Annotated in this window: 102 protein-coding genes, 6 tRNA genes and 2 pseudogenes (1 of these 110 running past the window's edge); 62 read left to right on the top strand and 48 right to left on the bottom strand. The window is 68.8% G+C overall.

Translation table 11 applies throughout. The annotated features are described in order from the left end of the window. Positions 1-743 carry the 3' portion of a tRNA (N6-isopentenyl adenosine(37)-C2)-methylthiotransferase MiaB gene (gene miaB / locus PSS76_RS21660; RefSeq protein ID WP_337456613.1) on the top strand. Its footprint begins 775 nt before the window's first position, so 743 of the gene's 1,518 nt are visible here — the last part of the coding sequence; its start codon lies beyond the left edge, outside the window; the stop codon is at positions 741-743. Next, positions 740-1,342, top strand: coding sequence for an Rv2732c family membrane protein (locus PSS76_RS21655; RefSeq protein WP_005513706.1), 603 nt, complete (start codon positions 740-742; stop codon positions 1,340-1,342). Before miaB ends, PSS76_RS21655 begins: the two co-directional genes overlap by 4 nt. A 73-nt stretch (positions 1,343-1,415) precedes the next feature. Here the strand turns inward: PSS76_RS21655 and PSS76_RS21650 are convergent, their stop codons facing one another. Then, positions 1,416-2,774, bottom strand: a complete 1,359-nt coding sequence (locus PSS76_RS21650) for a DUF349 domain-containing protein (RefSeq protein ID WP_084867094.1) — start codon at positions 2,772-2,774, stop codon at positions 1,416-1,418. A 165-nt stretch (positions 2,775-2,939) separates the two neighbouring features. Between PSS76_RS21650 and PSS76_RS21645 the strand changes: the two genes are divergently transcribed. The 8 genes from PSS76_RS21645 to PSS76_RS21610 all read left to right on the top strand — a co-directional run bounded on the left by PSS76_RS21645 (position 2,940) and on the right by PSS76_RS21610 (position 12,761). Continuing rightward, positions 2,940-3,680: a class III extradiol ring-cleavage dioxygenase family protein gene (locus PSS76_RS21645; protein WP_084956641.1), complete on the top strand. Its 741-nt coding sequence runs from the start codon at positions 2,940-2,942 to the stop codon at positions 3,678-3,680. After that, positions 3,668-4,603, top strand: coding sequence for a tRNA (adenosine(37)-N6)-dimethylallyltransferase MiaA (gene miaA, locus PSS76_RS21640; RefSeq protein WP_337456612.1), 936 nt, complete (start codon positions 3,668-3,670; stop codon positions 4,601-4,603). Before PSS76_RS21645 ends, miaA begins: the two co-directional genes overlap by 13 nt. Positions 4,604-4,624: 21 nt before the next feature. Next, on the top strand, positions 4,625-5,494 hold the full coding sequence (gene dapF / locus PSS76_RS21635) for a diaminopimelate epimerase (protein WP_081122037.1): 870 nt from the start codon (positions 4,625-4,627) through the stop codon (positions 5,492-5,494). Positions 5,495-5,574: 80 nt separating this feature from the next. Then, positions 5,575-7,053, top strand: a complete 1,479-nt coding sequence (hflX, locus tag PSS76_RS21630) for a GTPase HflX (protein WP_005513698.1) — start codon at positions 5,575-5,577, stop codon at positions 7,051-7,053. 58 nt (positions 7,054-7,111) lie between these two features. Beyond that, the gene (locus PSS76_RS21625; protein ID WP_005513697.1) at positions 7,112-8,185 is read left to right on the top strand and encodes a hypothetical protein; all 1,074 of its coding nucleotides are present in this window, start codon (positions 7,112-7,114) and stop codon (positions 8,183-8,185) included. 358 nt (positions 8,186-8,543) lie between these two features. Beyond that, positions 8,544-9,983: a hypothetical protein gene (locus PSS76_RS21620; RefSeq protein ID WP_337456611.1), complete on the top strand. Its 1,440-nt coding sequence runs from the start codon at positions 8,544-8,546 to the stop codon at positions 9,981-9,983. A 211-nt stretch (positions 9,984-10,194) separates the two neighbouring features. Then, on the top strand, positions 10,195-11,451 hold the full coding sequence (locus PSS76_RS21615) for a uracil-xanthine permease family protein (protein WP_005513693.1): 1,257 nt from the start codon (positions 10,195-10,197) through the stop codon (positions 11,449-11,451). 164 nt (positions 11,452-11,615) lie between these two features. After that, on the top strand, positions 11,616-12,761 hold the full coding sequence (locus PSS76_RS21610) for an acyl-CoA dehydrogenase family protein (RefSeq protein WP_005513691.1): 1,146 nt from the start codon (positions 11,616-11,618) through the stop codon (positions 12,759-12,761). 63 nt (positions 12,762-12,824) lie between these two features. On the opposite strand, the gene lexA is transcribed toward PSS76_RS21610, so the two are convergent. Next, complete coding sequence (gene lexA, locus PSS76_RS21605) at positions 12,825-13,553, bottom strand: transcriptional repressor LexA (protein ID WP_337456610.1); 729 nt, start codon at positions 13,551-13,553, stop codon at positions 12,825-12,827. A 258-nt stretch (positions 13,554-13,811) separates the two neighbouring features. Between lexA and PSS76_RS21600 the strand changes: the two genes are divergently transcribed. Beyond that, positions 13,812-14,396, top strand: coding sequence for a LysM peptidoglycan-binding domain-containing protein (locus PSS76_RS21600; RefSeq protein ID WP_013415793.1), 585 nt, complete (start codon positions 13,812-13,814; stop codon positions 14,394-14,396). A 241-nt stretch (positions 14,397-14,637) separates the two neighbouring features. Next, complete coding sequence (nrdR, locus tag PSS76_RS21595; RefSeq protein WP_013415794.1) at positions 14,638-15,126, top strand: transcriptional regulator NrdR; 489 nt, start codon at positions 14,638-14,640, stop codon at positions 15,124-15,126. A gap of 41 nt (positions 15,127-15,167) precedes the next feature. On the opposite strand, the gene hrpA is transcribed toward nrdR, so the two are convergent. Beyond that, a complete protein-coding gene (hrpA, locus tag PSS76_RS21590; protein WP_337456609.1) occupies positions 15,168-19,109 on the bottom strand; it encodes an ATP-dependent RNA helicase HrpA in 3,942 nt (1,313 codons plus the stop codon). Between the two features lie 177 nt (positions 19,110-19,286). Between hrpA and PSS76_RS21585 the strand changes: the two genes are divergently transcribed. Continuing rightward, positions 19,287-20,480 (top strand): aminotransferase family protein, encoded by a 1,194-nt coding sequence (locus PSS76_RS21585; RefSeq protein WP_049799613.1) that lies wholly within the window; start codon positions 19,287-19,289, stop codon positions 20,478-20,480. A 16-nt stretch (positions 20,481-20,496) separates the two neighbouring features. Here the strand turns inward: PSS76_RS21585 and PSS76_RS21580 are convergent, their stop codons facing one another. Beyond that, complete coding sequence (locus tag PSS76_RS21580; protein ID WP_081206497.1) at positions 20,497-21,495, bottom strand: LacI family DNA-binding transcriptional regulator; 999 nt, start codon at positions 21,493-21,495, stop codon at positions 20,497-20,499. Between the two features lie 184 nt (positions 21,496-21,679). Here PSS76_RS21580 and PSS76_RS21575 point away from each other — a divergent pair, with 184 nt between their 5' ends. The 4 genes and pseudogenes from PSS76_RS21575 to PSS76_RS23930 all read left to right on the top strand — a co-directional run bounded on the left by PSS76_RS21575 (position 21,680) and on the right by PSS76_RS23930 (position 26,135). After that, the gene (locus PSS76_RS21575; protein WP_238781914.1) at positions 21,680-22,654 is read left to right on the top strand and encodes a ribokinase; all 975 of its coding nucleotides are present in this window, start codon (positions 21,680-21,682) and stop codon (positions 22,652-22,654) included. Further along, positions 22,651-24,144: a sugar ABC transporter ATP-binding protein gene (locus tag PSS76_RS21570; protein ID WP_013415798.1), complete on the top strand. Its 1,494-nt coding sequence runs from the start codon at positions 22,651-22,653 to the stop codon at positions 24,142-24,144. Before PSS76_RS21575 ends, PSS76_RS21570 begins: the two co-directional genes overlap by 4 nt. Next, positions 24,141-25,160, top strand: a pseudogene (locus PSS76_RS23935) (ABC transporter permease); the annotation flags it as partial. The gene PSS76_RS21570 and the pseudogene PSS76_RS23935, both read left to right, overlap by 4 nt. Positions 25,161-25,205: 45 nt before the next feature. Continuing rightward, complete coding sequence (locus tag PSS76_RS23930) at positions 25,206-26,135, top strand: substrate-binding domain-containing protein (RefSeq protein WP_372478543.1); 930 nt, start codon at positions 25,206-25,208, stop codon at positions 26,133-26,135. A gap of 3 nt (positions 26,136-26,138) precedes the next feature. On the opposite strand, the gene PSS76_RS21560 is transcribed toward PSS76_RS23930, so the two are convergent. Next, positions 26,139-26,390 (bottom strand): hypothetical protein, encoded by a 252-nt coding sequence (locus tag PSS76_RS21560; protein WP_041674166.1) that lies wholly within the window; start codon positions 26,388-26,390, stop codon positions 26,139-26,141. 17 nt (positions 26,391-26,407) lie between these two features. On the opposite strand from PSS76_RS21560, the gene PSS76_RS21555 reads away from it, so the two are divergent. The 4 genes from PSS76_RS21555 to PSS76_RS21540 all read left to right on the top strand — a co-directional run bounded on the left by PSS76_RS21555 (position 26,408) and on the right by PSS76_RS21540 (position 29,499). After that, positions 26,408-27,112, top strand: coding sequence for a hypothetical protein (locus tag PSS76_RS21555; RefSeq protein ID WP_013415800.1), 705 nt, complete (start codon positions 26,408-26,410; stop codon positions 27,110-27,112). 346 nt (positions 27,113-27,458) lie between these two features. Continuing rightward, positions 27,459-28,046 carry a transglycosylase family protein gene (locus tag PSS76_RS21550; protein WP_005513675.1) on the top strand — a complete coding sequence of 196 codons (588 nt, stop codon included), beginning with the start codon at positions 27,459-27,461 and terminating at the stop codon, positions 28,044-28,046. Positions 28,047-28,194: 148 nt separating this feature from the next. Beyond that, positions 28,195-28,497 carry a hypothetical protein gene (locus PSS76_RS21545; RefSeq protein WP_005513673.1) on the top strand — a complete coding sequence of 101 codons (303 nt, stop codon included), beginning with the start codon at positions 28,195-28,197 and terminating at the stop codon, positions 28,495-28,497. Between the two features lie 72 nt (positions 28,498-28,569). Then, complete coding sequence (locus tag PSS76_RS21540; protein ID WP_005513671.1) at positions 28,570-29,499, top strand: hydrogen peroxide-inducible genes activator; 930 nt, start codon at positions 28,570-28,572, stop codon at positions 29,497-29,499. Positions 29,500-29,514: 15 nt separating this feature from the next. On the opposite strand, the gene PSS76_RS21535 is transcribed toward PSS76_RS21540, so the two are convergent. After that, entirely contained in the window at positions 29,515-30,285 is a 771-nt protein-coding gene (locus PSS76_RS21535; RefSeq protein ID WP_013415801.1) for a LysR substrate-binding domain-containing protein, read from the bottom strand. Between the two features lie 73 nt (positions 30,286-30,358). Here PSS76_RS21535 and PSS76_RS21530 point away from each other — a divergent pair, with 73 nt between their 5' ends. Then, a complete protein-coding gene (locus tag PSS76_RS21530) occupies positions 30,359-30,790 on the top strand; it encodes a DUF5997 family protein (protein WP_005513668.1) in 432 nt (143 codons plus the stop codon). A 39-nt stretch (positions 30,791-30,829) separates the two neighbouring features. Here PSS76_RS21530 and PSS76_RS21525 read toward each other — a convergent pair whose 3' ends face one another. The 5 genes from PSS76_RS21525 to PSS76_RS21505 all read right to left on the bottom strand — a co-directional run bounded on the left by PSS76_RS21525 (position 30,830) and on the right by PSS76_RS21505 (position 36,705). Next, complete coding sequence (locus PSS76_RS21525) at positions 30,830-31,129, bottom strand: DUF1540 domain-containing protein (protein ID WP_005513666.1); 300 nt, start codon at positions 31,127-31,129, stop codon at positions 30,830-30,832. 87 nt (positions 31,130-31,216) lie between these two features. Then, complete coding sequence (locus tag PSS76_RS21520) at positions 31,217-31,867, bottom strand: ABC-2 transporter permease (protein WP_205316854.1); 651 nt, start codon at positions 31,865-31,867, stop codon at positions 31,217-31,219. A 72-nt stretch (positions 31,868-31,939) separates the two neighbouring features. Beyond that, the gene (locus PSS76_RS21515) at positions 31,940-34,459 is read right to left on the bottom strand and encodes a DEAD/DEAH box helicase (protein WP_013415804.1); all 2,520 of its coding nucleotides are present in this window, start codon (positions 34,457-34,459) and stop codon (positions 31,940-31,942) included. A gap of 73 nt (positions 34,460-34,532) precedes the next feature. Beyond that, entirely contained in the window at positions 34,533-35,570 is a 1,038-nt protein-coding gene (locus tag PSS76_RS21510) for an alpha/beta fold hydrolase (RefSeq protein ID WP_005513661.1), read from the bottom strand. Positions 35,571-35,751: 181 nt separating this feature from the next. Continuing rightward, complete coding sequence (locus tag PSS76_RS21505) at positions 35,752-36,705, bottom strand: proteasome assembly chaperone family protein (protein ID WP_005513659.1); 954 nt, start codon at positions 36,703-36,705, stop codon at positions 35,752-35,754. Positions 36,706-36,917: 212 nt separating this feature from the next. Between PSS76_RS21505 and PSS76_RS21500 the strand changes: the two genes are divergently transcribed. Together PSS76_RS21500 and PSS76_RS21495 are read left to right on the top strand one after the other, a co-directional pair. Then, a complete protein-coding gene (locus PSS76_RS21500; protein WP_081185324.1) occupies positions 36,918-37,613 on the top strand; it encodes a DUF5642 family protein in 696 nt (231 codons plus the stop codon). A 151-nt stretch (positions 37,614-37,764) separates the two neighbouring features. Next, positions 37,765-38,877: a DUF4192 domain-containing protein gene (locus PSS76_RS21495; RefSeq protein ID WP_064059780.1), complete on the top strand. Its 1,113-nt coding sequence runs from the start codon at positions 37,765-37,767 to the stop codon at positions 38,875-38,877. Here PSS76_RS21495 and galE read toward each other — a convergent pair. Together galE and PSS76_RS21485 are read right to left on the bottom strand one after the other, a co-directional pair. Next, the gene (gene galE, locus PSS76_RS21490) at positions 38,874-39,869 is read right to left on the bottom strand and encodes a UDP-glucose 4-epimerase GalE (protein ID WP_064059781.1); all 996 of its coding nucleotides are present in this window, start codon (positions 39,867-39,869) and stop codon (positions 38,874-38,876) included. The genes PSS76_RS21495 and galE overlap by 4 nt on opposite strands. Positions 39,870-39,914: 45 nt before the next feature. Then, positions 39,915-40,601 (bottom strand): iron-dependent transcriptional repressor DtxR, encoded by a 687-nt coding sequence (locus PSS76_RS21485; RefSeq protein WP_005513651.1) that lies wholly within the window; start codon positions 40,599-40,601, stop codon positions 39,915-39,917. A 176-nt stretch (positions 40,602-40,777) separates the two neighbouring features. On the opposite strand from PSS76_RS21485, the gene PSS76_RS21480 reads away from it, so the two are divergent. Both PSS76_RS21480 and PSS76_RS21475 read left to right on the top strand, forming a co-directional pair. Further along, positions 40,778-42,052, top strand: a complete 1,275-nt coding sequence (locus PSS76_RS21480) for an acetoin utilization protein AcuC (protein WP_037084333.1) — start codon at positions 40,778-40,780, stop codon at positions 42,050-42,052. Then, positions 42,045-44,741, top strand: coding sequence for a bifunctional acetate--CoA ligase family protein/GNAT family N-acetyltransferase (locus PSS76_RS21475; RefSeq protein ID WP_205316855.1), 2,697 nt, complete (start codon positions 42,045-42,047; stop codon positions 44,739-44,741). The genes PSS76_RS21480 and PSS76_RS21475 overlap by 8 nt, the downstream gene beginning before the upstream one ends. 99 nt (positions 44,742-44,840) lie before the next feature. On the opposite strand, the gene PSS76_RS21470 is transcribed toward PSS76_RS21475, so the two are convergent. From PSS76_RS21470 to PSS76_RS21460, 3 genes are all read right to left on the bottom strand, one after another. Further along, the gene (locus PSS76_RS21470) at positions 44,841-45,809 is read right to left on the bottom strand and encodes a sigma-70 family RNA polymerase sigma factor (RefSeq protein ID WP_005513647.1); all 969 of its coding nucleotides are present in this window, start codon (positions 45,807-45,809) and stop codon (positions 44,841-44,843) included. A 151-nt stretch (positions 45,810-45,960) separates the two neighbouring features. Further along, positions 45,961-47,439: a DUF7782 domain-containing protein gene (locus PSS76_RS21465; RefSeq protein ID WP_205316856.1), complete on the bottom strand. Its 1,479-nt coding sequence runs from the start codon at positions 47,437-47,439 to the stop codon at positions 45,961-45,963. A 47-nt stretch (positions 47,440-47,486) separates the two neighbouring features. Continuing rightward, positions 47,487-47,843, bottom strand: a complete 357-nt coding sequence (locus tag PSS76_RS21460; RefSeq protein ID WP_005513642.1) for a DUF3099 domain-containing protein — start codon at positions 47,841-47,843, stop codon at positions 47,487-47,489. A 59-nt stretch (positions 47,844-47,902) separates the two neighbouring features. Between PSS76_RS21460 and PSS76_RS21455 the strand changes: the two genes are divergently transcribed. Then, positions 47,903-48,139, top strand: a complete 237-nt coding sequence (locus PSS76_RS21455) for a DUF3039 domain-containing protein (protein WP_005513641.1) — start codon at positions 47,903-47,905, stop codon at positions 48,137-48,139. On the opposite strand, the gene PSS76_RS21450 is transcribed toward PSS76_RS21455, so the two are convergent. Further along, entirely contained in the window at positions 48,112-49,221 is a 1,110-nt protein-coding gene (locus PSS76_RS21450) for a YihY/virulence factor BrkB family protein (RefSeq protein ID WP_005513639.1), read from the bottom strand. The genes PSS76_RS21455 and PSS76_RS21450 overlap by 28 nt on opposite strands. A gap of 262 nt (positions 49,222-49,483) precedes the next feature. Here PSS76_RS21450 and PSS76_RS21445 point away from each other — a divergent pair, with 262 nt between their 5' ends. Next, the gene (locus PSS76_RS21445; protein ID WP_005513637.1) at positions 49,484-51,220 is read left to right on the top strand and encodes a DEAD/DEAH box helicase; all 1,737 of its coding nucleotides are present in this window, start codon (positions 49,484-49,486) and stop codon (positions 51,218-51,220) included. Positions 51,221-51,308: 88 nt separating this feature from the next. On the opposite strand, the gene PSS76_RS21440 is transcribed toward PSS76_RS21445, so the two are convergent. Further along, on the bottom strand, positions 51,309-51,512 hold the full coding sequence (locus PSS76_RS21440) for a DUF7455 domain-containing protein (protein ID WP_005513636.1): 204 nt from the start codon (positions 51,510-51,512) through the stop codon (positions 51,309-51,311). Positions 51,513-51,758: 246 nt separating this feature from the next. Between PSS76_RS21440 and PSS76_RS21435 the strand changes: the two genes are divergently transcribed. The 3 genes from PSS76_RS21435 to PSS76_RS21425 all read left to right on the top strand — a co-directional run bounded on the left by PSS76_RS21435 (position 51,759) and on the right by PSS76_RS21425 (position 53,903). Further along, positions 51,759-52,127: a DUF952 domain-containing protein gene (locus tag PSS76_RS21435; protein WP_005513634.1), complete on the top strand. Its 369-nt coding sequence runs from the start codon at positions 51,759-51,761 to the stop codon at positions 52,125-52,127. Positions 52,128-52,193: 66 nt separating this feature from the next. Beyond that, on the top strand, positions 52,194-52,676 hold the full coding sequence (locus PSS76_RS21430; RefSeq protein WP_005513633.1) for a cation:proton antiporter regulatory subunit: 483 nt from the start codon (positions 52,194-52,196) through the stop codon (positions 52,674-52,676). A gap of 21 nt (positions 52,677-52,697) precedes the next feature. Further along, a complete protein-coding gene (locus tag PSS76_RS21425; protein WP_005513632.1) occupies positions 52,698-53,903 on the top strand; it encodes a cation:proton antiporter in 1,206 nt (401 codons plus the stop codon). A 15-nt stretch (positions 53,904-53,918) separates the two neighbouring features. On the opposite strand, the gene PSS76_RS21420 is transcribed toward PSS76_RS21425, so the two are convergent. Both PSS76_RS21420 and ppgK read right to left on the bottom strand, forming a co-directional pair. Next, on the bottom strand, positions 53,919-55,298 hold the full coding sequence (locus tag PSS76_RS21420; RefSeq protein ID WP_005513631.1) for an RNA polymerase sigma factor: 1,380 nt from the start codon (positions 55,296-55,298) through the stop codon (positions 53,919-53,921). Between the two features lie 123 nt (positions 55,299-55,421). Further along, on the bottom strand, positions 55,422-56,198 hold the full coding sequence (gene ppgK / locus PSS76_RS21415; protein ID WP_172504522.1) for a polyphosphate--glucose phosphotransferase: 777 nt from the start codon (positions 56,196-56,198) through the stop codon (positions 55,422-55,424). 144 nt (positions 56,199-56,342) lie between these two features. Here ppgK and PSS76_RS21410 point away from each other — a divergent pair, with 144 nt between their 5' ends. Beyond that, a complete protein-coding gene (locus tag PSS76_RS21410; protein ID WP_005513627.1) occupies positions 56,343-57,266 on the top strand; it encodes an inositol monophosphatase family protein in 924 nt (307 codons plus the stop codon). A 9-nt stretch (positions 57,267-57,275) separates the two neighbouring features. Here the strand turns inward: PSS76_RS21410 and cei are convergent, their stop codons facing one another. Beyond that, positions 57,276-57,956 (bottom strand): envelope integrity protein Cei, encoded by a 681-nt coding sequence (cei, locus tag PSS76_RS21405; RefSeq protein ID WP_022595560.1) that lies wholly within the window; start codon positions 57,954-57,956, stop codon positions 57,276-57,278. 481 nt (positions 57,957-58,437) lie between these two features. Here cei and PSS76_RS21400 point away from each other — a divergent pair, with 481 nt between their 5' ends. Then, on the top strand, positions 58,438-58,740 hold the full coding sequence (locus PSS76_RS21400; RefSeq protein ID WP_005513624.1) for a DUF4193 domain-containing protein: 303 nt from the start codon (positions 58,438-58,440) through the stop codon (positions 58,738-58,740). A 35-nt stretch (positions 58,741-58,775) separates the two neighbouring features. Here the strand turns inward: PSS76_RS21400 and PSS76_RS21395 are convergent, their stop codons facing one another. After that, complete coding sequence (locus PSS76_RS21395) at positions 58,776-59,285, bottom strand: DUF3093 domain-containing protein (protein WP_013415815.1); 510 nt, start codon at positions 59,283-59,285, stop codon at positions 58,776-58,778. A gap of 18 nt (positions 59,286-59,303) precedes the next feature. Between PSS76_RS21395 and dut the strand changes: the two genes are divergently transcribed. Beyond that, positions 59,304-59,846: a dUTP diphosphatase gene (gene dut, locus PSS76_RS21390; protein ID WP_005513618.1), complete on the top strand. Its 543-nt coding sequence runs from the start codon at positions 59,304-59,306 to the stop codon at positions 59,844-59,846. A 2-nt stretch (positions 59,847-59,848) separates the two neighbouring features. Further along, positions 59,849-60,664: a DUF3710 domain-containing protein gene (locus tag PSS76_RS21385; protein WP_005513617.1), complete on the top strand. Its 816-nt coding sequence runs from the start codon at positions 59,849-59,851 to the stop codon at positions 60,662-60,664. Between the two features lie 7 nt (positions 60,665-60,671). On the opposite strand, the gene PSS76_RS21380 is transcribed toward PSS76_RS21385, so the two are convergent. Next, positions 60,672-61,394 carry an alpha/beta fold hydrolase gene (locus PSS76_RS21380; protein WP_064059784.1) on the bottom strand — a complete coding sequence of 241 codons (723 nt, stop codon included), beginning with the start codon at positions 61,392-61,394 and terminating at the stop codon, positions 60,672-60,674. A gap of 201 nt (positions 61,395-61,595) precedes the next feature. Here PSS76_RS21380 and PSS76_RS21375 point away from each other — a divergent pair, with 201 nt between their 5' ends. Next, complete coding sequence (locus PSS76_RS21375; protein ID WP_013415819.1) at positions 61,596-61,973, top strand: OB-fold nucleic acid binding domain-containing protein; 378 nt, start codon at positions 61,596-61,598, stop codon at positions 61,971-61,973. A gap of 72 nt (positions 61,974-62,045) precedes the next feature. Then, positions 62,046-62,753 carry a DUF3159 domain-containing protein gene (locus PSS76_RS21370; RefSeq protein WP_175272127.1) on the top strand — a complete coding sequence of 236 codons (708 nt, stop codon included), beginning with the start codon at positions 62,046-62,048 and terminating at the stop codon, positions 62,751-62,753. Here the strand turns inward: PSS76_RS21370 and PSS76_RS21365 are convergent. Further along, entirely contained in the window at positions 62,730-63,386 is a 657-nt protein-coding gene (locus tag PSS76_RS21365; protein ID WP_022595570.1) for a potassium channel family protein, read from the bottom strand. The two genes, PSS76_RS21370 and PSS76_RS21365, sit on opposite strands and share 24 nt — an antisense overlap. A 46-nt stretch (positions 63,387-63,432) precedes the next feature. Continuing rightward, entirely contained in the window at positions 63,433-64,098 is a 666-nt protein-coding gene (locus tag PSS76_RS21360; RefSeq protein WP_013415821.1) for a potassium channel family protein, read from the bottom strand. A 212-nt stretch (positions 64,099-64,310) separates the two neighbouring features. On the opposite strand from PSS76_RS21360, the gene PSS76_RS21355 reads away from it, so the two are divergent. The 4 genes from PSS76_RS21355 to PSS76_RS21340 all read left to right on the top strand — a co-directional run bounded on the left by PSS76_RS21355 (position 64,311) and on the right by PSS76_RS21340 (position 69,820). Beyond that, positions 64,311-66,305 carry an APC family permease gene (locus tag PSS76_RS21355; RefSeq protein ID WP_013415822.1) on the top strand — a complete coding sequence of 665 codons (1,995 nt, stop codon included), beginning with the start codon at positions 64,311-64,313 and terminating at the stop codon, positions 66,303-66,305. A 13-nt stretch (positions 66,306-66,318) separates the two neighbouring features. After that, positions 66,319-67,584, top strand: coding sequence for a class I SAM-dependent RNA methyltransferase (locus tag PSS76_RS21350; RefSeq protein WP_041674168.1), 1,266 nt, complete (start codon positions 66,319-66,321; stop codon positions 67,582-67,584). Positions 67,585-67,742: 158 nt separating this feature from the next. After that, positions 67,743-68,225 carry a MarR family winged helix-turn-helix transcriptional regulator gene (locus PSS76_RS21345; RefSeq protein WP_013415824.1) on the top strand — a complete coding sequence of 161 codons (483 nt, stop codon included), beginning with the start codon at positions 67,743-67,745 and terminating at the stop codon, positions 68,223-68,225. Beyond that, positions 68,222-69,820 (top strand): MDR family MFS transporter, encoded by a 1,599-nt coding sequence (locus tag PSS76_RS21340; protein WP_443147381.1) that lies wholly within the window; start codon positions 68,222-68,224, stop codon positions 69,818-69,820. The genes PSS76_RS21345 and PSS76_RS21340 overlap by 4 nt, the downstream gene beginning before the upstream one ends. 103 nt (positions 69,821-69,923) lie before the next feature. On the opposite strand, the gene PSS76_RS21335 is transcribed toward PSS76_RS21340, so the two are convergent. The 3 genes from PSS76_RS21335 to glsA all read right to left on the bottom strand — a co-directional run bounded on the left by PSS76_RS21335 (position 69,924) and on the right by glsA (position 73,732). Then, positions 69,924-70,754, bottom strand: coding sequence for an ABC transporter permease (locus tag PSS76_RS21335; RefSeq protein WP_005513604.1), 831 nt, complete (start codon positions 70,752-70,754; stop codon positions 69,924-69,926). Then, positions 70,751-71,740, bottom strand: a complete 990-nt coding sequence (locus PSS76_RS21330; protein WP_084923980.1) for an ATP-binding cassette domain-containing protein — start codon at positions 71,738-71,740, stop codon at positions 70,751-70,753. Before PSS76_RS21330 ends, PSS76_RS21335 begins: the two co-directional genes overlap by 4 nt. A 168-nt stretch (positions 71,741-71,908) precedes the next feature. Further along, the gene (gene glsA, locus PSS76_RS21325) at positions 71,909-73,732 is read right to left on the bottom strand and encodes a glutaminase A (protein WP_022595576.1); all 1,824 of its coding nucleotides are present in this window, start codon (positions 73,730-73,732) and stop codon (positions 71,909-71,911) included. A 166-nt stretch (positions 73,733-73,898) separates the two neighbouring features. Here glsA and dxs point away from each other — a divergent pair, with 166 nt between their 5' ends. Next, a complete protein-coding gene (gene dxs, locus PSS76_RS21320; RefSeq protein WP_013415828.1) occupies positions 73,899-75,842 on the top strand; it encodes a 1-deoxy-D-xylulose-5-phosphate synthase in 1,944 nt (647 codons plus the stop codon). Positions 75,843-75,848: 6 nt separating this feature from the next. Here the strand turns inward: dxs and PSS76_RS21315 are convergent, their stop codons facing one another. Beyond that, complete coding sequence (locus PSS76_RS21315) at positions 75,849-77,444, bottom strand: oleate hydratase (protein WP_242421215.1); 1,596 nt, start codon at positions 77,442-77,444, stop codon at positions 75,849-75,851. 174 nt (positions 77,445-77,618) lie between these two features. Here PSS76_RS21315 and PSS76_RS21310 point away from each other — a divergent pair, with 174 nt between their 5' ends. Next, a complete protein-coding gene (locus PSS76_RS21310) occupies positions 77,619-78,485 on the top strand; it encodes a pentapeptide repeat-containing protein (protein WP_064059787.1) in 867 nt (288 codons plus the stop codon). Between the two features lie 2 nt (positions 78,486-78,487). On the opposite strand, the gene PSS76_RS21305 is transcribed toward PSS76_RS21310, so the two are convergent. The 5 genes from PSS76_RS21305 to PSS76_RS21285 all read right to left on the bottom strand — a co-directional run bounded on the left by PSS76_RS21305 (position 78,488) and on the right by PSS76_RS21285 (position 85,832). Then, positions 78,488-79,924, bottom strand: coding sequence for a sugar porter family MFS transporter (locus PSS76_RS21305; RefSeq protein ID WP_005513591.1), 1,437 nt, complete (start codon positions 79,922-79,924; stop codon positions 78,488-78,490). A gap of 94 nt (positions 79,925-80,018) precedes the next feature. After that, complete coding sequence (locus PSS76_RS21300) at positions 80,019-81,035, bottom strand: iron-siderophore ABC transporter substrate-binding protein (RefSeq protein WP_337456608.1); 1,017 nt, start codon at positions 81,033-81,035, stop codon at positions 80,019-80,021. 101 nt (positions 81,036-81,136) lie between these two features. Then, a complete protein-coding gene (locus PSS76_RS21295) occupies positions 81,137-83,242 on the bottom strand; it encodes a 3-hydroxyacyl-CoA dehydrogenase NAD-binding domain-containing protein (protein WP_064059789.1) in 2,106 nt (701 codons plus the stop codon). Further along, positions 83,243-84,469 carry a thiolase family protein gene (locus PSS76_RS21290; RefSeq protein ID WP_005513587.1) on the bottom strand — a complete coding sequence of 409 codons (1,227 nt, stop codon included), beginning with the start codon at positions 84,467-84,469 and terminating at the stop codon, positions 83,243-83,245. It abuts the gene before it with no gap. Positions 84,470-84,590: 121 nt separating this feature from the next. Next, entirely contained in the window at positions 84,591-85,832 is a 1,242-nt protein-coding gene (locus tag PSS76_RS21285) for an HRDC domain-containing protein (protein WP_022595585.1), read from the bottom strand. Positions 85,833-86,063: 231 nt separating this feature from the next. Between PSS76_RS21285 and PSS76_RS21280 the strand changes: the two genes are divergently transcribed. Then, on the top strand, positions 86,064-86,915 hold the full coding sequence (locus tag PSS76_RS21280) for an alpha/beta fold hydrolase (RefSeq protein WP_041674169.1): 852 nt from the start codon (positions 86,064-86,066) through the stop codon (positions 86,913-86,915). On the opposite strand, the gene PSS76_RS21275 is transcribed toward PSS76_RS21280, so the two are convergent. Beyond that, the gene (locus PSS76_RS21275; protein WP_037084328.1) at positions 86,860-88,287 is read right to left on the bottom strand and encodes a WS/DGAT/MGAT family O-acyltransferase; all 1,428 of its coding nucleotides are present in this window, start codon (positions 88,285-88,287) and stop codon (positions 86,860-86,862) included. The genes PSS76_RS21280 and PSS76_RS21275 overlap by 56 nt on opposite strands. Before the next feature lie 70 nt (positions 88,288-88,357). Here PSS76_RS21275 and PSS76_RS21270 point away from each other — a divergent pair, with 70 nt between their 5' ends. Next, positions 88,358-89,617, top strand: coding sequence for an alpha/beta hydrolase (locus PSS76_RS21270; protein ID WP_337456607.1), 1,260 nt, complete (start codon positions 88,358-88,360; stop codon positions 89,615-89,617). Here PSS76_RS21270 and PSS76_RS21265 read toward each other — a convergent pair. Continuing rightward, a complete protein-coding gene (locus PSS76_RS21265) occupies positions 89,614-90,213 on the bottom strand; it encodes a DUF3000 domain-containing protein (protein WP_005513582.1) in 600 nt (199 codons plus the stop codon). The two genes, PSS76_RS21270 and PSS76_RS21265, sit on opposite strands and share 4 nt — an antisense overlap. A 118-nt stretch (positions 90,214-90,331) precedes the next feature. On the opposite strand from PSS76_RS21265, the gene hemE reads away from it, so the two are divergent. The 6 genes from hemE to PSS76_RS21235 all read left to right on the top strand — a co-directional run bounded on the left by hemE (position 90,332) and on the right by PSS76_RS21235 (position 97,271). Further along, complete coding sequence (gene hemE / locus PSS76_RS21260) at positions 90,332-91,399, top strand: uroporphyrinogen decarboxylase (RefSeq protein ID WP_013415835.1); 1,068 nt, start codon at positions 90,332-90,334, stop codon at positions 91,397-91,399. Next, positions 91,396-92,760, top strand: a complete 1,365-nt coding sequence (locus PSS76_RS21255) for a protoporphyrinogen oxidase (protein WP_013415836.1) — start codon at positions 91,396-91,398, stop codon at positions 92,758-92,760. Before hemE ends, PSS76_RS21255 begins: the two co-directional genes overlap by 4 nt. 4 nt (positions 92,761-92,764) lie before the next feature. Then, positions 92,765-93,460: a hydrogen peroxide-dependent heme synthase gene (gene hemQ / locus PSS76_RS21250; RefSeq protein WP_005513577.1), complete on the top strand. Its 696-nt coding sequence runs from the start codon at positions 92,765-92,767 to the stop codon at positions 93,458-93,460. Positions 93,461-93,612: 152 nt separating this feature from the next. Further along, on the top strand, positions 93,613-95,883 hold the full coding sequence (locus PSS76_RS21245) for a molybdopterin guanine dinucleotide-containing S/N-oxide reductase (RefSeq protein ID WP_041674170.1): 2,271 nt from the start codon (positions 93,613-93,615) through the stop codon (positions 95,881-95,883). 36 nt (positions 95,884-95,919) lie between these two features. Then, positions 95,920-96,270 (top strand): GntR family transcriptional regulator, encoded by a 351-nt coding sequence (locus PSS76_RS21240; protein WP_013415838.1) that lies wholly within the window; start codon positions 95,920-95,922, stop codon positions 96,268-96,270. After that, on the top strand, positions 96,267-97,271 hold the full coding sequence (locus PSS76_RS21235) for a DUF1648 domain-containing protein (RefSeq protein WP_013415839.1): 1,005 nt from the start codon (positions 96,267-96,269) through the stop codon (positions 97,269-97,271). The genes PSS76_RS21240 and PSS76_RS21235 overlap by 4 nt, the downstream gene beginning before the upstream one ends. A 69-nt stretch (positions 97,272-97,340) precedes the next feature. On the opposite strand, the gene msrB is transcribed toward PSS76_RS21235, so the two are convergent. From msrB to PSS76_RS21215, 4 genes are read right to left on the bottom strand one after another with little or no spacing between them, the layout of a single operon-like run. Then, a complete protein-coding gene (gene msrB / locus PSS76_RS21230; protein ID WP_013415840.1) occupies positions 97,341-97,781 on the bottom strand; it encodes a peptide-methionine (R)-S-oxide reductase MsrB in 441 nt (146 codons plus the stop codon). Between the two features lie 31 nt (positions 97,782-97,812). Next, positions 97,813-99,066 (bottom strand): glycosyltransferase family 87 protein, encoded by a 1,254-nt coding sequence (locus tag PSS76_RS21225; RefSeq protein ID WP_005513564.1) that lies wholly within the window; start codon positions 99,064-99,066, stop codon positions 97,813-97,815. 52 nt (positions 99,067-99,118) lie between these two features. Then, positions 99,119-100,660 carry an alpha/beta hydrolase gene (locus PSS76_RS21220; protein WP_337456606.1) on the bottom strand — a complete coding sequence of 514 codons (1,542 nt, stop codon included), beginning with the start codon at positions 100,658-100,660 and terminating at the stop codon, positions 99,119-99,121. Positions 100,661-100,689: 29 nt separating this feature from the next. Then, positions 100,690-101,478, bottom strand: coding sequence for a pyrimidine reductase family protein (locus tag PSS76_RS21215; protein ID WP_064076429.1), 789 nt, complete (start codon positions 101,476-101,478; stop codon positions 100,690-100,692). Between the two features lie 22 nt (positions 101,479-101,500). Between PSS76_RS21215 and zapE the strand changes: the two genes are divergently transcribed. Further along, complete coding sequence (zapE, locus tag PSS76_RS21210) at positions 101,501-102,514, top strand: cell division protein ZapE (protein WP_013415843.1); 1,014 nt, start codon at positions 101,501-101,503, stop codon at positions 102,512-102,514. A gap of 28 nt (positions 102,515-102,542) precedes the next feature. On the opposite strand, the gene PSS76_RS21205 is transcribed toward zapE, so the two are convergent. Together PSS76_RS21205 and PSS76_RS21200 are read right to left on the bottom strand one after the other, a co-directional pair. After that, on the bottom strand, positions 102,543-103,073 hold the full coding sequence (locus tag PSS76_RS21205) for a GNAT family N-acetyltransferase (protein ID WP_013415844.1): 531 nt from the start codon (positions 103,071-103,073) through the stop codon (positions 102,543-102,545). A 63-nt stretch (positions 103,074-103,136) separates the two neighbouring features. Continuing rightward, a complete protein-coding gene (locus PSS76_RS21200; protein ID WP_044990903.1) occupies positions 103,137-104,339 on the bottom strand; it encodes an MFS transporter in 1,203 nt (400 codons plus the stop codon). A 58-nt stretch (positions 104,340-104,397) separates the two neighbouring features. Between PSS76_RS21200 and PSS76_RS21195 the strand changes: the two genes are divergently transcribed. After that, positions 104,398-105,783, top strand: a complete 1,386-nt coding sequence (locus PSS76_RS21195; RefSeq protein WP_041674670.1) for a GH1 family beta-glucosidase — start codon at positions 104,398-104,400, stop codon at positions 105,781-105,783. A gap of 190 nt (positions 105,784-105,973) precedes the next feature. On the opposite strand, the gene PSS76_RS21190 is transcribed toward PSS76_RS21195, so the two are convergent. From PSS76_RS21190 to PSS76_RS21170, 5 genes are all read right to left on the bottom strand, one after another. After that, positions 105,974-106,048 (bottom strand) — tRNA-Val (locus tag PSS76_RS21190). A 58-nt stretch (positions 106,049-106,106) separates the two neighbouring features. Beyond that, a tRNA-Gly gene (locus tag PSS76_RS21185) sits at positions 106,107-106,182 on the bottom strand. Between the two features lie 45 nt (positions 106,183-106,227). Further along, positions 106,228-106,302: transfer RNA gene (locus PSS76_RS21180), tRNA-Val, on the bottom strand. 1 nt (position 106,303) lies between these two features. Then, positions 106,304-106,374 (bottom strand) — tRNA-Cys (locus tag PSS76_RS21175). Positions 106,375-106,399: 25 nt separating this feature from the next. Next, a tRNA-Gly gene (locus tag PSS76_RS21170) sits at positions 106,400-106,472 on the bottom strand. 476 nt (positions 106,473-106,948) lie between these two features. On the opposite strand from PSS76_RS21170, the gene PSS76_RS21165 reads away from it, so the two are divergent. After that, positions 106,949-107,020 (top strand) — tRNA-Val (locus tag PSS76_RS21165). 87 nt (positions 107,021-107,107) lie between these two features. On the opposite strand, the gene PSS76_RS21160 is transcribed toward PSS76_RS21165, so the two are convergent. Further along, positions 107,108-107,836: an SIMPL domain-containing protein gene (locus tag PSS76_RS21160; RefSeq protein WP_337456605.1), complete on the bottom strand. Its 729-nt coding sequence runs from the start codon at positions 107,834-107,836 to the stop codon at positions 107,108-107,110. 133 nt (positions 107,837-107,969) lie between these two features. On the opposite strand from PSS76_RS21160, the gene PSS76_RS21155 reads away from it, so the two are divergent. The 8 genes and pseudogenes from PSS76_RS21155 to PSS76_RS21120 form a co-directional block, all read left to right on the top strand. Then, positions 107,970-108,458: a TIGR02611 family protein gene (locus PSS76_RS21155; RefSeq protein ID WP_044990905.1), complete on the top strand. Its 489-nt coding sequence runs from the start codon at positions 107,970-107,972 to the stop codon at positions 108,456-108,458. A 110-nt stretch (positions 108,459-108,568) separates the two neighbouring features. Further along, on the top strand, positions 108,569-110,620 hold the full coding sequence (gene thrS, locus PSS76_RS21150; RefSeq protein ID WP_022595607.1) for a threonine--tRNA ligase: 2,052 nt from the start codon (positions 108,569-108,571) through the stop codon (positions 110,618-110,620). Then, positions 110,617-111,177, top strand: coding sequence for an ATP adenylyltransferase (locus PSS76_RS21145; protein WP_005513553.1), 561 nt, complete (start codon positions 110,617-110,619; stop codon positions 111,175-111,177). The genes thrS and PSS76_RS21145 overlap by 4 nt, the downstream gene beginning before the upstream one ends. A gap of 94 nt (positions 111,178-111,271) precedes the next feature. After that, positions 111,272-111,958: a phosphatidylinositol phosphate synthase gene (pgsA, locus tag PSS76_RS21140; RefSeq protein ID WP_022595610.1), complete on the top strand. Its 687-nt coding sequence runs from the start codon at positions 111,272-111,274 to the stop codon at positions 111,956-111,958. After that, positions 111,955-112,860, top strand: coding sequence for a phosphatidylinositol mannoside acyltransferase (locus tag PSS76_RS21135; RefSeq protein ID WP_005513551.1), 906 nt, complete (start codon positions 111,955-111,957; stop codon positions 112,858-112,860). Before pgsA ends, PSS76_RS21135 begins: the two co-directional genes overlap by 4 nt. Next, positions 112,857-113,984, top strand: a complete 1,128-nt coding sequence (locus PSS76_RS21130) for a glycosyltransferase family 4 protein (protein ID WP_005513550.1) — start codon at positions 112,857-112,859, stop codon at positions 113,982-113,984. Before PSS76_RS21135 ends, PSS76_RS21130 begins: the two co-directional genes overlap by 4 nt. Further along, positions 113,981-114,997, top strand: a complete 1,017-nt coding sequence (locus PSS76_RS21125) for an NUDIX hydrolase (RefSeq protein WP_044990907.1) — start codon at positions 113,981-113,983, stop codon at positions 114,995-114,997. The genes PSS76_RS21130 and PSS76_RS21125 overlap by 4 nt, the downstream gene beginning before the upstream one ends. 190 nt (positions 114,998-115,187) lie before the next feature. After that, positions 115,188-115,343, top strand: a pseudogene (locus tag PSS76_RS21120) (pyridoxal 5'-phosphate synthase lyase subunit PdxS); the annotation flags it as partial.

Genomic DNA, 115,343 nt, shown 5'->3' with positions numbered 1-115,343 from the left:
TCGAGGCGATGGCGACGACGCCGAACGTGTGCCCGCAGCTGCACATGCCGCTGCAGTCCGGCTCGGACCGCGTCCTCAAGGCGATGCGCCGCTCGTACCGCAGCGCCAAGTTCCTCGGGATCATCGAGAAGGTGCGCGCCGCGATGCCGCACGCAGCCATCACGACCGACATCATCGTGGGCTTCCCGGGAGAGACCGAGGAAGACTTCCAGGCCACCCTCGACGTCGTCCGGCAGGCGCGCTTCACCAGCGCGTTCACGTTCCAGTACTCCAAGCGTCCGGGAACGCCCGCCGCGGAGATGGACGGTCATCTCCCGAAAGCCGTTGTGCAGGAGCGCTACGACCGCCTCATCGCGCTGCAGGAGGAGATCACGCTCGAGGAGAACCGCAAGCTCGTCGGCACCGAGGTCGAGCTGTTGGTGACCGCGGGCGACGGCCGCAAGAACGCCGAGACCGCGCGCATGAGCGGCCGGGCGCGGGACGGCCGGCTGGTCCACTTCAAGCCCGAGGGCAACCTCGACGGCGACCTGCGCCCCGGCGACGTCATCACCGTCGTCGTCACGTCGGCGGCCCCGCACCACCTCGTCGCCGACGACACCGTCCTCACGCACCGCCGCACCCGCGCCGGTGATTCGTTCGAACGTGGAGTCACCCCGAAGACTCCACCGATCGGCGTCGGGCTGGGACTGCCCCAGGTGGGTGTCCCCGCGCCGCTGCCAGCACAGATGGGATGCAACGCATGAGTGCCAGCGGCGACGCGGCCGACCACGAGAACCGCCCCGGCGGGCACACCCCCGACCCCATCGAGGAGTACCAGAAGGACTTCGAGGCGGCCGAGAAGAAGATCGCCGGCGAGATCGATCCCGGCATGCGCGCCGTGGTCGTCGCGGTGTGCGTCCTCGTCCTGCTGCTGTCGTTCACCCTGCCGCACACCGGCTCGGCGAACGGCTGGGACGTGCTGATCTACGCCCAGCCCGCCGTCGACGAGCACGTCAAGTTGCCGTCCCGGATCTTCGTGTGGCTCGCGCTGGTGTTCGGCGGCGTGTTCTCGATCCTCGCGCTCGTCACGCGGCGCTGGGTGCTTGCGTGGGTCGCGCTCGCCGGCACCGCGGTCTCCACGGTGTTCGGCATGCTGGCGATCTGGTCGCGGCAGACGCTCCCGGTCGCGGACGCGTCCGGCGCGGGCCCTGGCATCGGCCTGATCCTGGGCTGGATCACGGTCATCGTGCTCACGTTCCACTGGTTGAAGGTGGTGTGGACCCGCACGGCCATGCAGCTCGCGGCGGAGGAGGCGCGCCGCAACGCCGCCGACCCGGATTCGCACAACGACTGGACCGTCTGAGAGGACGATCCGCCTGGACGACGAATGAGGGGTGCGACGCCGACCGGCGTCACACCCCTCATTCGTTCGTCACTCAGCGCTCGTTGACCGCGCCCTCGGCCGCCTCGGCCCACTCACGCCACTGCTGGGCCTGAGCGAGCGCCTTCTCGGCGTCCTTGGTCTTGCCGGCGGCCGTGGCCTTCGCGGCCTGCTCCTCGAACTGCGTGACACGCTCGCGGAACTGGGCGGCACGCGCCAGCGCCTCGGGATCGGTACGACGCCACTCGGAGTCGGCGGCCTCGCGGACACGCTTCTCGATCGCGCGGAGCTTGCCCTCGAGGTCGTGCATGCGCTCGCGGGGGACCTTGCCGATCGCGTCCCACTTCTCCTGGAGGTCGCGCAGGGCGGCGCGAGCCGCATCGATGTCCTTGTCGGGGTCGATGTTCCCGGCACTCGCGAGCAGTTCCTCCTTGGCCACCGCGTTCTGGGCGAACTCGGCGTCGCGCTCGGACGCGGCCGCGTTGCGGGCGGCGAAGAAGACGTCCTGCGCCTCCTTGAACCGGCGCCACAGGGCGTCGTCGGCGTCCCGGGGCGCACGCCCGGCCGCCTTCCACTCGGCGAGCAGGTCACGGAACGCGCCTGCGGTCGGACCCCAGTCGGTGGAGCCCGACAGTGCCTCGGCCTGCGCGACGAGTTCTTCCTTGCGGGTCTTCGCGGTGGCGCGCTCCCGATCGAGTTCGGCGAAGTGGGTGCCACGACGACGGTTGAACGCCTCCCTGGCCTTCGAGAACCGCTTCCACAGCGCGTCGTCGGTCTTCCGGTCGAGTCCGCGCAGCGTCTTCCACTCGTCGAGGATCTCGCGCAGACGGTCGCCGGCGGCCTTCCACTGTGTCGATTCGTTCCCGAGCTGCTCGGCCTCGGCGGCGAGCGCTTCCTTGCGGGCCGTCTGCTCCTGACGGGATTGGTCCTTCTCCTGCTTCGCCTGTGTCGCGGCCTGCTCGGAGCCTGCGACGATCGCCGCCAGTCGCGCGCTGAGCGCGTCGATGTCGCCGATGACGGCCGCGGTCGGCAGGGTCTCGGCGAGTGCCTCGGCGGCCGACCTGGTCTTCTTGGGGTCGCCCGCGCCGGACGCGAGACGAGCCTCGAGCAGGGCCACCTCGGTCGCGAGATCGTCGTAGCGGCGGCCGAAGTGGGCGAGGCCTTCGGCGGCGTCGCCCGCCTGCCAGGAGCCGATCTGTCGTTCCCCGTCAGCGGTCTTCACCCAGGCGGTACCGTCGTCGTCGACGCGGCCGAACAGGCTCGGATTGCTGGGGGCGGCGGTGTGAGGGGCATGCGCCGAGGCAGGACCGGACTTGGGGGCGCCGGCGGTCTTGGCGGCACCGGGCTTGGCAGCGCCCGGCTTCGGGGAGCCCGGCTTGGGGGTACCCGGCTTGGGTGCGTTGCTGTCGGTCATAGCTCCTCGTCTCTGCCGCGCGTCACGGCTGCCTCATCACACTGTCGCCTCTCACCGCACCCTCTCGGGTCGGGGCCGGTGGGAGCGTGCAGCGACTGTCCACGACTATTGAAACAGGTATGACCCTCCGAGGGCGTCACCTCGGGTCGACTACCGTGGCGCAGTGTGTTGACAGCCGCAGCCTTCGTGCCCTCGCCGCCACTGCTGGTTCCCCAATTGGCCGGTGCCGCAGCGTCGGAAACCGACCGGTTGCGCCGAGCGGCGCTGGACGTGGCGGGCCGGCTGGCCGACTCGTGCGTCGAGTGGACGGCGATCGGTGTCGCCGAGGTCGGGCGCGGGCCCGCGGACGTGGCCCCCGAATCGTGCGGCACGTTCCGGGGTTTCGGAGTCGACCTCCCGGTGTCGCTGTCCGACGCCCCGCCCACGGCACCCGACCCCGATATGCCGCTCGCGGCCCTGGTCGCCGGTTGGCTGCGGGGGCGCGCGGCGCCGTCGGTCCGGGTGCGGGTGCGGACGCTGGCGGCCGACACTCCGGCCGCCGAGTGCACGCGGCTCGGAGCTCGACTGCGGGCCGAGTTCGACGAGTCGACCACCGCACAAGGTCTGCTCGTGATCGCCGACGGTGCGAACACGTTGACGGACAAGGCCCCGGGCGCGTTCGACGAACGATCAGCAGACGTCGAGGCTGCGCTCGACCGCGCCCTGGCCGCCGGTGACCCGGCCGCGCTCGCCGCGCTGGACCCGGAGTTGTGCGCAGCGGTAGGGCTCGCCGGACGTGCTGCCTGGCAGGTACTTTCGGGCGTGTTCGGCGACGTGACCGGAACCGGTCAGCCGCGGAAGGCCGAATCGTCGTACAGCGGTGCGCCGTACGGTGTCGGCTACCACGTCGGAATGTGGCTGCCGTGAGTTCTCCCCGGGCACCCGGACCGACACCGATCGCCGTCGTCGGCCCCACCGCCACCGGCAAATCCGATCTCGGCCTCGACCTCGCGGAGCGACTCGGCGGCGAGATCGTCAACATCGATGCGATGCAGCTGTACCGCGGCATGGACGTCGGCACCGCGAAGCTGACGGTGGCCGAGCGTCGCGGCATACCGCACCATCAGTTGGACGTCCTGGACGTCATCGAGACCGCCACCGTCGCGCGATACCAGGAATCCGCGGTGCGCGACGTCGAGGACATCCGGGCCCGCGGCGCGGTGCCCGTCATCGTCGGCGGATCGATGATGTACGTGCAGTCGCTGCTCGACGAATGGGCTTTCCCCGCGACGGACCCGCAGATTCGTGCGCACTGGGAGTCGGTTCTCGCCGAGGGCGGGGCTGCCGCGGTGCGTGCCGAGCTCGAACGGGTCGATCCGGAAGCAGCGGCCTCCATCCTGCCGACCGACGGTCGGCGCATGGTGCGCGCACTCGAGGTCGTCGAGCTCACCGGCAAGCCGTTCGCGGCGTCGGCTCCCAAGATCGGTGAACCACGTTGGGGCACGATGATCTTCGGTGTCGACCGCGACACCGAGGCACTCGACGCACGGATCCGGCTGCGTACCGAGCAGATGTTCGACCGGGGTCTCGTCGACGAGGTCGAGCGCCTCGTCGGGGTGGGCCTGCGGGAGGGGGTGACGGCGCAGCGCGCGATCGGCTACGCGCAGGTGCTCGCGATGTTCGACGGGGAGTACGACCGCGCAGAGGCGTTGGAGCGCACCTTCATCGGCACTCGCCGCTACGTGCGCCGGCAACGGTCCTGGTTCCGCCGCGATCCCCGGGTGCGTTGGGTGGACGGTGCCGATCCGGCTCTGCTGGAGGGTGTGCTGCGCGCGATCGGCGAGCACTGACGTCCCGCTAGAGTTGACGGCATGGAATTCAGCAAGGGCCACGGTACCGAGAACGACTTCGTGATCCTCCCGGATCCGGATGCCGATCTCGCGCTGCCGGCGCACCGCGTCGCCGCGTTGTGCGACCGCCGTCGAGGACTGGGAGCGGACGGCCTCCTGCGCGTCGCGCGGGCCGGTGCGCTTGCCGCGGTCGGTGTGCTGCCCGAGCTGCCCGAGGGCGTCGGCGCCGACGACTGGTTCATGGACTACCGCAACGGCGACGGTTCGATCGCCGAGATGTGCGGCAACGGTGTACGGGTGTTCGCGCACTACCTGCGCGCGACGGGGCTGGAGCTGCGCGACGAGTTCGTGGTGGGTAGCCGGGCCGGCGCCCGTCCGGTACATGTGCACTCCGCAGATCACGTCCACGGCGACGTCACCGTCGACATGGGCCGGGTGCGCGAGCTCGGAACCTCCACCGCGACGGTCGGCGGACGTGTTCTCGAAGGCATTGGCATCGACGTCGGCAACCCGCATCTCGCCTGCGTCGATCCCGACCTGACCCCGGCGTCGCTCGCGTCGCTCGACCTCACGGCCGCGCCCGGATTCGACCCCGGGTTCTTCCCCGAGGGCGTCAATATCGAGATCCTGACCGCGCTCGTCGACGGGGCCGTGCAGATGCGCGTCCACGAGCGTGGTGTGGGGGAGACCCGGTCCTGCGGCACCGGCACGGTCGCGGCCGCGGTGGCCGCGCTGCGCGCCCACGGTGACGCCGACGGCAAGGTCGAGGTGCGGGTTCCCGGTGGTCGCGTCGAGGTTTCGGTCGACGGTGGCCGCGCCGCACTGCGCGGTCCGTCGATGCTGGTCGCCGCCGGTCGGATCGACGACCGCTGGTGGACCGAGCTGGGATGATCGGCGTCGGGCCCGGGGCGCCGGGGCCGGACCGAAATCGGCGTGCACCGCACTCGCGCTTCGTGGGACCATGAAGGTGTATGACGAAAACACATCGCACCCACTCCCAGTCGGCGGACGACACCGCCGAGCACACGGCCTCCGACGAGGCTGACTACTTCGACGACCACTCGGCGCCGTCCGTCGGCGAGATGCAGCTCGACGAGCGCAGCGCCCTGCGGCGTGTGCAGGGTCTGTCCACCGAGCTCACCGACGTCACCGAGGTCGAGTACCGGCAGCTGCGTCTCGAACGTGTGGTGCTGGTCGGCGTCTGGACGTCCGGCACCGCCGCTCAGGCCGACGCCAGCATGGCCGAGCTCGCGGCGCTCGCCGAGACCGCCGGCTCCGAGGTGCTCGAGGGTCTGGTCCAGCGGCGCGACAAGCCCGACGCCGCCACCTACATCGGTTCCGGCAAGGCCGACGAGTTGCGGCAGGTGGTTCTCGCGACCGGTGCCGACACCGTGATCTGCGACGGCGAGCTCACGCCTGCCCAGCTCACCGCGCTGGAGAAGGTCGTCAAGGTCAAGGTGATCGACCGGACGGCGCTGATCCTCGACATCTTCGCCCAGCACGCGACGTCCCGCGAGGGCAAGGCACAGGTCGCGCTGGCGCAGATGGAGTACATGCTGCCGCGGCTGCGCGGCTGGGGCGAGTCGATGTCCCGGCAGGCCGGTGGCCGTGCCGGCAGTAACGGCGGCGTCGGCCTGCGCGGTCCCGGCGAGACGAAGATCGAGACCGACCGCCGGCGCATCCGCGAGCGGATGGCGAAGTTGCGGCGCGAGATCAAGGGTATGAAGGCGGCGCGCGACACCAAGCGCAGCCATCGCCTGCGCAGCGAGATCCCGTCCGTCGCGATCGTCGGATACACCAACGCCGGCAAGTCGAGCCTGCTCAACGCCCTCACCGGGTCGGGTGTGCTGGTCCAGAACGCGCTGTTCGCGACCTTGGATCCGACGACCCGGCAGGCGTCGTTCGAGGACGGCCGTGAGTACGTCCTCACCGACACCGTCGGTTTCGTGCGCCACCTGCCCACCCAGCTGGTCGAGGCGTTCCGGTCGACGCTCGAGGAGGTCACCGACGCCGACCTGTTGTTGCACGTCGTGGACGGGTCCGACCCGCTGCCGACGGACCAGATCAAGGCCGTTCGCGAGGTCGTCACCGAGGTGATCCGCGAGAACGATACGACCGCTCCGCCCGAGTTGATCGTGGTAAACAAGATCGACGCCGCGGACCCGGTGGTACTGACCCAGCTGCGCGGGCTCCTGCCCGGCGCGGTGTTCGTGTCCGCCCGAACCGGGGAGGGCATCGATGAGCTCCGTACGCGACTGGGCGAGATCGTTCGACGACCGGAAGTCGAGGTCGACGTGCTCGTGCCCTACTCGCGAGGCGACCTCGTCGCACGCATCCACTCCGACGGCCAGATCCTCGACACCACCCACGAGGAGGACGGCACCCGCATGCGAGTGCGGGTTCCCGAATCGCTCGCCTCGGCACTGGACGAGTTCGCGGGGCGCGGCTAGACGACGCGTCGCTACCCGGCTCGCGCTGGCCGGTGCCGCGGCCGCTCTTGTTCCCTCGTTGTCGCTCGCCGGTCCGGCGGCGGCGCAGAGCAGCGGTTCCGGCGTGCTGTTGCCGAACGCCCGGTTCGAGCCGGTCTGCACCCCGACCGATCCGGCCCTCGCCGAGCTGTCCGGGCTGGCGGTGCTGGACGGGAAGACATACGGCATCGGCGACAGCGGCACCGACGACGCCGTCGTCGTGCTCGACGGGAACTGTGCGGTGACCGGCACTGTGCCCGTTCCGGTCGACCCGTACGACATCGAGGACATGGGGGTCGGCCCAGACGGCCGGTTGTGGCTCGCCGACACCGGCGACAACCTGCGCGCCCGGTCGACGGTGGCGCTGATCGCCCTGGATCCGGCGTCGGGGGACGGGCAGTTGCACCGGCTCACGTATCCCGACGGCCCCCACGACGCGGAGGCGCTGTTGATGCAGCGGGATGGCGTGCCGCTGATCGTCACGAAGGAAGTCCTCGTCGCCAACGGTGTGTACCGACCGGCCGGCGGAGTGTCGGTCGACGGCCTCGCCTCGCCCGGGCCGACCGCGCTCGAGCGGGTCGGTGAGCTGCGAATCGGACCGACGACGACACCGGGTGGTCCCGTGCCCGTCGGCGGATCGACGTTGGTGACAGGCGGCGCCGTCAGCGCCGACGGCACCGTTGCCGCGCTGCGCACGTACACAGACGTCTACCTGTTCTCGGCCCCGGACGGCGACCTCGCGCGGGCACTGACCACGACCACCCCGGTGCGGGTGGCGTTGCCGAATCAGCCGCAGGGCGAGGCCATTGCGTTCACTCCGGGCGGTGACCTGCTTGCCGGATCGGAATCCGCCGGCGGTCCGCTGCCCCCGCTGCAGGTTCTGCCCGGCGCGGTCGACCTGACCCGCAACGAATCGTGGTCCGGCGGTTCGGTATCGCTCTCGGCGTCGACAGGGGAACCGGCTGCGTCCGACACGACGGAGGCGTCCGACAGCGCCGGCCCGGACGACGGAGCCGCGCAGTGGTCCACGCCCGTCCTTCTCGGTGGTGCACTCGTGGCCGGGCTCGCGACGTTCGGCCTCGTGTGGCGACGCTCGCGTCCCCGCCGGCACTGATCCTTCACGTCGGCACTGACCTCCCCGCGGCGAACGCGTCGGATCGGAGGAGACACCTTCTGCGAATGACGCGACTCGCGCCCACGTAAACCGGTCAATCGGTTGATTTCGGACGGTTGTCCGCTAGCGTCCCGCCTGCCGGATTTCAATGGGCGACAGGAAAAATGAACAGGGAGGCACAGTGCGACGGCTCTGGGCAGCGGTCTTCACGGCAGTTCTTTCTCTATCGGCATTCGCCACGACGGCGGGCGCAGCACCGCCCGCGAGCGTTCTCGGGTCGAGCAGCTCCCTCGGCTCCTCACTGGGGTCGTCCGAGTCCAGCGAATCGTACGAGCCGGTCGATCCCACCGCGGGCACTTTGATCGCGACCAGCGGATTCGACGTCAAGCGCGACGGGTTCTCGTTCGCGAACTGGGGGAGCGCCGACGCGACTCATCGGCGGGGCCTGACGCCCTCGATGATGCAGACGCTCTACGGCGACCGTATCTGCGCGCGAATCGTCGACGACGGTTGCGTTCTGACAGCGACCGGCCAGGCACTCCAGGCGGATATGAACGAGAATGCGGGCGGCGGGCACTGTTTCGGCTTCGCCGCGCTGGCGGGCCTGTTCGCAACCGGGCAACTCGACAAGGCGGACTACCTGCCCGCCGGCCTGAGTGTCTACGAGGCGCCGCCGTCAGATCTGCTCGACGGGTTGATCACTCGGTACGCGAGCACCCAGTACTCTCCGCCCACCAACAGTGCCCGGGCAGCCTTCCCGGTCGCCGGGATCGTCGAGGAACTCGAGGCGGCCTGGGACCGCGGTGAGAACTACCTGCTCGCAATCTTCCAGGAGGGTGTCGGTGGTCACGCGGTAACGCCGATCGCGGTGCGTGACCTCGGTGACGGCAGGATCGGGATCGTCGTGTACGACAACAACTTCCCCGGCGTCGAGAACATGATCGTGGCGAACCCGGGCGCCGACACCTGGTACTACACGACAGCGTTGGTCCCGGCGGAGAGCAAATACCGGTTCATCGGGTCTCCGGACAATCCGATGAACCTCTTCCAGCTTCCGCAGACACCCGCGGTCCACGAATGCCTGATCTGCAAGGACGAGGGTGACGATTCGGTGCTCGTCGTGGTGAAGGACAATGCGAAGAATCGTGACGGCACGATCATCGACTGGGACTTCGACATCACTGCGCCCGGCGGGGGTGAAATCGAGGGACTCGAGCAGGTCGAGATCTTCGACAACCGGAACACGAACACATTCCGGGTTCCGGCCGGCGTCGCGTTCGAGATGACGTTGGACGGTGTCCCTGCAGGCCCGGCGGCGGACGTCGACGTCTCCCTCTACGGTGACGGCTGGATCAACGAGATCGACGACATCGAACTCTCGCCCGGAGCGCGGACCTCGGTGAAGGTCGATCAGGACCAGCGCAAGTTCGACTTGAGCAGTAACTCCGTCCTCGCGCCGACGCTGAGACTGGCCAGCGAGCAGGCGAACTGGTCGGTGGCGGCGGTGGGGACCGGCCTGCGTGTGCTGCCGGGAAGCACCCTGTCGGTGGCTCGCGAGACCGACGGCGACTACGTGTACGCCCTCCGTGGAGTAGGGCTCCCGGGATCTCTGAAGCTCGATGTCCGGCACCGGGACGGCGTTCGGGATCGGGACGTGACCACCGGCGGTCCGGTGAGCATTCCGGTCGATTCGTCCGCCTCGGTGGCCGCACACGTGTGGAACGGTGAAACTCCGCTCACCGTGCGGGTCGAGGGGAACGGGGTCGATCGCACGTACCCGATGGTCCCGGCGAGCTGACCGAGCTGTAGGGGCGAACGCGGCCGCCCACCGTCCGGCGGGTGGGCGGCCCCGACCGGCACCGGACCGCGCACTCGGTACGGATGTGATTCGAGCGGGCAAGGGCGGTGCGGTGGTGTATCGCCGCAGGCGGTGGCCCTAGTATTGGCCAACTGTGACGAGTACAGAGGACCGCGCGGGAAGCGCGGCCGAACGGGAAGCCGGCACCGGGATGTTCGGATGGGCGCTGCACGGCGACGGCCGGCGGATCAGCGACGGAGCGGTCGTGGCGCCGCACGAGCGGCTGTCGTGGCCGCGCACGATCGGCATCGGCATGCAGCACGTGATCGCGATGTTCGGTGCAACGCTGCTCGTGCCGACGATCACGGGCTTCCCGGTGACGACGACGCTGCTGTTCTCCGGCATCGGCACCGCACTGTTCCTGCTCATCACCCGCGGCAGGATCCCGAGCTACCTCGGGTCGTCGTTCGCCTTCATCGCTCCGCTCACCGCGGCCGCCGGTGACGGCCCCGCCGCCCAGCTCGGTGGCGTCGTCGCCGCGGGCGTCGTGCTGATGCTCGTCGGTCTCGCGGTCAAGGTGATCGGCGCTCGGGTCATCGACGCCGTCATGCCGCCCGTCGTCACCGGCGCGGTGGTGGCGTTGATCGGGCTCAATCTCGCGCCCACCGCCGCCGGATCGTTCCAGGCGCAGCCGCTGATCGCAGCGGTGACGCTTCTCGGCATCCTCCTCGCCACCGTGATCGGCCCCGGCATCATCGGGCGTCTCGGCATCCTCATCGGTGTCGTCGTCGGTTGGGTCTTCGCCGCGATCACGGGCGGACTCGCCGACGAGCGGGTCGACGCGTTGCGCGAGGCCGCCTGGTTCGGTGTGCCCCACCTGCGTGGTCCGTCTTTCGACCTGTCCGTGATCCTGCTCGCGCTGCCGGTCGTGATCGTCCTGATCGCCGAGAACGTCGGCCACGTCAAGGCGGTGTCCGCGATGACCGGCAAGTCGCTCGACGACCTCGCCGGCAACGCGCTGTTCGCCGATGGTCTCGCCACCACCCTCGCCGGTGCCGGCGGCGGGTCCGGGACCACGACCTACGCCGAGAACATCGGCGTGATGGCGGCGACCCGCGTCTATTCGACCGCGGCGTACTGGGTGGCTGCCGTCACCGCCGTCGTCCTCTCGTTCTCGCCGAAGTTCGGTGCGCTGGTGTTCACGGTTCCGGACGGCGTCATCGGCGGTGCGACGATGGTGCTGTACGGCCTGATCGGGGTGCTCGGCGTCCGTATCTGGATGGACGCCAAGGTCGACTTCACCGATCCGGTCAACCTCACCGTGGTGGCCACGGCGCTGGTCGCCGGCATCGGTAACCTCACGCTGTCGATCGGATCGGTCGAACTCGGGGGCATCGCGTGGGGATCGGTCGGCATTCTCGTCGCCTACCCGGTGATGCGCCGATTGAACGCGCTCCGGCGCGCCTAGTCCGCCCACCTCGACGAGCACGATTCGTGACCCGAACCACACGGTCACGAATCGTGCTCGTCTCGGTCATGGATCGCCACTGAGACTCGCTTTACGGTCATGTCGAGGAAGCACGTCCGCCGCTGCGTGCCCGCACGCCGGCGAAGTCGACACGAGGAGACGCAGTGGAACGCACCCTGTTCGAACCCGAGCACGAACTCTTCCGGGAGTCCTACCGCAAATTCCTCGACCAGCACGTCGCACCTTTCCACGATCAGTGGGAGGAACAGAACATCGTCGACCGGTCGGTGTGGGTCGAGGCGGGTAAGCAAGGGTTCCTCGGCATGGCTGTGCCCGAGGAGTACGGCGGTGGCGGGGTCGAAGACTTCCGGTACAACGCGGTCATCACCGAGGAGACCACCCGCGGCGGCTACAGCGGTGTCGGCTTCATGCTGCACAACGACGTCGTCGCCCCGTATCTGATCAAGCTGGCGAACGAGGAGCAGAAGCAGCGCTGGCTGCCCGGCTTCTGTTCGGGTGAGTTGATCACCGCGATCGCGATGACCGAACCGGGCACCGGCAGCGACCTGCAGAACATCAAGACCCGCGCCGTCAAGGACGGGGACCACTGGATCCTCAACGGCGCCAAGACGTTCATCACCAACGGGATCAACGCGGACCTGGTGATCGTCGTCGCGTGCACCGACCCCGACAAGGGGGCCCAGGGCTTCTCGCTGCTCGTCGTCGAACGCGGGATGGAGGGCTTCGAGCGGGGCCGCAACCTGGACAAGATCGGCCTCAAGGCGCAGGACACGGCGGAACTGAGCTTCACCGACGTCCGGGTCCCGGCCGAGAACCTCCTCGGCGAGGAGGGAATGGGGTTCATCTACCTGATGCAGAACCTGCCGCAGGAACGCCTGTCGATCGCCGTCGTCGCCGCCGCCGCGATGGAGTCCTGCCTCGACATGACCATCCAGTACTGCCGCGACCGCAAGGCGTTCGGCAAGTCGATCGGCAGCTTCCAGAACACCCGCTTCGTTCTCGCCGAGTTGGCCACCGAGACCACCGCGGTGCGGGTTCTCGTCGACAAGTTCATCGAGCAGCTCAACGCCGGCAAGCTGTCGGTGCAGGAGGCGGCGATGGCCAAGTGGTGGACGACGGAGGCCCAGGTCAAGCTCATCGACCGGTGCCTGCAACTGCACGGAGGCTACGGCTACATGCGGGAGTACCCGATCGCCAAGGCGTACATGGACTCGCGGGTCCAGACGATCTACGGCGGAACCACCGAGATCATGAAGGAGATCATCGGGCGCGGCCTGAACCTGGGCTGACCCGACCGATCGGAGAAGGGAGAGGGGACCGCGACGCGGTCCCCTCTCCCTTCTCTCGTGTCGTCAGAGCTTGCGCATCACGGTGACAACCTTGCCGAGGATGGCGGCGTCGTTACCGGGGATGGGCTCGAACAGGGGGTTGTGGGGCATCAGCCACACGTCCTTGCCCGTCCGCTTGAACGTCTTTACCGTCGCCTCGCCGTCGATCATCGCCGCGACGATGTCGCCGTTCTCGGCGACGTTCTGCTGCCGGACCACCACCCAGTCGCCGTCGCAGATCGCGGCGTCGATCATCGACTCGCCGACCACCTTGAGCAGAAAGAGCGAGCCCTGGCCGACCAGTTCGCGAGGTAGCGGGAAGACATCCTCTACTGCTTCCTCCGCCAGGATCGGGCCGCCGGCCGCGATTCGGCCCAGGACGGGCACGAACGTGGGGGCGGGGCGGTCGCCGGATCCGTCGCGCTCGGTGACGGCATCCTCGATGCCATCCAGGCCGCGAACGTCGACGGCGCGGGGCCGGTTCGCGTCGCGCCGCAGGAAGCCCTTCCGCTCGAGCGTTCGCAACTGGTGCGCGACGGACGACGTGGACGTCAGGCCCACCGCGTCCCCGATCTCACGGATGCTCGGGGGGTAACCGCGCTCCGCCACCGACGCCCGGATCACCTCGAGGACCTTCCGTTGGCGCGGTGTGAGCTGGGAGGCATCGAGCGTGGCCGTCGCCTCGTCGGCCGCAGGGTTCCCGGAGGACGGGCTCCCGGAACGGCTCGAGGTGCTCGTGCTGTCGTCCTTCATCGTGGGTGCGCCTCCTCCTTCGCGGATACGTCGCATGCGTATCGGTTGGTGTGTCGAATCTATCCCGATCGGTCGGCTACTTCAAACATCTGTTCGAGCCGTGTCGGCGATTCTGGTGACTTTGTCGGACCCGCGTGGTAGAAATCGAATATCTGTTCTATCGAACGCATGATCGAACAGGGTGAAGGGTGGGCGGTTCGCGTGGTCTCCGACAGCACGGCGAGCTGCAACGATTCGACGATTCGCAGGAGGGTTCGGATGGGTACGGCACTTTCGCAGCAGCGGACGACACGAGCGTTCGGGGAGGTGACCAGGGGGCGTGCCGTGTACGTGCGGGCCGACGCATCGGGAATCGAGATCGAGCGGCGTCCGGCAGCGTCGGGCGTCCGGTCGGTCGATACATTCGTGTCGACGGGGTCGCGCGGACAGCAGCGGCAGCGCAACACCACACGCCCGGCGGCGGGTGCGGTGCATTACGGCTCGGCGCCTCGGCACGGAAACGCCGGCACGCAGGTGTCCCGGGCGGCCGGCCCGTCCCACGGCCGCAAGCGCGCGACGTCGGGACTGTCCGCCGTCGTCGCGACCTTCGTCATCACCGCCGGCGTGGTCGCCGGCCTCGATGCGATCGCCAACCTGAGGATGGCTCAGACGGATTCGGTCCCGACCTCGACGGATTCGGTGCAGGTTCGTCGCGGGGAGTCCCTCGGTGACGTCGCGGCGCGGGTGGCGCCCGAGGCGCCCGTCGCCCAGGTGGTCGACCGGATCGTCGAGTTGAATGCAATGTCGGGCGCCGAAGTTCGTCCGGGGCAGATCCTGATCAGCCCCGTCTCGCACGGGGGCTGACGCGGTGAGGCCGCACAAGGCATGTGTGGGCACCACGCACCCTTCGGGTTTGCGGCCGGCGGGTGCGGTTACCCGTGAGTCGGTGCCCGGACCGGTCGGGCGGGTATCCTCGGATCCTGTCAGTCCCACCACCTCGCGTGGTCGCGTCGATATCGCGTCTCCCTTGCACGGACCGGTTCTGCTGGTCCCCGCGGCGATCGAGGAGCAATCCAGCGGCCACGATGGCCACGAAGGATTCACCATGCACTGCCCGTTCTGCCGGCATCCCGATTCACGCGTGGTCGATTCCCGTGAGGCAGACGAGGGGGCGGCGATCCGCCGGCGGCGATCCTGCCCGGAGTGCGGACGCCGTTTCAGCACGGTCGAGACCGCAGTGCTCTCGGTGGTCAAGCGGAGCGGCGTCACCGAACCTTTCAGCCGGGAGAAGGTAGTGCAGGGCGTGCGACGCGCGTGCCAGGGTCGCCAGGTCGACAACGATGCGCTGTATCTGCTGGCGCAACAGGTCGAAGACGCGGTTCGGGCCGCCGGATCGCCCGAGATTCCCAGCCACGAGGTCGGATTGGCCATTCTCGGGCCGCTTCGCGATCTGGACGAGGTCGCCTACCTCCGTTTCGCGTCGGTGTACAGGTCCTTCAGTTCGGCCGAGGATTTCGAACGCGAGATCAAGGACCTGCGTGCGCATCGCGACGATCGCGGCAGCGACCTGGCCGAGTCCGACGCCGCCGAGTAGGCAAGGCGAAACGAGCAAGGCGCACCCGGGCCGGGCACCGATCAGCGCCGGATGGCGTCGATCGATTTGAGGACCCGCTTCTCGGAGACCGGTATCGCAGTGCCCAAGGACTGGGCGAACAGGCTCACGCGCAGTTCCTCGATCTTCCAGAGGATCTCGTTGACGTCGTCGTCGCCGCGGCGTTCCTCGGGCAACGCCGACAGCATCCGGTCGTACGCCGCATAGACGCGGTCGAGCGCGTCCATCCCGACGCGGTCCCGCTGGGCGCTGCCCGGCAGGGACTCGAGGCGCAACGACGCTGCCGCGAGGTACCGCGGCAGCTCGCGCAGTCGCTTGGACCCCAACTCCGTGACGAACCCGGGGAACAGCAGCGATTCCCGTTGCTCGCGTACGTCGTCGGCCGCCTCCCCGGAACTGCGATCGAGGATCGTCGACAGTCGATGAGCCTCGGTGAGCGACGGGAGGAGCATTCGAAGTAGCCGCGCGACCCGGGTGGCCAACTGGGCGCGCACCTTGCCGCTGAGTTCCTCGAATGCGGCGGGGTCCTGAACAGGTCCGCCGTTCTCGGCGATCAGCTCGTCGACCGCGCAGGCGCGGCAGTCCTCGAGCAGTGCGTCGAAGCTGCCGTCCGGGTTCTGCCCGAGGGCGAGTCGGTCGATGTTGCTCATGCCACCCGTCACCGACTTGGCCTGCGTCGGAATCGCCTTCAGCAGCAACTCTCGGGTACCGGCCTGCATCGCCGCGCGCTGCGCGCTCGGCGTTGTGAGGACCCGTACCGCGACCCCGGATTCCTCGGCCACCAGCGCCGGATATCCGGTGACCTTCTGGCCACCGATCTCGCGGGTCACCGACGAGGGCAGGGTGCCCAGCGTCTGCGCCGTCCACACCAGCGCGGGCTTGCGTTCCGTCGTCGCGGTCGCCTTCGACACCTCCACCTCGACTCGGGGTGCCAGCGCGCGGCGCAGCGCGGTCAGGCTCTTGTCCCGCCCGAGGACCTTGCCCTCGTCGTCGACTGCCGCAAACGTCATCCGCAGATGCGGCGGCAGCGAAGCGACGTCGAAGTCGGTGGGTTCGATCCGGCAGTTCCCCAGGCGGGAGAGTTCCCGCGCCAGGGCGTGCACGAGGGACTCCGAGCGGGGCTTCACCGCGGCGAGTGCGGCCGCAGCGAAGTCCGGCGCCGGAACCACCTGTCGGCGAAGCTGTTTGGGCAGTGTCTTGATCAGCGCGGTGACGAGTTCGGTGCGCATACCCGGCACGAGCCAGTCGAAGCCCACCGGCCGCAAACCCGCGAGCAGGGCGACCGGAATCCGCGCCGTCACGCCGTCGTCGTCCTTGCCGGGCTCGAACTGGTAGGTCAGCGGGAACTGGATGTCGCCCTGACGCCAGGCGTCCGGGTAGTCACCGTCGAGGACTGCGGCGGATTCGGCGTTGACGACCGTGGACGTGGTGAAGTTGAGCAGATTCGGGTTCTCGCGGCGGGCCTTCTTCCACCACGTGTCGAAGTGCCTGGCGGACACGGCCTCCGCGCCGACCCGCTCGTCGTAGAACTCGAACAGCGTCTCGTCGTCGACGAGGATGTCACGGCGTCGGGCACGGTGTTCGAGCTCCTCGACGTCGTCGAGCAGCGCCCGGTTGGCGTGGAAGAACTTGTGCTGCGTCTGCCACTCGCCCTGCACCAGCGCGTGGCGGATGAACAGCTCGCGCGACACCTCAGGATCGATCGAGCTGTACGTGACCGGGCGCTCGGTGACGAGGGGGACGCCGTAGAGGGTGACCCGCTCGTAGGCCATCGCGCAGGCGCGTTTGGTGGACCAGTGCGGCTCCGAGTAGGTGCGCTTGACCAGGTGGGGGGCCAGCTTCTCCGCCCATTCGGGCTCGATCCGGGCGGCCATCCTGGCCCACAATCGTGACGTCTCGACGAGTTCGGCGGCCATCACCCAGCGTGGCGGCTTCTTGAACAGGCCAGATCCGGGGAAGATCGCGAACCGGCTGCCACGGGCGCCGAGGAAGTCACGCTTGTCGCCCTCACGCAGACCGATGTGCGAGAGCAGTCCCGCCAGCAGCGACTGGTGGATCGACGTCTCCGACGCCTGCGAGGAGCCGGAACCGGATGTCTCCCAGCCGAGGCCGCGGGCGATCTGACGGAGCTGGCCGTGCAGGTCCTGCCATTCGCGGATACGCAACCAGTGCAGGAACTCGTTGCGACACATCTTGCGGAACTGGCCCCCGCTCAGCTCCTTCCGCTGCTCGCGCAGGTACTCCCACAGCTTCAGGTAGGCCAGGAAGTCGGAGTTCTCCACGTTGAAGCGCGCATGCTTCTCGTCGGCGGCCTGCTGGAACTCGGCGGGGCGTTCCCGGACGTCCTGGATCGACAGTGCCGAGACGATGACCAGCATCTCGTGCAGGCACCCGTTGCGGTGCGCCTCGACGAGCATCCGGGCCATCCGCGGATCGACCGGGAGCTGGGCGAGTTCGCGGCCGGTGGCGGTGAGCTGCGGGCCGGCCGGGACCGGGCCGTCACCCTTCGCGGGCTGCTTGCCGGCCGCGATCGCACCCAGTTCCTCGAGCAGTGCGATGCCGTCGCGGATCGCGCGCGGGTCGGGCTTCTCCACGAACGGGAACGCCTCGATGTCGCCGAGCCCGAGCGCGGTCATCTGCAGCACGACGGACGCGAGGTTGGTGCGCAGGATCTCCGGTTCGGTGAACTGGGGACGTGCCTCGAAGTCGTCCTCCGAGTACAACCGGATGCAAATGCCGTCCGCGACGCGGCCGCAGCGGCCGGCGCGCTGGCGGGCCGACGCCTGCGAGATCGGTTCGATGGGCAGGCGCTGCACCTTGGTCCGCACCGAGTAGCGCGAGATTCGCGCGGTGCCCGGGTCGACGACGTATCGGATGCCGGGCACGGTCAGCGACGTCTCGGCGACGTTGGTGGACAGCACCACCCGTCGCCCGCTGTGCGGGGTGAACACCTTGTGCTGTTCGGCCGCGGACAGCCGCGCGTACAGCGGCACGATCTCGGTGCCCCGCAGCTTGCGGTCGCGCAACGCGTCGGCGGTGTCGCGGATCTCGCGCTCACCGGAGAGGAACACGAGGATGTCGCCGTCGCCCTCGGCCGACAGTTCCTGGACCGCTTCGCACACGGCGTCGACGGGATCGCGGTCGAAGGTCTGCTCGCCCACCTCGACGGTGAGCGGCCGATAGCGCATCTCCACCGGGAACGTCCGGCCCGACACCTCCACGATGGGTGCGGGCACACCGTCGACCGCGAAGTGTTCGGCGAATCGCTCGGGATCGATCGTCGCCGACGTGATGACGACCTTCAGGTCCGGGCGGCGGGGGAGGAGTTGCTTGAGGTAGCCGAGGATGAAATCGATGTTGAGGCTGCGCTCGTGCGCCTCGTCGATGATGAGCGTGTCGTAACGGCGGAGCATTCGGTCGCGCTGGATCTCGGCGAGCAGGATGCCGTCGGTCATCAGTTTGACCAGGGTGGAATCGGAGACCTGGTCGGTGAACCGGACGGTGTAGCCGACAGTGTCGCCCAGGTCACGGCCCACCTCCTCGGCGATCCGCTCGGCGACCGTGCGGGCCGCGAGTCGGCGTGGCTGGGTGTGCCCGATCATGCCCCGGATTCCGCGGCCGAGTTCGAGGCAGATCTTCGGGATCTGCGTGGTCTTGCCGGAGCCTGTCTCGCCGGCGACGATCACCACCTGGTGCGACGCGATGGCGGCGGCGATGTCGTCCCGGCGTTGGGTGACGGGCAGCGCCTCGGGATAGGTGATCGCCGGGACCTGGGCGCGTCGGCCCGCGATGCGCGTCTCGGCCGCGGTGATCTCCTCGTTCAGGGCGGCGAGGGCGGACGGGGACTTGGCGCGATCGAGGCGTCGGCGCAGCCGGTGCTCGTCGCGCAGCGTGAGCGCACCGAGACGCTTCTTCGCCTCACGGCGATCGGTCTGGATCTCGGCTGCAGAAGGTGATGTCGACATGCTCCGCACAGCCTATCGAAAGCGCGCAACGGTAATTCTCGCTGCAACCGGCCCGCCGTCGCGGCGACCGGGCGGTCCGGGCGGGAACCGTGGCATAGTCGCTGAGGAGCTGGGAAGTACGTCTCGGATGAGTGGAGCACTGTGGTGAGTGGAGCGCTGTGGCACGGGTTCGCCGACATGGGGGCGGTACAGCGCGACGGCGCTTTCGTCGTCTCCCGGGGTGAGGGCGCCTACATCTGGGACGATGCGGGTACCCGCTATCTCGACGCCACCGCAGGACTGTGGTTCACCAACGTCGGGCACGGCCGCACCGAGATCGCCGACGCCGTCGCCGCTCAGCTGTCGAAGGTGGCGCACTTCTCGAACTTCGGTGACTTCACCTCCGACACCACCGTCGCCCTCGCCGAGCGGCTCGGTGCGATCGCACCGGTGCCCGGATCGAAGGTGTTCTTCACGTCGGGTGGCTCGGACTCCGTCGACTCGGCCGCCAAGCTCGCCCGGCGGTACTGGAACGAGATGGGCCGTCCCGGGAAGAAGCTGATCGTCGGACGGCAGAAGGCCTACCACGGCATGCACGTGGCGGGAACTGCCCTCGCCGGAATCCCGGTCAATCGGGAGGGCTACGGCGAACTGATGCCCGACGCCCGGACCGTCGGCTGGGACGACGCGAAGAGCCTGCTCGAACTCATCGAGCGGGAGGGCGCGGACGCGATCGCGGCCTTCTTCTGCGAGCCGATCATCGGCGCCGGAGGCATCTACCCGCCGCCCGAGGGGTATCTCACCGAGGTCCGCGACATCTGCCGTGAGCACGACATCCTGTTCGTCGTCGACGAGGTCGTCACCGGCTTCGGGCGCATCGGCGGATCGTGGTTCGCGTCCACCCGGTTCGGTCTCGAACCGGACATGATCACCACCGCGAAGGGACTGACCTCCGGGTACGTCCCGATGGGTGCGGTGTTCGTCGCGCCGGCGGTGGCCGAACCCTTCTTCGGCGGTGGCGTGTGGTGGCGGCACGGTTACACGTACGGCGGCCACGCCGGCGCCGCCGCGGCCGCCATGGCGAACCTCGACATCGTCGAGCGGGAGAATCTGCTGGCGGAGTCGAAGCGGCTCGAGTCCTCGCTGCACGAGCATCTCGCGCCACTCGCCGAGCACCCCCGGGTCGCGGAGGTACGCAGCGGGCTCGGGGCCGTCGCGGCGGTCCAGTTGGTCGATCCCGCAGAGGCGGTGCCGTTCGTGAAAACCCTCCGCGCGCACGGAGTCTCGGGCCGCGCGGCCGGTCAGGGCGCGATGCAGTTCTCGCCGTCGTTCGTCATGACCGACGAGCAGGTGGCCGAAATGGCTGCCGGCGTGCGCGCCGCCCTCGGCTGATCGAGGCCGGTCGAGGTCACGGCAGCGTCGAACCTCGGGCGACGAGCGTGGGGGTGATCGCGATGCGCTGTGGCGGCGGGTCGTCCGAGCGGGCGGCCGCGGCGTCGAGCAGTCTCACGGCCTGCGCGGCGATCTCGTCCTGCGGCTGGCGCACCGTGGTGAGCGACGGCCGCGACAGCGCCGCATACGGAGTGTCGTCGAAGCCGGTGACCTGGATGTCGTCGGGGACGGTGAGCCCGGCCGCGGCCAGTCCGTCGAGCACGCCGAGCGCGATCATGTCGTTCCCGCAGATCACGGCGTCGGGTCGGGGGCCGCGTGTGACGATGAGGCGGGCCGCCTCGCGTCCCCAGTCGGTGCTGAAGTCGCCGAGCAGGACGTCGGGATCGGTGAACCCGCGTCGGGAGATCGCCTGCCGGTAGCCGTCGAGTCGTTCCTGTGCGGACGAGTCGACGGGTTCGGCGCCCACGAACACCGGACGCGAGGCGCCGCGGTCGAGGACGTGGTCGACTGCCAGCCGGAGACCGAACTCGTTGTCGACCGTGACCGAGCTGCCGGCGTGGTCGTCGACCCGGAGGTCGACCTGCACGGTCGGTACCCGGGCCGCGGCGTCCGCGGTGGCGGTCCGGCTGGCCGCGCGGTCGCAGGGTACGAGGATCAGGGAGTCGACCCGGCGGTCGAGCAGTGCCTGGATCTGGCGGCGCTCGGTCTGCGGTTCGTAGCGGGAGTTGGCGAGCAGGAGGCTGCGGTCGTCGTCGCGAAGTTGGCGTTCGACCGCCTCGACGAGCGTCGCGAAGTACGGGTTGCCGATGCTGGGTACCACCATGCCGACCGTGTAGGTGGTACGTCCGCGTAGCGCCGCTGCCAGGATGTTGGGCTGGTAGTCGAGCGCGGCTGCGGCGGCCAGTACGCGTTCGCGGTTCTCGGGGCGGACGCCGCGCTCGCTCGACAGCGCGCGTGAGGCCGTCGCGACCGACACTCCGGCTCGCGCGGCGACATCGCGAATAGTGGCACGCATGGAACCCCTCGGGATCGTGGAAACGTCACGGTAAACGATTACCGGATGTGGCGGCAATCCAGACCGCAACGTACGCATCGAGCGTCTTGACGCAATGCGCATCACTCCGTCATCGTGGGAGCCGTCACGGAAAACGATTTCAGTTCGTGATGCAGTAGCTCTATCCGACCGAGAGGCCGTCCCGATGTCCCAGACGCGACCGTCACAGCGCCCGCACGTGTCCGACCGTGCGTCACCGTCGGTGTCGCCGGAAGTCGTCGTCGTGGGGTCCGTCAACGTCGACACCGTCATCCGGGTCCCGCGGTTGCCTGCGCCCGGTGAAACGGTGTTGGGGATCGGCGCCGCCGAGCACGTCGGCGGGAAGGGTTCGAATCAGGCGGTGGCCGCCGCGCGCCTCGGTCGACGCGTGGGGCTCGTGGGCGCGGTCGGCGACGACGCCGACGGGCGCGCGGTGCGAGAAGCGTTGGGGGCCGAGGGCATCGACCTGGTGGGGCTCGGCGAACGATCGGGTGCCCGGACCGGCGCCGCCGTCGTCCAGGTGGACGACTCCGGCGAGAACTGCATCACGGTGCTCGCCGGCGCCAACGGTGATCTCGACGCCGCCGCGGTGCGGACGGCCGCCGACGACCTGCGGCGGGCGCTGGTGACCGTGGTCCAACTCGAGATCCCCGACGCCGCCGTCGCGGAAGCGATCGCGCTCGCGGGTGGCACCGTCGTCCTCAACCCGTCGCCCGCGCGACCGGTCGCAGCCGACGTGCTCGGCCGTGTCGACGTCCTCATCGTCAACCGCTCGGAACTGGCGTTGCTCGCGGGGGAGACCGAACCGGCGACGTCGGTGCAGGCCGCGCGGATGGCGGGCCGGCTCTCCGGACCAGCGGCCGTCGTGGTCACCCTCGGCTCCGACGGCGCGGTGCTGGTGCGGGGCGGCGTGGTCACCGAGGTACCGGCGGTTCCCGTCGAGCGGGTCGTCGATCCGACCGGGGCCGGTGACACGTTCACCGGTGCTCTCGCGGATGCGCTGGTGCGCGGCGAGGCGCTCGACGACGCTGTGCGCTGGGCGGTGGAGGCCGCCGCGATCGCCGTCACGGCGGCGGGGGCGCAGTCGGCGATGCCCACCCGCGAACAGGTTCTCGCGGCGCGAGCGGGGAGCCGGTCGTGAGCGGCGCGCGGCCGGGACGGCTGGAACTGGACGGTGTCTCCAAGCTGTACCCCGGTGTGCGAGCTCTCGATTCGGTGGACTTCGATGTGCGCGGCGGTGAGGTGCACGTCCTGCTCGGCGAGAACGGCGCCGGCAAGTCCACGCTGATCAAGATGATGGCCGGCGTGCATCAGCCCGACACCGGCGAGATCCGGGTGGACGGCGCCGCCGTGCGGTTGCGCGGGCCCGGCGACGCGGAGGCGCTGGGCATCTCGACGATCCATCAGGAGATGGCACTCGTGCCGCATCTGACGGTGGCCGAGAACATCTTCCTCGGCCGGCCTCCCCGCCGATTCGGCCTGGTCGACACCCGCGCGATGCGTCGCCAGGCTCGGGAATTGCTCGATCGCACCGGACTCGATCTGGACGTGGACGCCACTGTCGGCGACCTCGGTGTGGCCCGACGTCAGATGGTCGAGATCGCGAAGGCCCTCAGCATCGACACCCGCTTCCTGATCATGGACGAGCCCACCGCGGTGCTGAGCCGAGGCGAGGTCACCGCGCTGTTCGACATCGTGCGCAGCCTCACCGACCGCGGCGTCGGCGTGGTGTTCATCTCGCACCTGCTCGGCGAGGTCGCCGAGATCGGGGACCGCGTCTCGGTGCTGCGCGACGGCGCGAAGGTGGGGGAGGTCCCCGCCGACACGGATGTCGACGAACTGGTGCGGCTCATGGTCGGCCGCTCGATCGAGCAGCAGTATCCGCCGCGCCGCAACGAGATCGGCGACGTCGTGCTCGAGGTGCGCGGTCTCGGCCGGGACGGGGAATTCGACGGCGTCGACCTCACCGTGCGCGCCGGAGAGGTCGTCGGCATCGGCGGCCTGGTCGGCGCCGGCCGCACCGAGGTGGTGCGGGCGATCTTCGGTGCCGACCGGTACGACCGCGGCGAGGTGCTCGTCGACGGCCGGCCGGTGCGCCGCGGCGACGTCGTCGCCGCGCACGAGGCCGGTCTCGCGCTGGTGCCGGAGGACCGTGCGGGCCAGGGACTGGTACTCGGCGCGTCGGTGGAGGAGAACCTCGGACTCGCCACGCTCGGCGACCGAACCCGGCTCGGACTGGTCGACCTTAACGATCAGGCGGCGAAGGCGCGGACCGCCGTGCAGCGGATGGGGATCCGCGTGTACGGACCCGAACAGCCGGCAGTGACCCTGTCCGGCGGCAACCAGCAGAAGATCGTCATCGGCAAGTGGCTGATGGCCAAGCCGCGTGTACTGATCCTCGACGAACCCACCCGCGGCATCGATGTCGGTGCCCGCGCGGAGATCTACGAACTGATCGCCGAACTGACCGCCGACGGAACCGCCGTGGTGGTCGTGTCGAGCGATCTACCCGAACTGCTCGGGCTCAGCGACCGTGTGCTCGTGATGGCGGACGGCCGAGTCCGCGGCGAGCTGGACGGTACCCAGGCAACCCAGGAGAGCGTCATGGCTCTCGCGGTCACGGAAGGATGAGGGCGGTGCCCGAGAACAACACCGATCCCGCACGCGCGGGAACGTCGGCGGCGGGCGAGCCGCCCCCATCCTCCCGGGGAGCGCTGTGGCGGTGGGTGACGTCAGTGCGCGGCACGGGTGGCCCGCTCGCGGCCCTCGTCGCCCTGGTGGTGCTGCTGGCGCTGCTGTCGGGGGACTTCCTCACCACGAACAACCTCCTCAATGTCGGCGTGCAGGCGTCGGTGACGGCGGTGCTCGCCTTCGGTATGACGTTCGTGATCGTCAGCGGTGGCATCGACCTGTCGGTGGGTTCGATCGCGGGGCTGTCGGGCATCGTCACCGGCTGGACCGCGACGACCGCAGGCGTGCCCATGTGGCTGGCGGTGCTCGCCGGTATGGCCTCGGGCGTCCTGGCCGGGGTGGTGTCGGGCATCCTCATCACGGCCGGGCGGATGCCCCCCTTCATCGCGACACTCGCGATGCTGTCCGTCGCGCGTGGTCTCGCGCTGGTGATCGCCGACGGCCGTCCCATCCCCGTGGACGGCTGGCTGGCCACCCTCGGTAGCGGTGAGTTGTTCGGCTTCCTGCCCTATCCCGTGCTGGTGCTGATCGCCGCGGCGATCGCCACCGGCCTGATCCTGCGCCGCACCTACGCAGGTCGCGCGATGTATGCGATCGGCGGCAACGCCGAGGCCGCGCGCTTGTCCGGGATCCGGGTGAACCGGCAACAGGTGCTGGTCTACGCGCTGTCGGGGCTGTTCGCGGCGGTCGCCGGCATTCTGCTCGCGGCCCGGCTGGCGTCGGCGCAACCCGAGGCGGGCACCGGTTACGAACTCGACGCGATCGCGGCCGTGGTGATCGGCGGCGCGAGCCTGTCGGGTGGCGTCGGCACCGCTGTCGGCACCCTGATCGGCGCGTTGATCCTGGCGATCCTGCGCAACGGACTCAACCTGCTCGACGTCTCCGCATTCTGGCAGCAGGTCGTGATCGGTGCCGTCATCGCCGCGGCGGTCCTGTTCGACACGCTGCGACGGCGCCGCCGCACCGGCGGCAAGGGCGGCGGACCGCTGAAGAGTCCGGCGGTGCGCAAGGCCGGTGCCGCGGTGCTGGTGCTCGTCGTGATCGCGGCGGGGTGGGCGATCGTCGACCGCCAGCGCAGTGGCGGCGCGTCCGGCACCCGGATCGCGCTGTCGTTGTCGACGCTGAACAACCCGTTCTTCGTCGACGTCCGCGAGGGTGCGCAGGAGGAGGCGGACCGACTCGGCGTGAAACTGACCGTCACCGACGCCGGTTCCGATCCGTCCCGGCAGGCCAACGACATCCAGAACGCGATCGCCCGCGGTGTCGATGCGATCGTCGTGAATCCCGTCGACTCCGATGCCGTCGTGCCGTCCGTCCAGGCCGCCAATGCGGCCGGCATCCCAGTGATTGCGCTCGATCGCGCGCCGAGCGGTGGCCTCGTCGTCACGACAGTGGCCTCCGACAACGTCGAGGGTGGACGACTGGCCGCCAGGCAGTTGGCCGAGTTGGTCGGCACCGGCCCCGTCGCGGTGCTCGAGGGCAAGCCGGGCACGTCCGCGGCGCGCGACCGGCAGACCGGATTCGACGAGGAGATCGCGCGGCATCCGGGCATCACGGTGGTCGCGTCGCAGCCCGCCGACTTCGACCGCACCAAGGCGCTCGACGTGATGTCGAACGTGCTGCAGTCGAACCCGGACATCCGCGGGGTGTTCGCCGCCAACGACGAGATGGCGCTCGGCGCGGTCAAGGCGCTCGGCCCCCGCGCCGGCGGTCAGATCAAGATCGTCGGTTTCGACGGCACGCCGGACGGATTGGCCGCAGTCGAGGCGGGCACCGTGAACGCCGATGTGGCCCAGCAGCCGACGGTGCTCGGCGTCGATGCCATACGACTGTCCGTCGAGGCGACAGGCGACTCGGTGGTCGCGGACACGAGTGAGACCGGCGCGGTGCACAGCGTGCCGGTGCGGGTGGTCACAGCCACCGACAACTGACGATCAGCGCCGCTTCGACAGGCGCGAGAGACGTTGCCGGACAGTGGGTCTGACGGGAGTCAGATCCACCGTCCGGCGACTGTCCGTGTCTGCGGCAGCGCGGGCGAACCGCGTGTGCAGCCGGTCTCGCACCTCGTCGGGGGTGTAGGCGCGGCGCTGTCGTTCGGCGCGCATCGCGAGCGCTCCCGTCGCGGCGACACCCACCGCGCCCGCCAGCCCGAGTGTCTTCCACAGATGCCTGCCGTCGATGCGCATCGCTCTAGGCTAGGCGGATGATTCGGCAGACGCACTCATCGGAGATCACCCTCGACGAGGCGGTCGAGGTCACTCGCACGGGAGACATCTGGATCTTCCGGGGGCAGTCCGGTGCCGACCGGGCGATCCAGACACTCACCAACAGTCCTGTCAATCATGTCGGCATGTCCGTCGTGCTCGACGATCTGCCGCCCCTCATGTGGCACGCCGAACTGGGGCGGTCCCTGCCGGACATGTGGACCGGCAAGTTCCAGCGCGGCGTCCAGCTGCACGATCTGCGTGCGGCGGTGCAGGTGTGGGGCGCGCGCTACGGCCAGCGCGGATGGCTGCGCCAGCTGGCGAAGCCGGTGACCGGTGAGCAGGAGGACGCGTTGCTGCGCACCATCGCGCGCCTCGACGGCACTCCGTTCCCGTCCTCCGTGCGTCTCGCGTCGCGCTGGTTCGGTGGCCGGATGCCGTCCCTGCGGCGACGGGCGAGCAGCCCGCACAGCGCGGGCCTCGAGAGCGCCTACTGCGCCGAGGTGGTCGCGTCGACGTACGCGGCAATGGGCTTGCTGACCGAGGACCGGCGCACCAACTGGTACGACCCCGGGCGGTTCTGGAGTGGCGACCGGCTGCCGCTGGCTCCGGGCGTCGAGTTGGGTGCGGAGATCGCGGTTCGGCTCGATGCGGAGGATCTCGCCGCAGGGCAGGGGGCGCGTTCGGGCGCCGTTGACCAGTGACCTGGATCTCCTGATCCGCGTGGCGATCATCACATAACGACTGGATTACGACCGGTCTGTCGACTTGCCGACACGCCGAACGCAACTGCGGGAACGGGCCGTGTAGGGGCCTGTTTTCGGACGCGCGTACCGGAATTGTGGGCCGTGACCTTTCCGTGACGGTGGCCTACGGTCGTTATCGGTTCGAGACCAACGGACCACGCCGGATCGCCGCTGCACGAACCTGTCCCCGCGATCCGGACACCCGATTCTTCGAGGGGGCAGCGGTGAAATGGACACGAGTCCGCCCGACAACGTCGGTGCGCGAACGCCGTCTCGCCGGCAGGAGCGGAGAGGATCTACCCGAATGACCAGCTTCACCATCAAGCGCGCCATGGGCGCAGTCGTTGCCACCGGCGCTGTCGTCGCGATCCCGTTGGCGCTCGGAACCGGCACCGCGTCTGCGGCGGGCAGCCATGACTGGTCCGGCGTCGCCGAGTGTGAGTCGTCCGGCAACTGGTCGGCCAACACCGGCAACGGCTACTACGGCGGCCTGCAGTTCTCGCAGAGCACCTGGGAGGCCTACGGCGGCACCGGCAGCGCCAGCAACGCGAGCCAGGCCGAGCAGATCCGCGTCGCCGAGAACGTCCTCGACGGCCAGGGTGTCGGGGCGTGGCCGGTGTGTGGCCAGTACCTCACGGGCGGCAGCACCGCGACCGGCTCGGTCGAGTCGATCGCACAGGAGGCTCCGGCCCAGGTGACCGCGCCGGCTCCCGTCCAGCAGCAGGTCGCCGAGTGGGCCCAGACGGTTCCCGCCGGTGTCGGCAACTACGTCGTCCAGCTGGGCGACACGCTGTCCCAGATCGCGCAGAACCACGGCGTCTCGCTCGCGAACCTCGTCGCGCAGGTCCAGAACCCGGACCTCATCTTCCCCGGACAGACCCTGTCCATCTGATCGGCCCCCGCGCCGCACGAACTCACAGCCCCGCCGGTGTCCCCCTCCCGGCGGGGCTGTGTCGCATCCGAAGCCGCGACGCCGTAACGATCGGTCGGTCCTCGGCGACGGTAGGGGCACCGATGCTGTCAACCGCCAAGGAGTTCTCGTGACGCGATCTCTTCGTACTGTTCGACGCACGGCCGCGGTGCTGGGCGTGGTGGCGGCACCGCTGGCCTTCGCCGCCTCGTTCGGGGTCGCGTCCGCAGAGGCGACGCCGTGGCGGATCGGACCCCTGTATCGCGCAGAGACGTCCGGCGAGAGCGCCGAGTACGTGTGCAACAAGGCGCTCGCGATGGAGAAGTCCTCGCGGGCGGTCGTCCTCGAACCCTGCACCTACGATGCCGCTCAGGACGTCTGGTACCGAGTGGTCTTCGCTCCCGGCGCCCTCGGCTTCGGGAGCAGCAGCTGATCCGCCGCCCGGCGTCTCGGCAGGGGTGCGTCTCGAGAGGGTAAGGCGATAGGTCCTACTACACTGATAGGCATGGCTGATGGGACCTATCAACCGACACTGTCACAGCTGCGTGCCTTCGTCGCGGTGGCCGAGTATCGCCACTTCGGTACCGCCGCCGCGCGGTTGAGCGTGAGTCAGCCGACGCTGTCCCAGTCGCTGGCCTCGCTCGAGAACGGTCTGGGCGTGCAGTTGATCGAACGGAGCACCCGGCGGGTCCTGGTCACCTCGGCCGGTGAGCAGTTGCTGGCGCAGGCAAAGCTGATCCTCGATGCCGCGGACGGGTTCGTCGCGGCGGCCGCCGGTGTGGGCGACAGTCTCGTCGGGCCGTTGCGTATCGGTCTGATCCCGACCGTCGCGCCGTATGTGCTCCCGGCGCTGCTGCCCGCGGTCCGCCGCGAGATGCCGGCCCTCGTGCCCCAGGTCGTGGAGGACCAGACCGCAAGGCTGCTCGAATCCCTGCGTGCCGGCGCCATCGATGTCGCCGTCCTCGCCCTGCCATCGGAGGCGCCCGGGCTGATCGAGATTCCGCTCTACCGCGAGGACTTCGTGGTCGTCCTTCCACGGGATCACGTCTTCGCGGGCCGCGACGACCTGCCTCTTCAGGTATTGGACGAATTGCCGCTCCTGCTGCTGGACGAGGGCCACTGCCTGCGCGACCAGACGTTGGATCTGTGCCGTTCGGTCGACGCCCACCCCCTGTCCGGGGACACCCGCGCTACCTCGCTGGCAACCGTCGTGCAGTGCGTCGCTGGGGGATTGGGCGTGACCCTCGTCCCGGACTCCGCGGTGCCGGTCGAGACGCGCCGCGGCGATCTGGGCACCGCGCGCTTCGCCGCACCCGCGCCGGGGCGGACGGTGGGACTCGTGTTCCGGGCCTCGAGCGGTCGAGCCGAGGGTTACCGGCAACTGGCGGGGCTGTTGCGGGCCGCGGCGCCGGCCGGCGTCACCGTGGCCGCCTGAGACGGCCGAGGCGTTTCAGCGCCGCTTGCGTCCGCCGGGCTTGGCCTTGCTGCCGGGCTTGCCGCGACGCGAGTCCTGGGCGCGCGCCTTGCCCGACGTGGCCGGCTGTTGCTTCGCTGTGCGCGGTTGAGCCGATCGCGGCGCCTTGGACTTGGTCTTCGGAGTCTCGTGCGGATTGCGTCCACGCGAGCTGTTGGCCGTGCGTCCGCGCACGATGCCGATGAACTCCTCGACCAAGTCGGTCGTGCGATCCTCCACCCACGACAACGCGACCTGCGAGGCGGGACCGTGCGCGATCGGGCGGTAGGTCAGATCCTTGCGATGGTGTAGTCGGGCGAGCGACATCGGCACCGTCACGACGCCGACGCCGGCGGCGACCAGTTCGATCGCGTCACCCGTGGTGGCGGGGCGATCCTGTGCCGGGTTTCCCGGCAGCGCGTCCCACGTCAACGGGGTGTCGAGGGGATCGAGCACGAGTTCCTCGGCGAGGTCGGTGAGGTCGACCTCCTCCGCGGCCGTGAACACGTGGTCCTTGGGGACCACCACGACCGGCACCTCTTCGTAGAGGGCGATGACGCTCAGCCCGTCCCGGTCGATCGGTAGTCGTAGCAGGGCCGCGTCGGCGCGATCCTCGCGCAGGGCTGCCGTGGCGTCGGCAGCATCGACCGCCACCAGTTCGAGCGGGGTATCGGTCACGCGTTCTCCCCAGATCCGAACCCATTTCGCGGGGACGACACCGGGGACGTACGCGAGCCGGAACGGTCGGGATGCAGTCGCCTCGGTCACCGGGCAAGGCTACCCGGCCGATCTCGGGAGCCACCCGTGCAGCCGCGTCATGCGTGGTCGATACCCTTGACACATGACGTCGCAGAAGACCCCCCAGACGATGAAGCCCGCGACCGCGGCGAAGAAGCTGGGTGTGTACCTCCAGGCCACCCCCGCAGAGTTCCAGGACGGTGTGGTGACCCGCGACGAACTCAACGCGTGGCAGGCCGACGCGCCGGAGTGGCTCGTGACCCTGCGCAAGGAGGGTCCCCACCCCAAGGATGTCGTCGCCGCCAAGCTGGGTGTCTCCATCGCCGGGCTCGCTCGCGGCGGTGTCGACGAAGCGCTCACCACCGCACAGATCGAAGCGCTGCTCGCCGAACAGCCCGACTGGCTCGTCGCCGAGCGCGCCAATCTGGTGGCAGTCCGCAAGGAGGAGAAGCGCATTCGCGAGCAGCAGGCCGCCAAGCGTGAACAGTCCAACCGTCGTCCGCGTAACGCCGGGCCGTTCAAGCCGTCCGAGTGACGAGGTGGCCCGGCCGGTCGACGCTGCGCTCCGGCCGGGTCAGCGCGGACTGTAGGTGAGGCACCGCGCGGCGTGGTCGCCGGAGCCGCCGCCCACCCGGATCTCGCTGGCGGCGCACTCGAGGTCGCGGTTGTGCTTGCAGTCGGCGCGTTGGCACGCCCCGACCATGCTCGTCACGGTGTCCAATCCACCCTTGGTGGACAGCGGAATGAAGGTCTCGCAGTCGGCGCTGCCGTTGCTGCCCGCGACGTTGATCGCGAAGGCGTGGCAGCCGTCGTGGTTGTAGGAGCAGTCGGTCACCGAACAGTCGGTGACGTGGGGCATCTCCATTGTGGTCATGTGGCCCTCCGGACATCTCGACGGTTGTCCTCGTGCCACCTCACGGTAGCCGCGCCATGACGGCCTGACCAGCAAGGATGGGCTGCCCTAAGCGGTCTGGTGGCGCTCGGGCGCCCGCTGCCACTGCGCGCGCAGCGAACGCTCGCGGCCGAGGAACCGCAGCTGCGCCACCACGCCCGCGACGGCGAGCAGGAGGTAGAAGGCGTACCACCACCAGTCGTCGTCGATGGTGCGGGTGATCGATGCATGACCGAAGTCGGTGGCGTCGAGCACGCCGGTGAGAAGCATCGCTCCTCCGACGATCGCGACGGCGCCACCGAGTGCGCTGACGATCACCAGCAGCATCGCCGGCAGATCCACCGCCAGGGCGAGTACCGCCAGAGCGATGCCGATCAGGACGCCGACGAGCACGATCACCCAGTTCCACGTCACTCCCAGCGCCACCGTCGCGCCCGCGCCGAGTGCGAATCCGGCCGACGCCATCGCGAGGACCACGGCCACCGCATAGTAGAGGTACGCGAGAACCGCGAACAGGATCGCGACCAGGACGCCGACGACCCACCCCAGCGCGGTCGACAGGTAGCTGTCACCACCGATCGCGGCCACCAGAGCCGCACCGAGACCGAAGCCGGCGAAGGCGCCCCAGAACGCGATGACGATGCGCATCGCGGGAAGCCCGCGGAAGCAGAAGACGGCTCCGGCCAATACTGCGAGGATGCCCAGCACGACGTCGGTCATGCCGTGACCGTAGCCCGACGCGGTCCGTTTTCGTCGAAGCCGGCGGGCAACACGCGGGGGCGCGGGGGCGAATCAGCCCTCGGACACCTCGAATTCGTCGAAGACGACCTCGCCGGCCGCGTCGGACTCCGCCAGGTTGACCTCTCCGAGTAGCGCCCACCCGTGGTCGCCGTTCGGGTCCTCGAGGACCTGTCGGACCCGCCACAGCGTCGGCTCGACGGTGACCTGGAACAGCAGCGGGCCGCGCGCGGACGGGCCGGTCCCGATCTCGTCGTACTCGTCGAAGTACAACTCGAGCAGGTCTGCCCAGTCGTCGGCGTCGAGGCCGTCACCGAGTGCGGCGAGCTCGTCCCAGCGCTGCCGGGACGCCAACTCGACACGGCGGAACATCGCGTTGCGCACCATCACCTTGAACGCACGGGCGTTCGCCGTGATCGGCCGCGGGATGTCTGCGCCGAACGCCACCTGTTGATCGTCGGACTCGGCGCCGGGGTTGGTGAGCTGTTCCCACTCGTCGAGCAGACTCGAATCGACCTGGCGGATGAGCTCACCGAGCCACTCGGTGAGATCCTCGAGCTCCTCGGTTCGGGCCTCCGCCGGAACCGTCTGCCGCAGAGCCCGATACGCGTCGGCGAGGTAACGCAGCACGAGGCCTTCGGAACGTGCGAGGCCGTAGTGGCTGACGAGTTCGGCGAACGTCATCGACCGCTCGACCATGTCGCGAACCACGGACTTGGGGGAGAGGGCGAACTCGTTCATCCACGGATGCCCGGCGCGGTAGGTTTCGAACGCCGGGAAGAGGATGTCGGCCAACGGCTTCGGCCACGTGATCTCCTCGAGGAGTTCCATCCGCTCCTCGTACTCGATACCGTCCGCCTTCATCTCGGCCACAGCCTCGCCGCGCGCCGCATGCTGCTGCGCCATGAGGATCTGTCGAGGGTCGTCGAGGGTGGACTCGATCACCGACACGACGTCGAGTGCGTAGCCGGGCGATTCGGGATCGAGCAGCTCGAGCGAGGCGAGTGCGAACGGCGACAGCGGCTGGTTGAGCGCGAAGTCGCGCTGCAGGTCCACCGTCAGCCGGGCCATGCGCCCGCACTCGTCCGGCTCGTCGAGCTGCTGCACGATTCCCGCCTGCAGCAGGCCGCGGTACAGGCGGATCGCCTTGAGAATGTGCCTGCGCTGCGCGGGCCGCGGCTCGTGGTTGTCCTCGAGCAGGTGACGCATCGCCTGGAAGCAGTTGCCCGGGCGGGCGATCACGTTGAGCAGCATCGAATTGCTCACCGAGAACCTGGAGACCAGCGGCTCGGGGGAGGCTGCGACCAGCTTGTCGAACGTGCCCTCACCCCACGAGACGAAACCCTCGGGCGCCTTCTTGCGCTGGACCTTCCGGCGCTTCTTCGGATCGTCGCCCGCCTTGGCGAGCGCCCGCACGTTCTCGATCTCGTGCTCGGGCGCCTGCACGACGACAGTGCCCATCGTGTCGTAGCCGGCCCGTCCCGCGCGTCCGGCGATCTGGTGGAACTCGCGAGCCCGCAGCTGGCGGGTGCGGGTGCCGTCGAACTTCGTCAGGCCCGTCAGCAGGACTGTACGGATCGGGACGTTGATGCCGACGCCGAGTGTGTCGGTGCCGCAGATGACCTTGAGCAGGCCGTCCTGTGCGAGGCGTTCGATGAGCCGGCGGTACTTGGGCAGCATGCCGGCGTGATGGACCCCGATACCGTGACGGACCAAGCGCGACAGTGTCTTTCCGAAGCCCGTGGTGAACCGGAAGGCGCCGATGGCCTCGGCGATCGCGTCCTTTTCGGCGCGGCTGCACAGATTGACGCTGGTCAGCGCCTGCGCGCGTTCGAGTGCCGCGGCCTGGGTGAAGTGCACGACGTACACCGGGGCCTGGTGGGTGGTGACGAGTTCCTCGATCTCCTCGCCGATCGGGGTCTGCGAGTACGAGAAGTGCAGCGGCACCGGACGTTCGGAGCCGGACACCTCGGTCGTCGGACGTCCGGTCCGGCGGGTGAGGTCCTCCCGCAGGTGCGTGACGTCGCCGAGCGTCGCCGACATCAGCAGGAACTGGGCCTGCGGCAACTCGATCAGCGGCACCTGCCAGGCCCAGCCCCGGTCCGGCTCGGAATAGAAGTGGAACTCGTCCATCACGACCTGGCCGATGTCGGAGCCGGCACCCTCGCGCAACGCGAGATTCGCGACGATCTCGGCGGTGGCGCAGATGATCGGCGCCGACGAGTTCACCGACGCGTCACCGGTCATCATCCCGACCTTGTCGGCACCGAACACCTCGCACAACGCGAAGAACTTCTCGCTCACCAGCGCCTTGATGGGTGCGGTGTAGAACGTGCGACGACCTTCGGCGAGCGCGAAGAAGTGGGCGCCGAGCGCCACCATGGACTTGCCCGAGCCCGTCGGCGTCGCCAGGATCACGTTCGCCCCGGAGACCAGCTCCATGAGCGCCTCCTCCTGCGCCGGGTACAGCTGCAGGCCACGATCGTTCGTCCACGAGGTGAACGCGTCGAACAGGGCGTCGGGATCGACGTCGGAAGGATCGACGGTGGCGGGAAGCAGATCGGTTAGCAGCACCGTTACAGGCTAGAGCCTCGTAGGGACACCCGGGCGAGGCGGGCAATCCGGGCCCGCGGGCGGCGTGCGGCGATCAGGTGGCGCTGCGCTCGTCGGACCCCATCGCGTCGAGCACTGCCATCCGCGTCTCGGGGGCGCCGGTGATCGTGGACTCGCCCACTCCGTTCGTCAGCAGAGCGCGCCACCGGTCCTCGTCGAACTCGAGCGCCGACGTCGATTCCAGGAAGCCCTCGAGGACGTCGAGGAAGCGAATCGGGTCGTCCCGGAACGGGAAGTGACCGGAATCCTCGAACACGTCCAGCCGCGAACCCGGCATCGCGGAATGCGCGAGACGCGCGTGACTGACCGGTATGACCGAGTCCCGCGCACCCCAGATGAGCTGGACGGGCAGGTTCTCCGTCAGATAACAGCGGTCGAGCATCGTGACGACCTGTCCCCGCCAGTCGACGACCGATCGCAGTGTCCGCAGGTAGGCCTCGTAGGCCGTCGGGTCCGGGAGCGCGCTCAGCACCCGGACCAGGTCCGGCGTGTCGTGCAGCATCGTGCCCGGGCGGAGCGGCGAGCCGTGGATGCGGGAGACCACGTCGCCGACAGCGCGGACCGCCGTCATCGCGCCCGGTAGTCGGATCAGCTTCAGTGCCTCGTTCACCACGGGCATCGTGATGAGCCGGAGCAGCGGATGGACGTCCTTGGTCACACCGCCCGCCGATACCAGCACCAAACGGTCGACCATGTGCGGGAACTGGTATGCGAACTGCATCGCGACGCCGCCGCCGAGCGAATGGCCGACGACCGTCACCTTGTCGACGTCCAGCACCGAGAGCAGATCCCGCATACCGTTCGCGTAGGCCGCGACCGAATAGTCCGCGCGCGGCTTGTCCGAGCGCCCGTGTCCGAGCAGGTCCGGGGCGATGACCGTGTACTTCTCGGCCAGGTGCGGAATGATCTCGCTCCACGTCGACGAGTTGTCGCCGATCCCGTGGATCAGGAGCAGCGCGGGACCCTCACCGGCGATGCGGAAAGCGCGCCGGTAGCCGTGGATGGTCCGGAAGACCATCCGGGGCTCGGTGTCCGGCACCGGGCGGAGCATCCGCGTTCGAGAGTCGCTCATATCGCCTCCTGAAGCCCCCACCCGACAGGCGGGCGACGCTCAGATAATCGATCGTCCGAGTATACCCGTGCACCGAGAGCGTAGGTGGCGCAGTTGTCACAAGTGTGACTTCGGATAACGTAAAGGTTTCGTTATCGACGATACCTGGACGAACGACCGAACGGCTCGGCAACGAGGTTCCTCAGCGGTCCTCGTCGGTGTCCCGGTCGCCCTCCCCGTCCATCCGGGCCTGCTCCGCCAGGAACCGCTCGAACTCGGCGCCCAGTTCGTCTCCGCTCGGCAGATCCTCGTCGCCGGCCAGCAGCGTCGACTGCTGCTCCTGCGCCGCGACGTAGGAGTCGTACTGGTTCTCGAGCGCCTTCACCACCGACTGCACCTCTTCGTTCGAGGTGATGTGCTCGTCGATCTGCTCGCGCACCCGCGCGGCGGCCTCACCGAGGGCGACCAGGGGCAGCTCCAGGTCGGCGATCTCCATGACGTTCTCGAGCAGCGTCTCGGCGGCGGCCGGGTACTCCGTCTGCGCGAGGTAGTGCGGCACGTGTACCGAGAAGCCCACCGATTCGTGTCCGTGCTGGCTCATACGGAGCTCGAGGAGGGACGACGCACTGCCCGGCACCTGGAGTTCGCCGGACCAGCGGTGGTGGTCCTCGATCAATTCCTTGTTCGTCGAGTGCGCCGTCACGCTCAGCGGCCGCGTGTGGGGGATGGCCATCGGAATCGCGTTGATGCCGACGGTCCGGCGGACGCCCAACTGTTCCGCGAGCAGCCGGACCGCGGTGGTGAACCGCTCCCACCGCAGGTCGGGTTCCATGCCCGCGAGGAGCAGGAAGGGGGTGCCGGCGGTGTCGCGCAGTGCATACAGGTTCAGTTGCGGAGCGTCGAAGTCCGAGAAATGGTCGGCCTTGAACGTCATGGTGGGGCGTCGCGACCGGTAGTCGATCAGCTCGTCCACCGCGAACGAGGCGACCAGTTCGGTCTCGAGGCTCTCGCGCAGGTGCTTGGTGGCCAGCTTCACCGCGTGTCCGGCGTCGGAGAAGCCCTCGAGGCCGTGGATCAGCACAGGCCCCTGGCCGTCGGCCGAGGACAGATGCGGTGCCGGGAATTCCAGCTCGTACATCTTCGACTGCTCGTCCATGACGGCTCCTTTTCCTTCGAACGTCTTCTTCCAGTGTCCCTCACGGGGTCCCGTCGTCCGAAACGGGAGCCGGAGAGGCGCGTGGCCGGGGTCGGTACCCCGCCGTCAGAGGACCAACACCGCAGGCTGTCGAATCATTCCGTCCGGTCCTGCCGTGTGACAGGGTGTGGCGGACGGGCAGAACGCGAGCGGATCGTGCAGGAGGACGCCACATGACGGAGCGCAGGCACTGCGCACTCGTTTCGGCCGCGCTCGCGTCGGCCGCCGTGGTGCTCGTCGCGGGTTGCGGGTCGGTGGTGTCCGGCACCGCGAGGCCTGCCGAGAAAGGGGTGGCATCGCGGCCGCTCGGAGAGTTGCTGCTCGAGCCGGCGGCGTTCCCGCCCGCGTACCCCGCCGTCGTTCTTCCCACACAGGCCGTTTCGCAGGCGGCGCCCGACCTCACCGGGATCGCGCCCGGCGCCAGGGTCGACCCGCCCGGGTGCAAACCGCCGCAGCAGGACTACACCGCGAACGGAACCGCGATCGCGGTCGGTACGGATTCGGTGAGCCGCTCCACCGTCACGATCGAACTGGTCCGGGTGTCGACTCCGCTTTCGGAACTCGAAGCGCAACTCGTCCAATGTCCCGATGTCACCGCCACGGCGAACGGCGTCGACGTGCAGGTGCGTACCGCGATCACCCGTCCACCCCGGATCGAGGTGGACCACACGCTCGCACTGCACCGGACGGTCGAATCCGGAGGGCCCGGTGGGGCGGTGACGCAGTCGATGCTCACCTTGATGGCTCAGATCGACGACGTGCGGATCCAGGCCACCTTCATGTCGTTCGACACGGCGCCGGACGGGAGCGACGCCGACGTCCTGGACGAACTCTTCACCGCCGCCGTGCAGAAGGTCCGAGCCGGGTGAGCTCGCGGCCTTAACACCCCGGCCCGACAGACAGGACGCGTCCGGCTGCCGTAACCGAGGGTTGTGCACAGCCGTCGACCTCATCCACAGGGCAGGGATCGTCCCAGTTCGCCGAGATCACGTCGTCGGGGACACCCAGCATCGTCGTGGCATGACGACATCGACCTCGGCACACGGCTCACCCTGTCCACGCGATCCGCGTACGTCCCACGCCGTGCGCATCTCCGAGCCCGGCGACCTCGTGAGCGCGGTTCCCGCCCTGCTCGGCTTCCACCCGCACCGTTCGCTCGTCGCGATCTGTCTGACCGGTACCTCGGTCGGCGCCGTGATGCGGCACGATCTGCGGCCGCGCGAGCCCGCGCTGATGCGCACGGTCCTCGGACAGTTCACCGCGGTGGCCGTCCGGGAAGGTGCGGACCGCATCCTGGTCGTCATGGTCGACGACCGATTGCCGGACCGGCCCGAATCGTGCGATCTCGCGCCGTACGGGCAGATCGTGGATGCGTTCGACGAGCTGCTCGGCGAGCAGGGAATCTCGATCGCCGCGACGCATCTCGTCGGCCGGATCGAGGCGGGCGCCCCGTGGACGAACCTAACCGGCAGCGTGCGGGGAGCACTCCCGGACCCGACGGCGTCGAGGGTCGCCGTGGCGCAGGTCCTCGGCGGCCGCGCAATTCGAGCCTCCCGGGACGAACTCGAGGCGGTTCTGATCCCCGACTCGCTCGGCGAGCAGCAGGATGTCGCCGACCACATCGACGCTGCGCGTGAGCGGATCACGCGAGGCGACGGGATGGCGCGGAGCGCTACCGATCCGGTCAGCTTCGACCGGCGTTGCGTCGAACTGGTGCTCGCCAGGATCGCGCAGACCGCCTCGGGCGACGAGCTGACACCCGAGGAATGCGCGGAACTGGCTCTCGTGCTGGAGAATTCGCGGGCCCGTGATGCGTTGCTCGCGCTGTCCGCCGGCAGCGACGCAGATGCCGCCGAGCAGCTGTGGATCGTCCTGGCTCGCGCACTGCCCGAGCCGGAACGGGCCGAACCGCTCGCGCTCCTCGGATTCAGCGCGTACCTGCGGGGTGACGGACCGATGGCAGGGGTGGCCCTGTCTGCGGCACTCGCGGCCGACCCCTGCCACCGTCTGGCCAATCTTCTCGACGATGCTCTGCAGCGCGGAGTGCGCCCCTGCGTCCTGCGCGAGCTCGCCGACGTCGGGCGCGGCATCGCGGCGGAACTCGGCGTGCGTCTGCCCCCGCCGGCGGACTAGCGACGGGCGGCGTGCGACCGATCACCCAAGGCCTGGAGGTACGTCCAGGCGTCGGAGACGATCTCGTCGAGGTCGGTGTGTGCCGGGCGCCAACCGAGTTCGTCCACGGCACGGTCGCTCGACGCGATCAGCACGGCAGGGTCACCCGCGCGCCGGGGGGCGTCCTCGGCGGCGATGGGCAGGCCGGTCACCCGCGCGCAGGCCGAAATGACTTCGCGGACAGTGAATCCGGCGCCGCTACCGAGGTTGTAGATGCGGTGGTGTCCGGGGACCGACGACTCGAGGGCCAGCAGGTGGGCGTCGGCCAGGTCGAGGACGTGGATGTAGTCGCGCACCGCGGTGCCGTCCTTGGTGGGCCAGTCGGTGCCGAAGACGGAGATCTTCTCGCGTTGACCCAACGCGACCTGGAGCACGAGGGGAATGAGATGTGTTTCCACGACTCGGTTCTCACCCGCGCCCTTGTAGGCTCCGGCGACGTTGAAGTAGCGCAGGCTGGTGGCGGCGAGCGAGTGCGCGTTCGCGTACGACGTGATCGCGTGGTCGATCGCGAGCTTCGTGGCGCCGTACGGGTTGGTGGGACGGGTCGGTGCGTCCTCGGTGATGGGTGTGCGTTCCGGCTCGCCGTAGGTGGCCGCGGTGGACGAGAACACCAGGCGGGGTGTGCCCGACAGCCGCATGGCCTCGAGCAGCGCGAGCGTCGTCACGACGTTGCCCTGCCAGTACTGCTCCGGACGCTCGACGGACTCGCCGACCAGCGACTGTGCGGCGAAATGCAACACACCGTCGAAACGGGGTGTGCTGTTGCCGGATCCGAGCACGGATCCGGCAACAGCGGCGATGTCACCCTCGATGAACTCGGCACCTGCCGGCACGGCGTCGGCGTTTCCGGTCGAGAGGTCGTCGACGACGACCACCTCGTGGCCACGCTCGAGCAGCACGGTGGTGCACACGCTGCCGACGTATCCTGCGCCGCCGGTAACCAGAAGTCTCACAGTTCATCTCCTCGCGTGCCGCGACCGCACACGCGAAGCGAGGTGTCAGACCTGCTTCACCTGGACGGCGTGGGCCATTTCCTCGGGAAGGTCGAATTCGTCGTGACCGGACGCGGTGATCGTCACCGAGCCGGGTCGGGTCTCGACTGTAACCCTTGCATCGGGGACCACGCCCGCTTCGCGGAGCTGACCGATCAGTTCGGGATCGGACTGCACGTGCTCGGCGAGGCGCCGCACCACCACGGCAGTCGGCTTGCCCGGCGGCACGTCCGTGAGCCGGATGAGCGTCTCCGCATTGCCCACCGGACGGTCGAGTCCCAGATCCGCCAGACCCGGGATCGGGTTGCCGTACGGCGAGGTCGTCGGGTTCTTCAGTACCTCGACGAGGCGCCGTTCGACGTCCTCGCTCATCACGTGCTCCCAGCGGCATGCCTCGGCATGCACCTGATCCCATTCGAGGCCGATGATGTCGACGAGCAGACGCTCGGCGAGGCGATGCTTGCGCATCACCGCGACCGCAAGGTTGCGGCCCTTCTCGGTGAGCTCGAGATGACGGTCACCCGCCACCTGGAGCAGTCCGTCGCGCTCCATGCGAGCAACCGTCTGGCTCACGGTCGGACCGCTCTGCTCGAGTCGTTCGGCGATCCGCGCGCGGAGCGGGACGACGCCCTCTTCTTCCAAGTCGTAGATCGTCCGGAGATACATCTCCGTGGTGTCGACCAGATCCTTCACTCTCACACCCCTTCGTCTGGCGTGATTCTACCGGGCATTCCGGTTTGTCGGTCCCGCTCGGGCGTCGACGTGAAACGCGTCGCTCGGGCGCCGCCCGGAGTGGGCCGCCGACCCGTGCGCCCGACACGGTTCGTGGCGCCTCGCGCGGGCGCCGTCGCGCCAAGTAGCTTGGGTGAATGGCCGTGTCGTCAGGTCCCGGGAGGGGCACAGCAACCACCGGATCGGATCGCGTCGTGGTCTGGAGTCCGGACTATCTCAGCTACCGCTGGAGTCCGCAGCATCCGATGAACCCCACCCGGCTCGATCTGACGATGGCGCTCGCCGACGGACTGGGTTTGATCGACGCGGCGGAGGTGGTCCGCCCCGACGCCGCCTCCGACGCCGATCTGCTCCGCATCCACACCCCCGCCTACATCGACGCGGTCAAACTCGCCGGCGACGGCCCCGACACGGCGCTGCCCCCGGAGTTGGAGACGCGGCACGGACTCGGTACCGACGACAACCCGATCTTCCCGCGCATGCACGAGGCCAGCGCCGTCCTCGCCGGTGGTTCGCTCGCCGCCGCCAAGGAGATCGCGTCCGGCCGCGCCCGCCGCGCGGTGAGCATCGGCGGCGGAATGCACCACGCGATGGCGGACTGGGCATCCGGGTTCTGTGTGTACAACGATGCCGCGATCGCCATTTCCTGGTTGCTGGACAACGGCTTCGACCGGATCGCCTACGTCGACATCGACGCCCACCACGGAGACGGCGTCCAGCACGCGTTTCTCGGCGACCCGCGTGTGATGACGATCTCCATCCACCAGCACCCCGCGACGTTGTGGCCCAACACCGGTTGGTCGAGCGAGGTGGGGTCGGGCGCCGCCGAAGGCACCGCGATCAACCTCCCGGTCCTGCCCGGCACCAGTGATGCGCTGTGGCTGAGAGGGTTCCACGCGGTCGTGCCGGCCGCGATCGCCGGGTTCCGGCCGCAGATCGTCATCAGCCAGTGCGGTGCCGACAATCATCGCGAGGACCCGCTGGCCGATCTCGCACTGACCGTCGACGGTCAGCGGGCCGCGTATCTCGCGATGCGCGAGCTCGCCGATCGGTACGCCGAGGGCCGTTGGCTCGCTGTCGGTGGAGGCGGATACGGCCTGGTCCGGGTCGTACCGAGATCGTGGACCCATCTGATCGCGACCGCACTCGACCGTGAGATCGACCCCGCCACGGCGATTCCCGACGGCTGGCGGGAGAAGGCGCATGCCGTCGCGCCGAGCGTCGACCTGCCGACGACGATGGGGGAGGGCGGCGACACGAAGTATCTGCCGTGGGACGGACCGGGAGGAACTCCCGAGACGGGAGTGGCTTCGATGGACCGCGCCCTCACCCGCATCGACGCGGCGATCATCGCGACTCGTCGCGCCACGTTCCCACTGCTCGGCCTCGATCCGGAGGATCCCCGTGACTGACGGCACCGCCAAAGACGGCAAGACGGTCGATCTCGAACGCGCGCGGAACTTTCCGCGACACTGGCTCGCCGACGTACTCGCGTCGGACGGGGGTGTCGTCCATCTGCGGCCGATCGTTCCCGAGGACGCCGACAAACTCGTCGAGTTCCACGGCAAGCTGTCCGAACGCACCCGCTACCTGCGGTACTTCGGCCCGTACCCCACCATGTCCAACCGGGACGTCGTCAACTTCACGACGGTCGATCACCGCAACCGCGTCGCCTTCGTGGCGATCCTCGGCGACGAGATCATCGCGGTGGGCCGGTACGAACGTCTGCTCGACGTCGGTGACGGACGCTCGGCGGAGGTCGCCTTCGTCGTGGCCGACGCGCATCAGGGTCGCGGTCTCGGACCGATCCTGCTCGAGCACCTCGCGGGCGCGGCCGCCGAGAATGGTCTGAACATGTTCGTCGCCGAGGTCCTCGCCGAGAACCGCAACATGGTCTCGGTGTTCCGGGAAGCCGGATACCAGGTCAGCCGCAGTTTCGACGGCGGTGTGCTGCGCCTCGAATTCGCGATCGACCCGACCGAGGCGCTGCTGTCGGTGCGGAACTCGCGCGAACGCGCCGCCGAGGCCCGCAGTGTCCGCAACGTGCTCAGCCCGCGATCGGTGGCCGTGATCGGTGCCTCCACGGACAGCTCCAAGGTCGGCAACGCCGTTCTGGCGAACCTGTTGCAGGGCAACTTCTCCGGGCCCGTGTACCCGGTCAACGCCGAGCACCGATCGGTGCGCGGGGTGCGTGCCTACCCGACGGTGCGCGACATCCCCGACGACGTCGACCTGGCCGTCGTGGCCGTCCCGGCCGAGTCGATCGACGCGGTGCTCGACGACTGCCTGGCCAAGGGGGTCAAGGCGCTCGTGGTCGTGTCGGCGGGGTTCGGTGAGACCGGCCCGGACGGGCGTGACTCCGAGCGGCGCCTCGTGCACGCGGCTCGCGCGCACGGCATGCGCCTTATCGGCCCGAACGCGCTCGGCGTCGCGAACAACGACGTGGCGGTGTCGCTGAACGCGACGCTCGCGCCGGTGCTGCCCAAGCCGGGGCGGGTCGGCTTCTTCTGCCAGTCCGGCGCCCTCGGCATCGCGATCCTCGACCAGGCCGCGAAGCGGCACCTGGGCCTGTCGACGTTCGTGTCGGCCGGTAACCGTGCGGACGTCTCCGGCAACGACCTGCTGCAGTACTGGGACACCGACCCGGACACCGAGGTGGTGCTGCTGTACCTGGAGAGCTTCGGCAATCCCCGGAAGTTCTCCCGGATCGCTCGCCGGGTCGCCCGAAACAAGCCGATCGTGGCGGTCAAGAGTGGCCGCCACGCGGTGCCCCCCGCGCTCGCGGCGACGGGGGTCGAGATGGACGACTCGATCGTGCGGTCGCTGTTCGAGCAGGCCGGCGTCGTGCAGGTCGGCTCGATCTCGCAGCTCTTCGACTGCGCACTGCTGTTCGGTTATCAGCCGCTACCGGCGGGGCCGCGAGTGGCGGTGGTCGGCAACTCGACCGCGCTCGGCGTGCTGGCCGTCGACGCGGCGCGGCGCGAGGGCCTGCAGGTGGGGGAGCCCGTCGATCTCGGTGCGCAGGCCACACCCGAGGTGTTCGCCGACGCGGTTTCCACCGCCCTCGCGTCGTTCGACGTCGACGCCGTCATCGCGGTCTTCGCGCCGCCCGTCGCGGTCGCCGTCGAACCGTACGCGCAGGCGTTGCGGGAGGCCGTCGTCGACACCGACAAGCCGATCCTCACCACGTTCCTCGCCGCCGAGGGCATCCCGGACGTCCTCGCTGTGCGCGGGCCCGACGGTTTCCCGACGCGGGGGTCGGTCCCGTCGTTCCCCGGCCCCGAGCGGGCGGCGCTGGCCCTGGCGCGATCGTGGCGCTACGCGGCGTGGCGGGGCCGGCCGGTATCGAAGGTGGTCCGTCCCAACGGCATCGACTCCGATCGGGCGCGCACTCTCGTCGAGAGCTGGCTGGGGGAGTCGAACGGCCGCTGGCTGTCGGACTTCGAGGCCGCGCAGTTGCTCGAGTGCTACGGCGTCCCCGTGGTGGAGTTCCGGGCCGCCACCACCGAGGACGAAGCTGTCGCCGCGGCCGACGAACTGGGATACCCGGTCGCGGTCAAGGCGACCGGCGAACTGTGGCGACACCGCCCGGACCTCGGTGGCGTGCGGTTGGATCTGGTGGGCCCGGACTCGGTGCGGCTCGCGTACCGGGATCTCGCGGCCGCGTCGGGCGAGCCGCTGCTGCACGTGCAGAAGATGGCCACCAAGGGCATCGGCTGCGTTGTCGGGGTACAGGACGACCCCTCGTTCGGCTCGCTGATCTCGTTCGGTCTGGCCGGCGTGATCTCCGATCTGCTGGGCGACCGGGCGTACCGGGTGCTGCCGCTGACCGAGGACGAGGCCACCGAGTTGATCGACGCGCCCAAGGCCGCGCCGCTGCTCTCCGGCTACCGCAGCGCAGCGCCGGTGAACAAGAAGGCGCTCGTCGACCTGGTCCAGCGGGTGTCGGCCCTGGCCGACGACCTGCCCGAGGTGCGGTCGCTCGCGTGCGAGCCGGTGCTCGCGTCCGCCGAGGGCGCGCAGGTCACCGACGCCCGGGTGCGGATCGGGCCGGAGCTGAGCATGGCCGATCTCGGTCCGCGCCGGCTGCGGGAGTGGTGACCGACCGCCGCGAACCTCCGTGAACGAGAAACCCGGCCGACCTTCCGGACCCGAGGGGGAGGGTACGGAAGATCGGCCGGGAAGCCGGTCGAGAAGGGGTCAGCTCGCGTAGGCGCGCAGACGATCGGCGCGCTCACCCTGACGGAGCTTGCCCATCACCTCACGCTCGATCTGCCGCACGCGTTCGCGGGACAGACCGAACAGCTTGCCGATCTGGTCGAGGGTGCGCGGCTGGCCGTCGTCGAGGCCGTAGCGCAGGCGGATCACCTGCTGCTCCCGCTCGTCGAGGGTGGCCAGGACGCTACGGACGTCGCTGTGCAGCAGCCCGGCGATGACCGCGTTCTCCGCGGACGTGGCCTCGGAGTCCTCGATGAAGTCGCCCAGCGGCGCTTCCTCGTCGTTGCCGACGGGCATGTCCAGGCTCACCGGGTCGCGGCTGTGGTCGAGCAGGTCCGCGATCTTGTGCTCGGGGATGCCCGACTCCTGCGACAGTTCCTCGTCGGTGGCCTCGCGCCCGAGCTGCTGGTGCAGCTCACGCTTGATCCGGGCCAGCTTGTTGACCTGCTCGACGAGGTGGACGGGCAGTCGGATCGTTCGGCTCTGATCGGCCATGCCGCGCGTGATCGCCTGACGGATCCACCACGTGGCGTACGTGGAGAACTTGAAGCCCTTCGCGTAGTCGAACTTCTCCATCGCGCGGATCAGGCCGAGATTGCCCTCCTGGATGAGGTCCAGGAGCGGCATGCCGCGTCCGGTGTAGCGCTTCGCCAGCGACACCACGAGGCGCAGATTGGCCTCCAGGAGGTGGCGGCGTGCTGCCTCGCCGTCCCGGACGATGGTCGCGAGATCGCGCTTCTTGGCCGCGGTGAGCCGCTTCTTGGTCGCGAGCACGTGCGCGGCGTACAACCCCGCCTCGATGCGCCGCGCCAGATCGACCTCGTCAGCGGCCGTCAGCAGGGCTGTACGGCCGATCCCGTTCAGATAGACGCGAACGAGATCTGCGGCCGGGCTCTGGCCGTCCAGATCGGAGTCGATGGTGCGGGGTCGAGTGGTGCCGGGGCTTGTCATGACCTGCCTCCTCGTCGGGGTGTCTCATATCCCTCAACGCTTCGACGGTCCGGGAAAGTTCCCGAGACGATTCGTCGTCGCCGCCCCTGACCTGCGGGTATCGCCGAGGTCCCCTGAGAAGTTCCTGAGAAGGTACGTGCCCGGGAACGCGTCAGGCGGGTTCGATCAACCCGTGACGCACCAGCGAGTGCACCAGCGGTATCGCGGTGGCGGCCAGCGACTCCTCGTCCTCGTCGTGCGCGAAGGCGAGTAGCGTGACGAGTTCTTCCAACACCAACCCGTCACCGCGCATTCCCGCGAGCAGCGCGGCCGCCAGATCGTCCACCTCGTGCTGCCACTGCGGGCCGGTGCCGCGGTGCACCCGCGCGACCACCTGCTTCCAGCCGTCGTCGCCGGGAAGGAAGACCCGTTCGAGGGCAGTGTCGGGGCGCACCGTGAAACGCGACGCGAGTACGTCGTGCTCGCGCAGCCATGCCAGCCGGTCGAAGTAGGCGAGTGCCTCGTCGCCGAGCGGATCGCTGAAACCGTGCCGCAGGTCCTCGCACAGGATGTCCGACGGCGCATCCGTCCGCCGGAGGTAGACGAACCCGAATCCGACCCCCTCGACATCGGCTTCGGCGAGATGATCGAGCCACGCCTCGGCGCGGGCCTGCACCGCCGGATCTCGCAGATCGCCGCCGCCGTCGCGCAGCCACGTCCCGACGTAGAGAGCGGGATCGGCGACGTCACGCTGGACGATCCACGCGTCGACGCCGTGAGCGGGCAGCCACGACGCCACCCGGTGGCGCCAGTCCTCGCCGTCGACGTGCAGCCACGACGCGAGCATCGCGGCCGTCCCGCCCGGTGCGAGATGGTCCGCGGCTTCGGAGATCATCAGTTCGCTCGCGCCGTCGAGGTCCAGACCCGAGTCGCGGTAGCTGTTGACCACCCGGGCCTCGCTGACCACGAACGGCGGGTTCGCGACGATCTGATCGAAGGTGCGGCCCGCGACCGGCTCGAACCACGAACCCTCGAGGATCTCGAAGTCGAGTCCGTTCAGTGCCGCGGTGGCCGCGGTCAGGTCGGTCGCCCGCGGGTTGACGTCGGTTGCCGTCACCGTGCCCGCATAGTCCGCCGCGCGCAGCGCCTGGATGCCGCATCCGGTGCCGACGTCGAGCACGGTGCCGACCGGACGGGTGGGGGTGCCCTGCAACAAGGACAGGGACGCGTGACCCACACCGATCACGTGGTCGTCGGCGGTGGGGCGAGTCCGCATCGAGCCGTCGAGGTCGGACAGCACCCACCGGTTGCCGGTGCCCAGATCCAGCGGGCGCAGATCCAGTTCGGCCCGCACGGTGTCGCCGTCACGCGACAGCAGGCCGGCGGCGACGGCGTCGTCGATGTCGAGAGGACTCAGCGCGGACGCGACGTCGGCGACGTCGCAGTCGTCACCGAGCAGGAACAGTCGAACGAGAAGACCGAGATCGCCGCCGACCGCGGACGCGCGGCGGACCGGTACCGGCTCGTGCCGGTCCAGGGCGGCGTGGGCCTGCGGGCCCAGGAGGTCGAGAATCGAGTCGGTGTCGAACTTGCAGCGCGTGAGCGCCTCGCGAAGGGGGCCGCACACGGACAGCAGGAGATCACGGGTCACGCGAGCATTGTTGCAGCAGGCCGGTCACGACCGGTCGGCCGCGCGAGTCAACCCTCGATGGTGCGGTCGTTCCGCGACTCGATCGCGCGGGACGAGTTGCGGTTGTCGTACCGGCTGGGTTCGTCCTTCGAGCGCGGTGGCCGGTCGTTCGCGATGAGGACCGCGATCCACGGCAGCGGAATCGACAGCGCGATGATGCCGACCGAGATCCAGGCGTTGCCGAACGCACCGTACGCGAGCGCCGCGAGAATGAGCGCGGGAATCCGGAACGACATGATCGTCAGGTACTTCTTCACGCGCGCTCGGTGTTGATCCTCGATGGACTGCTGCGCCTCGGTGATCAGTGCCGGGTGGCGGGGTGTGCCGCTCTCGGCGGAGTCGCCGAACCCCGATGTTCTCGCCATGGTTCCACTGTTCCACTCTCGGGCGGCAATTGCACATGCGCTTGCGGCATTATTGAGGGGTGAGCACTTTGACGAAGGAACGTCCCGACACCACCACTGACGAGACGACGGACGACGACACTCCCAAGTTCTTCCACTACGTGAAGAAGAACAAGATCGCCGAGAGCGCGGTCATGGGAACGCATGTCGTCGCGCTGTGTGGCGAGGTCTTTCCGGTGACCAAGTCCGCCAAGCCCGGGTCGCCGGTGTGCCCCGAGTGCAAGAAGATCTACGACGGGTTGCGCAAGGGCGACTGATCCGTCGGCTCCTCGGTGGATGCGTCGACCTCGGGCGTGTCCACCGATTCGGTGTCCTCGGACTGTGAGCGATCAGACGTGAAGCGGATCGGTCCGGTCGTGATTCGCCTCGTGATCGCGGTCACCGGTCCGGCTTCGTCCGACGCATCGATCGCAGCCTGCGCGGCGATCCAGTCGCGGACCTGCTCCATGCGGGTCGCCCGGGCGGGCCAGAACTCCTGGATGGTGGCATTGAACTCGGCGCCGAGCACCACCGCGAATCCCAGGAAGAACGTGAAGAGCAGGAACGCGATGGGCGTGGCGAGCGCGCCGTAGGTGTAGCCGGTGCCGGCTATCGCGCTCAGATACCAGCGCAGAATCGTGCTGGCCGCCATGAAGAACACTCCCGCGAGCAGTGCCCCGCCCAGCAGTCGGTGCCACGGCAGCGACTTCGGCAGCGCAACCTTGTACAGCGTCGTCAGGCCGATGATCAGCAGCAGGCCCACCGCGGGGTAGTAGAACGCATCCACCATCTCCGTCCCGACCGTGTGCCACGATTCCGGCAGCACGCGGCCGATAATCGTCGGGCCCAGCGCGACCAGCGGCAACGTGAAGACCGCGAGGATGAGGAACCCGACGTAGAGCAGCAGCGCGAACACGCGCTGCCACACCGGGTGCCGGGCGTCCTGCTGGCCGTGGGCCTCGACGATCGAATCGACGAACGTCGATATCGCCGACGATCCCGCCCACAGCGACAGCAGAAAGCCCACCGAGATGATCTCCGGCCGCCCGCGCCCGAGGACGTCGCCGACGGTCGGCTGGATGATCTGGTCGACGACGTTCTCGCTGAACACGGTGTGGCTGAACGTGATGATCTTCGACTGGATGATCTCGACGGTGTTGGGGCCGAACCAGCCGCCGACGTAGCCGAGGCTGCCGAGCAGGCCCAGCAGTAGCGGGGGCAGCGAGAGCGTCTGCCAGAACGCGGCCGTGGCGGACTTGCCGAAGATCGAGTCGTCCCAGGCCTTGCTCGCGGTCCGGCCCACGACCTGAGCGCACCGCTTGAACGGTCGGTGCTTCTTCGCTGCCGGAGTCTCGCCCATGATGCTTCCAGGATTCCTGACGACGCGCCGAGATGCTCGGTGGGGTGCGGCCGTGTCGGCACGATTCCGTCAGCGGGTGCTCACCTGCCGCTTCGGTCGGCGCCCCGAGCTGATGCTGAAACGGTCGGTGTCGGGCGCTAGGCTCCTCGGGGGTCGTTGCCGGAGATCGGGGCTCCGAGACCGTGCCGTGGCAGCAGCCGTGACCCCTGTCGGCGAAGCGAGGAGTGGGAACAACTGTGCGAAGACTGTGGCGAGGTGCGATGTGAGCGCTGAACCCGGAACCGTCGAAACTGCACCTGCTCCCACCGGCTCCCTGCGAGCATGGCAGCGGCGCGCCCTCACCAAGTACCTGGCGACCAAGCCGCGGGACTTTCTCGCGGTCGCCACGCCGGGAGCCGGTAAGACCACGTTCGCACTGCGGGTGGCGGCCGAGCTGTTGCGAGATCGGACCGTGGACCAGATCACGGTCGTCGCGCCCACCGAGCACCTCAAGCACCAGTGGGCCGAGTCGGCCGCGCGAAACGGCATCGCGCTCGACTCCAACTTCTCCAACTCGACCGGACAGACGTCGGCGGACTACCACGGTGTCGTGGTCACGTACGCGCAGGTCGCCTCCCACCCGTTCAAGCATCATGCCCGCACGGCGGCGCGACGCACGTTGGTGATCCTCGACGAGATCCACCACGGCGGCGACGCGAAGAGCTGGGGCGACGCGATCCGCGAGGCGTACGGCGACGCGACCCGCCGCCTCGCGCTCACAGGAACCCCGTTCCGCAGCGACGACAGTCCCATCCCGTTCGTCACCTACGAACCGGACAACGAGGGTCACCAGCGCTCGAAGGCCGACCACACGTACGGCTACTCCGACGCGCTCGCCGACGGCGTCGTCCGCCCGGTCGTCTTTCTCGCCTACTCGGGTGAGGCGCGCTGGCGCAACAGCGCCGGCGAGGAGTTCGCCGCCCGCCTCGGCGAGCCGCTGAACGCCGAGCAGACGGCCCGTGCCTGGCGGACGGCCCTGGATCCGGCCGGCGACTGGATTCCGTCGGTGCTGGCGGCCGCGAACACGCGGCTCGGCCAGCTTCGTGCAGGCGGCATGCCCGACGCCGGCGGTCTGGTCATCGCGACCGACCAGACCGTGGCCCGCGCCTACGCGAAACAGCTCGAGGCCATCACCGGGGAAGCGCCCGCGCTGATCCTGTCCGACGATCCCACCGCCTCCAAGCGGATCGCGGAGTTCTCCAAGAGCACGCAGCCGTGGATGGTGGCGGTGCGCATGGTGTCCGAGGGTGTCGACGTGCCGCGCCTCGCCGTCGGCGTCTACGCCACGAGTGCCTCGACGCCGCTGTTCTTCGCACAGGCCATCGGGCGGTTCGTGCGATCGCGCGTGAAGGGGGAGACGGCGAGCGTGTTCCTGCCGTCGGTTCCCGTCCTACTCGATCTCGCGAGCCAGCTCGAGGCGCAGCGTGACCACATCCTCGGCAAGCCGCACCGCGAGAAGGACGGCCTCGACGACGAGCTGATCGCGGATGCGAACAAGCAGAAGGACGAGCCCGGCGAGGAGGAGAAGGCGTTCACCTCGCTCGGTGCGGACGCCGAACTCGACCAGGTGATCTACGACGGCTCTTCGTTCGGAACCGCCACGTTCTCCGGGTCCGACGAGGAAGCCGACTATCTCGGACTGCCCGGACTGCTGGACGCCGAACAGATGCGCGCACTGCTGCGGCAGCGGCAGCAGAGCCAGATCGACAAGCCCGCGGCCGCCGCGGAAGCGCCGGTACCTCCACCGGTTCCGCAGGTCGCGGAGCGGGTGGCTTCGGCGGGCCAGCTGGCGAATCTGCGGCGCGAACTCAACTCGCTGGTGGCCATGCACCATCACCGGACGGGGAAGCCGCACGGCATCATCCACGGCGAACTCCGCCGCGCCTGCGGTGGTCCGCCGACCGCGATCGCGACGGTGGAACAACTCACCGACCGGATCGCGACGCTGCGGCAGTGGTGAACCCGCAAACGCCGAAGCGGGCGGCCACCTGGGTGGCCGCCCGCTTCGGGAACGGGGACGGACGGGGGTCCGCCCGGAGGCTGACGCGTCAGATCGTCGTCGCGGAGGATTCCGAGTCGCTCACGATGGTGGCGTTCATCTCGCGAAGACGATCGGCATGCTCGTTGGCGTGATGCTGGCAGAAGAGGAGTTCTCCTCCGCTCGCGAGCACGGCGCGCACGCGGGCTCCGGCGCTGCACCGGTCGCACCGGTCGGCAGCGGTCAACGGGGGGCTGGTCAGTGTTCCGGGCATGACTCCTCCGAACTGGCTGCGGGCTCGCACCCACCGCCTGGGGTCTTCCGCCGCGTCGGGGGTGACGCGGTAGGTCCACTCTGTCAGACGTTCGACTTGATCGGGTTGTTCCCGATTCGCGCTCGGTGTGTCGTCCCTAACAGCACCCGCTCTGAACTCGCACGATGCGATCGGCGAGGATGAGGGTGTTCGCTGACAGCTGACTTTTGTCGCTGTCGTCCGGGCGTCGGCCGAAAGGAACCGTACATGTCCCGCGCAGGATCCGCCTCCGATGCCGTGCTCGTCCACCTGTGTTCACGAACCGAATGGGACGAGATGCGGAGGACCGGTCACCGCCGCCCGCCCGGTTTCGACGTCGACGGCTTCGTGCACCTCTCGACACCCGCGCAGGTCCATCTGCCCGCGAATCGCCTGTTCGCGGGCAGGACCGATCTCGTGCTGCTGTATCTGGATCCCGCCCGTCTCGGCGCCGAGACGCGGTGGGAGCCGGGCGTGCCGTCGGACCCGGCGTCGATGCGCTTCCCGCATCTGTACGGCCCGCTGCCGGCCGAGTCCGTGCTCGAGGTCACCGACTACCGGCCCGGCGCCGACGGACTGTTTCCACCCGTCGGCTGACCGGACCCCGAGACGCGCCGAGAGGGGCCGCGGGCCGCAGTCGGTGAAGAGCGCTACCGTTTATCCATGAACGTCGAAGTGACGCCGCTGCCCGGTATCGGGGTCCGCAAGGACTTCGCGCTGGCCACCGGGCGGCGCATCGGGGTGGTCACCCACCGTGACGGCCGCACCGATCTGATCGTCTCCAAGCTCGACGACCCGGACGCCTGCATGGCCTCGATTCCGCTCGACTCGGACGAGGCGTCGGTCCTGGCGAATCTGCTGGGCGCACCGCAACTGGTCGCGCAGCTTCGCGAGGAACACCGCGACCTGCCGGGCATCAGCACCCGGCAGCTACCGATCGGCGAGAACTCGCCGTGGGACGGCCGCACCCTCGGCGAAACCGCGATGCGGACCCGCACCGGGGTCTCCGTCGTCGCGGTGATGCGGGCCGGACAGGTGGCGCCGTCACCGAATCCCGACTTCACCTTCACCGAGGGTGACCTCCTGGTCGCGGTAGGTACCCAGGAGGGTCTCGATCACGCCGCCAAGATTCTCGCGCACGGCTGATCCCGGCACGATCGACGCGCGATGACCGGCACTGCACTGGCACTCGTCGAACTCGGCGCTGTCTTCTTCGCCCTCGGGGTGCTCGGCCGACTGGCCGGACGCATCGGCATGTCGCCGATCCCGCTGTACCTGATCGGCGGATTGTGCTTCGGCGAGGGCGGATTCATCCAGCTCGGCGACATCGGCGAATTCAGCCATCTCGCCAGCGAGATCGGCGTCGTGCTGCTGCTGTTGCTGCTGGGTCTCGAATACACCGCCTCCGAACTCGTGACCGGGCTCAGGCGGTCGTGGTTCGCCGGGGTCGTCGATCTCGTGCTGAACGCGGCGCCGGGCGCGCTGCTGGCACTGCTGCTCGGGTGGGGTCCGGTCGGGGCGCTGACCCTCGGCGGCGTCACCTACATCTCGTCGTCGGGCATCGTTGCGAAGGTGCTCGGCGACCTCGGCCGGCTCGGTAACCGCGAAACCCCGGTGGTCCTGTCGATCCTGGTGTTCGAGGACCTCGCAATGGCGGTGTATCTGCCGATTCTCACCGCGGTCCTCGCGGGTGTGAGCTTCCTGGGCGGGCTCCAGGCGGTCGCGATCTCGTTCGCCGTCATCACCGTCGTGCTCGTCGTCGCGCTGCGGTACGGCAGTGTCGTCTCCGCGATCGTGGACAGCACTGACCGCGAAGTGTTCCTGCTCAAGCTGCTCGGCGCGGCACTGCTCGTCGCAGGCTTCGCGTCGTCACTGCAGGTGTCGGCGGCGGTCGGCGCGTTCCTGCTCGGCATCGCGATCTCCGGCTCCACCGCGCGGAACGCAACGCGTCTTCTCGAGCCTCTTCGGGACCTGTTCGCGGCGATGTTCTTCGTGGTCTTCGGTCTCAACACCGATCCGACGACCATCCCACCGGTGCTGCTGCCCGCGATCGGCCTGGCGGTCGTCACCACTGCCACCAAGGTGCTCACCGGATGGTGGGCCGCGGGACGTCAAGGTATCGGCGTCATGGGTCGGGCACGCGCCGGTGCGGCCCTGATCGCGCGCGGCGAGTTCTCGATCGTCATCGCCGGCTTGGCGGTCTCCGCGGGCGCGGTGGAGGGTGAACTCGCCGCGCTCGCGACCGCCTACGTGTTGCTCATGGCTGTTCTGGGGCCGGTCGGGGCCCGCGTCGCCGAGCCGATCGTCCGGCTGTTCCAGCCTCCCCGACCAAAAGAGGAAGGGGCCCCGAAGGACCCCTTCCTCACCAGCTGACGTGCTGTCCGGCCTCTAGTCGAGGTAGTCGCGCAGCACCTGCGACCGCGACGGGTGGCGCAGCTTGGACATGGTCTTCGACTCGATCTGGCGGATCCGCTCGCGGGTGACGCCGTAGACCTGACCGATTTCGTCTAAAGTCCGCGGCTGGCCGTCGGTGAGGCCGAAGCGCAGGCGCACCACACCGGCCTCGCGCTCGGACAGGGTCTCGAGCACCGACTGCAACTGATCCTGCAGCAACGTGAAGCTCACCGCGTCGACGGCGACGACGGCCTCGGAGTCCTCGATGAAGTCGCCGAGCTGGCTGTCGCCCTCGTCGCCGATGGTCTGATCCAGCGAGATGGGTTCACGCGCGTACTGCTGGATCTCCAGCACCTTCTCCGGCGTGATGTCCATTTCCTTCGCGAGCTCCTCGGGGGTGGGCTCGCGGCCCAGATCCTGGAGCAGCTCACGCTGGATGCGGCCGAGCTTGTTGATGACCTCGACCATGTGCACGGGGATACGGATCGTGCGGGCTTGGTCGGCCATCGCGCGGGTGATGGCCTGACGGATCCACCACGTGGCGTACGTCGAGAACTTGTAGCCCTTCGTGTAGTCGAACTTCTCGACCGCACGGATCAGACCGAGGTTTCCCTCCTGGATGAGGTCCAGGAAGGCCATGCCGCGGCCGGTGTAGCGCTTGGCCAGCGACACGACCAGTCGAAGGTTCGCCTCGAGCAGATGGTTCTTGGCGCGGTTGCCGTCGCGCGTGATCCAGTTCAGGTTGCGGCGATCGGTGGGGGAGGGCTTCTCGCCCTTCTCCGCCATCTCGTTCATCTTGTGCGTCGCGAACAGGCCGGCCTCGATGCGCTTGGCGAGTTCGACCTCCTCCTCGGCATTGAGCAGGGCCACCTTGCCGATCTGCTTGAGGTACGCACGCACCGAGTCGGCGGATGCGGTCAGCTCGGCGTCCTTGCGGGCCTGGCGGAGAGCCTCGGACTCCTCTTCGTCCCAGACGAAGTCGCCGGACGCCTTGTCCTTCTCGGACGGCTCCTCGGTCTCCTCGTCCTCTTCGACGACGACGTCCTCGACCTCTTCCTCGACGAGGTCGCCGGCAGCGACATCGAGGTCGGCAATGTCGATGTCATCGTCCTCGACGATGTCGTCGCCGCCCTTGGCCGCCTTGGAGGTGGCCTTCTTGGTGGTCTTCTTGGCCGCGGTCTTCTTGGCGGCGGCCTTCTTCGCAGGAGCCTTCTTGGCGGCGGCCTTCTTGGCGGGCGCCTTCTTGGCGGCGGCCTTCTTCGCAGGAGCCTTCTTGGCGGCGGGCGCGCTACCGGTAGTGGCCTCGGCAGTGGAAGCAGTGGTCGCTGATTCGGGGGTGGAATCTGCGGTCTGACGCGTATCGGTGGCTGCCACGTACGCCCTTTCGTGACGGTGTCGTGCGGCGTCACGCCAGAGTGGAATTCCGGCGGAGAGGTCTGTCGGGTTTCGCCGACTCACAGTCGGCCGCCATCCATTGTAACGACAGCTGGGAAATTGTTACGGAGCGATGCCGGTTTCCACTGCGTCGGGCAGGTCGTCAGAGGAGGCCAGCGCCGCTCCGACGATGCCCGCGGTGTTCAGCAGAGCTGCGGGAACGATCGGCGTACGGTTCTCCAGGCGCGGAATCCACTTCTCGTGCTTGCGGCTGATACCGCCGCCGGCGATGAACAGGTCCGGCCACAGCAGGTCCTCGTAGCGCTGCAGGACACGGGTCACCTCGGCGGCCCACTCCTTGTACGAGAGCCCCTTCTCGTCCTTGACCGACGACGCGGCCCGATGTTCGGCCTCCTTGCCGTCGACCTCCATGTGGCCGAGTTCGGTGTTGGGCAGGAGGACGCCGTGATGCAGGATCGCCGACCCGATTCCCGTGCCGAACGTCAGCAGCACGACGACGCCGTCGACGTCCTTGCCGGCGCCGAACCGGTCCTCGGCGATGCCGGCGGCGTCGGCATCGTTCAGGACGGTGACGGGTCGGCCGCCGAGGGCATCCGACAGCACGGCGCGTGCGTCGGTCCCGATCCAGGACGGGTCGATGTTCGCGGCAGTGCGGGCGACGCCGGCCGTGACGACGCTCGGCAGGGTGACGCCGACCGGCCCGTTCCAGCCGGCGCGGGCAACGATCTCGGCCACGGTTGCCGCGACCGCGGCCGGGGTCGCCGGTCGGGGCGTCTCGATCTTGATGCGCTCCTCGACCAGTCGACCGGTGGCGAGGTCGACCAGCGCCCCCTTGATGCCGCTGCCGCCGACGTCCACGCCGAATCCGCGTGCGCCCACCACCGTCTCCCTTCGCTCGAGACCTCGTCTGCCGAGATGGCCGTCTGCGTCGAAACAGTAGTTGGTTCCGAAGCATTCGGCCGCGTGATGGCAGGTCCGCGATACCGGTGGTGGGGCGGCTCGTGGATGTGGTGCGATACACACATGCACCGCGTGAACAGCTCGCCCGTCGACCGGACCGATTCGAATTCCGCCTCCGTCACCCCCGCAGACCTGCTGCGGGTCGCCGTCGCCGTCGCCGAGACCGCTGCCGAACACGTGCGGGTGCGCCGTCCGGAGGTGTTCGGCGTGATGGGCGCGCGCGTGCACGGAGACGACGGACAGTCGGTGCGGGCGAAGAGCACACCGACCGATCCCGTCACCGTCGTCGACACCGAGGCCGAGCAGTTGATCCGGGGCCTTCTCGCCGAACTGCGCCCGCAGGACGCGGTGCTCGGCGAGGAAGGCGGCGGGGCCCGAGACGTCCCCGAGGGGGTGCGGTGGGTGGTCGATCCGATCGACGGGACGGTCAACTTCCTCTACGGAATCCCCGCGTACTCGGTTTCCGTCGCCGCCCAGATCGACGGTGTATCCGTCGCAGGGGCGGTCGTGGATGTCGCTGCGCGTGTGACGTACTCGGCCGCGAAGGGGGAGGGCGCCCGGTTCGTCGACTCGGGTGCTCCCGACGCGGTCGTCGAGGGAACGCTGTCGTGCAACCCGATCACCGACGCCTCCTCGGCGCTTCTGGCGACCGGATTCGGCTACGGCGTCGAACGTCGCCGCGCTCAGGGGAAGCTGATCGCGGCCCTGCTCCCGCATGTGCGCGACATCCGCCGCGTGGGTTCCGCCGCACTGGATCTGTGCATGGTCGCCTCCGGGCGGGTCGACGCGCACTTCGAGCACGGGCTCAATCCGTGGGACTGGGCGGCCGGTGCCCTCATCGCGAGCGAGGCCGGCGCCCGCGTCCACCTGCCCGGTCCCGACGTCGGCGGCGCATCCGGCGAAGTCGTGCTCGCGATGGCGCCGGGCATCGCCGACGAGCTCGAGGCCGTCATGCGGTCGGTGGGGGCGTACGCGCCGATACCGTGATCGCGAAGGTCAGCAGCGCGCCGTGCGGGCCGCGTCGAGGAGCGCGCTGTCGAGCGGCGCCGGCTCGGCCCCGGCAACCGGATCCTTGAGCGACTTGAGGACCTCGTCGGCGTCGGCGCTGGGGGCGATGTCCTTCGAGTAGGTGCCCAGTGCCAGATCGACGGTCTCGTCGGTGCGGCCGTCCTGGATCAGTTCGGCGCACGGCGCGACGAGCCACAGTGCACTGGCGGCGGCCAAGCCCTGCTCGCCGAAGCGGATCTGGCCGTAGCACTGCAGTGTCTGATCCACGTACACCGGATCGTTGCCGGCCTGCACGTCGGGGGCGCTGGCGAATCCGTACTCGCCCAGCTGCGCTGCCACGTGTGCGGCCTGCCCGCGCTCGCCGCTCGCGTTGAACACGCGCACCTGCGTCGACGACAGTGCCGCGGGGGCCACGTCGAGCAGGGTGCTGCGTCCCACCTTCTCGCCGAGCGGGACGGGCGTGGGAGCGTCCGGCGATTTCGGCTTCACCGGCGGGTTGCAGTCGACGGTGGTCGCGTACACCTCGGGTTCGGTGAGGATGCGAGCCCACACCGTGATGCCGAGGAGCGCCAGAACCGACAGCAGAGCGACAGCGGGTAGCAGGCGACGCCGGGGGAACCGCCGACCCTGATCGTCGGTCGAGCTGCCTTCGGTGATCAGGGAAACCACGGTGTCTGTCGACCTCTCCGTAGATGAACGCGGATTCGATGGCCCGCGGGGAATCGGTGTGGTTCCGGCCACGATCCGCCGACTGCGACCGAACTCCTGATCACTGTAGATCCACGCCCCGCCGCCGTCGCGCACATGCCGCGTCCAGGAATGTCTCGGCTCGAACTGGTGTTGGTGACGATTGACGGACAGTTTTCGACAGTGTCCGGTTCGGTTGCCACTTTTCGCGGTGCGTCGGCTATTGTCTGGCGGCCCCAGTCGTGAGAACACACGATTTCGAAAGGGTCCGTAGGAAGGCGGAAGTGAGGCGCAGGTCATGTTTTCCGAAAGGTGTTTCGGGCACTTCCGGAAGTCCTGAGGCGTTGTTCCAGCCGCAGGAATGTATCTGCCTGATCTTCGGTTTTCCAAGGATCGTCACACCTGTCGAGGAGTGACGGCCCGGGCACCGGGGATGTACGCACGAGGACGAGGGGAAGAGGAAATGGCAACCGACTACGACGCACCGAGGCGCTCGGAGACCGACGAGGTCTCCGAGGACTCGCTCGAAGAACTGAAGGCACGACGAAACGAGGCGCAGTCTGCGGTCGTCGATGTGGACGAGTCCGACACCGCGGAGTCGTTCGAACTCCCGGGTGCAGATCTGTCCGGCGAAGAGCTGTCGGTGCGGGTGGTACCCAAGCAGGCCGACGAATTCACCTGCGCGAGCTGCTTCCTGGTACATCACCGCAGCCGGCTCGCGAGTGAAGAGAACGGCGTCATGATCTGCATGGACTGCGCGGCCTGACGCCGGTCCCTCCGGTCACGCACGAGGAAGCGAGGCTACGCCTTGGGCGCAGTCCCGCGGCCGATGGCGGCCAGCAGTTCGGCTGGCCGCCTCGTGCTGACGAGCCAGTAAGGGGTCGGATCCTCCGGATCGTCGAGGACGATCAGAGCGGTCTGCTTGACCCACGACCGATTGGTCACGAATGCCGCCGGATCGAGCTGACGGCCCAGCGCGGCGCTCTTCGCCGACGGCGGAATGGTCGCGGTCCGGGAAATCACCGACAGCGGCAGATGTGCGCGACCGACCCGGAGCTCGGCGTCCGGCCCGTCGAACACCTCGATTCGTAGGCGTGAGACCCAGAGCAGCGCCCACACCGGGAACGGGAACAGAAGCACGTAGGGCAGCCAGGCCCGTACACCGGGAGACCCCATGTGGATCTCGGCGGCCAGGAGTCCTGCGATGAACAATCCGGCAGGCCACCACCACAACGGCACCCACAGACGTTCCGAGTAGATCGGTGTGCGGGTGTCGGGCGTGGTAGCTGCGGGCTGAGACGATTCGGGCACGCCTTCAGAGTAGTCTCGGTGCACGTGAGCGATCTTCCTGCCGTCGCGTTGAAGCGACTCGACCCCGGTATCCCGCTTCCCCGGCGGGCCCACGAAGGTGACGCCGGCGTCGACCTCTGTACTACGACCGACGTCACGATCGAACCGGGCCGCCGAGTCCTGGTCGGAACCGGCATCGCGGTCGCGCTCCCGATCGGTACGGTCGGTCTGATCCATCCTCGGTCGGGCCTGGCAGCCAAGACCGGTCTGTCCGTGGTCAACACCCCCGGCACGATCGACGCCGGCTACCGAGGTGAGATCAAGGTCTGCCTGATCAACCACGACCTCGAGACGCCCGTCGAACTGCGTCGCGGCGACCGCATCGCGCAGCTCGTGGTGCAGAAGGTCGAGCTCGTCGACTTCGTGGAGGTCGATACGCTCGACGAAACGGTCCGGGGGACAGGCGGCTACGGATCGAGCGGCGGACATGCGATCCTCGACGCGCACAATGCCGATCGAGCTGTCGACGGTACGGAAGGCCGCCCGCACGAGTTGACGCGGCAGCCGAGGGAAGGGGCCTGATCATGTTCGGACGTCGCAAGAAGAAGGAAGCCGAGCACGCGGACACCGCGCCGGTCGAGGCCACCCCGGTCGATCAGGACATGGAGGACGCCGCGGAGTCCGAACTCGATGCTCCGGTCGGTGCGCTCGACGGCGGTCCGTACGACGTGAGCGAGCTCGGCGAGGGCGAGGAGCCGGCCGCGACGCGCCTGGATCTCGGGTCCGTGTTCCTGCCCATGCCCGAGGGGGCTCAGCTGCAGGTCGAGATGTCCCCGGAGGGCGCTCCGCAGAACGTCCACCTCGTGACCCAGTACGGCCGCATCACGGTGTCCGCCTATGCGGCGCCGAAGTCGCCCGGCCAGTGGCGCGAGGTCGCATCGGAGTTGGCGGAGTCGCTGCGTGCGGACAACGCCGACGTCAGCATCGAATCCGGTCCGTGGGGCCGCGAGGTGGCAGCCGCGACCCCCAACGCAGATCTGCGCTTCATCGGTGTCGACGGACCGCGCTGGATGGTTCGCTGCGTGGTGGCGGGGCCGTCCGGGGCCGTCGTGAGCGACGGTCCGCTCGTCGCGACCGCTCGGGCCGTTCTGTTGAACACGGTGATCGCGCGCGGAAACGATCCGCACCCGGTGCGCACGCCGCTGCCCATCGTGCTGCCTCAGGTACTCGTGGAGCAGTTGCAGGCGGCCCACGCCCAGCAGCTCGCCGCTCAGCAGCAGGCCGCGCAGGAGCAGGCCCAGGCGACTGCGGGGCAGTCGCAGCAGCCGCCGTCCGGGAACGGATCCGAACCGCCGCGCCGCGGTGAGTCCGGTTCCGCGATGCAGCAGCTCGGTCTCTGACGGTCGCCTAGACCGGATCTGCCATCGGGATCCGGCGATCCAACGCGGCCAGACACGCCCGTCCCAGCACACTCGGATCATCGCCGACCGCTTGGAGTTGTACTTCGACGAGGTCGGCTGCCGGCAGTGCCGAGACCCACTGCTGCGCCACCGCGAGGGGGTGCACGGCGTCGTCGACAGCGGCCGCGATGCCGACGGGCACGCGCAGCCGCGCGAGATCCGCGACGTCGAGCGCGTGGTAGGACGCCGCCTCCTCCAGCGCGGACGGCAGGTCGGGCCACTGGGATCGCCAGGAGCGGCTCAGTTCGTCCGCCAGCCACGACGGGCTCGACGCGGTCATCTCGGCGGTGACGGCGTCGAGTCCGTCGGCGCGCAGCCGGGACGCTGTGAAAACGGCACTCGCTGCCGCGGGAGTGCCCACGGGCGATCCCGTCCAGGCCGGCAGTGCCGCGAGCACGGCGCGAACCCGGTCGGGATTGTCGGCCGCCCATTCGAGTGCGACGGCCGCGCCGATCGACACGCCCGCGACAGCGATCGTCCCGTGCTCCTCGGCCGCGCGGTCCATGGCGTCGCGGTAGCTGCCCACCACCCGCCGCGGGTCCGGGTCCACCGCGATCGTCGCGACGCCTACCTGGGACAACGCCGCCCGGAAGGCGCGATCGACGAAGGTCGCGTCGGAGCCCGTTCCGGGGAGTGCGACGGCCACCGGGGGCCACGGCTGCAGCTGCATGGTTCGATCTTGCACTGTCCGTTTCACAGGGGATCAGGACGGCTGTGGTTGTCAGGTCACTTTAGGGTTACAGTGACCCTCATGGACCCCGCTCGGGTCCCTCACGGGACTCGGGCAGGATTCGTGCAAGACAAGCGTTATACCCAGATACAACCCTTCGTGCGACGTTCGATACGTCGCCATTTGCTCCAGGAGCGCGCTATGGCACCCGCCGCGGCAGGCTACTTTCGCAGGCTGACTCGCCGACTCACCGAGGATCTCGAGCAGCTCGATGCCGAGGAGATGGTCGAGACCGCCCAGGCATCCGGCGCTACCCGCGCTTGCGACTGCACCAGGGGCGAAGAGGTCACCATGTTCGGCCGGCTCCGCAGTGTGGAGGCGTGTCCCAAGTCGGCCAATGCGAGTGTCCGGGCCGAGTTCTTCGACGGCACCGATCCGGTCACCCTGGTGTGGATCGGACGCCGCCGCATCCCCGGCATCGAACCGGGCAAGACTCTGATGGTTCGCGGCCGGGTGGGTGACCGCGACGGTCAGAAGGTGATCTTCAACCCGTACTACGAGCTCCGTGGCGACTCCTGACCGACGTCCCTCTCCGGGCCCCGTTCTCCGTGCCGACGGCGGCTCGCCGACCGAATGTGGCACTCTCGTCGCGTGACCGAAACGAAGCAGCAGACGATCCTCGAGCAGCTCGGTGGACTCAGCGGGCTGATCTACTCGTCGTTGCCCATCGTCGTCTTCGTGCCGGCGAACAGTCTGTGGGGCCTGGCGCCGGCGGTCTGGACCGCGCTCGGTGTCGCCGCCGCGATCCTCGTGTGGCGCCTGGTCAAGCGGGGTCCGATCCAACCGGCAATCTCCGGCTTCCTCGGGGTCGGTGTCTGCGCCTTCATCGCCTACCGAACCGGGGATGCCAAGGGCTACTTCCTCTTCGGTATCTACACGAGCCTGCTGTACGCGGCTGTGTTCCTGGTCTCGATCCTGGTGCGCTGGCCGCTCGTGGGTGTCGCATGGGGCTATCTGAACGGTCACCGGAACATCTGGAAGTCCCACAAGGGGGCGGTACGTGCCTACGACGTCGCGACGGCGGCGTGGGCGCTGGTGTTCGGGGCACGCTACCTGGTCCAGTCCGAGTTGTACGACGCGGATCAGACGGGCTGGCTCGCAGCCGCGCGCATCGGCATGGGATGGCCGCTCACCGGACTCGTACTCCTCGTGACGATCTGGGCGGTGCGCCGGGCGGACCGGCTGGTCGAGCCGGCGCCTGAGCAGCCGGACGCGGCCGCCGAACCGGAGGACGGGAAGCCCGCCTCGGCAGGTGAAGCGGGTCCGTCCTCGGGCTCAGATGTCGATCGCGGCGCGTAGCTCGTCCTCGACCTCCACCGCGGCGACGAACAGCAGCTCGTCGCCGCCCTCCACCGGATCGTCCGGCTGCGGGACGATGACCCGGCCGCCGCGCAGAATCGTCACCAGCGCCGCATCGCGCGGGAGCTTGATCTTGCGCACCGGCTTGCCGGCAAGCGGCGTGTCGTCGGGCAGTGTGATCTCGACGAGGTTGGCCTGTCCCTGACGGAACGTCATCAGGCGCACCAGGTCGCCCACCGTCACGGCTTCCTCGACCAGCGAGGCGAGCATGCGCGGCGTCGACACCGCCACGTCCACGCCCCAGGACTCGTCGAACAGCCACTCGTTGCGCGGATCGTTGACGCGGGCGACCACGCGGGGCGCCCCGAACTCCGTCTTCGCGAGCAGACTCACCACGATGTTGGCCTTGTCGTCGCCGGTCGCAGCGATGACGACGTCGTACGTCTCGAGTCGCGCGGCCTCGAGGAGGCTGAGCTCACACGCGTCCGCGTGCACCCACTCGGCTTCCGGGATCACGTCGGGTTCGACGTGCTCGAGCTTGCGTTCGAGCAGCATCACGTGGTGCTTGCTGCGGACGAGTTCACGGGCTATGGAGCGGCCGACAGCGCCGGCCCCTGCGATGGCGACTCTCATCAGGGACATCCAATCGGGTCGAACGGCAAGGGGGTCATGTCCGGGCTCACTCGTCCGACGGGGGCGGGTTGCCGGCCAGCGCGACCGCTTCCGCGACGGTCCCGGACACGGCGGCCACGTACACCTGGTCCTGGGCCTGGATGACGGTCTTGCGGTCCGGAAGGATCCCCGACCCGAATCGGATGATGAACGACACACGCGAACTCGTCGCCGTCTCGAGGTCGGTGATGCTGCGGCCCACCCAGTCCTCGTGCAGCGGCAGTTCGGTGACCACGACCGTGCCCGACGGATCGCGCCACTTCGAGATCTGGTCGTCCTGGGCGAGGGCGAGCATGAAGCGATCGGTGGTCCAGGGGACGGTCGCGATGGTCGGGATGCCGAGACGCTCGTAGACCGCGGCGCGTTTGGCGTCGTAGATGCGTGCGACGACCCGTTCGACACCGAACGTCTCGCGTGCGACGCGCGCGGAGATGATGTTCGAGTTGTCGCCGGAGGAGACCGCGGCGAACGCCTCGGCGCGTTCGATCCCGGCGCGAATCAGCACGTCGCGGTCGAATCCCATGCCGACGACCGTGTGACCCGAGAAGTCGGGCCCGAGGCGGAGGAAGGCGCTCTCGTCGCGGTCGATGACCGCCACTTCGTGGCCGATCCGGCTCAGTGCTGTAGCGAGGGACGAGCCGACTCGGCCACACCCCATGACGACTACGTACACCCGTCCACTCCGTTCATCTCACGTCAGACCCGACGGGTTGCCGCCGGCGTCGAATCGAACCGTACAGCGCGCCTGGGGAAGAGCAAGTATTCGCGGTCGTGCGGGGCGGGAGGGCGAGTGTCACAGCAGTTCGGGCGCAGAGTAATGTCGATGAAACGCCCAGAGCGCCGCCCCCGTGTCACGGAACTGTTCGGACGGCTTACGCTTTGGCGGTGTCGAAGGTTTCCACAGCCGCAAAACGGCTGATCCTGGGGCGGCCGTTCCGAAGCGACAAGCTTGGGCACACGCTACTGCCCAAGCGCATCGCGCTACCGGTTTTCGCCTCGGATGCAATGTCTTCGGTCGCGTACGCGCCCGAGGAGATCTTCCTGGTCCTCTCCGTCGCGGGCATCTCCGCGTACGCCTACACTCCTTGGATCGGTCTGGCCGTCGCAGTGGTGATGGCAGTCGTGGTGGCCAGCTATCGGCAGAACGTGCACGCCTACCCGTCGGGTGGTGGCGACTACGAGGTCGCGACGACCAACCTGGGACCCAATGCGGGCTTGACGGTCGGCAGTGCGCTCATGGTCGACTACGTGCTCACGGTCGCCGTGTCGATCTCGTCCGCAGCGTCGAACATCGGTTCGGCGGTACCGTTCGTCGCGCAGCACAAGGTTCTGTTCGCGATCGCGGCGATCGCGTTGCTGACCGCCGTGAACCTGCGCGGAATCCGCGAGTCGGGTTCCGCCTTCGCGCTTCCCACCTACGCCTTCATCGTCGGCATGCTGATCATGCTCGGATGGGGTTTCGCGCGGATCTACCTCTTCGGCGACGACGTCCACGCCGAGTCGTCGGCCTTCGATCTGCAGGCCGAGGATTCCCATCTGTACGGCATCGCCTTCGCCTTCCTCATCGCACGTGCCTTCTCGTCCGGTTGCGCCGCTCTGACGGGCGTCGAGGCGATCAGCAACGGCGTGCCGGCGTTCCAGAAGCCCAAGTCGCGCAACGCCGCCACCACGCTGCTCCTGCTCGGCACGTTCGCGATCGTGCTGCTGATGGGCATCATCATGCTGGCCCAGAAGATCGGCATCGTCTACGCGCACGATCCGGACACCCAGCTCGTCGGGGCACCGGAGGGCTATCACCAGAAGACGCTGATCGCGCAGCTGGCCGAGGCGGTGTTCTCCGGGTTCCCGGTCGGCTTCTACTTCATGGCGATCGTCACGGCCCTGATCCTCGTTCTCGCGGCCAACACCGCCTTCAACGGCTTTCCCGTGCTCGGGTCGGTGCTGGCGCAGGACCGCTACCTGCCGCGCCAGCTGCACACCCGTGGCGATCGACTCGCATTCAGCAACGGCATCCTGTTCCTCTCGGGCGCGGCCATCGCCTTCGTCGTGGTGTTCGGCGCCGAGGTGACCAAGCTCATCCAGCTCTACATCGTCGGCGTGTTCGTCTCGTTCGTGCTCAGCCAGACCGGCATGATCCGGCACTGGACCCGGCACCTGCGGGCCGAGACGGATCCGACGCAGCGTCGGCGCATGCAGCGTTCGCGGGTGATCAACTCGATCGGCCTCGCGATGACGGGCGCCGTGCTGATCATCGTGCTGCTGACGAAGTTCGCCGCCGGCGCCTGGATCGCCATCGTCGCCATGATCCTGATCTTCATCGTGATGAAGTCGATCCGGCGGCACTACGACAGCGTCGCCGCGGAACTCGAGGAACAGGAGTGGGACGGCGTCCTGCCGAGCCGCACCCATTCGATCGTCCTGGTGTCGAAGATGCACATGCCGACGATGCGGGCCCTCGCGTACGCGCGGGCCACTCGGCCCGACACCATCGAGGCGGTCACGGTCAACGTCGACGAGCCCGACACTCGCGCACTGGTGCGAGAGTGGGAGAAGAGCGACATCACGGTGCCGCTCAAGGTGATCGAGTCGCCGTACCGCGAGATCACCAAGCCGGTGCTCGACTATGTGCGCCGGGTCCGCAGGGACTCGCCACGCGACGTCGTGACCGTGTTCATCCCCGAGTACGTCGTCGGCCACTGGTGGGAACAGATCCTGCACAACCAGAGCGCGCTGCGTCTGAAGAGCCGACTGCTGTTCCAGCCGGGCGTGATGGTCACCAGCGTGCCCTGGCAGCTGAGCTCGTCGGAGAAGGTCAAGCGCGAACGGGTGGACAATGCTCCCGGCGCAATTCGGCGTGGATTCGAGACGGAAGACAAGTGATTGGCGGTTCGTGGTGAGTGAGGACTGGACGGGACGTCGACTCGAGGTCGAGTTGGGCAATCCCGGCCACGGCGGGTTCTGTGTCGCCCGGCACGAGGGTCGCGTGCTCTTCGTCAGGCACGGCCTGCCCGGCGAAAAGGTGGTTGCACTGGTGACGGAGGATCGCGGTGGTTCGTTCTGCCGCGCCGACGCCGTCGAGATCCTCGCACCGTCCCCGGACCGGATCGAATCGCTGTGCCCCATCGCGGGACCGGGCGGTGCCGGGTGCTGCGACTACTCGCACGCCACGCTCGACGCGGGCCGGTCGATGAAGGCGTTCGTCGTCGCCGAGCAGCTGCGCCGGATCGCGGGCGTCGAGCAGGACGTCGCCGTCGAGCCGCTTCCCGGAACCGGCAACGGAACCGGTTGGCGGTCTCGTGTGCGGCTCGCGGTCGACGCGTCGGGGCGTCCCGGCTTCCATCGCTACCGCAGCCTCGAGATCGAGACGTTCCTGGCGTGCCCGCAGATCGACCTGTCCGCGTACGCGGGGCTCTCCGAGCGGTCGTGGCAGCCCGGCGGCGAGGTTCAGGTGGTGCTCGATGCGGACGGCGACCGGCACGTGGTGGAGATCGCTCCGGCCAAGGTGTCGCGCACGGGTCGACGCAGTCCGGGACGACGCGGTGCGACGGCGCGACGAGCGGCGTCGTCGGGTACCCGGGCCGAGCGGGTCGTCATCGGCTCCGGCCGACCCGTCGAGCGGGTCGGCGGCCGGGAGTGGCACCTCGCGGCCACCGGCTTCTGGCAGGCACACCGCGGTGCGGCCGAGACGTATGCAGAGGTCGTGGGGGAGTGGACGCAGCCCTCCGCGGGTGACAACGTGTGGGATCTCTACGGCGGCGTGGGAGTGTTTGCGGCCACCCTCGCCGACCAGGTCGGGGTGACCGGACGTGTCGATTCGGTGGAGTTCTCGAAGCAGGCCGTGGCCGACGGCGGCGAGGCGTTGGCCGACCTTCCGCAGGTCCGTCTGCATGCGGCGCGCGTCGAGCGGGCCCTGCACGATCTGCCCACCCCCGACGTCGTGGTGCTCGACCCGCCGCGGACCGGTGCCGGCCGCGAGGTGGTCGACACGATCGTCGCGGCGGCCCCGCAGCGGATCGTGCACATCGGGTGCGATCCGGCGTCGTTCGCGAGGGACGTCTCCCTCTTCCGCGCGGGCGGTTACCGGCTCGAACAGGTTCGCGCTTTCGATGCTTTCCCCCTCACCCATCACGTCGAGAGCCTCGCGCTACTCACTCGATGACGTGGCGCCGGACACGGACCGGACGCCCGGTTTTCATAAAAGCACTGGTAGGTGCCCTGAAATGCGGTATGTCGCATTTGGGAAGTAATTGCTTGAGGCACGCAACTATGCATATAGTTGCGCTCTGCAAGTAATTATGAGGGATGCGGGGTGCACGGATGGCGGTGCAGGCGGACACAGCGCAGGCCTTGGTCGATGCGATCTTCCTGTTCGGTCGTTCGCTGAAGAACGCGATCGCCGGTACAGCGGACGATCCGATCGCCCCGGCACTGGTCGCCGTGCTCGTCGCGCTGTCGGCCCGGGGACCATGCCGACAGAACGAACTGGCGTCGATTCTGTGTCTGAGCCAGTCGGGGCTCAGCCGGCAGATGACCGAACTGGTCGACGCCGGCCTGGTCGAGCGTCACCCGGACCCGGACGACAGGCGGGCTTTCCGTGTCCAGGTCTCCGAAAAGGGCGACGAGGTGTTGCAGACCACCAAGGAACGCAGGTCCGCGCGATTGCGTGCCCTGCTCGGTGAGTGGAGCCAGGAGGAGGCGACGGCGGCGTTGACCGCTGTCGAACGACTCACCGACTCGCTGACCACGCGTCCCGACCCCTCGCCTCTAGTAGCCGATCAATGTGGGAGAGCACTTCGATGACGACACCAGTGGGGGAGAGCCGGGCAGGTACCGGTGAAGAGGCGATGACCCATCGCCAGATTCTCGAGGTCCTGGCAGGCCTCATCGCAGCGCTGTTCACGGCACTGCTCAGTTCGACCATCGTCTCGACGGCGTTGCCGACGATCATCGGTGACCTGAAGGGCAACCAGACCCAGTACGCGTGGGTCATCACCACCGCGCTGCTGGCCAACGCGGCGTCGACCCCGATCTGGGGCAAGCTCGCCGACCTGTTCAACAAGAAGATCCTGGTCCAGACCTCGATCGTGATCTTCGTGATCGGTTCGGTCATCGCCGGCTTCGCGCACAACGTGCCGGTGCTGCTGGCGGCGCGCGTCGTGCAGGGCATCGGCATGGGCGGTCTGACCGCGTTGGTCGTCGCGATCATCGGCAGCATCATTCCGCCCCGCGACCGCGGTCGCTACTCGGGCTACATGGGTGCCGCAATGGCGGTCTCGATGTCCGGTGGCCCGATCCTCGGCGGCGTGATCGTCGACAGCCCGCTCGGCTGGCGCTGGTGCTTCTTCGTCTGTGTGCCGATCGCGGTCGTCGCGCTGTTCCTGCTCCAGCGCACACTGCACATCGCGACCGAACGCAAGGACGACGTCTCCATCGACTGGCTGGGCGCGACGCTCCTCACCGCCGGCGTCAGCATCCTGCTCATCTGGGTGTCGTTCGCGGGTAAGGCGGACTACTACGCGTGGATCTCGAAGGAGTCGGCGATCTACGTCGGCGTCGGCGTGCTGCTGCTGATCGCGACGGTGATCGTGGAATCGAAGGTCAAGTCGCCGATCATTCCGCTTGCCATCATCACCGAGAAGACCACCGGTCTGGCGATCATCGCGTCCATCGCGGTCGGTGTCGGGATGTTCGGTGCCACGACGTTCCTCGGCCAGTACTTCCAGACTGCGCGCGGGCACTCCCCGACGATCGCGGGTGTGCTGACCATCCCGATGGTGATGGGCATGCTGATCTCGTCGGTGGTCTCCGGCCAGCTGATCACCCGATTCGGCAAGTGGAAGCCCTTCATCGTGGGCGGCGCGGTGCTGTTGGTGATCGGTTTCGGACTGCTCGGCACGATCGACCACGAGACCAGCCTGTGGCTGATCGGCGTGTACATCGCGATCGTCGGTATCGGCGTCGGCAGCCTGATGCAGAACCTGGTGCTCGCCGTCCAGAACACCGTGAGTGTGCAGAACATCGGCTCCGCCAGCAGTTCGGTGGCGTTCTTCCGGACCTTCGGCGGTGCGATCGGTGTGTCGGTTCTCGGTTCGGTGCTCGCCACCCGCGTGACGACCCTGTCGGCCGACGGGTTCGCGAAGCTCGGTATCGACACGCACTCTCCGGGTAGCGGCGGCAATCTGGACCTGAACGCGCTGCCGGGCCCGGTCGCGGACATCATCCGCGGCGCCTACGGTGACGCCACCGGACTGCTGTTCCTGATCGCGGCGGCGGTCGCCCTGATCACGCTCGTGTGCGTGATCTTCATCCCGAACACCCCGCTGCGCCGGACCATCGACATCCAGAAGCCTGCCGATGCGGACGAGGCCGCGGAGACCGCGGACATCCGGGCCTGACGCACACTCCCAGGCGGTCGAGAACAACCGAGAACAACGAAAGAGAACGGCCCGCAACCGATACCGGTTGCGGGCCGCTCTCTTTCGTGGGTCGAATCCCGGTCTACGTCTTGCGGTTGTACAGGCGCATCGTCAGCGGTCCGAAGATGACGATGAACCCGGCGCACCAGATCAGCACGCCCGACATCTGGCCGAACTCGAACGAGCCTTCGCACAGCGCGCGAAGAGTCGTGACGAGGTGACTGATCGGGTTGACCTCGACGAACGCCTGCAGCCAGCCGGGCATCGTCGACGGGTCGACGAAGATGTTGCTGGCGAACGTGAGCGGGAACAGGATGAACATCGACACGCCCATGACGGCCTGTTCGGTGCGCAGCAGCATCGCGAACATCGTCCACACCCACGACAGGCTGAACGAGAACAGCAGCAACAGCAGGACCGACAGCACCACTCCGACGACGCCGCCGGCCGGCCGGAACCCGAGGATCAGGCCCAGGATCAGCACGATCACGGACGCGATCGTGTAGCGGACGATGTCGCCGAACAGGGCGCCCACCAGCGGTGACGGCCGCCAGATCGGCAGGGAGCGGAAGCGGTCGAAGACGCCCTTCTCGATGTCCTTGTTGAGCGTGAGACCGGTGTACATCGTGATCATGACGACGGTCTGCACGAGGATGCCCGGAATGAGGAACTGGACGTAGGCCCCGGTCGAACCGGCGAGCGCACCGCCGAACAGGAACGTGAACATCAGCGTGAACATGATCGGGAACATGGTCACGTCGAACAGCTGTTCCGGCACGTGCTTGATCTTGAGCAGGGCGCGCCACCCGAACGACATCGACGTCGACAGCGCGTTCGGCCGTGCCGGGCGCGGGCCGGGCATCTGCAGGACGTTGCCGACCGCCTGCGCAGAGGTGGTGATGGTGTCGGTCATGACGCGGTCCCCTCGAGGGTGTCGGAGTCTGTGGTGGTCTCGGCGCCGTGCCCGGTCAGGGCGAGGAACACCTCGTCGAGGCTGGGCTGGCCGAGCGCGAACGTCGTGACGGCGAGATTCTCGTCGTCGAGTGCGGCGAGAGCGCGAGCCACCCGCTGCGGGTCGTCGATGCGTGCCGTCAGCGCGGCGGGATCGGATTCGAGGTTGACGGGCACGCCGAGCGTGCGTTCGAGTGTCACGGCGGCGTCGGCCCGCCGGGAAGGCTCGGCGACGCGGACGTGCAGGGCTCCGGAGCCCACCGAGGCCTTGAGCTGGCCGGTGGTGCCCTCGGCGATGACCTTGCCGTGGTCGATCACGGCGATCCGGTCGGCCAGCTGGTCCGCCTCGTCCAGGTACTGGGTGGTGAGCAGTACGGTGGTGCCTCCCGCCACCAGGGCGCGGACGATCTCCCACACCTGGTTGCGGCTGCGTGGATCGAGGCCGGTCGTCGGTTCGTCGAGGAAGATCAGTTCGGGGGTCACGATGATGCTGGCAGCGATGTCGATGCGCCTGCGCATGCCACCCGAATAGGTCTTGACCTGACGGCCGCCGGCCTCCTGGAGTCCGAATGCGTCGAGGAGCTGGTCGCAGCGGGAGCGGGCCGCGGCCCGCGAGTACCCGTACAGCCGGCCCAGCAGTATGAGATTCTCGGTGCCGGTCAGATCCTCGTCGAGCGACGCGAACTGCCCCGTCAGGGACACCTTGGCGCGCACCGTCTCGGCCTCTTTCGCGACGTCGTGGCCCAGCACCCGGGCCGAGCCGCCGTCGATCGGCAGCAACGTCGCGAGCATGCGGATCGTCGTCGTCTTCCCGGCGCCGTTCGGACCCAGCACCCCGTACACACCGCCCGTGGGGACAGCGAGGTCGACGCCGTCGACGGCGGTGTTGGAGCCGAAACGTTTGATCAATCCAGTGGTCTCGATGGCCAGTGCGGTGCCGGATCTCATGTGGTCCCCATGGTCTCGTGTGAGCGATGTCGCAACTCGGTCGTCGTCCAGCCTGTCGGATACCGGGTGCCCGCGCAATCGAATTCCGTGGTCTCGCGAGACCGGACGGCCGCGCACGGGCTGCGGTGCCCGGCGCGAATCGGACCAGTCGGTGCGTTCGGTGCGGCGTCAGCTCCGTCCGTGGTGTTCGAACGTTCGCAGCAGCACTTCCAGCTGTCCGTACGCCATGGCGGCAAGGCGCTCGAGAAGGGCCGCCTTGATCTCGGGTGCGCTGCCGGTGAGCCGCGCGAACCCGTCCGGAGGCAGGACGGCGAGGGTGAGCGGGGTGTCGGCGCGGACGTCGTTGAGATAGGTGGAACCGAGCAGCGTCGGCATCTCTCCGAACGACATTCCGGCGGACAGCGTGGTGATCGGGTGGATCACGCCGTCCTCGGTCGTCACGGTGGTACTGGCCCGCCCGGACAGGATGAGATGGATGCCCGACGCCGGCTGGCCGCGCCGCGCGACGACCTCGCCGCGTGCGCTGGTCCGCAGTTCCAGTTCGTCGACGAAGCGCTCGAACTGGGCGTCGGTCAGGTCGGCCAGGAGGGGGTGGGCCTCGAGCTCGATCGACTCCGGTTGCCTGCCGACGCCGCAATGCCGGTCCAACAGGACTTCCTCGCACCAACGGGTCGCCGAGTCGAGATCTGCGAACACCCGCCCGCGTGGATCGTCGGGGGTCAGGCTCGACGTGGCGTGGCCGAACAGGCCGTCGGGGTCGACGAGGGCCGTGCGGCAATCGCCGGTGGCGAGGTCGGCGCGCAGGGCCTCGATCATCCGGCGGGCGACGCCGCTGACGTCGTCGACCCGGCGCACATCGACCACGACCACCTCGAGGTCCGCCCGTTCGGCCTCGATCTCCCGGACGGCGGTCTCGGCGCCGGCGAACAGCAGGTCGCCGTGCAACTCGTAGATCCGCCCGCGATCGCCGAAGGCCTCCAGCGACTGCTGCTCGGCCTCGGTGCGCCGCGTGCGCGAGGGCGCCTGGGAGACGCTGTACCGCGCCCTGATCGACGACCGGGCCGCGCGGGTGACGTGCAGGAAGTGCAGTTCGAGGTCGGCGGACAGTGCGCGGCAGGCCTGTACGCCCCGCACGCTGTTGCCGTGCCGGTCCAGCCGGGGCGAGTAGACCGCGATCCCCAGTTGGCCGGGCAGCACGGCCAGGACACCGCCCCCGACGCCGCTCTTGGCGGGCATGCCGACCTCCGTCACCCACTCGCCGGCGGCGTCGTACATCCCGCACGTCGTCATGACGCTCAGCACCCGCTCGACCAGCGCGGGGTTGAGCACCCGGTCCCGGGTGAGGGGGTTGACGCCGTTGTTCGCGAGCGTCGCCGCCATCAGTGCCAGATCTCGGCACGTGACCTCGATCGAGCACTGCCGGAAGTACACGTCGACGGCGTCGTCGGGGTCGTCGGTGATGACGCCGAACGACCGAAGCATGTATCCGATCGCCCGGTTGCGGTGCCCGGTGCGGGCCTCGGAGTCGTAGACGGCCTCGTCGAGGGTCAGCGGACGTCCCGCGCAGCGCGAGTACAGCGTGCGGATCCTCTCGAACCGTTCCGCCGGATTCGCGCCCGCGATGAGCGAGGCCGCGGTGATCGCACCGGCGTTGATCATGGGATTGCGCGGACGCTCGGTGTCCGGATCCAGGCTGATCTCGTTGAACGGTTCCCCGGAAGGCTCGACGTCGATCTTCTCGGCGACGGCGTCCACGCCGCGGTCGGCGAGCGCGAGCGCGTACGTGAAGGGTTTCGAGATGGACTGGATGGTGAACGGCACCGACGTGTCGCCGACCTGGTAGACGTGCCCGTCGGCGGTGGCCACGGCGATTCCGAGTCCGTCGGGCGCCACGGCCGCCAGTTCCGGGATGTAGTCGGCGACCTCGCCGCCCCGGTCGGTGCACACGACGTCGTACACGCGGGTGATGAACTCGTCGACCACGTTGCCCATGGAGCAACAGTAGGATGAGCGCACAGTCTTGGTTGTGTCATCCGGCACGGGTCGGCCGCGGCGGTGTCGTGGGAATCGATGCCGGACGTCGTCGTCTCCGGTGGCTCCGTAGACTTGGCGGGCTGTCGCGTGGCAGCCCGTGAACCAGCTGGAGGGAGCGATCTCGTTGGGTGTCCTTGCCCGCATCCAGACGCCTGACGACCTGCGTCGGCTCGACTCGGAGGAGCTCCGTGAGCTCGCCTCGGAGATCCGCGAGTTCCTGGTCCAGAAGGTTTCCGCGACAGGCGGCCATCTCGGCCCCAACCTCGGGGTCGTCGAACTGACGCTCGCGCTGCACCGGGTGTTCGAGTCCCCCTCCGACCCGATCATCTTCGACACCGGCCACCAGGCCTACGTCCACAAGATCCTCACCGGTCGTAAGGACGAGTTCGACTCGCTGCGCAAGCAGGGCGGTCTCTCCGGCTATCCGTCGCGGGCCGAGAGCGAACACGACTGGGTCGAGTCGTCGCACGCGTCGGCGGCGCTGTCCTACGCGGACGGGCTGGCGAAGGCGTTCGAGCTCTCGGCGCAGCGCGACCGGCACGTCGTGGCCGTGGTCGGCGACGGCGCCCTGACCGGCGGTATGTGTTGGGAGGCGCTCAACAACATCGCTGCCGGCAAGGACCGTTCGGTCGTGATCGTCGTCAACGACAACGGCCGCTCGTACGCGCCGACGATCGGTGGTCTCGCCGACCATCTCGCGTCGTTGCGCCTGCAGCCCGGCTACGAGCGGATGCTCGACAACGGCCGCCGGATGGTCAAGAAGATGCCGTGGGTCGGTCGCGCCGCCTACCAGTTGCTGCACGGGATGAAGGCGGGCCTCAAGGACGCCGTCAGCCCGCAGGTGATGTTCACCGATCTCGGGATCAAGTACCTCGGCCCGGTCGACGGGCACGACGAGGCCGCGATGGAGTCGGCGCTGCGCCGCGCGAAGGCGTTCGGTGGACCGGTCATCGTCCACGCGGTCACCCGGAAGGGCATGGGGTACGCGCCCGCCGAGAACCATCTCGCCGACCAGATGCACGCCACCGGCGTCATCGACCCTCTCACCGGCCGCGCTCGGGGCACCTCCGCACCCGACTGGACGTCGGTCTTCTCGTCGGAACTGATCGCGCAGGCGGAGCAACGGGACGACATCGTCGCGATCACCGCGGCGATGCCCGGGCCGACGGGGCTGGCGGGGTTCGGGGAGCGTTTCCCGGAGCGGATGTTCGACGTCGGGATCGCCGAGCAGCACGCGGTCACGTCGGCCGCCGGTCTCGCTCTCGGTGGCATGCATCCCGTCGTCGCGATCTACTCGACGTTTCTCAACCGCGCCTTCGACCAGCTGCTCATGGACGTCGCGCTGCTGAAGCAGCCCGTGACGATCGTCCTCGACCGGTCCGGGGTGACCGGCGCCGACGGTGCCAGCCACAACGGCATGTGGGATCTGTCGCTGCTCGGGATCGTGCCGGGCATCCGGGTGGCGGCCCCGCGTGATGCGGCGACGCTGCGCGAGGAGCTGGACGAGGCGCTGGCCGTGAACGACGGGCCCACCGTCATCCGGTTCCCGAAGGGCGCCGTCGGCGAGGATGTCCCGGCGATCCGTCGGCTGGACGGCGTCGTGGACGTACTGCAGATGCCGGAAGGCGAGCGCGGCGACGTGCTCCTCGTCGCGGTCGGCTCGTTCGCCGGTGTCGCGATCGAGGCGGCCGAACGGCTCGCGCAGCACGGCATCACCGCAGCGGTGATCGATCCGCGCTGGGTGCTGCCGGTGCCCGAGTCCTTGATCAAGCTCGCCGAGAACTTCCGGATGGTCGTGACCATCGAGGACAGCGGTCTGCACGGCGGTATCGGGTCCACGGTGTCGGCGGCGCTCCGCGCCGCCGGGGTCGACGTGCCGTGCCGCGATCTCGGCGTGCCGCAGCAGTTCCTCGACCATGCGTCGCGCGACCAGATCCATCGCGAGCTCGGCCTCACCGCGCAGGACGTCACTCGTCAGGTCACCGGGTGGGTGGTCGGGCTGGACCGGCTACGCACCGGTGGCGGGCTCGACGAGGACGCCGACAAGTCGAACCCGGCCATCGGCTGACGGGACCTACCGGAACGCCGCCTCGAGTGCCCTGACCCCGACCTTGGGGTCGAGCAGGCCGTGGTAGACGGGCGGGATGGGCTTGTCGACAGCGAACAGCGTGTAGACCGCGTGCATCGCGCCGTGCACCGAGTACTCGACGGTGAACACGACGTCCTCGGGTAGGGAGGTGAACTGCCCGAGGAACGCGAAGTTCTGCGCGCCGGCGGGAATCACCTCGGGGCGGTCCTCCGGGACTCGGCGGCTGAAAAGCGCTGAGGCGTACGGCATCATGACGGTCGTGACGTCGGTGGTGGCGAGCACCTCGTCGAGGATGTCCTCGAAGCCGTACTGGTGGATCAGTTCGGTGAGGATCTCCCGCCCGGTGGCCTGCGACATCTTCTTCCTGACGTAGTCGCCCTCGTTGTCGATGTCGAACCCGTACCCCCACAGCGTGTACACGCCCTCGGGTTGCTGCGGAAAGTGCGGCTGGTAGGCGACCACCGTCGACAGGTGCCAGCCGGACTCGAACCACGTGGTCAGGGCGCCGGTTCCGGGTTCGTTGCCGGTGTACTCGGTGATGCGGCGGAGCAGCTTGTCGCCGCGCATCGTGAGGGTGAACGACTCCCACTTGTTCTCGTCGATGTTGCCGTAGAAGGTGTTGGGCCGGCCGAAGTCCGAGGCCTTCTTCGCGATCTCTTCCCACAGCGACCAGCTGCGGTCGACGCGGTCGCGGATCAGCGCGGGCACGTCGTCGTTGCCGCCGTAGGTGGTGTCGGCCGTGATCGATCCGAGTGTGGCGAACATGTAGTCGTTCTCGCCCAGTTCGATCGTCGACCGACCGTTCGCATCCTCGATGTGCAGCCGGATCGCGCGCCGCGGCTGTCCGTCCGCTGCGAAGTCGATGTCGACGACGCGGGTCGCGAATCGGACGTCGACCTCGCGGGACCACATCCACCGCTGCAGCGGAACGACCATCGAGTCGTACTGGTTGTAGACGGTGCGCCGAACCCCGGACAGGGTGTGGATGCGGGGGAACTCCTGGACGAAGCGCAGGAAGTAGCGTCGCAGCTCGGCGGCGGAGTGCCACTTCTGGAAGGCGAACGTGGTCCGCCACATCTGCCAGAAGTTGGTGGTGAAGAAGTGGTCACCGAACATATCGTCGATACGGCGGGCGCCGAGGGCGCGTTCGGGCAGGCCCAGCAGCCGCATCATCTCGAGTCGATCCCTGTTGTCGAGACCGAGTTGCGACGCGTCGACGATGTTGTGACGCGAATCGATCAGGCGCGCTTTGTCGTCCGTCCTGACCTTCTCGTTGAAGTCGCGGATTTCCTGCCGGACGCTGATGTCGGGATTCTCGAGTGAGGGGATCGACTCGAACAGATTCCATGTGCATCGGTACGCCTCCTCCTCGAGCATGCGTCCCCCGCGCGTGACCCACCCGTCGGTGACCGCGGGGGAACGGGCGCCGTCGAGCGAGCCGCCCTCGATGTCGAGTTGCTCGAGGATGTGCACGTTCTCGCCGGGCACGCCGGCGTCCCGGATGGCGAAGACTGCCGCTGCCATGCCGGCGATGCCACCGCCGACGATCCAGATGTGGGCCTGTTTCGGGTCGATGCTCATCGGGTTCCTCCCGCCGCGGCACGTCCGGTGGCACGGGCCCCGACGGCGCCGGGTGCCGCTCGGTGCAACGTCGCGGGGAGCCACGACCAGTGTCGGCCGGACCGTTCGCGCCCGTCAACCGGCGGCCGACGACGGAGGGGTCGAGTGACGCTGTCCGGCAAATGATTTGCACGCATGGTTCGGTTCGTGCGGAAATGGTGGTTCCCGATCCGTCAGGAGGTCTCGGTGCCGGAGCCGATCGCGTCGCCCGAGTTGGTCTCGGACTGTTCGAGCTGTTTCGGGCTGTGCTGTGTCGCGTTGCCTTTCGCGGCGTCGAGCGACTTCGCCGTGGACAAGGCCGGGGGAGTGCCGTGCCGCAACCTGCTGGACGACTTCCGCTGCGGTATCCACTCACAGTTGCGGGACAGAGGATTCGCCGGGTGCACCGTGTACGACTGCTTCGGTGCCGGCCAGCAGGTGTCACAGGTGACGTTCGGAGGCGTCGATTGGCGCGACTCGTCCGGCGTCGCGCGTGAGATGTTCGACGTGTTCCCGGTGATGCGCCAGCTGCACGAGCTCCTCTGGTACCTGGAGGAGTCGCTGCGACTGCGCGTTGCCGACCGGCTGCGTCCCGAGCTGACGGCTCTGCGAGACGAGACGCTGCGCCTGACCGAGCGACCGGCCGCCGAGCTGGTGGGCCTCGACGTCGGCGCTCGGCGCGACGCGGTCAACGTCGTGCTGCTGCAGGTGAGTGAACTCGTTCGCAACCAGGCCCCGGGCCGGGGTCTGACCCGTCGCGGCGCCGATCTGATGGGGGCGAAGCTGGCGGGCCAGGATCTGCGGGGCGCCAACCTGCGTGGTGCCTGGCTGATCGGCGCGAACCTGCGCGGGGCGGACCTGCGGTGGGCTGATCTGATCGGCGCGGATCTGCGCGGTGCGGACCTGCGTGGAGCGAATCTGTCGAGTGCACTGTTCCTCAGCCGGTTCCAGATCAATGCGGCTCGCGGCGATGCCCGCACGATGCTCCCCGATGCGCTGCCCCGGCCGTCGCACTGGGCGTAGCGTCAGCCGGCCTGCTCGAGGGTGCGCCCGCGGGTCTCGGTGACGAACCTGCTCACCACGAAGATCGAGACCACTGCCATCACGGCGTAGCCCCCGTACGTGAGCGAGAGGTTCCAGTCGGCGAGCGACGGGAAGGTCGCGGACACCAGGAAGTTGGCGACCCAGTTGGAAGCGGTGGCGATGCCCACCGCGGCGGCGCGAATGCGGTTGGGGAACAGTTCGCTGATGAGTACCCAGACGACCGGCCCCCAGGACAGCGCGAAGAAGAAGACGAAGGCATTGGCGGCGACCAGCGCGACCGTGCCGGACGCCCCCTCGAGGGTGGCGACGGACTCGCCGATCTCGTTGGTCGTCACTGTTGCCGAATGGAAACACACTGCGGCGGTGCCGAGGGATACGGCCATGCCCACGGAGCCGATCAACAGCAGGGGCTTGCGTCCTATGCGGTCGATCACGGCGATCGCGACGAACGTGCCCACGATGTTGACGAGCGCGCTCACGACGCTGATCAGCAACGAGCGGTCCTCGCCGAAGCCCACTGCCTGCCAGAGGGTGCTCGAGTAGTAGAAGATCACGTTGATGCCGACGAACTGCTGAAGGGCCGCGAGCGCGATTCCGACCCAGACGAGCGCGGACACGCCGGTCGACTTGGCGAACAGGGCGCGCACGCCGACGCGCGCCCGCTCGGCACCGAGTGAGGTGCGGATCTCCTCGATGCGACTGCGGACGGCATCGTCGTCGCCGCCCTCGAGCTCTCCGATGATCTTGCGGGCGGCGTTCTCGCGACCGCAGCGCACCAGGTGCCGCGGTGACTCCGGGATCGTGAACGTCATGACGAGATAGAGCAGGGCGGGTACGGATTCGACGGCGAGCATCCACTGCCACGCCTCGACACCGAACAGTTCGCCGCGACCACCGCCGGCGGCGTCGGAGATCGCGTAGTTCACGAGTTGCGAGACCGCGATCCCGAGGACGATGGCGAGTTGGTACATCGAACCGAGCCGGCCCCGGATCGCCGCCGGCGCGATCTCCGCGATGTAGGCGGGGGCGATCACCGAAGCGAAACCGACCGCGATCCCGCCAAGGATCCGCCAGAGCGTCAGGTCCACGATCCCGAACGGGAAGGCCGAGCCGAGGGCGCCGACGACGAACAGCACGGCCGCGATCTGCATGACCCGGATGCGGCCGAGTCGGTCCGCGATGCTCCCGGCCACCCAGGCGCCCAGCGCCGCGCCGAGTAGCGTCAGCGACACCGACAGCCCGGTCGCGCCGGCCCCGATGTCGTAGCGGTCGCGGATCGCGTTGACGGCCCCGTTGATGACGGCGGTGTCGTAACCGAACAGGAAGCCGCCGAGGGCGGCCGCGGCCGAGAACAGAACGGCCAGCCCGACGGCCGCGTGAGCGGCCGGGGGCTGGCCGGTGGTGTCGAGGTTCGACATGGCTCGCCTCCCGCCGAAGGAATCGTTCAGACGGGACGCTACGCCGAATTCGCTTGTCGCGGGGATCAACCGGACCGGGCGCTACGGCAGGTCGTCAGCCGACCTTCTCGGCGGCCTCGGACAGCTGCGGGGTGATCTTGTCGATGACCCACGGCGTCGCCAGGACGCCGGTGCGGCTCAGGCCGGCCACGACCTGGGTGTCGGACAGCGGCACGGCGCTGCCCCGCTGGACGGCACCGAGCGTGTTGTAGCCGGGGTTCTTCGCGGCCTCGGCCTGATCCGGGACGAAGGCGATCACGACGTCGGCGTCGACCTCGTTGATGCGCTCGGCGGAGATGCTGGCGAAGAAGCTGTCGGGGTCGCTCTCGGCGGCGATCTTCTCCACGCCGGGCGAGTTCACGAAACCGAGTTCGGTGAGGACCTGTACGCGCGGGTCGGTGGGCTTGTAGACGTTGACCTGACCGTTGGTGGTGTCGAGGTTGATCACCGAGAGGGTCTTGCCGGCGAACTCGGGATGCGCGGCGGCGGTGTCGGCGAGCATCTTGTCCATGCCGTCGATCAGCGCCGTGGCCTCGTCGGACTTGCCCATCGCCTGACCGACGATGGTGGTCTGGTCCTGCCATGTCGTCTGCCACGCCTTGCCGGGGTACCCGACGGTGGGCGCGAGCGCGGACAGTTGGCCGTAGGTGGCCTGGTCGAAGCCCTCGTAGGGCGCGAGGATCGCATCCGGTGCGAGCGTGGCGATCGCTTCGATCGGCGTCGACGTGGCGGTGTCGAGGAGGGTGGTCCTGCTCGCGTCGAACTTGTCGGACAGCCACGGCATGACGCCGTTCGCGTCGGCGCCGTAGGAGTTCTTCGGCATGCCGGCGGGGGTGCCGCCGAGGGCGTACACGATGTCCTCGGCGTTCCAGCCGAGGGTGACGATCCGCTCGGGCGCGGCGTCGATGGTGGTGGAGCCGAACGTGTTCGCGATCGTGACGGGGAAGGCCCCGCCGGACTCCGTGCCGGCGGCGGTCGTGTCGTCGCCGGACGAGCAGCCGGCGACGAGTGTCGCTGCGCCGAGCGCGGCGATGGTGGCGGCGATCCGACGCCGCTTCGTGAACGCGAACACCTGGAGACTCCTTCGTTGGGGTGAAGGGGAGCCTAACCTACTGCCGGACACACGCGAAGGGCGCGCCCCGTATCGGGACGCGCCCTCCGCGCGTGGGTCGATCAGACGCTCGCGACGCCCTTGGCCAGGAACGTCTTGCCGTTCACGGCCTCCGACGTGCCGGTTCGGTCCAGGTACGGCGTGATGCCGCCGTTCCAGAAGCCGAACCCGCCACCGAGGATCAGGCACAGATCGATGTCCTCGGGGGCGGCGACGACGCCTTCCTCGAGCATGATCCGGATCTCCTCGGCGAACGCGCGCCGGGTGCGCTCGAGAACCTCCTCGGACGTCGACGGCTTGTCGCCCTGCTGCCACAGCGCGGCGACCTCCGGGTCGACGACCTGGCCCTTGTCGGTCCAGGTCCACACGCCGGGCTTGCGCGCCTCGACGATCGCCTCGAGTCCGGGCGACGGCTTGAACCGCTCCGGGTAGGCGGCGTTGAGGGTCTCGCCGGTGTGCAGCGCGATGGCCGGCCCGACCAGCGCGAGCAGCGTGAACGGCGTCATGGGCATGCCGAGTTCGGCGATCGCGTTGTCGGCGACATCGAACGGGGTGCCCTCGTCGACGGCGTTCATGACCTCACCGAGCGCCCGGATGAGCAGTCGGTTGAAAACGAAGCCGGGCAGATCGGCCGAGCCCACGGCCGACTTCTTCAGCGCCTTCGCGGTAGCGAACGCCGTTGCCAGAGTGGCGTCGTCGGTCTTCTCGCCCTTGATGACCTCGAGCAGCGGAAGCACAGCGACCGGGTTGAAGAAGTGGAAGCCCACGACCCGTTCGGGGTGCTTCAGGTCCGCGGCCATCTCGGTGATCGAGAGCGACGAGGTGTTGGTCGCCAGCACGGTCTCGGGGGAGATGTGCTCCTCGAGCTCGGCGAAGACCTTCTTCTTGACGTCCATGTTCTCGAAGACGGCCTCGATGACGAAGTCGGTGTTCGCGAACGCGGCCTTGTCCAGCGAACCCGTCACGAGCGCCTTGAGGCGGTTGGCGCCGTCCGGCGACAGACGGCCCTTGGCGAGCAGTTTGTCGATCTCGCCGTGGACGTAGCCGACACCCTTGTCGATGCGCTCCTGATCGATGTCGGTGAGGATCACCGGCACCTTGAGCTGCTTGACGAACAGCATCGCCAGCTGGCTTGCCATCAGGCCGGCTCCGACGATGCCGACACCGGAGATCTTGCGCGCCAACGACTTGTCGGGGGCCCCGGCCGGGCGCTTCGCGCGGCGGTTCACCAGATCGAAGGCGTACAGGCCGGCGCGCAGTTCGTCGGTCATGAGCAGGTCGGCGAGCGCGTCGTCCTCCGCTGCGAACCCGGCGTCGAGCGACTTCGGGTCGGAGAGGTCGGTGGTGCGGGCCAGCTCGAGCAGCTCGACGGTGCGAACCGCGCCCGGCGCGTTGTTCTTGGTCTTGCCTTCGACGATCGCCTTGGCCCGAGCGATGGCCTCGTCCCAGCCTGCGCCGCGGTCGATCTCCGGCCGGGCCGGGGTGACGTCGCCCGCGATCACCTTCGCCGCCCACGCGAGGGACTGCTCGATGAAGTCGGCGGAGCCGAGCACGACGTCGGCGATGCCGAGTTCGAGCGCCTTCTTCGAGTTGATCACCTTGCCGTTGTTGAGCGGGTTCTCGATCGCGATGGTGACGGCGTTCGACGGCCCGATCAGGTTGGGCAGCAACTGGGTTCCGCCCCAGCCGGGAACCAGACCCAGCATGGCCTCGGGCAGGCCGAGTGCGCCGACGTTGTCGGCGTAGGTGCGGTAGTGGCAGTGCAGTCCGACCTCGAGGCCGCCGCCGAGCGCGACCCCGTTGACGAACGCGAACGTCGGCACGTCGGACTCGCGCAGGCGACGGAACACCTTGTGGCCCAAGCGGCCGAGCTCGAGGCCCTGCTCGCGGGAGCTGATGGACGGTACGCCCTTGAGGTCGGCGCCGGCCGCGAAGATGAACGGCTTGCCGGTGACGGCGATCGCGGCGGGCTTCGCCTCGAACGCCTCGTCCAGCGCCTTGTCGAACGAGAGCAGGCCGCGGGGGCCGAACGAGTTGGGCTTGGTGTGGTCGAAGCCGTTGTCGAGGGTGATCAGCGCGACCGGGCCGTCGATGCCCGGGACCGTGATCAGCTTCGTGTACGCCTCGGTCACGACCTCGTCGGCGAAAGCGTTTGCGATGTCGGTCATTTACTTGGCTCCGGCTTCGTAGGCTGCGTAGTCCTTGTGATTGGGGTTCTCCCAGATGACGGTGCCGCCCATGCCGAGCCCGATGCACATGGTCGTCAGGCCGTAGCGGACACCCGGGTTCTGCGCGAACTGCCGCGACAGCTGCGTCATCAGGCGCACACCGGACGATGCGAGCGGGTGGCCGCACGCGATGGCGCCGCCCCACTGGTTGACGCGCGGGTCGTCGTCGGCGATACCGAAGTGCTCGAGGAACGCGAGCACCTGGACGGCGAACGCCTCGTTGATCTCGAAGAGGCCGATGTCCTCGATCTTCAGGCCGGTCCGGGCCAACAGCTTCTCCGTGGCCGGGACGGGGCCGATGCCCATGACGGCCGGGTCGACGCCCTGGAACGCGAAGCCCACCATGCGCATCCCGATCGGCAGGCCCATCTCGGTGGCGGTGTCCTCGCCGGCGAGGATTGCGGCGGTGGCGCCGTCGTTGAGCCCCGCTGCGTTACCGGCGGTGATCCGTCCGGCGGGGCGGAACGGGGTCTTGAGCCTCGCGAGATCCTCGAGCGTGGTGCCCGGGCGCGGGGGCTCGTCCTCGGTGGCCAGGCCCCAGCCCGATGCCGAGCGGGTCGCGACGGGTACCAGCGTGTCGGCGATGTACCCGGCCTTCTTGGCGGCCTCGTACTTGTTCTGCGACGCGACGGCGTAGGCGTCGGTGCGCTCCTTGGTGATCGACGGGAACCGGTCGTGCAGGTTCTCGGCGGTGTTGCCCATGACCAGCGCGCTCGGGTCGACCAGGCGGTCGGCGAGGAAACGCGGGTTCGGGTCTGCGCCCTCGCCCATCGGGTGGCGGCCCATGTGCTCGACGCCGCCGGCGATGACGACGTCGTACTGGCCGAAGCCGATACCCGACGCGGTGGTGGTGACGGCGGTCATCGCGCCGGCACACATGCGATCGATCGCGAAGCCGGGAACCGTCTCGGGCAGGCCCGCGAGGATCGCGGACGTGCGCCCGATGGTCAGGCCCTGGTCGCCGGTCTGCGTGGTCGCGGCGATGGCGACCTCGTCGACCCGAGCGGGGTCGAGCTGAGGGTTGCGGCGCAGCAGTTCGCGGATGGCCTTGACGACCAGGTCGTCGGCGCGGGTCTCGGCGTAGATGCCCTTCGGTCCGGCCTTGCCGAACGGCGTGCGGATGCCGTCGACGAAGACGACGTTTCTGGAGTTGGCGGAAACAACCACGCTGGATTCCTCCTGGCGGGAACGATGCGGTCACGGCGGGTGCAATGACCCGACACGCACCACTGTAGCGCTAATTACCCGCCAGTAACATACGGGGCGGTGGGCGGCCCGTATGTGCTGGTCAGGCCTGTGCGCGGAGGGCCTCGACCAGGATCGGCACCATCAGATCGCGCTGCCACGGGCGGGCGCCGCCCGCCGCGAGCGCGGCGTCGACGGCGGCCGCGGCTTCGGCGTCCGGCGTCGTGGGGGTGGCCGGCGGCTCCCAGCAGACCCGGCGAACGAGGTCCGGGCTCAGCAGGTTCTCGACGGGTACCCCAACGCGTTCGCTCAGTTCGGCGATCCCGGTCTTCGCCGTGGCCAGTCGCGCCGCGGCGTCGGGATCGCGCTTGGCCCAGCGACTCGGTGGCGGCGGTCCGGTGAACGGCTGGTTGACCGGGGGCAGTTCGTTCTGGGGCAGGGCGCGAGCACGCTCGAGCGCGCCCAGCCAGATGCGTGACGACCTGCGCTGGCGGGGCCCGCCGAACACCGGCAAGGCCCGCAGTGTGTCGATGCTCTTGGGGTCGGCGCTCGCGGCGGTGACGATTGCCGAGTCCGGCAGGATGCGGCTGGGGGAGATGTCGCGTTTGCGCGCGATCTCGTCGCGGGTGGTCCACAGTTCCCGGACCGCGGCGAGCTGGCGCGGGCTCTTGAGGCTGTGGATCTGTGACGTCCGGCGCCAGCGGTCCGGCTTGGGTTGAGGCGGTCCGGCCAGCCGGACATGCTCGAATTCCTGTGCGGCCCATTCAGTCTTGCCCTGTGCGGCGAGTTCCGTCGCCATCGCCTCCCGCAGTTCCAGGAGTACCTCGACGTCGAGGGCCGCGTAATTGAGCCACGCATCGGGCAGTGGGCGGGTCGACCAGTCGGCGGCGCCGTGGCCCTTGCGAAGTTCGAGGCCCAGGGTGCGTTCGACGATCGCGGCCAGTCCGACGCGCTCGAAACCGGCCAGGCGTCCGGCCAGTTCGGTGTCGAACAGGGCGGCCGGTTCGAGGCCGAGTTCGGCCAGGCACGGCAGGTCCTGGTCGGCGGAGTGCAGAACCCATTCGAGGCCGTTGATCGCGTCGCGCAGCGGTTCGAGGTCCTCCGCGGTCGGAATCGGGTCGAGCAGGAACGATCCGGCCCCCGCCCGCCGCAGCTGCACGAGGTAGGCGCGCGACGAGTAACGGAAGCCGGAGGCGCGCTCGGCGTCGACGGCCAGCGGGCCCGTGCCGGCCGCGAGACGTTCGGCCGCGTCGCGGACCCCGGCAGCGGTCTCGATCACCGGTGGCACACCGTCGGCCGGAACCAGCAGGGGCACGGGTGTGGTGGGCTCGGTGCTGTCTGGCATAGGCCAGAACTCTACGTGGGCAGGAACGATTTCCACGTCGGCGGACGCGTGTCCGACCGGATTTCGACGCAAAGCTGGACGTGTGACCAAGACCACTACTGCGGGCTGATTGTGCCGGTGGACCCGCCTCCCGGCCGGAGGAAGCTTCGGTCGGAATGCCGGATTGCCCGGCAGCACCCCCGACCATGAGGTAGAACAAGTTTCAGTTTTTCCGAATCGAGAGGTAGTTCGATGGTCAATCTTGCGGCCGCCGTCGCGCCCGTCGGCGAGATGCCGGTGGGATCGATGGTCGAGTTACCGGGTCGTGGCAGCACGTACGTGATCGACACCGGGACCACCGAACGGGACGCGGACTCGCCGACGCTCGTTCTCCTGCACGCGCTCGCGTGCACCGGCACGCTGACGTGGTACCCCGCGATCGCGAAGCTCGCCGAGAAGGCGCGGGTGGTGGTGCTCGACCAGCGGTGGCACGGCCGAGGCATCCGATCCGAGCGGTTCACCCTCGAGGACTGCGCCGACGACGTCGCGGCACTGGCGGACGTGCTCGCGCTGGATCGCGTCGTCCCGGTCGGGTACTCGATGGGTTCGCTTGTCTCGCAGCTGATGTGGAAGCGGCACCGCGATCGCGTCGCCGGTCTCGTGTTGTGCGCGGGCGCCGCGCATTTCAAGCGCAACTCGCGTGAACGGGTCGCACTCGAGTCCCTGAGCTACGGGCTGGGCGCCCTCAAACCACGCCCCGGCCCGGTGCCCGTCGGCGGGCCGAGGTTCGGTGGTGACCGAGTGTGGGCGTACTCCCAGTTCCGGGAGACGAGCTACGGCGCCATCGGCCGGGCGACCGCCGAGATCGGCAAGTTCGACTCCGCGGCCTGGGTGGGTGACATCGACGTCCCGACCGCCGTCGTGGTGCCCACCAAAGACCTGATCATCCCGCCGCGGCGCCAGCGCTGGCTCGCCCGCCAGATCGCCGGCGCCGCGACGTACGAGGTGGACTGCGGTCATTCGTCCTGCGTCATGAACGCGGGTCCGTTCACCGAGGGGCTGCTGGCTGCTTCTTCTTCGGTGCTTGCGCGCGTGCGGCGCTGACCAGTTCGGCCAAGGCCTCGGGGAAGGCGTCCGCGAGGTCCCACAGCCGAGGTGCAAGCTCCTTGCACGAGACGAGACCCACGTCGAGCCGCCCCTCGAGTGACATCACGGTGACGTTCAGGCCGGCGCCGTGGAACACCGGTCCGAGCGGGTACATCTGCTTGATGCGAGCGCCCAGGAAGTAGAGCGGCATCGGCGGACCGGGCACGTTCGACACGACGAGGTTGTGCACGACGGGGTGTCGCTCGGCCAGCTTCAGCTTGGAGTACACGCGCATCGCGCTGCCGAACGTGGCCGGCGCGGCGAACTGCGCCCAGTCCTGCAGCAACGTGGCGCCCAGCGACTCGGCGTGATGGTTCTTGTTGATCTCGTTGTGCTCGGCGATGAAGTGCAGCCGCTCGACCGGGTCGGCGATCTCGGTGCCGAGCTGGGTGAACATCACCGAGATCTGGTTGGTGCCGGGGCGGTCGGACTTGTCGTGCACCGAGACCGGCACCGTCGCGACGAGCGAGGTGTCGGGAAGTTCGTTGCGGTCCTCGAGGTACTTGCGGAGCGCCCCCGCGCACAGCGTCAGCACGACGTCGTTGACCTTCACCCCGAAGGTGTTCTTCACGAGCTTCACGTCGTCGAGGCTCAACTCCTGGTAGGCGAGTGTCCGTCGGCCGGTGATCGCGCCGTTGAACGAGGTGCGGGGCGCGGTGAACGGTGTCGGCATCGCCTCGCCCTTGCGGGCCCGGCCGATCCAGCGGGGCAGCAGGGTGACGCTCTCCGGCAGCAGCTTCACCATCTTGAGGGGGCGGGACGCGAACGACATCAGCCCGCCCACGGCGATGTCGAGCGAGCTCGCGCGGCCGGCGCCCTCGGGGAGCTGATCGAAGTCGGGGCGGGGCGCGTCCGGCTCGAGGCCGCACAGCTGGGACATCAGATTGGAGCCCGTCACGCCGTCGACGTTGGCGTGGTGCATCTTCGACATGACGGCGACGGACCCGTCCTCGAGGCCCTCGATGACGAACATCTCCCACAGCGGCCGGGAACGGTCCATGGGCTGGCTGGCGATCGAACTGCACAGCTCGGACAGCTCGTCGCGGCCTCCGGGTGCGGGCACGGCGATCCGGTGGAAGTGCCGGTCGATGTCGAAGTCCGTGTCGTCGACCCAGACCGGATGGTCCAGGTTGAAGCGGCTGTCCGCGAGCCGACGCTTGAAGCTGGGCATCGCCTTCACGCGAATCGCGAGTTCGTCGCGCAGTTTCGCGAAAGAATAGCCACCCGGCACGGTGGACCCGTCCAGAATGATGAGTCCGCACACGTGCAGCATCTGCGTCGGGGTTTCGAGGTAGAGGAAGCTGGCGTCCATTCCACTGAGTCTCTCCATGCAATCAACGGTAGAACCTGTTCCAGTTTCACGTGTGCGTTGTGACAAAGGTCATGGTTGAATGGGGTTTATGAGCATCAGTAACAGGTTCCTGTTGCGGCAGGTTGCAACCGCCGGACTCGCGGCGAACGCGCTTCGTCCGATTCCGGGCATGCCGCTGTCGGTGCCCACCTTTCTCGCCGGCTGGCTCACCGCAGAGCTTGCTCCGCAGTTGCTCGCGGCTGCCGTCGTCGATTCCGCGATCCACGTGGCGCGTCGCGGGGTGCGCACCAAGGCCGACGTGGTGGGACTCGCGGCGGCCGGACTGTCCACCGCGGGCCTGGCGGCCGTGATCGCGGCCGGGCGGGGCGCCCGTGTGGAGGTCGAGGCTGCGCTCACCTCGGCGCTCGGTTCCGACTATCGCTCCGCCGCGGGCGAATCGGTGCCGCCCGTCGGGGTGCCGTGGCGACAGCTGGCGCTGCCGTTCCGGATGCGGCGTGACGACGTGGTCAGGGTGCGCAACCTGGCGTACGCGCCGGGTGGCCGACGCTTCCGGATCGACGTCTACCACCGTCGGGACATTCCCACGGACGCGCCGGTGTTGCTCCAGGTCCACGGCGGCGGATGGGTGATCGGCAGCAAGGACCATCAAGGCGTCCCGCTCATGTTGGAGATGGCCTCGCGCGGGTGGGTGTGTGCGGCGGTCAACTATCCGCTGTCGCCCAGGGCGGTGTGGCCCGCGCACCTCGTCGCCGTCAAGCAGGCGGTGGCGTGGTTACGGGACAACGTGTCGAGCTATGGGGGCGACCCGGGATTCGTGGCCGTGACGGGCGGCTCCGCCGGCGGGCATCTGGCAGCGATGCTGGCGTTGACCGCCAACGAGCCGGGATTGCAACCGGGATTCGAGGATGCCGACACCTCCATCCAGGCGTGCGCCCCGCACTACGGCGTCTACGACTTCACCGGCGAGACCGGGATCAAAGCGACGCGGCTGCGTGTCGAGTCCGGTCTCATGCCGATGGTGCTGGGCAAGAAGGCGCGGTTCCCGGAGGACTACGAGGCCGCGTCACCGCTCGCTCACCTGCGGCCGGACGCCCCGCCGTTCTTCGTCGTGCACGGTGTGAGCGACTCGTTCATCCCGGTCGCCGAGGCGCGGGAGTTCGTCCGCCGGCTGCGCGAGGTGTCGCGCAATCCCGTCGCGTATGCGGAGCTGCGAGGGGTGCAGCACGCGTTCGACATCTTCCCGTCGATCCGGAGCGCTGCGGTCGTGCAGGGTGTTGCCGACTTCCTCGGGTGGGCGCGGGCGGCGCAGCGCGGGGAGGGCGGGCACGTGCGCGAGGACGCGGGTTAACGACTCCGCTTGCCGAGCTTGGTGACTCCGGCGGGAGGCAGGCCCGCCGCATACGCGAGGACGTCGCAGAACGCTTCGACGTGGGAGGCCAGCTGTGTCGAGGTGGCCGTCCAGGACGCACGCAACTCCAACTGGTGGGCCCGCGGCGGACCGGCGATGTCTCCGTACCGAACCGAACTGGTCGCGGTCACCGTCCCGCCCAAGGCGACGATCTCGTCCGCCTTCTCGTCGAGCGCGTCGACCAGCCAACTCCAGGCCACCTCGGGCAGTAGCGGGTCCGCGGCCAACGCGGGTTCGACGTCGGCCTGGATGTACGCGACCAGGCGCATCGTGCCGTTCCACGCCTCGTCACCGTCGGGGTCGTGGAGCAGGATCAGCCGCCCGAAGGCATCCCCCTCGGAGAACACCGGGTGCTCGCCGATCGCCTCGCCGTCGTCGTGTCGCACCTCGGCGCCGATCGCGTAGCTGTACGGGGCGAGGCGCTGCGGGGGGCGGATCGGGCCGAGCTCGATCTCCGGGCGAACCACGGCCGAATTCATCGCGTCGACGGCGGCGCGGAACTGGGCGGGCTCGTTGGGTAATCCCGGGGTCGTCACACCAGCGGACGTTAGACGGCTCACCTGGTAGCACGGTGGAGGCGCGCCGATTCTGCCCCGGCGCCGGGTCATGGCAGCATGGACCCCGATGAGCGGCTTGGAAGATACGAATGCAGGGATGACCGGGCGCGCCGAGTACCCCGCCAGGCGGGTTCTCGACGACGCACCGTTGTTGGCGGCGGCCACGGGCCGTCCGGTGAAGCATCGACCCGTGTGGTTCATGCGTCAGGCCGGACGCTCGTTGCCCGAGTACCGGGAGATCCGGGCAGGAATCGGGATGCTCGAGTCCTGCTTCGATCCGGAGCTGGTCTGCGAGATCACCATGCAGCCGGTCCGCCGGCACAAGGTCGACGCGGCAATCCTGTTCTCCGACATCGTCGTTCCGCTCAAGGCGGCCGGTATCGACCTCGACATCGTCGCCGGTGTCGGTCCCGTCGTCGCGAATCCCGTGCGGACGGTCGCCGACGTCGCGGCCCTGCCTCGGTTGGTGCCCGACGAGGTGGGCGCGGTTGCGCAGGCCGTCCGGCTGCTCACCGCCGAGCTCGGCGAGACGGCGCTGATCGGCTTCGCCGGCGCGCCGTTCACGCTCGCGTCGTACCTCGTCGAGGGTGGTCCCAGCCGTAACCACGAGCGCACCAAGGCGCTCATGCACGCCGATCCCAAGACGTGGCACGCGCTGCTCGGCCGCATCACCGACGTCACCATCGCGTTCCTGCAGGCCCAGTTGCACGCCGGCGTCGACGCGGTCCAGCTCTTCGATTCCTGGGCGGGCGCCCTCTCGCTGGCCGAGTACCGCGAGTTCGTGCTGCCGCACTCCGAGCGGGTGTTCGCCGAGGTCGAGTCCGCGCACGTGCCGCGCATCCACTTCGGTGTCGGCACGGGCGAGTTGCTGGGCGCGATGGGTGAGGCCGGTGCCGACGTCGTCGGCGTCGACTGGCGCATCCCGCTCGATGTGGCCGCACGCCGCGTCGGACCGGGCAAGGCGCTGCAGGGCAACCTGGACCCCGCGGTGTTGTTCGCCGGCTGGGACGCGGTCGAGAGGGAAGTTCGGCGCATCTGCCGCGAGGCGGACGCCGCGCTCGCCGCCGGCGCGACCGGACACATCTTCAACCTCGGTCACGGGGTGCTGCCGGACACCGATCCGGCAGTCCTGACCGATGTGGTGGAGCTGGTGCATTCGCTGTGACCGGAGGGCGAGTCTCGGTTGCGGTCGTCGGTGGCGGCGTCACCGGTCTCGTCGCTGCCTACCGGTTGCGGCAGCAACTCGGCCCCGACGCCGAGATCACCGTTCTGGAGGCGGGATCACGGCTCGGCGGCAAGCTGCGAACAGAGTCTCTCGGTGACGGCCCCGTCGACGTCGGCGCGGAAGCGTTCATCGCCCGCCGGCCCGAGGTGACCGAGCTGATCGTCGAGCTCGGCATCGAGGACCAGCTGGTCCATCCCGCGGGTCGCCAGCCGCTGATCTGGTCGGAGGGTGCGTTGCATCCGCTGCCCACCCGCACGCTCATGGGCATCCCGTCGACCGCGCAGTCCGTCGCCGGGCTCGTCGATGCCGACACCGTCGCGCGCATCGCGGCCGAGCCGACGATGCCGTTCGATTGGGATCGGTCCGCCGACGTCGATGTCGCGTCGCTCGTCGCGAGCCGGTTCGGTGAGCAGGTGGTGCGTCGGTCCGTGGACCCGCTGCTCGGTGGGGTCTACTCGGGACTGGCCGACTCGATCGGTGTTCGGGCCGCGCTTCCGGCCCTCGCCGCGGCGCTCGACGCCGGGGCGACGAGCCTCACGGCCGCCGTGGCGGCTGCTCTGCCGACACCGTCGCCAGGCCCGGTGTTCGGGACCCTGCGCGACGGCTACGGCACCCTGCTCGACGCGCTGCGCGACGCGGCCCGGCCGCACACCGTCCTCGACGCGTCCGTGACCGGCCTGCGCCGGGACGGCGACGGCTGGTGGCTCGACCCCGTCGGCCACGTGGACGGTGTGGTGCTCGCGCTGCCCGCACCCGACATGGTTCGTCTCGTCGGCGCCTCGGCGCCCGCGCTCGCCGAGGCGGCGCGCGGTATCGAGCTCGCATCGTCCGCGGTCGTCGCGCTGGCGCTGCCGGACGACACCGGGGTCCCCGAGAACTCCGGAATCCTGGTCGCGACGGGGGAGTCGTTGGGCGCCAAGGCCTTCACCCTGTCGAGCCGCAAATGGCCGCACCTGGCCGAGCGGGAGGTCACGCTGGTGCGCGCGTCGTACGGCAGGTTCGGGGACGCCGCCGTCGTCGACAGCAGCGACGAGCAGCTCGTCACGATGGCCCGCGCCGACCTCGAGACGGTGACAGGGGTCTCGACCGAACCGGTGGATGCGGTCGTCGCCCGCTGGCACAGCGGGCTGCCGCAGCTCGCGCCCGGGCACCTGGACCGGGTCGCCGCGATCGAGACCGCCGCGGCCGACATCGACGGAGTCGAGGTCGCGGGCGCCTACCTGTACGGGGTCGGGGTTCCGGCGTGCGTCGCGTCGGCGACGACGGCCGCGACACGGCTCGCGGCACGAGTGGCAGGATGAGGCCATGGCACGCCTCGATTTCGACAAGCTCAATTCCACCCTTCGCTACGCGATGTTCTCGGTCTTCCAGGTTCAGCCGGGTGTCCTCGGTGAGGACCGCGCCGCCGCGGTGAAGAACGCGCAGGACTTCTTCGCGTCCTACGAGGACACCGAGACCGTCGTGCGCGGCATCTACGACGTCGCGGGCGTCCGCGCCGACGCCGACTACATGATCTGGACGCACGCGGAGCGTCTCGAGGACCTGCAGAAGCTGTACGCCGACTTCCGCCGCACCACCGACCTGGGGCAGTCCAGCGATCCGGTGTGGTCCAACGTCGCGCTGCACCGTCCCGCCGAGTTCAACAAGAGCCACGTCCCGGCGTTCATCGCGGGCGAGGAGCCGGGCGACTACATCTGCGTGTACCCGTTCGTTCGTTCCTACGAGTGGTACCTGCTGCCCGACGCCGACCGCCGCAAGATGCTCGCCGATCACGGCATGGCCGGCCGCACCTACCCCGACGTCCGCGCAAACACGATCCCGGCCTTCGCGCTCGGCGACTACGAGTGGATCCTCGCGTTCGAGGCCCCGAAGCTGGACCGCATCGTCGACCTCATGCGCGACCTGCGCGCCACCGAGGCCCGCATGCACGTGCGCGAGGAGACCCCGTTCTTCACGGGTCCGCGCGTCAGCGTCGAGCAGCTGGTCAACTCGCTGCCCTGATCCGGCGAGAGAACACCCCGCACCGGACAGGTGCGGGGTGTTGTCGCATTCGGGGCGGTGTGGTGGCGCACGACGAAGTACGGCGTCTTCCTCGTGCCCTGGTTGCCGCTGACATACTGAGGCCCGTGAGTTCGGCGGCGCGGTACCAGCACATGGCGCACTGGGGCATGTTCGATGTCGAGTCCGTGGACGGCGACGTGAGCGCCGTGCACCCGTATGCGGGCGACGCCGATCCGTCCCCGATCCTGGGTAACCTGCCGGGGTCGGTGCGGCACCGCGCCCGCATCACCGGGCCGGCGGTTCGGCGGGGCTGGCTCGAGTCGGGTCCCGGCCCGTCCGAGGTTCGCGGCGCCGACGAGTTCGTGGCCGTGTCGTGGGACGAGCTGACGGAACTGCTGGCGCGCGAATTGCGTCGCATCGTCGACCGGCACGGCAACCGGGCGATCTTCGGCGGTTCCTACGGCTGGGCCAGCGCCGGCCGTTTCCACCACGCGCAGAGCCAGGTGCACCGGTTCCTCAACATGCTCGGTGGCTACACCCGCTCGGTACACACCTATTCCCTCGGTGCGACCGGCGTCATCATGCCGCGCGTGGTGGGCACGCACTGGAAGCTGTTCGCCCGCTCCACCAATTGGGACGTCATCGCCGCCAACACCGATCTGATGGTGTGCTTCGGTGGCGTGCCGCTCAAGAACACGGCCGTCAATGGCGGTGGCACCAGCGAACATCCGACCCGCGGTGCCCTCGACCGGTTGCGGGATCGCGGCGCCGAGGTGGTGTCGATCAGCCCGCTGCGGGACGACCTGCACGGCCGGTGCGACTGGATCGCACCGGTGCCCGGAACCGATGTCCCGATCATGCTGGGCCTCGCCCATGTGCTCGCGTCGGAAGGCTTGCACGACAAGGATTTCCTCGCGCGGTACTGCGTCGGCTACGGCCGGTTCGAGAGCTACCTGCTCGGTGTCGACGACGGCGTCCCGAAGACGCCGGAGTGGGCGTCGGCGCTGTCCGGGGTGCCCGCCGAGCAGATCAGGACGCTGGCACGCCGGATGGCCGCGGGCCGGACGATGTTGACGGTCACGTGGTCGCTGCAGCGGGTGCGGTACGGCGAGCAGGCGCCGTGGATGGGAGTGACACTCGCCGCGATGCTCGGCCAGATCGGGCTTCCTGGAGGCGGATTCGGACACGGCTACGGGTCGATGAACGAGCCCGGACTCGCCCCGGTGCCGTATCCGCTGCCGACGCTCTTCCAGGGCAGCAATCCGGTGCAGGACTTCATTCCGGTGGCTGCGATCGCGGATCTGCTCCTGCACCCGGGCGAGGAGTTCGACTTCGACGGCCGACGCCTCACCTTCCCGGACACCCGCCTCGTGTACTGGGCCGGCGGCAATCCGTTCCACCATCACCAGGACCTCGCCCGGTTGCGCCGTGCGCTGGCGCGACCGGACACGATCGTCGTACACGAGCCGTACTGGACGCCGATGGCCCGGCACGCCGACATCGTGGTCCCGTCGACCACGTCGCTCGAACGCAACGATCTCGCCTGCACCCGCAACGATCCGCTGCTGGTCGCGATGCACGCGGCGGCGCCCCGGTACGCCGATGCCCGCGACGACTACGACACGTTCGCGGCGCTCGCGCATCGACTGGGCTTCGGTGAGCGGTTCACCGAGGGCCGCACCGCGCAGCAGTGGATCGAGCATCTGTACGAGCAGTGGCGTGGCTTCGTGCTCACGGACCCGGCGCACGTGGAGGCGCCTGCGTTCGACGAGTTCTGGCGTCGTGGGTTCGTGCGGATGCGCACCGAGGACGGGCTTTCGCTGTTCTCCGATTTCCGCGACGACCCGGAGCGCAACCCGCTCACCACCCCGAGCGGGCGGATCGAGATCTTCTCCGCCGACATCGACGGTTTCGGCTACGACGACTGCGCCGGCCACCCGCGCTGGTTCGAGCCCGACGAGTGGTTGGGCGGGCCACGCGCGCAGCGGTTCCCGTTGCACCTCATCGCGAACCAGCCGCGGACCCGCCTGCACGGGCAACTCGACCACGGCGGCACCAGCCAGGCGTCGAAGATCCGGGGCCGCGAGCCGATACGGCTGCACCCGGCGGACGCCGCGGACCGTGGGCTCGCGGCGGGGGAGGTGGTCCGCGTGTTCAACGACCGCGGAGCCTGTCTCGCCGGTGTCGTGCTCGACGACGGCGTCCGGCGCGGAGTGGTGCAGTTGTCCACCGGCGCCTGGTACGACCCGCTGGATCCGTCCGATCCGAACTCGATGTGCGTGCACGGCAACCCCAACGTCCTCACCGCCGACGTGGGCAGCTCGCGCCTGGCCCACGGGTGTACCGGGCAGCACGTGCTCGTCGAGGTGGAGCGTTTCGACGGCGCGCTTCCGCCGATCAAGGCATTCGAACCACCACTCTGACTTGTTCTATTTGAACTAGAACAATATGGTGAGTGTGTGCTCATCCGTATCGATCAGTCGTCCGCCGTACCGCTGTACGAGCAGTTCGCCGCGTGTGTGCGCGGCGCGATCGCCGACGGTTCCGTCGCGGCGGGGGAGCGGCTGCCCGCAGCCCGCGATCTCGCGGCGTCGCTGGACGTGAACGTCCACACTGTGCTCCGCGGATATCAACAGTTACGCGACGAGGGACTGATCGAACTGCGGCGCGGACGCGGCGCCGTGGTGGCCGCGGAAGCGCCGGCCCGGAGTCGGCTGCTGGACGCGGTGCGCGGGCTGGTCACGGAGGCGCAGCGTCACGGAATGAGTGCAGCCGACCTGCTGGATCTGGTGAAGAAGGAGATGGCATGACCGACTCGATTCAGGCGCAGAAGGTTTCGTGGGTTCGCGGTCTTTCGGGTGCATTGCTCGCGCCTGTCGTGGCGACCGCGACGGCCGTGGGCGTGCTGGCCGGCTGGTCGGACGATCTGCCCGACCCGGTGGCGGTCCACTTCGGGCCCGGTGGAGACGCCGACGGCTTCGCGTCCCGTGCGGCGGCGCTGTGGTCGCCGCTGCTCGGGCTCGCCTTCGCGGTGATCCTCGGCGGCATCCTCCTCCTGCTCACCCGGCGGGACGTCCGGGCTGCTCGCATGGGTGCCGCGACCGCCTCGGGAGTGGGCGCCGCCGTCGCGATTCTCCCGGCCGGACTCCTCGCCGGGCAGCGGGGATTGGACGACGCGACTGCCGCGTCCTTCGGCGGAGGGTGGCTCGCGGTCGCCGCCCTGGTGGGCGTCGTCGCGGCCTTCGTCGGGACGGTACTGGTCGGTCGGCCCCCATCGGCGTCGGCTGCGGCGGTGCCGCCCGCGGATGCGTCCCGCCTCGATCTGGCGGACACCGAGAAGGTGGTGTGGACGGGGACGGCGACGATGCCGCGCTGGCTGGCCGTCGTGCTCGCCTTGGTGCCGCTCGTCATCGTCGTGTCCGTCGTCTGGGCGACATCCGAGAGCGCGGTGCCGATGCTGCTGATCGCGGCGGTCGTCGGTGCGCTCCTGATGGGCCTGACCCTCGCACCGGTGCATGTCGTGGTCGACGACCGCGGGCTCGAGACGCGCTATGTCCTCACCGGAGGCCGCCGCCGGATTCCGCTCGACGAGATCGCTCGCGCCGACACCGTGCACATCGGGTTGATCAACCGGTACGGCGGCATCGGCTACCGGGTCGGCCCCGACGGCGTCGGGCTCCTCGTGCGCCCCGGCGAGGCGCTGCGCGTCACCCGCGGCGACGGCTCCAAGTTCACCGTCACCGTCGACGGTGCGGATCAGGCTGCCGCGGTGCTGAACTCGCTCGCCGCTCGGGGGCGGGTAGCCAGGTAGCGCGCCGCGCGCAGAACGACGCCCCGCGCGCAGTAGCGCGCGCGGGGCGTCAATGTTCGCGCGGGGAGGCTACTCGTTCGGCTCGGTCGGCTGCAGCGTGAGCGAGATGCTGTTGATGCAGTACCGCTGATCGGTGGGGGTGGGGTAACCCTCGCCCTCGAAGACGTGACCGAGGTGGCTGTGGCAGTTGCTGCACAGCACCTCGACGCGGTGCATGCCGAGTGAGTCGTCGGCACGCAGGATCACTGCGTCCGAGTCGGCCGGGTCGAAGAACGAAGGCCAGCCGCAGTGCGACTCGAACTTCTCGGTGCTGCGGAACAGCTCTGCTCCGCACGCGCGACAGTTGTAGACGCCCTCGGTCTTGGTGTCGGTGTACTCGCCGACGTGCGGCGGTTCGGTGCCCGCCTGACGAAGCACGCGGTACTCCTCGGGCGTGAGTTGCGCACGCCACTCTCCGTCGTTGCGACGGAACTTCGGTTCGGGCAGGCCGGAATCCTGTGTGGAACTCATGCCACCACGCTAATACGTCCGGCCCGGCGACTCAGACCTTCGCGGGCACCGTCGAGTCGGCGCGGCCGTCGGTTTCGACCAGGAAGTCGGGGTCGATTCCCTTGTCGAGGCGACCCTCGCGCTTCGCGGTGAGGTAGCGATTGACCAGGACGCAGAAGATCACGATGAGCAGCAGGCTCCAGCCGTACGTGGGCTTGAGGTACTCGACGGCCCGGCCTTCCTCGACGAACCGACTCGAGAACCAGGTGTCGGCGCTGAGGAACCCGTAGGCGGCCAGCCACGCCGGCCAGTTCCGCATCACGCTGTTGCGAAGCACCACGGTCATCAGCAGCGGGAACAGCAGCATCGAGTAGTACATCTGCCCCAGCGACAGCAGCAGGAACGAGCCCACCATCAACAGGCCGGCCGTCGTGGTGACGAAGAACAGCTCGTCGTGGCGGTAGTAGCGGTAGAGCAGCCACAGCGACACCGCGCCCATCGCCGCGAACGCGATCCGCAGCGCCCAGATCATGGCGACAGGGAGGCCGAAGTAGGTGCCGTTGCCGACGATCGCGCTGTTGAAGTAGTCGCGCGACTCCATCAGGTACGGGAACGTGTGGTCGATGAAGGCCATCGGGTCCGCGGCCAGTGGCCAGGCCACCGCCATGAGGACCAGGGGGATACCGACTGCGGTGACGAACACCTTCCATTGGCCTCGCACCAGCGGCAGTAGCAGCAGAGGCGCGAGGATCGGCTTGATCGCGAAGGTGAGACCGATCGCGGTCCCGGCCCACAGGTCACGGCGGCGCAGCAGCAGCGCCAGGAAGGCCACCTCGGCGAGCAGGATGAGGCCGTTGATGTTCGAGAAGATCAGGGTGTTCGACACCGTCTCCGTGGAGAAGGCCGCGAAGATGAGGATCGGCGCCGCGATCGAGTTCCATGCGAGGTCGAACATCTTCAACAGCACGAACAGCGCGATGATCACGGCGATCGCGTTGGCCAGGATGAACAGCCAGCGGGACTTCTCGGGATCGAGAATCGCGATGGGCGCCAGCAGCATGGTGCCGCTCGGTGGGTACAGATAGTGCGGATCCACCGAGTTGAAGTTGGCGGTGTAGACGTCCTGACGATTGAGGAACGCCAACGCTGCGTTGTAGACCGGCGCGTAGTCGTCGGTGATCGAACCATTGACAGCCTTCACGACTATCCGGTGGATCACGGTCATGACGGCCAGCGGCCACATGACGAAATTGATGACCTCGGCGGTGGTGCGGCCCGTACGCGGCTCGAATCGTCGAAGGAACACTACGGCACGGTACACCGCCGCCGTGATTGTCGGGGTCGGCCACCCCGCACGCTCACACCGGGCACACACCCGCGTTCGGGGGAAGGACGCCCGATTCGAGGTAACGCGAGAGGAATTGGCGTGCGCACTCGGAGTGCGTCGTCACCGGGTGGCCGTAGCCCTCCCACGTGAGTCCGGACCACTTCGCGCCCGCGCTCGTGAGCGAGCCGGTCACGGTCGGAAGACCGGCATCACCGACAACCGGGTCCGCGGCGCCGGACAGCACCAGCACCGGGACCGGGATGCTGCTCGGGAGTGCCGGTGGCGGCATCGTCGGCCACGCCGAACAGCGCAACAGTCCGAGGGCCGCGTCGGATCCAAAGGTGGGGTAGCGAGCTCCCCACTCGGTCTGCAGTTCCCGGGCACGGCCGGGCCCGGGCCACTGCTGGCCGTCGCTGCACCTGGCGACGAACTGGCCGTCGGTGTCGATCGCGGCCTCCGTCGACGCCACCAGGCCCGACAACGGAGCCACGTCGCCGCTTCCCGCGGCGCTGAGGACGTCGGCCAGCTCTCGCACCCGGTCCGGTTGATCGCTGCGCGGCGAGCCGAGGAACGCGGCGACGGTCGCGAGCAACGCGCTCGCCGACACCGTCCCCAGATCACCGGCGGCAGCCTGGTCCCGCAGCCCGATCACGGCCGCGGTCGGGTCGGGGCCGAGCGAGCAGTTCAGGAGGGCGCAGCGGCGTGCGAACGCTGCGAGCGCGGCTTCCTGCCCCTGTACGCGCTGCTCCGCGACCGTGGGCGCATTCGCCGTCGTCGCGGGTGGGGAGTCGAGCACGAGACGCCCGGTCCGCTCGGGGTAGCGCGCGGCGTACGCCAACACGATCGACGCCCCGTTCCCGGTGCCGATCAGCCCCAGCCGGTCCACCTGCCAGGTACGGCGGAGCTGCTCGAGGTCCTCGGCGGCATGCACGGTGTCGAACGCGAGTTCCGCGGGCTGCAACGTGTCGGTGCAGGCCGTGGTGGCCTGGCGACTCGCGTCCGCGATTCGGTCCGCGTCCGCGGGGACGCCGGCAGACTGCCCGAGGTCGGCGAGCGCCCGGCGATCGAAGGTGCGCCCACAGTCGATCGGAGTCGAGGACCCGGTGCCGCGCCGGTCCACCGCGACGATCGGATGGCGCTCGAGCAGCGTGGATGCGGGACCGGCCGCGAGTGCGGCGAGCGTCGTCGCCGACGCGACGTCGGAGCCCGAGGTCAGAACGAGCGGTGCGGCGTCGGCGGGCGTCGCGGCGAGGCGGGCACGTAGTGCACCGACCTCGATCGAGCCGGACGCCGGGCCGTTGGCGTCGACAGGTGCGGTGTAGCTGCCGCATTCGAGCACCAGCCCGGCCGGGGCCGCGCCGAGCCCGAGGCGTGTGAGAGTGGCCTCGGTGCAGTCGGACCACGCCAGATCGCGGGTCGGTGCCGCGAGAAGCGGCGCGTCCGTCGTCGAAGCGGTTGTCGGAGCCGACCCGCTGTCGCGTTCGACGACGGCGACGTCCGGGCGGATGGACGGTCCAGCCCCGCACGCGGTGCACACGGCCAGGACGATCGCGACGATCCCGATTCTCCGCATGCCGGACAGCCTGCCAGGTCGGCGATCTCTCACGCCCGCACCCATCGGGTCAGCAGCGTGCCGTCGTCGTCGGTCAGCACGTGCGCGCGCGACATCGCGGTGGGCGACGCGATGGACGAGTGCGCGATCCGGCCGGCGGCCCCGCCGACCAGGACCGGCGACGTCGTCAGGCACAGCTCGTCGACGACGCCGTCCGCGATCAGGGTTCCGAACAGGCCGGGCCCGCCCTCGCACAGGACCCGGCGCAGCCCGCGAAGGCCCAGTGCGGCCACGACATCCGTTCCGCCGATCTCCCGTTCCGCGACGATCTCGACGTCGGCCCCGGCGTCCCGCAGGCGCTGCACGCGTGAGGCGTCCGCGGCCGCGGAGGTCAGGACCAGCGGCGGGACGGTGGTGTCGGTGAACAGCCTCGACGCCGGATCCAGCCGGGCACTGGCGGTGACCACCGCGATAGGGGGGACCGCGGCCAGACCCGATCGCTCCCGGCGCGCGGCCGAGTCGGCATCGGTGCGGGCGCCGCCGTAGTTCTCGCTGCGCACCGTCCCGGCGCCGACCACGACGACGTCCGCGAGCTCGCGCAGCACCGCGAAGACGCGCTTGTCGGCGGGGGTTCCGAGTCCGGCGCTGACGCCGTCGACAGTCACGGCACCGTCGATGCTCGACACGAAATTGGTGCGGATCCACGGTCTGTCGAGTCGGTCCGGGTATCCGTACAGTGAACGGAGGTGGTCGTCGCTCAGCTGCGCCGGCTGCCCGGCGTTGCCTTCGTCCCGTGTGAGGTAGGTCGCAAAATCCAGACGGTGCACGTGTTCGATCACAGCACGTCGATACGCTCAGTGCATGCATGCACGTCTTGTCGATCGCAATCCGGTGGTGCCGGCCGATCAATTGGTTGCTCAAATGGTGCCGCCGGCGATGTTCGACGACGTCAGTTTCGCGTCCTACATCCCGGATCCGAAGGAGCCGAGCCAGGCCGCCGCGGTCCGCAAGGCCGAGGAATTCGCCGGCAAGGTCGCCAAGATCCGCGGCGGCGGACGCCGTGGGCTGTTCGGTAAGAAGGCGCCGTCCACCGGTGCCGGTCTGTACCTCGACGGCGGGTTCGGCGTCGGCAAGACCCACCTGCTCGCGTCGATCTTCCACAGCTCGCCGTCGCCGAAGGCGTTCGGAACGTTCGTCGAGCTGACGCACGTCGTCGGCGCGCTCGGGTTCAACCGCGCGGTCGAGGAACTGTCTTCGCACAGCGTGCTGTGCATCGACGAGTTCGAGCTCGACGATCCGGGCGACACGATGCTGGTCTCGCGGCTGCTCACCGAGCTGTCCGCGCGCGGCGTCTCCATCGTCGCGACGTCGAACACCCTTCCGGGACAGCTCGGTGAGGGCCGCTTCGCCGCGCAGGACTTCCTGCGTGAGATCAAGAAGCTCGGCTCGATCTTCGAGACGATCCGCGTCGACGGCCCGGACTACCGGCACCGCGACCTGCCGCCGGCCCCCGAGCCGACCGACGATGCCGACCTGCTCGAGCGCGCGGACGCGATCGAGGGCGCCACGCTCGACGACTTCGACGAGCTGTGCGCGCACCTCAGTACGCTGCACCCGTCGCGGTACGGCAAGCTGGTCGAGGGCGTGCCCGCGGTGTTCATCAAGGGAGTGCACCCGGCCGCCGACCAGTCCGTCGCGCTGCGCCTGGTGGTCCTCGCGGACCGTCTGTACGACGCGAGCATCCCGGTGACGGTGTCCGGCGCCAAGCTCGACGAGATCTTCACGCCCGAGATGGTCGCCGGCGGCTACCGCAAGAAGTACCTGCGCGCGACCTCGCGTCTGCTCGCGCTCTCGCGTTTCGAGGTCGCCGCCTAGAACGAACCTTCGTGATGCAGTGCGCCGTTCAGAGGCTGCGCTGCATCACGAAGTCGTGGTGGGTCTGGGCGCCTACCCGAAACGTCTTGGTTCCGACCTTCTCGAAGCCGTTCTTGACGTAGAACCGCTGCGCCCGCTCGTTCTCCTGGTTGACGCCGAGCCACACGCCGGCGCAGTTCGCGTTGCGGGCATGATCGACCGCGGCGTCCATCAGTGCCGCCGACACACCCGATCCGTGCCGGTCCGGCAGCACGTACAGCTTGCTGATCTCCGTCGTCGGGAGCAGCGACAGCGCGGCCCGGATGTCGTCGTCCTCGGGTGTTCCGTCGACCAGCATCACGTAGCCGACGATTTCCCCGCCCGTGGTCGCCTTGAGCACCGTGCGCGTCGGATCGGTCAGGTACTCGCTGAACTTCTCGGCGGAGAGCACCTCGTCGATGAAAGCGGCAATGTCTTCCTTGGTGGCGTGCGGGGGGCACGCGAGCGGGAAGGTCACCGCGGCGACGTCGGCGAGTGCCTCGGCGTCCCACAGTCCGGCACGGTCCACGGAAATCGTCACAGCCTCACCTCGCGTACGTCGGGTCCGTCCCGGTAAGTACACCACTTTCCGGGACGGCCCCGGTCACGCGCCGGTGGGAGCGGACTCGCTCTCGGCGTCCCCGGAACGTGCCCGGGTGGGCGCGAAAGCGGGCGCGAGCAGGAACAACACCACCGCGAACAGCAGAGGAGCGACGAATCCGATCCGGAGGTCGGACAGCGCCGCGATGCCGCCGATCACACCACCGGCGATCACCGTGCCCGCGTAGTTGAACAGGTTGATCCGTGCGATCACGGCGTCGGTCTGATCCGGTGGCGCCAGCCGCCCCGCAGCACTGAAGCTGAGCGGAGCGATCACGGGGGCGCCGAGGCCGACGATGAAGAATCCGGCGATGGCGACCACGGGGGAGGGTGCCAGGACCGCGATGAGCAGACCCGCCACACTGATCGCGGCACCGACCCGGACGACCGCGATCTCACCGAACCGGCGCACCCAGTGGTCGCCCGTGAGACGCGAGATCAGCGCGGTCACCTGGTAGGCGCCCATCGCGAGGGCCGCCGTCCCGGCGTCGGAGAGCAGGACCTCCTTGAGGTACAGCGGCGAGTAGGTGCCGATGCCGAAGTCGATGGCATAGAAGAGCATCATGGCGACGCCGAGCGCGAGGAACGGGCGCAGCGGCACCGTCAGTGGAGCGGTCACCGACGTCGCAGCGCGCTCGTGCCCGGTGCGCAGCAGGCGCGGCCCGATCCCCGCGCAGAGCGCCGCCACCGCGGCCGCCGCGACCAGAACCGACAACTCGACCGACAGGTCGAGCGCCGAGCACGCTGCGACATAGCCGGCGCCGATGATCGCACCGACACTCCACGAGGCATGGAACGACGAGAGGATCACCCGGCCGTAGGCGTGCTGGATCGACACCGCCTGCATGTTTGCGGCCGCGTCGACGATGCCCAGCCCGATCCCGTACAACGCGAACGCGGCGAGGAATGCCGGCGTCGACGTCGCGAGCGCGATGACAGCCGCGCCGACCGCGATGACGAACAACCCGGTGCGCAGCGTGGTCCGGCTCGACGTGGCCTTCGCGAGTTGTTCGGCGAGGACACTGCCCACACCGGCGACGATCGAAATTCCGACGACGGTGGCAGCGACAAGGGAGTCGCTGAATCCGAGATCGTCCTTGAACTGTGGAAGCTGGGTGAGGAGCACCGCCAGCAGGAACCCCTGTAAGCCGAACGCGACAGCCGTCGAGACGCGCGCACCACTAAGGGTTTTCGTGTTTCGAATCACTGAACGAGTGTCCAACAATCAGCTCCGTTTCGTGGCGTTCTCTGCTTCACTGCTCATCATGGCGGCAGAGCATTCGATTCCAGAGTTCCCCCACGACTTCGTTTTCGGTGTCGCGGCGGCGGCCTATCAGGTCGAGGGGGCGGTCGCCGAGGACGGCAGAGGCCGGTCGATCTGGGACGAGTTCTGTTCGATCCCCGGGAAAATCGTCCGAGGTGAAACCGGCGACGTCGCGATCGACCACTATCACCGGTACCGCGAGGACGTCTCGCTCATGCGTGACCTCGGCGTGGACTCGTACCGATTGTCGGTGGCGTGGCCGCGGATCCAGCCCCACGGCAAGGGTGCTGTCAACGTGGCCGGACTCGACTTCTACGACCGCCTGATCGACGAGTTGTGCACTGCCGGCATCGCTCCGGCGGTCACTCTGTTCCACTGGGATCTCCCGCAGGCGCTGCAGGACGACGGCGGCTGGCTGAACCGGGAGACCGCGCATCGGCTCGCTGAGTACGCGGCGGTGGTGGGGGAGCGGCTCGGCGACCGGGCGGGAATGTGGATGCCGCTCAACGAACCCGTGGTCCACACCCTCTACGGGCACGCGCTCGGGGTTCACGCACCGGGACTCGAACTCGGATTCGGGGCACTGCAGGCCGCGCACCACCAACTGCTCGGACACGGATTGTCGGTGCAGGCGCTCCGCTCCGCAGGCTGCACGAACATCGGGATCGCATCGAATCATGCGCCGGTGCACGCCGCGACCGACGCCGATGCGGACGTCGAGGCGGCGGACGTCTACGACCACATCGTCAACTGGACGTTCGCCGACCCGGTGCTTCTCGGCAAGTACCCCGCGGACGAACTCGCCGCGCTGCTCACCGGACCGGTCGACGACGACCTCGCGGTCATCGCGCAACCGCTGGACTGGTTCGGGATCAATTACTACGAGCCGACACTGATCGCCGCCCCGCGCGAGGGCGAAGGCTCCGAGGGCGTGCTCGAGGTGGACCTGCCGCCGGGCATGCCGTTCGCGCCGGTCGCACTCGACGGTTACCCGCGAACCGATTTCGGTTGGCCGATCGTCCCCGAAGGGCTCACGGAGATTCTGACGATCTTCCGGGACCGGTTCGGCGCGGCCCTTCCTCCCGTGTACATCACCGAGAGTGGTTGCTCGTTCCACGATCCGGACCCGGACGCGGCGGGCCGCGTCCGGGACGAGCGCCGCATCGCCTATCACGCCGACCATCTCACCGCGGTCCGCGCAGCGATGGACGCCGGGGTCGACGTCCGCGGCTATTTCGTATGGTCGATCCTCGACAACTTCGAGTGGGCCGCCGGATACCGCGAGCGGTTCGGCCTGGTGCACGTGGACTACGACACACTGGCGCGGACGCCGAAGGATTCGTACCGCTGGTTCCAGTCGATGCTGGCGGCGCGGAAGGGCGCCTGACGCCCGAAGGTGTTTCGAGTGTGAACGAGCCCCAGCCGTGGATGGGGGGTCATGGCTGGGGCTCCGCACCATCGGGGGATGGCACGTTCGACGATACCTGAGGGATTCCTCATGTTCGAGTCGGACTCAACCGGCATCCGGGACCCGGATACGAAAAGAGGCACCTCGTCGCGAGGTGCCTCTTTTCGGGTGGTGCGCGATACTGGGATTGAACCAGTGACCTCTTCCGTGTCAGGGAAGCGCTCTCCCGCTGAGCTAATCGCGCGGGTCTTGATCGAACACTCCGAAGGATCGGAGTCTCCGGACCGGCACGAGGCCGATCTTGGAGCGGATGACGGGATTCGAACCCGCGACCCTCACCTTGGCAAGGTGATGCGCTACCAGCTGCGCTACATCCGCATGTTGTTTCACTCAAGTCTGTCAGCAGCATACTGCCTCGAAACTTGGTGCGCGATACTGGGATTGAACCAGTGACCTCTTCCGTGTCAGGGAAGCGCTCTCCCGCTGAGCTAATCGCGCGAGGTGGAGACGGGAATCGAACCCGTGTGCACGGCTTTGCAGGCCGTTGCCTCACCACTCGGCCACTCCACCATAAAAGGTCGAGTCCAACCTCTCGAGCGGATGACGGGATTCGAACCCGCGACCCTCACCTTGGCAAGGTGATGCGCTACCAGCTGCGCTACATCCGCATTTCGCTCCGGCGGGGCGTTTCGGCCTCTCCGGTGCAGCTCCGGTTCGGCGTTTCCGCTTTCCCGGTGCGGTGAGAACATTAGCGGACCATTTGAGAAAGGCACAAATCGGCAGGTCAGAGTAGAAAACAGGGGTTCGAGGGCAGCTTTCGGGAGGATGGTGGACCGGCGAAACTGCGCGATAACGGACTGGTCGTCTCGAAATCCGTCATCCATGGCCCGATGTATCCGTAGTCGGTGATTTCGTGGCCGACGTGGGGTCGGTCGCCGCCCCGGCAAGTGTGCCCAAGCTTGCCTGGTCCCCGCACGCATACACGTGCGCGAGCGCGTGCGCGAAGCTGCCGGCCGGGTGCCCGGTCGGGCGAGTCGAGGCGCGTTCGGCTGGGCCGAAATGAATGACAACCAGGGGATTCGTGTTCGGCGCGAGTGCGTGTTAGTGTTTCGTCTCGTTCGACCGCGAGCATTCGGCGCGGTTCGGTCCCGTGGCTCAGTGGAAGAGCGTCCCGTTCACACCGGGGAGGTCGCTGGTTCGATCCCAGCCGGGACCACACCGAAAAGCCCCGTCCGGAATCCGGACGGGGCTTTTCTGCATTTTCGCAGCCCGCAGCCCGCGGTCGCGCGGGCGTGCCGGGGGATCAGCGGATGTCGTATGTGACCGCGACGTTCACGCTCAGCTCCTGCGAGCCCGGCTGGATCGGCACGGCGTCCGCAAGCGCCATGTCGGGTGTGCGCATGTAAGGAGACGGTGATCCTGCCGCCTGCGGCGGCACCTCGACGATCGAGCGGACCTTCCCGAGTTCCACTCCGGCCGCCTCCGCCATCTGCCGAGCCTGGTCCTGGGCCTGTTGTACGGCTCGACTGCGTGCCTCGGCGCGCAATTCGCTGTCGTCGGAGATGGAGAAGCTCGTCTGCTGTACCCGAACGGCGTCACCGGTGGCAGAGGCGGCCGCGTCGATGACCGCACCGGCCTGGGAGACGTCGTGCAGGGTGGCGGTCACCTGGTTGGTGACCTGATACCCGTCGATACCGGCTCCACCCGGCGCCCACGTCGGGTTCACCGACAGCTCGCTGGTCCTGATGTCCTCGGCGGCCACACCCTTGCTCTCGAGCGTGTCGATCAGGGCAGTGGCCCGCTGCGAGTTGTCCTGCAGCGCGGCCTGCGCCTCGGCGGCCTGGGTCTGTACTCCCAGCACCACCGTCAACGTGTCGGGTGTTCCCGTGATCGTGCCGGTGCCCTGGGAGCTGATCCCCGTCGGTCGGGTGCCCGGAGAATCGGACTGCCCCGAGGCGCAACCAGTGAGAGCGAGGAGGAAGCCGGCAGCGGCAACTGTCGCGATTGTGTGTTGGGTCTTGAACGTCGGCATCGGCTCACTATCGCGGATGGGGTCCCACTGGAGGTCCACTTCTCCCGAATCGACATTCCGGCGGGTATGTGCGCGTCGGTACGCTCGACATACACCGGTGTGCGAGCCGGTAGGGACGGCGACGCGACGGTGGGTGCGGATCATGGACGGTCAGGCGGTGAGCAAGCCCGCGGACGGAGGCGGGCCGGTGGAGTCCTCCGAGCGCGACGGATTCCGTCCGATCGAGCGGGTCGAGAATCGCTGGTTGCGGTGGCGTCGGCGAATCGCGCGAAACACCTCACTGAACCTCGCCTATCGGATCGGCGTCGGTGTCGTCGGCGCGCTCGTCCTCGCCGTCGGCATCGTCACGATTCCTTATCCCGGACCGGGGTGGCTGATCGTGTTCGCCGGCCTGGGGATCCTCGCCTCCGAGTTCGCCTGGGCGTACCGGCTCCTGCACTGGGCCCGCGCCCGCTACGACCGATTCATGATCTGGTTCTCGGAGCAGTCCGCCTTCGTCAAGTTCCTCGGGCTGCTGTTCACCACCGCCGTAGTACTGGCGACCTTGTGGATCCTGGGAACGTTCGGGTTGGTCGGAGGCTGGGTCGGGCTCGAGCAGCCGTGGCTGGAGAGTCCGCTGTAGCACTCGCGTGACCCGGCCGCGGGACGGATCCACGTGGCTTCGGGCCGTGCCGATAACATGGGTTCGCCCCTCATCCGGGGGCACACCCTCATACATAGGAGCGCATCGCCGTGACCACGCCCGCATCCGTCACCCCCGCCGCACGTGTCCAGGTGCCAGCCGGGACCACTGCGGGCACGGCGGTTCGCGATGCCGGACTCCCCGGCAAGGGCCCGGACGCGATCGTCGTGGTCCGCGATGCCGACGGTAATCTCAAGGACCTGTCATGGACGCCGGACGTCGATGTCGAGGTCGAGGCGGTCGCCGCCGACACCGAGGACGGGCGCAGCGTGATCCGGCACTCGGCCGCACACGTGCTCGCGCAGGCCGTCCAGCAGGAGTTCCCCGAGGCGAAGCTCGGCATCGGCCCGCCGATCAAGGACGGCTTCTACTACGACTTCCAGGTGGAGCGCCCCTTCACCCCGGAGGATCTGGCAAAGCTCGAGAAGCGGATGAAGAAGATCGTCAAGGATGCGCAGCGCTTCTCGCGCCGCGTCGTCGAGGATCTCGAGGACGCCCGCACCGAACTCGCGAACGAGCCTTTCAAGCTGGAGCTCATCGACGACAAGTCGGGCATCGACGACCCCGAGGTCATGGAGGTCGGCGGCGGCGAGCTGACCATCTACGACAACCTCAACCCGCGTACCGGCGAGGTCATCTGGAAGGACCTGTGCCGCGGTCCGCACATTCCGACCACCAAGTACATCCCGGCGTTCAAGATCACCCGCAGCTCGGCGGCCTACTGGCGGGGTGATCAGAGCCGCGAGGATCTGCAGCGCATCTACGGCACGGCGTGGGAATCGACCGAGGCCCTCGACAAGCACCTCGAGTTGTTGGCCGAGGCCGAGCGCCGCGACCACCGCAAGCTCGGTGCCGAACTCGACCTGTTCTCCTTCCCCGACGAGCTCGGTTCGGGACTGCCGGTGTTCCATCCCAAGGGCGGCATCATCCGCCAGGAGATGGAGAACTACTCCCGCAAGCGCCACGTCGAGGAGGGCTACGAGTTCGTCTACTCGCCGCACATCACCAAGGGACATCTGTACGAGGTCTCCGGTCACCTCGACTGGTACAAGGACGGCATGTTCCCGGCGATGCATATCGACGAGGAGCTGAACGAGGACGGCACGGTCCGCAAGCCGGGCCAGGACTACTACCTCAAGCCGATGAACTGCCCGATGCACAACCTGGTGTTCGGATCGCGGGGACGCTCCTACCGTGAGCTGCCGTTGCGTCTGTTCGAGTTCGGCTCGGTGTACCGCTACGAGAAGTCCGGCGTCGTGCACGGACTCACCCGGGTTCGCGGCATGACGCAGGACGACGCGCACATCTACTGCACCAAGGAGCAGATGCGCGACGAGCTGACCACGACGCTGAAGTTCGTGCTCGGCCTGCTGAAGGACTACGGCCTCGACGACTTCTACCTGGAGCTGTCGACCAAGAACCCCGACAAGTTCGTGGGCGACGACGCGCTGTGGGAGGAAGCCACCGAGACGCTGCGCGAGGTCGGCGAGGCGTCGGGCCTGAACCTGGTGCCGGACCCGGGCGGAGCCGCCTTCTACGGCCCCAAGATCTCGGTGCAGGTGCAGGACGCGCTCGGCCGCAGCTGGCAGATGTCGACGATTCAGCTCGACTTCAACCTGCCCGAACGTTTCGACCTCGAGTACACCGGAAGTGACGGCACCAAACAGCGTCCGGTCATGATCCACCGTGCGCTGTTCGGTTCGATCGAGCGGTTCTTCGGCGTCCTCACCGAGCACTACGCGGGCGCATTCCCGGCGTGGCTGGCGCCCGTCCAGGTCGTCGGCATCCCCGTCGCCGAGGCGTTCGAGGATCACCTGTTCGACGTCGTCAAGCAGCTCAAGGCCGCAGGCGTGCGCGCCGAGGTCGACGTCAGCGACGACCGCATGCAGAAGAAGATCCGCAACCACACCACCCAGAAGGTGCCGTTCATGCTTCTCGCCGGCGAGCGGGACGTCGAGGCGGGCGCGGTCAGCTTCCGCTTCCGTGACGGCACCCAGGTCAACGGCGTGCCGGTCGCGGACGCCGTCGAGACCATCGTTGCCTGGATCGGTCGTCGCGAGAATGCTTCGCCCACAGCCGAACTCGTGGGTGGTGCCCAGTGAGCGAGCGAGCGGGCGGCAGCGCCGACAACGACACACTCGTCGACACCGGGCCGGGTGATCCCGACCGCTTGCAGCGACTGTGGTCGCCGCACCGGATGTCGTACATCGCGGAGGCGCCCAAGGCGTCGAAGTCGAGTGAGGGACCGTTCAGCGAGATCCCGAAGATGACCGACGAGGAAGGGCTGATCGTCGCGCGCGGCGAAGCGGTGTACGCGGTCCTGAACCTGTACCCGTACAACCCGGGCCACCTGATGGTGGTGCCGTACCGCAGGGTTGCGGCGCTCGAGGACCTCACGCCCGAGGAGAGCGCCGAGTTGATGGCGTTCACGCAGCAGGCGATCCGGGTGATCAAGCGGGTCTCGAATCCGGACGGATTCAACGTCGGTCTGAACCTGGGTGCGGCGGCGGGGGGTTCGCTCGCCGAGCACCTGCACCAGCACATCGTTCCGCGGTGGGGTGGCGATGCGAACTTCATCACAGTGCTCGGGGGTGCGAAAGTGATGCCGCAGCTGCTGCGGGAGACACGGGCGTTGCTCGCGGGGGCCTGGGACGAGTGATCGCCAAGGGCCGGCGGGGAAATCGCGTGGCAGGATCGGATGCGGGGTCCGCCGGGGCGCGGTACCGCGGTAGGTCGCGGAAGGGGGGAGAGGGATGCTGAGTTTCTTCGGTCGAGCGTCGGTGTCCAAGGTGACGGCGCCGATGGGCAAGGCGTTGGTGAAGACGGGGCTCACACCCGACGCGGTGACGGTGATCGGCACGATCGCCAGCATCGCGGGCGCACTGACCCTGTTCCCTTCCGGTCATTTGTTCTGGGGAACCATGTTCATCTGGTTCTTCGTCATGTTCGACATGCTCGACGGTGCCATGGCCCGTGCGCGCGGCGGCGGAACCCGATACGGCGCCGTACTCGACGCGACGTGCGATCGAATCGCCGACGGCGCCATCTTCTCGGGCCTCGCGTGGTGGGCGGTCTACCACGAGAACAGCAAGAGCCTGCTGATCGCGACACTGATCTGCCTCGTGAGCTCGCAGGTGATCTCGTACGCCAAGGCCCGGGCCGAGGCGAGCGGGCTGTCCGCTGACGGTGGTCTCATCGAGCGACCGGATCGGCTGATCATCGTCCTGGTCGGTGCCGGGTTCACCGGAATCGCAGGGCATTTCGACATCGCATGGCTGCACTGGGCCGTGTACGTCGCGATGTGGATCCTCGCCGTCGCGAGCATCGTCACCGTGTTCCAGCGCGTACTCGCGGTACGGAACTCCGCCGGTGCCCGTGACCTCCTCCCCATCGCGCCCAAGAACGACGAGCAGCCCTCCGGTGCGGGGGAGGCGTCGTGAGCGTCGCCGAGAAGGCCGCCGACCTCGGGTACGCCACGGGATGGCGAGTCGTCCGGGCGTTGCCGGAACGGATGGCCGTCGCGGTCTTCGACGCGGGTGCCGATTTCGCGGCGCGCCGCCGCGGTGGTCCACAGCAGTTGCGGCGCAACCTCGCCCGCGTGCTCGGAGTGGCTCCGGAAGACGTGCCGGACGACCTGATCCGGGACTCGTTGCGCTCCTACGCCCGATACTGGCGCGAGGCCTTCCGCCTACCGTCGATGGATCTGGCCGCGACAGCGGCCGCTGTCGACTCGAGTGTCGAGGGTCAGGCGTATCTCGAGCAGGCGATGGCCGCCGGCAAGGGCGCCATCCTGGCGCTGCCGCACAGTGGCAACTGGGACATGGCCGGAGTGTGGTGCACCCAGACGTGGGGTGGACTGTCGACGGTCGCCGAGCGGCTGAAGCCGGAGTCGCTCTACCTCCGTTTCGTGGCGTATCGCGAGAGCCTCGGGATGGAGATCTTTCCGCTCAGCGGCGGCGAACAGCCACCCTTCGGGGAACTCGCGAAACGACTGCGCGAGAACAAGGTCGTGTGCTTGCTCGGCGAGCGGGATCTCGCGGCCAAGGGCGTGCCGGTCACCTTCTTCGGGGAACCGACCCGCATGCCCGCGGGGCCGGCCAAGCTCGCGATCGAGACCGGGGCCGCGCTGCTGCCGGTGCACTGCTGGTTCACCGACGGCGGTTGGGGCTTCTCGATCGATCCGCCGATCGACGTCTCGTCCGGAATCGGCGGCGCCACCCAGGCGCTGGCAGACCGCTTCGAGGTCAACATCGCCGCCCACCCCGCGGACTGGCACATGCTCCAGCCCCTGTGGCTCGACGACCTGTCCGAGTCCCGTCGTGCCCGCATGGAGTCGCGATGAAGATCGGAATGGTCTGCCCGTACTCCTTCGACGTACCGGGCGGTGTGCAGGCGCATGTCGTCGAGCTCGCCCAGGTGCTCATCGAGCGCGGACACAAGGTGAGCGTGCTGGCCCCCGCGTCGGAGGGCACGGAACTGCCGGACTTCGTCGTCTCGGCCGGCCGCGCGGTCGCCATTCCCTACAACGGATCGGTTGCGCGCCTGACGTTCGGGCCGGTCTCGTATGCGCGGGTGCGGCGGTGGATCGCCGACAACGACTTCGACGTCCTGCACATCCACGAGCCCAACGCCCCGAGCCTGTCGATGCTCGCGATGAAGATCGCGGAGGGGCCCATCGTCGCCACGTTCCACACCTCGACCACGAAGTCGTTGGTGCTGAGCACCTTCCAGAGTGTCCTCCAGCCGTACCTCGAGAAGATCAGCGGCCGGATCGCGGTGTCCGAACTGGCCCGGCGGTGGCAGGTCGAATCCCTGGGCTCGGACGCGGTGGAGATTCCCAACGGCGTCGACGTGCCGGCGTTCGCAAACGCTGCGCCGCTGCCGGGGTACCCGCGGCCCGGCCGGACCGTGCTCTTCCTCGGTCGGTACGACGAGCCCCGCAAGGGCATGGCGGTGCTTCTCGGCGCACTGCCCACATTGGTCGAGAAGTACCCGGACCTCGAGATCCTCGTGGTCGGACGGGGTGACGAGGAGAAGCTGCGCAAGGAGGCCGGACGCTTCGCCGGCCACCTGCGCCTGCTCGGCCAGGTGAGCGACGCGGAGAAGGCGTCGGCGCTACGCAGTGTCGACGTGTACTGCGCGCCGAACCTCGGCGGCGAGAGCTTCGGCATCGTGCTCGTCGAGGCGATGGCGGCGGGCGCGCCCGTCGTCGCGAGCGAACTCGACGCGTTCCGCCGCGTACTGCGTGACGGCACCGCGGGTCTGCTCGTCCCCGTCGGCGATTCGGCGGCTCTCGCTGCCGCCATCGATTCCGTACTCGGAGACGAGGATCGGCGGCGCGCACTCACCGACGTCGCGAGTGTCGTCGTCGGCGAGTACGACTGGCCGGTGGTGGCCGAGCAGATCCTGCGGGTGTACGAGACCGTGACCGTGGGTTCGACGGGTGTGCGTGAGGTGCGTTCGTGACCTTCTCGGCAATGACCATCCTGGTCCTCGCGTTGATCGCGGCAGTCGTCGCAATCGTTGGCGCGTGGGCGTACGGCACCGCGAACCGCCTGGATCGCCTGCACGTGCGGTCCGATCTGTCGTGGCAGGCGCTGGATGCGGCACTCGCTCGCCGGGCCGTCGTCGTGCGCGCCATCGCGGCGGCAATGGCGTCGGCTCCGGGGGAGAGCAGGCGTCTGTCGACGCTCGCCGGTCAGGCCGAACGCGCCGAACGCGCCCAGCGGGAGTCCGCCGAGAACGCCCTGTCCGGGGCGCTGGCAACTCTCGACGCGCACACGTTGCCACCCCAGTTGGTCGCCGAACTGGCCGACGCCGAGGCCCGCGTGCTGATCGCGCGCAGGTTTCACAACGACGCCGTCCGCGACACGCTGGCGCTACGCACCCGGCGGCCGGTTCGCTGGCTGCACCTCGGGGGCACGGCGCCGCTGCCGACCTACTTCGAGATCGCGGAACGCGGGGAGCAGCCCGATCTCCAGCTCGACGAGATCCGCACGTCGGCACGGGTGGTGATGCTCGACGACCGGGGCCGTGTGCTGCTGGTGCGCGGCCGTGATCCGGAGAAGCCCGACACGTCGTTCTGGTTCACGATCGGCGGCGCCGTCGAGACAGGGGAGACTCTGCGGGCCGCCGCGGTCCGGGAGATCCACGAGGAGACCGGTCTCACGGTGGAGCCCGACGACCTGCGCGGCCCGCTGTGGCGTCGGGTGGCGATCTTCCCGTTCGCCGGTGAGCTGATCCGCTCCGAGGAACTGTTCTTCGCTGTCCGCACCGAGGAGTTCGTCCCGCACCGAGGCGGTTTCACCGACCTCGAACGCCGCACGATCCTCGAGCACCGGTGGTGTACCCCCGCCGAGATCCGGGCGATCCAGGGCGGTGGCGAGGCCGTGTACCCGCAGGATCTGCCCGAGTTGCTCGACGAGGCCAACATGGCCGTGGTCCGGGTCGACGAACCCGAGGTCCGCGCGATCCGCTGAGCCGCCGAAGTGCACGTTTCGCTATGACCGTCGCCACAACAGGCCAGGTATCGGGCACTGGCTATGGGGGCGGTGGCGGCGTCGTCATAGAATTGGCCACGCGCTGTGGCACCACGAGTCCGAGACAGGCTCGGCTGGTCCCGGCGTGTCAGATCTTTCCCCGAAGCCGGCGAGAACCCAGGAGTTTGCTGTGAGCACCCCCGACACCACCCCCACTACCGGCACGGCGCGCGTCAAGCGGGGCATGGCCGAGATGCTCAAGGGCGGCGTCATCATGGACGTGGTCACCCCCGAGCAGGCCAAGATCGCCGAGGACGCCGGCGCTGTCGCGGTCATGGCGCTCGAG

The organism is Prescottella sp. D32 (assembly GCF_037287305.1).
Lineage (GTDB): Bacteria > Actinomycetota > Actinomycetes > Mycobacteriales > Mycobacteriaceae > Prescottella > Prescottella equi.
This window is presented reverse-complemented; position numbering and strand designations above follow the sequence as displayed.

Bases quoted from the DNA above. Each gene is read 5' to 3' on its own strand.
- PSS76_RS21655 (WP_005513706.1), top strand. From the start codon at position 740: ATGAGTGCCAGCGGCGACGCGGCCGACCACGAGAACCGCCCCGGCGGG.
- PSS76_RS21650 (WP_084867094.1), bottom strand. From the start codon at position 2,774: ATGACCGACAGCAACGCACCCAAGCCGGGTACCCCCAAGCCGGGCTCC.
- dapF (WP_081122037.1), top strand. From the start codon at position 4,625: ATGGAATTCAGCAAGGGCCACGGTACCGAGAACGACTTCGTGATCCTC.
- hflX (WP_005513698.1), top strand. From the start codon at position 5,575: ATGACGAAAACACATCGCACCCACTCCCAGTCGGCGGACGACACCGCC.
- PSS76_RS21615 (WP_005513693.1), top strand. From the start codon at position 10,195: ATGTTCGGATGGGCGCTGCACGGCGACGGCCGGCGGATCAGCGACGGA.
- lexA (WP_337456610.1), bottom strand. From the start codon at position 13,553: ATGAAGGACGACAGCACGAGCACCTCGAGCCGTTCCGGGAGCCCGTCC.
- PSS76_RS21600 (WP_013415793.1), top strand. From the start codon at position 13,812: ATGGGTACGGCACTTTCGCAGCAGCGGACGACACGAGCGTTCGGGGAG.
- nrdR (WP_013415794.1), top strand. From the start codon at position 14,638: ATGCACTGCCCGTTCTGCCGGCATCCCGATTCACGCGTGGTCGATTCC.
- hrpA (WP_337456609.1), bottom strand. From the start codon at position 19,109: ATGTCGACATCACCTTCTGCAGCCGAGATCCAGACCGATCGCCGTGAG.
- PSS76_RS21585 (WP_049799613.1), top strand. From the start codon at position 19,287: ATGGGGGCGGTACAGCGCGACGGCGCTTTCGTCGTCTCCCGGGGTGAG.
- PSS76_RS21580 (WP_081206497.1), bottom strand. From the start codon at position 21,495: ATGCGTGCCACTATTCGCGATGTCGCCGCGCGAGCCGGAGTGTCGGTC.
- PSS76_RS21575 (WP_238781914.1), top strand. From the start codon at position 21,680: ATGTCCCAGACGCGACCGTCACAGCGCCCGCACGTGTCCGACCGTGCG.
- PSS76_RS21560 (WP_041674166.1), bottom strand. From the start codon at position 26,390: ATGCGCATCGACGGCAGGCATCTGTGGAAGACACTCGGGCTGGCGGGC.
- PSS76_RS21555 (WP_013415800.1), top strand. From the start codon at position 26,408: ATGATTCGGCAGACGCACTCATCGGAGATCACCCTCGACGAGGCGGTC.
- PSS76_RS21550 (WP_005513675.1), top strand. From the start codon at position 27,459: ATGACCAGCTTCACCATCAAGCGCGCCATGGGCGCAGTCGTTGCCACC.
- PSS76_RS21540 (WP_005513671.1), top strand. From the start codon at position 28,570: ATGGCTGATGGGACCTATCAACCGACACTGTCACAGCTGCGTGCCTTC.
- PSS76_RS21530 (WP_005513668.1), top strand. From the start codon at position 30,359: ATGACGTCGCAGAAGACCCCCCAGACGATGAAGCCCGCGACCGCGGCG.
- PSS76_RS21525 (WP_005513666.1), bottom strand. From the start codon at position 31,129: ATGACCACAATGGAGATGCCCCACGTCACCGACTGTTCGGTGACCGAC.
- PSS76_RS21520 (WP_205316854.1), bottom strand. From the start codon at position 31,867: ATGACCGACGTCGTGCTGGGCATCCTCGCAGTATTGGCCGGAGCCGTC.
- PSS76_RS21510 (WP_005513661.1), bottom strand. From the start codon at position 35,570: ATGAGCGACTCTCGAACGCGGATGCTCCGCCCGGTGCCGGACACCGAG.
- PSS76_RS21505 (WP_005513659.1), bottom strand. From the start codon at position 36,705: ATGGACGAGCAGTCGAAGATGTACGAGCTGGAATTCCCGGCACCGCAT.
- PSS76_RS21500 (WP_081185324.1), top strand. From the start codon at position 36,918: ATGACGGAGCGCAGGCACTGCGCACTCGTTTCGGCCGCGCTCGCGTCG.
- PSS76_RS21495 (WP_064059780.1), top strand. From the start codon at position 37,765: ATGACGACATCGACCTCGGCACACGGCTCACCCTGTCCACGCGATCCG.
- PSS76_RS21480 (WP_037084333.1), top strand. From the start codon at position 40,778: ATGGCCGTGTCGTCAGGTCCCGGGAGGGGCACAGCAACCACCGGATCG.
- PSS76_RS21470 (WP_005513647.1), bottom strand. From the start codon at position 45,809: ATGACAAGCCCCGGCACCACTCGACCCCGCACCATCGACTCCGATCTG.
- PSS76_RS21460 (WP_005513642.1), bottom strand. From the start codon at position 47,843: ATGGCGAGAACATCGGGGTTCGGCGACTCCGCCGAGAGCGGCACACCC.
- PSS76_RS21450 (WP_005513639.1), bottom strand. From the start codon at position 49,221: ATGGGCGAGACTCCGGCAGCGAAGAAGCACCGACCGTTCAAGCGGTGC.
- PSS76_RS21440 (WP_005513636.1), bottom strand. From the start codon at position 51,512: ATGCCCGGAACACTGACCAGCCCCCCGTTGACCGCTGCCGACCGGTGC.
- PSS76_RS21435 (WP_005513634.1), top strand. From the start codon at position 51,759: ATGTCCCGCGCAGGATCCGCCTCCGATGCCGTGCTCGTCCACCTGTGT.
- PSS76_RS21430 (WP_005513633.1), top strand. From the start codon at position 52,194: ATGAACGTCGAAGTGACGCCGCTGCCCGGTATCGGGGTCCGCAAGGAC.
- PSS76_RS21425 (WP_005513632.1), top strand. From the start codon at position 52,698: ATGACCGGCACTGCACTGGCACTCGTCGAACTCGGCGCTGTCTTCTTC.
- PSS76_RS21410 (WP_005513627.1), top strand. From the start codon at position 56,343: ATGCACCGCGTGAACAGCTCGCCCGTCGACCGGACCGATTCGAATTCC.
- PSS76_RS21400 (WP_005513624.1), top strand. From the start codon at position 58,438: ATGGCAACCGACTACGACGCACCGAGGCGCTCGGAGACCGACGAGGTC.
- PSS76_RS21385 (WP_005513617.1), top strand. From the start codon at position 59,849: ATGTTCGGACGTCGCAAGAAGAAGGAAGCCGAGCACGCGGACACCGCG.
- PSS76_RS21380 (WP_064059784.1), bottom strand. From the start codon at position 61,394: ATGCAGCTGCAGCCGTGGCCCCCGGTGGCCGTCGCACTCCCCGGAACG.
- PSS76_RS21375 (WP_013415819.1), top strand. From the start codon at position 61,596: ATGGCACCCGCCGCGGCAGGCTACTTTCGCAGGCTGACTCGCCGACTC.
- PSS76_RS21365 (WP_022595570.1), bottom strand. From the start codon at position 63,386: ATGAGAGTCGCCATCGCAGGGGCCGGCGCTGTCGGCCGCTCCATAGCC.
- PSS76_RS21345 (WP_013415824.1), top strand. From the start codon at position 67,743: ATGGCGGTGCAGGCGGACACAGCGCAGGCCTTGGTCGATGCGATCTTC.
- PSS76_RS21340 (WP_443147381.1), top strand. From the start codon at position 68,222: ATGACGACACCAGTGGGGGAGAGCCGGGCAGGTACCGGTGAAGAGGCG.
- PSS76_RS21335 (WP_005513604.1), bottom strand. From the start codon at position 70,754: ATGACCGACACCATCACCACCTCTGCGCAGGCGGTCGGCAACGTCCTG.
- PSS76_RS21330 (WP_084923980.1), bottom strand. From the start codon at position 71,740: ATGAGATCCGGCACCGCACTGGCCATCGAGACCACTGGATTGATCAAA.
- glsA (WP_022595576.1), bottom strand. From the start codon at position 73,732: ATGGGCAACGTGGTCGACGAGTTCATCACCCGCGTGTACGACGTCGTG.
- PSS76_RS21315 (WP_242421215.1), bottom strand. From the start codon at position 77,444: ATGAGCATCGACCCGAAACAGGCCCACATCTGGATCGTCGGCGGTGGC.
- PSS76_RS21310 (WP_064059787.1), top strand. From the start codon at position 77,619: ATGGTTCGGTTCGTGCGGAAATGGTGGTTCCCGATCCGTCAGGAGGTC.
- PSS76_RS21305 (WP_005513591.1), bottom strand. From the start codon at position 79,924: ATGTCGAACCTCGACACCACCGGCCAGCCCCCGGCCGCTCACGCGGCC.
- PSS76_RS21295 (WP_064059789.1), bottom strand. From the start codon at position 83,242: ATGACCGACATCGCAAACGCTTTCGCCGACGAGGTCGTGACCGAGGCG.
- PSS76_RS21285 (WP_022595585.1), bottom strand. From the start codon at position 85,832: ATGCCAGACAGCACCGAGCCCACCACACCCGTGCCCCTGCTGGTTCCG.
- PSS76_RS21280 (WP_041674169.1), top strand. From the start codon at position 86,064: ATGGTCAATCTTGCGGCCGCCGTCGCGCCCGTCGGCGAGATGCCGGTG.
- PSS76_RS21275 (WP_037084328.1), bottom strand. From the start codon at position 88,287: ATGGAGAGACTCAGTGGAATGGACGCCAGCTTCCTCTACCTCGAAACC.
- PSS76_RS21270 (WP_337456607.1), top strand. From the start codon at position 88,358: ATGAGCATCAGTAACAGGTTCCTGTTGCGGCAGGTTGCAACCGCCGGA.
- hemE (WP_013415835.1), top strand. From the start codon at position 90,332: ATGACCGGGCGCGCCGAGTACCCCGCCAGGCGGGTTCTCGACGACGCA.
- hemQ (WP_005513577.1), top strand. From the start codon at position 92,765: ATGGCACGCCTCGATTTCGACAAGCTCAATTCCACCCTTCGCTACGCG.
- PSS76_RS21245 (WP_041674170.1), top strand. From the start codon at position 93,613: ATGGCGCACTGGGGCATGTTCGATGTCGAGTCCGTGGACGGCGACGTG.
- PSS76_RS21235 (WP_013415839.1), top strand. From the start codon at position 96,267: ATGACCGACTCGATTCAGGCGCAGAAGGTTTCGTGGGTTCGCGGTCTT.
- msrB (WP_013415840.1), bottom strand. From the start codon at position 97,781: ATGAGTTCCACACAGGATTCCGGCCTGCCCGAACCGAAGTTCCGTCGC.
- PSS76_RS21220 (WP_337456606.1), bottom strand. From the start codon at position 100,660: ATGCGGAGAATCGGGATCGTCGCGATCGTCCTGGCCGTGTGCACCGCG.
- zapE (WP_013415843.1), top strand. From the start codon at position 101,501: ATGCATGCACGTCTTGTCGATCGCAATCCGGTGGTGCCGGCCGATCAA.
- PSS76_RS21195 (WP_041674670.1), top strand. From the start codon at position 104,398: ATGGCGGCAGAGCATTCGATTCCAGAGTTCCCCCACGACTTCGTTTTC.
- PSS76_RS21160 (WP_337456605.1), bottom strand. From the start codon at position 107,836: ATGCCGACGTTCAAGACCCAACACACAATCGCGACAGTTGCCGCTGCC.
- pgsA (WP_022595610.1), top strand. From the start codon at position 111,272: ATGCTGAGTTTCTTCGGTCGAGCGTCGGTGTCCAAGGTGACGGCGCCG.
- PSS76_RS21130 (WP_005513550.1), top strand. From the start codon at position 112,857: ATGAAGATCGGAATGGTCTGCCCGTACTCCTTCGACGTACCGGGCGGT.